General features: G+C 46.0%; 99 protein-coding genes and 1 riboswitch (1 of these 100 cut by a window edge). Of the genes, 67 read left to right on the forward strand and 32 right to left on the reverse strand.

Annotated features, from left to right (window positions below; all coding sequences use genetic code 11):
* A protein-coding gene (locus tag BW931_RS01740; RefSeq protein ID WP_076569462.1) for an SDR family NAD(P)-dependent oxidoreductase crosses the window boundary here: on the forward strand, positions 1-129 show its final stretch. It extends 648 nt beyond the left edge of the window; only the last 129 of its 777 coding nucleotides appear in the window; its start codon lies off the left edge, out of view; its stop codon occupies positions 127-129.
* Positions 130-271: 142 nt separating this feature from the next.
* Here the strand turns inward: BW931_RS01740 and BW931_RS01745 are convergent, their stop codons facing one another.
* Entirely contained in the window at positions 272-898 is a 627-nt protein-coding gene (locus BW931_RS01745; RefSeq protein ID WP_076569464.1) for a class F sortase, read from the reverse strand.
* 159 nt (positions 899-1,057) lie between these two features.
* Between BW931_RS01745 and BW931_RS01750 the strand changes: the two genes are divergently transcribed.
* From BW931_RS01750 to BW931_RS01765, 4 genes are all read left to right on the forward strand, one after another.
* Entirely contained in the window at positions 1,058-1,504 is a 447-nt protein-coding gene (locus BW931_RS01750) for a LytTR family DNA-binding domain-containing protein (RefSeq protein WP_076569465.1), read from the forward strand.
* A gap of 5 nt (positions 1,505-1,509) precedes the next feature.
* Positions 1,510-1,917: a DUF3021 domain-containing protein gene (locus BW931_RS01755; protein WP_076569467.1), complete on the forward strand. Its 408-nt coding sequence runs from the start codon at positions 1,510-1,512 to the stop codon at positions 1,915-1,917.
* A gap of 126 nt (positions 1,918-2,043) precedes the next feature.
* Positions 2,044-2,934, forward strand: a complete 891-nt coding sequence (locus BW931_RS01760; protein ID WP_076569469.1) for a hypothetical protein — start codon at positions 2,044-2,046, stop codon at positions 2,932-2,934.
* Positions 2,935-3,045: 111 nt separating this feature from the next.
* Positions 3,046-4,173 (forward strand): toxic anion resistance protein, encoded by a 1,128-nt coding sequence (locus BW931_RS01765; protein WP_084193823.1) that lies wholly within the window; start codon positions 3,046-3,048, stop codon positions 4,171-4,173.
* Between the two features lie 76 nt (positions 4,174-4,249).
* On the opposite strand, the gene BW931_RS01770 is transcribed toward BW931_RS01765, so the two are convergent.
* Positions 4,250-4,828, reverse strand: a complete 579-nt coding sequence (locus BW931_RS01770) for a DNA-3-methyladenine glycosylase (RefSeq protein WP_076569472.1) — start codon at positions 4,826-4,828, stop codon at positions 4,250-4,252.
* Between the two features lie 132 nt (positions 4,829-4,960).
* Here BW931_RS01770 and BW931_RS01775 point away from each other — a divergent pair, with 132 nt between their 5' ends.
* From BW931_RS01775 to BW931_RS01800, 7 genes are all read left to right on the forward strand, one after another.
* Entirely contained in the window at positions 4,961-5,407 is a 447-nt protein-coding gene (locus BW931_RS01775) for a GNAT family N-acetyltransferase (RefSeq protein ID WP_234972553.1), read from the forward strand.
* Positions 5,408-5,426: 19 nt separating this feature from the next.
* Positions 5,427-5,597 (forward strand): hypothetical protein, encoded by a 171-nt coding sequence (locus tag BW931_RS13450; RefSeq protein ID WP_156330867.1) that lies wholly within the window; start codon positions 5,427-5,429, stop codon positions 5,595-5,597.
* Positions 5,590-5,940: a YidH family protein gene (locus BW931_RS01780; protein WP_076569476.1), complete on the forward strand. Its 351-nt coding sequence runs from the start codon at positions 5,590-5,592 to the stop codon at positions 5,938-5,940. The genes BW931_RS13450 and BW931_RS01780 overlap by 8 nt, the downstream gene beginning before the upstream one ends.
* A 14-nt stretch (positions 5,941-5,954) precedes the next feature.
* Positions 5,955-6,431: a GNAT family N-acetyltransferase gene (locus BW931_RS01785; protein WP_076569479.1), complete on the forward strand. Its 477-nt coding sequence runs from the start codon at positions 5,955-5,957 to the stop codon at positions 6,429-6,431.
* Complete coding sequence (locus BW931_RS01790) at positions 6,419-6,847, forward strand: GNAT family N-acetyltransferase (protein ID WP_076569482.1); 429 nt, start codon at positions 6,419-6,421, stop codon at positions 6,845-6,847. Before BW931_RS01785 ends, BW931_RS01790 begins: the two co-directional genes overlap by 13 nt.
* Before the next feature lie 17 nt (positions 6,848-6,864).
* Complete coding sequence (locus BW931_RS01795; protein ID WP_076569484.1) at positions 6,865-7,911, forward strand: NAD(P)H-dependent flavin oxidoreductase; 1,047 nt, start codon at positions 6,865-6,867, stop codon at positions 7,909-7,911.
* 172 nt (positions 7,912-8,083) lie between these two features.
* The gene (locus BW931_RS01800; protein ID WP_076569486.1) at positions 8,084-8,905 is read left to right on the forward strand and encodes a YitT family protein; all 822 of its coding nucleotides are present in this window, start codon (positions 8,084-8,086) and stop codon (positions 8,903-8,905) included.
* A 121-nt stretch (positions 8,906-9,026) separates the two neighbouring features.
* On the opposite strand, the gene BW931_RS01805 is transcribed toward BW931_RS01800, so the two are convergent.
* Both BW931_RS01805 and BW931_RS01810 read right to left on the reverse strand, forming a co-directional pair.
* A complete protein-coding gene (locus BW931_RS01805) occupies positions 9,027-9,449 on the reverse strand; it encodes a universal stress protein (RefSeq protein WP_076569489.1) in 423 nt (140 codons plus the stop codon).
* 22 nt (positions 9,450-9,471) lie between these two features.
* Complete coding sequence (locus BW931_RS01810; RefSeq protein WP_076569491.1) at positions 9,472-10,935, reverse strand: SulP family inorganic anion transporter; 1,464 nt, start codon at positions 10,933-10,935, stop codon at positions 9,472-9,474.
* A 242-nt stretch (positions 10,936-11,177) separates the two neighbouring features.
* Between BW931_RS01810 and BW931_RS01815 the strand changes: the two genes are divergently transcribed.
* The gene (locus tag BW931_RS01815) at positions 11,178-11,366 is read left to right on the forward strand and encodes a helix-turn-helix domain-containing protein (RefSeq protein ID WP_076569493.1); all 189 of its coding nucleotides are present in this window, start codon (positions 11,178-11,180) and stop codon (positions 11,364-11,366) included.
* Positions 11,367-11,413: 47 nt separating this feature from the next.
* On the opposite strand, the gene BW931_RS01820 is transcribed toward BW931_RS01815, so the two are convergent.
* Entirely contained in the window at positions 11,414-11,809 is a 396-nt protein-coding gene (locus BW931_RS01820; protein WP_008589502.1) for an SET domain-containing protein, read from the reverse strand.
* Between the two features lie 195 nt (positions 11,810-12,004).
* Positions 12,005-12,712 carry a cysteate racemase gene (gene cuyB / locus BW931_RS01825; RefSeq protein WP_008589505.1) on the reverse strand — a complete coding sequence of 236 codons (708 nt, stop codon included), beginning with the start codon at positions 12,710-12,712 and terminating at the stop codon, positions 12,005-12,007.
* 551 nt (positions 12,713-13,263) lie between these two features.
* On the opposite strand from cuyB, the gene gndA reads away from it, so the two are divergent.
* The 4 genes from gndA (at position 13,264) to BW931_RS01845 (ending at position 17,656) form a co-directional block, all read left to right on the forward strand.
* Positions 13,264-14,673 (forward strand): NADP-dependent phosphogluconate dehydrogenase, encoded by a 1,410-nt coding sequence (gene gndA / locus BW931_RS01830; protein WP_076569646.1) that lies wholly within the window; start codon positions 13,264-13,266, stop codon positions 14,671-14,673.
* Positions 14,674-14,713: 40 nt separating this feature from the next.
* On the forward strand, positions 14,714-16,216 hold the full coding sequence (locus BW931_RS01835; RefSeq protein WP_084193824.1) for a gluconokinase: 1,503 nt from the start codon (positions 14,714-14,716) through the stop codon (positions 16,214-16,216).
* A 126-nt stretch (positions 16,217-16,342) separates the two neighbouring features.
* On the forward strand, positions 16,343-16,582 hold the full coding sequence (locus BW931_RS01840; RefSeq protein ID WP_008589510.1) for an indolepyruvate ferredoxin oxidoreductase subunit alpha: 240 nt from the start codon (positions 16,343-16,345) through the stop codon (positions 16,580-16,582).
* Positions 16,583-16,594: 12 nt separating this feature from the next.
* Positions 16,595-17,656: a branched-chain amino acid aminotransferase gene (locus tag BW931_RS01845; protein WP_076569495.1), complete on the forward strand. Its 1,062-nt coding sequence runs from the start codon at positions 16,595-16,597 to the stop codon at positions 17,654-17,656.
* A gap of 40 nt (positions 17,657-17,696) precedes the next feature.
* Here BW931_RS01845 and BW931_RS01850 read toward each other — a convergent pair whose 3' ends face one another.
* Positions 17,697-17,879 (reverse strand): hypothetical protein, encoded by a 183-nt coding sequence (locus BW931_RS01850; protein ID WP_076569497.1) that lies wholly within the window; start codon positions 17,877-17,879, stop codon positions 17,697-17,699.
* Positions 17,880-17,891: 12 nt separating this feature from the next.
* Positions 17,892-18,347 (reverse strand): hypothetical protein, encoded by a 456-nt coding sequence (locus BW931_RS01855; protein ID WP_008589516.1) that lies wholly within the window; start codon positions 18,345-18,347, stop codon positions 17,892-17,894.
* 191 nt (positions 18,348-18,538) lie between these two features.
* Between BW931_RS01855 and BW931_RS01860 the strand changes: the two genes are divergently transcribed.
* On the forward strand, positions 18,539-20,704 hold the full coding sequence (locus tag BW931_RS01860) for an FUSC family protein (protein ID WP_234972554.1): 2,166 nt from the start codon (positions 18,539-18,541) through the stop codon (positions 20,702-20,704).
* Between the two features lie 52 nt (positions 20,705-20,756).
* Here the strand turns inward: BW931_RS01860 and BW931_RS01865 are convergent, their stop codons facing one another.
* From BW931_RS01865 to ectA, 4 genes are all read right to left on the reverse strand, one after another.
* On the reverse strand, positions 20,757-21,494 hold the full coding sequence (locus BW931_RS01865) for an SDR family oxidoreductase (RefSeq protein WP_008589521.1): 738 nt from the start codon (positions 21,492-21,494) through the stop codon (positions 20,757-20,759).
* Between the two features lie 154 nt (positions 21,495-21,648).
* Positions 21,649-22,041 carry an ectoine synthase gene (locus tag BW931_RS01870; protein WP_076569499.1) on the reverse strand — a complete coding sequence of 131 codons (393 nt, stop codon included), beginning with the start codon at positions 22,039-22,041 and terminating at the stop codon, positions 21,649-21,651.
* A gap of 19 nt (positions 22,042-22,060) precedes the next feature.
* Positions 22,061-23,341, reverse strand: a complete 1,281-nt coding sequence (gene ectB, locus BW931_RS01875; protein ID WP_076569501.1) for a diaminobutyrate--2-oxoglutarate transaminase — start codon at positions 23,339-23,341, stop codon at positions 22,061-22,063.
* Between the two features lie 18 nt (positions 23,342-23,359).
* Positions 23,360-23,866 carry a diaminobutyrate acetyltransferase gene (ectA, locus tag BW931_RS01880; RefSeq protein WP_076569503.1) on the reverse strand — a complete coding sequence of 169 codons (507 nt, stop codon included), beginning with the start codon at positions 23,864-23,866 and terminating at the stop codon, positions 23,360-23,362.
* Between the two features lie 304 nt (positions 23,867-24,170).
* Between ectA and BW931_RS01885 the strand changes: the two genes are divergently transcribed.
* From BW931_RS01885 to BW931_RS01945, 13 genes are all read left to right on the forward strand, one after another.
* On the forward strand, positions 24,171-24,545 hold the full coding sequence (locus BW931_RS01885; protein WP_008589530.1) for a PH domain-containing protein: 375 nt from the start codon (positions 24,171-24,173) through the stop codon (positions 24,543-24,545).
* 445 nt (positions 24,546-24,990) lie between these two features.
* Positions 24,991-25,896 (forward strand): branched-chain-amino-acid transaminase, encoded by a 906-nt coding sequence (gene ilvE, locus BW931_RS01890; protein ID WP_008589532.1) that lies wholly within the window; start codon positions 24,991-24,993, stop codon positions 25,894-25,896.
* A 366-nt stretch (positions 25,897-26,262) separates the two neighbouring features.
* Entirely contained in the window at positions 26,263-27,993 is a 1,731-nt protein-coding gene (gene ilvB, locus BW931_RS01895) for a biosynthetic-type acetolactate synthase large subunit (RefSeq protein WP_076569505.1), read from the forward strand.
* Positions 27,990-28,511, forward strand: coding sequence for an acetolactate synthase small subunit (gene ilvN, locus BW931_RS01900; protein WP_008589537.1), 522 nt, complete (start codon positions 27,990-27,992; stop codon positions 28,509-28,511). Before ilvB ends, ilvN begins: the two co-directional genes overlap by 4 nt.
* A gap of 21 nt (positions 28,512-28,532) precedes the next feature.
* Complete coding sequence (gene ilvC / locus BW931_RS01905; RefSeq protein WP_076569506.1) at positions 28,533-29,561, forward strand: ketol-acid reductoisomerase; 1,029 nt, start codon at positions 28,533-28,535, stop codon at positions 29,559-29,561.
* On the forward strand, positions 29,554-31,095 hold the full coding sequence (locus BW931_RS01910) for a 2-isopropylmalate synthase (RefSeq protein ID WP_076569508.1): 1,542 nt from the start codon (positions 29,554-29,556) through the stop codon (positions 31,093-31,095). Before ilvC ends, BW931_RS01910 begins: the two co-directional genes overlap by 8 nt.
* An 18-nt stretch (positions 31,096-31,113) precedes the next feature.
* On the forward strand, positions 31,114-32,220 hold the full coding sequence (leuB, locus tag BW931_RS01915) for a 3-isopropylmalate dehydrogenase (RefSeq protein WP_076569511.1): 1,107 nt from the start codon (positions 31,114-31,116) through the stop codon (positions 32,218-32,220).
* Positions 32,221-32,238: 18 nt separating this feature from the next.
* Positions 32,239-33,657 (forward strand): 3-isopropylmalate dehydratase large subunit, encoded by a 1,419-nt coding sequence (gene leuC / locus BW931_RS01920; RefSeq protein ID WP_008589544.1) that lies wholly within the window; start codon positions 32,239-32,241, stop codon positions 33,655-33,657.
* Positions 33,657-34,241, forward strand: a complete 585-nt coding sequence (gene leuD, locus BW931_RS01925) for a 3-isopropylmalate dehydratase small subunit (RefSeq protein WP_076569514.1) — start codon at positions 33,657-33,659, stop codon at positions 34,239-34,241. The genes leuC and leuD overlap by 1 nt, the downstream gene beginning before the upstream one ends.
* A 242-nt stretch (positions 34,242-34,483) precedes the next feature.
* Positions 34,484-35,509: an ABC transporter substrate-binding protein gene (locus BW931_RS01930; RefSeq protein ID WP_076569516.1), complete on the forward strand. Its 1,026-nt coding sequence runs from the start codon at positions 34,484-34,486 to the stop codon at positions 35,507-35,509.
* A 63-nt stretch (positions 35,510-35,572) separates the two neighbouring features.
* A complete protein-coding gene (locus tag BW931_RS01935; RefSeq protein ID WP_076569518.1) occupies positions 35,573-37,594 on the forward strand; it encodes an iron ABC transporter permease in 2,022 nt (673 codons plus the stop codon).
* A 39-nt stretch (positions 37,595-37,633) separates the two neighbouring features.
* Positions 37,634-38,599 (forward strand): diaminopimelate epimerase, encoded by a 966-nt coding sequence (gene dapF, locus BW931_RS01940; RefSeq protein ID WP_084193825.1) that lies wholly within the window; start codon positions 37,634-37,636, stop codon positions 38,597-38,599.
* 2 nt (positions 38,600-38,601) lie between these two features.
* Positions 38,602-39,003, forward strand: coding sequence for a secondary thiamine-phosphate synthase enzyme YjbQ (locus tag BW931_RS01945; protein ID WP_076569522.1), 402 nt, complete (start codon positions 38,602-38,604; stop codon positions 39,001-39,003).
* Between the two features lie 86 nt (positions 39,004-39,089).
* Here BW931_RS01945 and aceA read toward each other — a convergent pair whose 3' ends face one another.
* Complete coding sequence (aceA, locus tag BW931_RS01950) at positions 39,090-40,373, reverse strand: isocitrate lyase (RefSeq protein WP_008589556.1); 1,284 nt, start codon at positions 40,371-40,373, stop codon at positions 39,090-39,092.
* Positions 40,374-40,597: 224 nt separating this feature from the next.
* Entirely contained in the window at positions 40,598-42,751 is a 2,154-nt protein-coding gene (locus tag BW931_RS01955; protein WP_076569525.1) for a malate synthase G, read from the reverse strand.
* A 233-nt stretch (positions 42,752-42,984) separates the two neighbouring features.
* Here BW931_RS01955 and BW931_RS01960 point away from each other — a divergent pair, with 233 nt between their 5' ends.
* The 3 genes from BW931_RS01960 (at position 42,985) to thiT (ending at position 44,896) form a co-directional block, all read left to right on the forward strand.
* Complete coding sequence (locus BW931_RS01960; protein ID WP_076569527.1) at positions 42,985-43,227, forward strand: hypothetical protein; 243 nt, start codon at positions 42,985-42,987, stop codon at positions 43,225-43,227.
* Positions 43,228-43,341: 114 nt separating this feature from the next.
* Positions 43,342-44,088 carry an alpha/beta hydrolase gene (locus tag BW931_RS01965; RefSeq protein ID WP_084193826.1) on the forward strand — a complete coding sequence of 249 codons (747 nt, stop codon included), beginning with the start codon at positions 43,342-43,344 and terminating at the stop codon, positions 44,086-44,088.
* Positions 44,089-44,143: 55 nt separating this feature from the next.
* Positions 44,144-44,243, forward strand: a riboswitch (TPP riboswitch).
* Between the two features lie 86 nt (positions 44,244-44,329).
* Positions 44,330-44,896 (forward strand): energy-coupled thiamine transporter ThiT, encoded by a 567-nt coding sequence (gene thiT, locus BW931_RS01970; RefSeq protein ID WP_076569531.1) that lies wholly within the window; start codon positions 44,330-44,332, stop codon positions 44,894-44,896.
* Between the two features lie 61 nt (positions 44,897-44,957).
* Here the strand turns inward: thiT and BW931_RS01975 are convergent, their stop codons facing one another.
* On the reverse strand, positions 44,958-45,434 hold the full coding sequence (locus tag BW931_RS01975; RefSeq protein ID WP_076569532.1) for a DUF456 domain-containing protein: 477 nt from the start codon (positions 45,432-45,434) through the stop codon (positions 44,958-44,960).
* Between the two features lie 112 nt (positions 45,435-45,546).
* Here BW931_RS01975 and BW931_RS01980 point away from each other — a divergent pair, with 112 nt between their 5' ends.
* Positions 45,547-47,892: a penicillin acylase family protein gene (locus BW931_RS01980; RefSeq protein WP_076569534.1), complete on the forward strand. Its 2,346-nt coding sequence runs from the start codon at positions 45,547-45,549 to the stop codon at positions 47,890-47,892.
* A 72-nt stretch (positions 47,893-47,964) separates the two neighbouring features.
* Here the strand turns inward: BW931_RS01980 and BW931_RS01985 are convergent, their stop codons facing one another.
* The 3 genes from BW931_RS01985 to BW931_RS01995 form a co-directional block, all read right to left on the reverse strand.
* Positions 47,965-48,669 (reverse strand): NAD-dependent protein deacylase, encoded by a 705-nt coding sequence (locus BW931_RS01985; RefSeq protein WP_076569535.1) that lies wholly within the window; start codon positions 48,667-48,669, stop codon positions 47,965-47,967.
* Between the two features lie 11 nt (positions 48,670-48,680).
* Complete coding sequence (gene nfsA, locus BW931_RS01990; protein WP_076569537.1) at positions 48,681-49,418, reverse strand: oxygen-insensitive NADPH nitroreductase; 738 nt, start codon at positions 49,416-49,418, stop codon at positions 48,681-48,683.
* Positions 49,419-49,547: 129 nt separating this feature from the next.
* Positions 49,548-49,811 (reverse strand): hypothetical protein, encoded by a 264-nt coding sequence (locus BW931_RS01995; RefSeq protein WP_008589575.1) that lies wholly within the window; start codon positions 49,809-49,811, stop codon positions 49,548-49,550.
* A gap of 144 nt (positions 49,812-49,955) precedes the next feature.
* On the opposite strand from BW931_RS01995, the gene BW931_RS02000 reads away from it, so the two are divergent.
* Positions 49,956-50,882 carry a manganese-dependent inorganic pyrophosphatase gene (locus tag BW931_RS02000; RefSeq protein ID WP_076569539.1) on the forward strand — a complete coding sequence of 309 codons (927 nt, stop codon included), beginning with the start codon at positions 49,956-49,958 and terminating at the stop codon, positions 50,880-50,882.
* Between the two features lie 50 nt (positions 50,883-50,932).
* On the opposite strand, the gene BW931_RS02005 is transcribed toward BW931_RS02000, so the two are convergent.
* On the reverse strand, positions 50,933-51,520 hold the full coding sequence (locus BW931_RS02005) for a GNAT family N-acetyltransferase (RefSeq protein ID WP_076569541.1): 588 nt from the start codon (positions 51,518-51,520) through the stop codon (positions 50,933-50,935).
* 90 nt (positions 51,521-51,610) lie between these two features.
* Here BW931_RS02005 and corA point away from each other — a divergent pair, with 90 nt between their 5' ends.
* The 16 genes from corA (at position 51,611) to BW931_RS02080 (ending at position 69,397) form a co-directional block, all read left to right on the forward strand.
* Positions 51,611-52,552 carry a magnesium/cobalt transporter CorA gene (gene corA / locus BW931_RS02010; protein WP_040609292.1) on the forward strand — a complete coding sequence of 314 codons (942 nt, stop codon included), beginning with the start codon at positions 51,611-51,613 and terminating at the stop codon, positions 52,550-52,552.
* Between the two features lie 21 nt (positions 52,553-52,573).
* Positions 52,574-52,738: a hypothetical protein gene (locus tag BW931_RS13455; protein WP_156330868.1), complete on the forward strand. Its 165-nt coding sequence runs from the start codon at positions 52,574-52,576 to the stop codon at positions 52,736-52,738.
* Between the two features lie 70 nt (positions 52,739-52,808).
* A complete protein-coding gene (locus BW931_RS02015; RefSeq protein WP_076569543.1) occupies positions 52,809-53,336 on the forward strand; it encodes an HD domain-containing protein in 528 nt (175 codons plus the stop codon).
* A 139-nt stretch (positions 53,337-53,475) separates the two neighbouring features.
* Complete coding sequence (locus tag BW931_RS02020) at positions 53,476-54,411, forward strand: pyridoxal-phosphate dependent enzyme (protein WP_076569544.1); 936 nt, start codon at positions 53,476-53,478, stop codon at positions 54,409-54,411.
* 29 nt (positions 54,412-54,440) lie between these two features.
* Positions 54,441-56,099 (forward strand): PucR family transcriptional regulator, encoded by a 1,659-nt coding sequence (locus BW931_RS02025; protein ID WP_234972555.1) that lies wholly within the window; start codon positions 54,441-54,443, stop codon positions 56,097-56,099.
* A gap of 219 nt (positions 56,100-56,318) precedes the next feature.
* The gene (locus BW931_RS02030) at positions 56,319-57,527 is read left to right on the forward strand and encodes a M24 family metallopeptidase (RefSeq protein ID WP_008589588.1); all 1,209 of its coding nucleotides are present in this window, start codon (positions 56,319-56,321) and stop codon (positions 57,525-57,527) included.
* 23 nt (positions 57,528-57,550) lie between these two features.
* On the forward strand, positions 57,551-58,489 hold the full coding sequence (locus BW931_RS02035; RefSeq protein ID WP_084193827.1) for a cyclodeaminase: 939 nt from the start codon (positions 57,551-57,553) through the stop codon (positions 58,487-58,489).
* Positions 58,490-58,494: 5 nt separating this feature from the next.
* Positions 58,495-59,694 carry a cystathionine gamma-synthase family protein gene (locus tag BW931_RS02040; protein ID WP_093105052.1) on the forward strand — a complete coding sequence of 400 codons (1,200 nt, stop codon included), beginning with the start codon at positions 58,495-58,497 and terminating at the stop codon, positions 59,692-59,694.
* An 11-nt stretch (positions 59,695-59,705) separates the two neighbouring features.
* Positions 59,706-60,863 (forward strand): M20 metallopeptidase family protein, encoded by a 1,158-nt coding sequence (locus BW931_RS02045; RefSeq protein ID WP_008589593.1) that lies wholly within the window; start codon positions 59,706-59,708, stop codon positions 60,861-60,863.
* A 1-nt stretch (position 60,864) separates the two neighbouring features.
* Positions 60,865-61,917 carry a homoserine dehydrogenase gene (locus BW931_RS02050; protein ID WP_076569552.1) on the forward strand — a complete coding sequence of 351 codons (1,053 nt, stop codon included), beginning with the start codon at positions 60,865-60,867 and terminating at the stop codon, positions 61,915-61,917.
* 12 nt (positions 61,918-61,929) lie between these two features.
* A complete protein-coding gene (locus BW931_RS02055) occupies positions 61,930-63,378 on the forward strand; it encodes an aldehyde dehydrogenase family protein (RefSeq protein WP_076569554.1) in 1,449 nt (482 codons plus the stop codon).
* A gap of 179 nt (positions 63,379-63,557) precedes the next feature.
* Complete coding sequence (locus BW931_RS02060) at positions 63,558-63,983, forward strand: YwpF-like family protein (RefSeq protein WP_076569557.1); 426 nt, start codon at positions 63,558-63,560, stop codon at positions 63,981-63,983.
* Between the two features lie 66 nt (positions 63,984-64,049).
* Positions 64,050-65,402: a TrkH family potassium uptake protein gene (locus BW931_RS02065; protein WP_076569560.1), complete on the forward strand. Its 1,353-nt coding sequence runs from the start codon at positions 64,050-64,052 to the stop codon at positions 65,400-65,402.
* 227 nt (positions 65,403-65,629) lie between these two features.
* The gene (locus BW931_RS02070; RefSeq protein WP_084193828.1) at positions 65,630-67,099 is read left to right on the forward strand and encodes a phytoene desaturase family protein; all 1,470 of its coding nucleotides are present in this window, start codon (positions 65,630-65,632) and stop codon (positions 67,097-67,099) included.
* On the forward strand, positions 67,096-68,553 hold the full coding sequence (locus BW931_RS02075; RefSeq protein ID WP_076569562.1) for a phytoene desaturase family protein: 1,458 nt from the start codon (positions 67,096-67,098) through the stop codon (positions 68,551-68,553). Before BW931_RS02070 ends, BW931_RS02075 begins: the two co-directional genes overlap by 4 nt.
* 10 nt (positions 68,554-68,563) lie before the next feature.
* Positions 68,564-69,397: a phytoene/squalene synthase family protein gene (locus tag BW931_RS02080; protein WP_076569652.1), complete on the forward strand. Its 834-nt coding sequence runs from the start codon at positions 68,564-68,566 to the stop codon at positions 69,395-69,397.
* Between the two features lie 18 nt (positions 69,398-69,415).
* Here the strand turns inward: BW931_RS02080 and BW931_RS02085 are convergent, their stop codons facing one another.
* The 8 genes from BW931_RS02085 to BW931_RS02120 all read right to left on the reverse strand — a co-directional run bounded on the left by BW931_RS02085 (position 69,416) and on the right by BW931_RS02120 (position 76,694).
* Positions 69,416-70,837, reverse strand: a complete 1,422-nt coding sequence (locus tag BW931_RS02085) for a phytoene desaturase family protein (RefSeq protein ID WP_234972557.1) — start codon at positions 70,835-70,837, stop codon at positions 69,416-69,418.
* Positions 70,834-71,922, reverse strand: a complete 1,089-nt coding sequence (locus BW931_RS02090; protein WP_076569565.1) for a glycosyltransferase family 2 protein — start codon at positions 71,920-71,922, stop codon at positions 70,834-70,836. Before BW931_RS02090 ends, BW931_RS02085 begins: the two co-directional genes overlap by 4 nt.
* A gap of 91 nt (positions 71,923-72,013) precedes the next feature.
* Positions 72,014-72,652 carry a lysophospholipid acyltransferase family protein gene (locus BW931_RS02095; protein ID WP_076569567.1) on the reverse strand — a complete coding sequence of 213 codons (639 nt, stop codon included), beginning with the start codon at positions 72,650-72,652 and terminating at the stop codon, positions 72,014-72,016.
* Complete coding sequence (locus BW931_RS02100; protein WP_076569569.1) at positions 72,636-73,382, reverse strand: carotenoid biosynthesis protein; 747 nt, start codon at positions 73,380-73,382, stop codon at positions 72,636-72,638. Before BW931_RS02100 ends, BW931_RS02095 begins: the two co-directional genes overlap by 17 nt.
* A 243-nt stretch (positions 73,383-73,625) precedes the next feature.
* Entirely contained in the window at positions 73,626-74,147 is a 522-nt protein-coding gene (gene lepB, locus BW931_RS02105; protein WP_008589616.1) for a signal peptidase I, read from the reverse strand.
* A gap of 65 nt (positions 74,148-74,212) precedes the next feature.
* Positions 74,213-75,364 (reverse strand): aminotransferase class I/II-fold pyridoxal phosphate-dependent enzyme, encoded by a 1,152-nt coding sequence (locus tag BW931_RS02110; RefSeq protein WP_076569571.1) that lies wholly within the window; start codon positions 75,362-75,364, stop codon positions 74,213-74,215.
* 234 nt (positions 75,365-75,598) lie between these two features.
* On the reverse strand, positions 75,599-76,051 hold the full coding sequence (locus BW931_RS02115) for a YkyB family protein (protein ID WP_076569573.1): 453 nt from the start codon (positions 76,049-76,051) through the stop codon (positions 75,599-75,601).
* A 64-nt stretch (positions 76,052-76,115) separates the two neighbouring features.
* A complete protein-coding gene (locus BW931_RS02120) occupies positions 76,116-76,694 on the reverse strand; it encodes an SCO family protein (RefSeq protein WP_008589622.1) in 579 nt (192 codons plus the stop codon).
* Positions 76,695-76,834: 140 nt separating this feature from the next.
* On the opposite strand from BW931_RS02120, the gene fadH reads away from it, so the two are divergent.
* The gene (fadH, locus tag BW931_RS02125) at positions 76,835-77,596 is read left to right on the forward strand and encodes a 2,4-dienoyl-CoA reductase (protein ID WP_076569575.1); all 762 of its coding nucleotides are present in this window, start codon (positions 76,835-76,837) and stop codon (positions 77,594-77,596) included.
* 97 nt (positions 77,597-77,693) lie between these two features.
* On the opposite strand, the gene trhA is transcribed toward fadH, so the two are convergent.
* A complete protein-coding gene (gene trhA, locus BW931_RS02130; RefSeq protein WP_076569578.1) occupies positions 77,694-78,329 on the reverse strand; it encodes a PAQR family membrane homeostasis protein TrhA in 636 nt (211 codons plus the stop codon).
* A 189-nt stretch (positions 78,330-78,518) separates the two neighbouring features.
* Here trhA and cbpB point away from each other — a divergent pair, with 189 nt between their 5' ends.
* The 3 genes from cbpB to BW931_RS02145 all read left to right on the forward strand — a co-directional run bounded on the left by cbpB (position 78,519) and on the right by BW931_RS02145 (position 80,930).
* The gene (gene cbpB / locus BW931_RS02135) at positions 78,519-78,965 is read left to right on the forward strand and encodes a cyclic-di-AMP-binding protein CbpB (protein ID WP_008589628.1); all 447 of its coding nucleotides are present in this window, start codon (positions 78,519-78,521) and stop codon (positions 78,963-78,965) included.
* A gap of 82 nt (positions 78,966-79,047) precedes the next feature.
* Positions 79,048-79,764, forward strand: coding sequence for a 2,3,4,5-tetrahydropyridine-2,6-dicarboxylate N-acetyltransferase (dapD, locus tag BW931_RS02140; RefSeq protein WP_008589630.1), 717 nt, complete (start codon positions 79,048-79,050; stop codon positions 79,762-79,764).
* A 59-nt stretch (positions 79,765-79,823) separates the two neighbouring features.
* Complete coding sequence (locus BW931_RS02145) at positions 79,824-80,930, forward strand: N-acetyldiaminopimelate deacetylase (protein WP_008589632.1); 1,107 nt, start codon at positions 79,824-79,826, stop codon at positions 80,928-80,930.
* Between the two features lie 209 nt (positions 80,931-81,139).
* Here BW931_RS02145 and BW931_RS02150 read toward each other — a convergent pair whose 3' ends face one another.
* Positions 81,140-82,006, reverse strand: coding sequence for a mechanosensitive ion channel family protein (locus BW931_RS02150; protein WP_008589635.1), 867 nt, complete (start codon positions 82,004-82,006; stop codon positions 81,140-81,142).
* A gap of 165 nt (positions 82,007-82,171) precedes the next feature.
* Here BW931_RS02150 and BW931_RS02155 point away from each other — a divergent pair, with 165 nt between their 5' ends.
* The 5 genes from BW931_RS02155 (at position 82,172) to BW931_RS02175 (ending at position 89,126) form a co-directional block, all read left to right on the forward strand.
* Entirely contained in the window at positions 82,172-83,923 is a 1,752-nt protein-coding gene (locus BW931_RS02155) for an ABC transporter ATP-binding protein (protein ID WP_076569581.1), read from the forward strand.
* A 15-nt stretch (positions 83,924-83,938) separates the two neighbouring features.
* The gene (locus BW931_RS02160; RefSeq protein ID WP_076569583.1) at positions 83,939-85,750 is read left to right on the forward strand and encodes an ABC transporter ATP-binding protein; all 1,812 of its coding nucleotides are present in this window, start codon (positions 83,939-83,941) and stop codon (positions 85,748-85,750) included.
* A 276-nt stretch (positions 85,751-86,026) separates the two neighbouring features.
* Positions 86,027-87,379, forward strand: coding sequence for a cytochrome ubiquinol oxidase subunit I (locus BW931_RS02165; protein WP_076569586.1), 1,353 nt, complete (start codon positions 86,027-86,029; stop codon positions 87,377-87,379).
* Positions 87,379-88,392: a cytochrome d ubiquinol oxidase subunit II gene (locus BW931_RS02170; RefSeq protein ID WP_176765375.1), complete on the forward strand. Its 1,014-nt coding sequence runs from the start codon at positions 87,379-87,381 to the stop codon at positions 88,390-88,392. The genes BW931_RS02165 and BW931_RS02170 overlap by 1 nt, the downstream gene beginning before the upstream one ends.
* Before the next feature lie 65 nt (positions 88,393-88,457).
* On the forward strand, positions 88,458-89,126 hold the full coding sequence (locus BW931_RS02175; protein WP_076569654.1) for a potassium channel family protein: 669 nt from the start codon (positions 88,458-88,460) through the stop codon (positions 89,124-89,126).
* A gap of 82 nt (positions 89,127-89,208) precedes the next feature.
* Here the strand turns inward: BW931_RS02175 and rnjA are convergent, their stop codons facing one another.
* Both rnjA and BW931_RS02185 read right to left on the reverse strand, forming a co-directional pair.
* Entirely contained in the window at positions 89,209-90,876 is a 1,668-nt protein-coding gene (gene rnjA, locus BW931_RS02180) for a ribonuclease J1 (RefSeq protein WP_008589648.1), read from the reverse strand.
* A 2-nt stretch (positions 90,877-90,878) separates the two neighbouring features.
* Entirely contained in the window at positions 90,879-91,088 is a 210-nt protein-coding gene (locus BW931_RS02185; RefSeq protein WP_076569591.1) for a DNA-dependent RNA polymerase subunit epsilon, read from the reverse strand.
* A 382-nt stretch (positions 91,089-91,470) separates the two neighbouring features.
* Between BW931_RS02185 and BW931_RS02190 the strand changes: the two genes are divergently transcribed.
* The gene (locus BW931_RS02190) at positions 91,471-92,244 is read left to right on the forward strand and encodes a Cof-type HAD-IIB family hydrolase (RefSeq protein ID WP_076569593.1); all 774 of its coding nucleotides are present in this window, start codon (positions 91,471-91,473) and stop codon (positions 92,242-92,244) included.
* A gap of 59 nt (positions 92,245-92,303) precedes the next feature.
* Here BW931_RS02190 and def read toward each other — a convergent pair whose 3' ends face one another.
* Positions 92,304-92,855 (reverse strand): peptide deformylase, encoded by a 552-nt coding sequence (gene def, locus BW931_RS02195; protein ID WP_008589656.1) that lies wholly within the window; start codon positions 92,853-92,855, stop codon positions 92,304-92,306.
* Between the two features lie 128 nt (positions 92,856-92,983).
* Between def and BW931_RS02200 the strand changes: the two genes are divergently transcribed.
* From BW931_RS02200 to lpdA, 5 genes are all read left to right on the forward strand, one after another.
* On the forward strand, positions 92,984-93,652 hold the full coding sequence (locus BW931_RS02200) for a YkyA family protein (RefSeq protein ID WP_159435659.1): 669 nt from the start codon (positions 92,984-92,986) through the stop codon (positions 93,650-93,652).
* 416 nt (positions 93,653-94,068) lie between these two features.
* Entirely contained in the window at positions 94,069-95,151 is a 1,083-nt protein-coding gene (pdhA, locus tag BW931_RS02205; RefSeq protein WP_076569599.1) for a pyruvate dehydrogenase (acetyl-transferring) E1 component subunit alpha, read from the forward strand.
* Between the two features lie 3 nt (positions 95,152-95,154).
* Entirely contained in the window at positions 95,155-96,132 is a 978-nt protein-coding gene (locus BW931_RS02210; RefSeq protein WP_076569601.1) for an alpha-ketoacid dehydrogenase subunit beta, read from the forward strand.
* Positions 96,133-96,158: 26 nt separating this feature from the next.
* Entirely contained in the window at positions 96,159-97,463 is a 1,305-nt protein-coding gene (locus BW931_RS02215; RefSeq protein ID WP_076569603.1) for a dihydrolipoamide acetyltransferase family protein, read from the forward strand.
* Between the two features lie 3 nt (positions 97,464-97,466).
* Complete coding sequence (gene lpdA / locus BW931_RS02220; RefSeq protein ID WP_076569605.1) at positions 97,467-98,873, forward strand: dihydrolipoyl dehydrogenase; 1,407 nt, start codon at positions 97,467-97,469, stop codon at positions 98,871-98,873.
* The last annotated feature ends 119 nt before the right edge of the window (positions 98,874-98,992 follow it).

The raw sequence follows: 98,992 nt of genomic DNA on the forward strand, positions 1-98,992 counted from the left end.
CGGGAAGCTTCCGGGAAGTATTACGATAACGATAAGGGTAATTTCGGAAATCCTCATCCGGATGCGGAGAACGATGAAAAAGTGCAGTCCCTGCTCCATACGCTGGATAGCATAACTGCACAAGTATAAATCTTGAAAGGCAGATAACGCTTTTTCTTCCTGTATCGTTCTATGAATAAAAGACACAACTACACCGCCATCTGTCGTACGGTGCAGTTGTGTCTTCTATTTTGTCGCATCGCTATTTCCCGGTAAAGAAGAAGTCAAAAGGTTAATCAGAGCTTTCACTTTTCAATTGTGTATATACTACTAGTCTGTCTTCTCTTCGGGTAGTATCTCCGACATAATCTCCGTAGCAGGTAACCAGGTTAAGACCACTCCGGTGGGTATAACCGAATATTTCTTCCATTGGAGCATCCTTGAACCCGTACACTTCTTTACCTGTCACTTCGAAAGTAAGTGTTTTCCCATCTTTGTTCTGAACGGAAACCTCATCGCCTTCTTTAAGTTCGTGCAGGTTATAAAACACTGCCGGATTTACGGTATCGTCAACGTGTCCTGCCATGACGGAGTTACCGGCAGCACCGGGCTTCGTTCCCGGTTCGAACCAGGCGACATTCTCAGATCCGTCCGGTACGCCCATACGCCCTTTCTCGTCGACTCCTGCTTGTTCGACTTCCGCTTCGACATCAATAGCCGGTATGGATAGTTTGGATGGGGTCACGGCTTCTCTTTCATCTTTAATAATCGGTTCGTCATAGTTACCGGTACTTTCCGCTTGTGCTTTCACTTCCGTTTTGTTTGTTTCCTGACTTTCTTCACTTTCCTTTACTTCGTCATTTGTATTCATACAGCCGCTCAATAATATAAGAATTGAAATGAGAAAATATTTAGGCATGAGTTTGCCTCCTTTACATAGCTTACGGAATAAGTTACACGTTGGATCATTATTTCTGCACGTCGCCTTTATTTATCGTCCGGTTGGAAACATTCGGTACGGATTACCGGCCGCTTCTATTATAATAGAAGCATATAGCGAGGAAGGGAGGTCCAGGGTATGAAAATCAACGTGGAAATCGATGAGGCGCTGGAACGAATGGAAGTTCTGATCCGGGCGAAAGAATGGAATGAGGAAGTGACTCTGCTTATGGAACGGTTACAAGAGAAAAGACGCTCTTATTTCAGTGGAATGAATGACGATACACGTCACATATTCAAACCTGAAGAGATTCTGTACCTCTATACAGAGAATAAGACGGTGATGGCTCGTACCGAAGACGGGAGATATCGAATGAAAGAGCGACTGTACGAGCTTGAAAAAGAACTGGCTGCGGATCACTTCGTAAGACTTTCGAAATCAGCGATAGCAAATCTCGACGCTCTGCAAAAATTTGAAGCTTCTTTCAATGGTACCCTGTGCGTTTATTTTAAAAACGGGGAGAAGGAGTACGTATCCCGGAAATACGTGTCCCAAATCAGGAATAAACTCGAAGGGAAAGGATGAAGAAAATGGGGAAGAAATTGATTTTCCAAAGCTTTGTCGGTATCTGTTTTGGAGCGCTTATCGCCGTATTGATGTATACCGGATTCTACGCAGCAGGGGCAGAATCCTTTGACGCCGCGCTATTTTTCAAAAATTCGGCGGCATCTATTTTCTGCGGCTGGTTTTTCAGTGTAGGGGCCCTGATATTCACATTTGAACATTGGACACTCAGGAAACGGACAATCGTACACTTCTTTATCGTCACTTCTCTCTATTTCATTCTTGGTATCGGTATCGGCTGGTTCCCGCTTACTTTCGCAGGGATGCTGTTCGGGATTCTGCTTTTTCTGACCGTATACATTTTAATCTGGGCGGGGTTCTATCTGTACTTTTATTTCCAGGCGAAAAAACTGAATGATTCCCTTAACGCGTAAAGATCGGCCGGGAGCCGGTCTTATTTTTTCAGGCAACGTCTCCAGCTTATTCTATACCCGGTATTTGTGGTATTCTTTTACTATAACACCCGTTTGGAAGGGTGAATAAGAAGGGGATGATGAACGATGGAAGACCTCTACTCTTCTACACTCGGAACGCTTGAACGAACGTTCATGCCATATGGTTCCGAATACCAGCATTATATTGATTTCCAGACTTTCAGAGATATGAAGCAGGTCGCTAAAGGGAAAAGACCTGTATATATTGACCTTGATATTGAAGAAATAGCTGAAATGAAAACGAGATACATCGTTGATTTGTCCTGGAAAGGAGTCTACATGACAGTAACGGTTCCACTGTCTTCCATGTTCCAGGCGACCGTTGAGATGTACGGTAAACCGCCGAGGCTGCTAATTGCCAGGCTGGAGAGAATAAACGGCCGGGAGGAAGATTCACTGGTCCCTACTTCATTGAAAGAAGAGTTCACTCGCAAAAAAGGGCTCGGAGAAACGCTCGGGGATTTTGCGACGAAACTTTTTTTGTTCCTTGACTCTTATCTGGAACACAACGTGACCGGGATACGTGAAGAAGGCCCTCCTGATAATCCGGTGAGCGAACAGGCGGCGGAGATATTCGAAGGGTGGGTGTTTCCTTTCGCTGAAAGTGATCCGGAGCTGCAGGCAGACTGGAGAAGCTTAAAAAAACGTACGCAGAAGCAGTTTGAACGGATCGATAAACTCGATATAGAGGATCAGCACGCGCTGGAAACGATGATTCTTAAAGATGTTCCTGTTTTCTTGGATTCTTTTTCCAGTCTGTCGCCTGAAAATAAACAGAAGAAAAAAGAGGAACTGAAGGAAACGATGGAGGACTTACGAAAGTTCATCGAAAGGCTGGAAGCGAAAGAAGAAGAAACTTATACAAAGAATTTTGCAAGAAGCAAAGGTATCATCACCACGAAATATAAAGACTCCGGACAGGAGATGTTTTCATCCGGAGAAGAAGATCCGTACTGAAAATCGAAACCCTTCCCCTCGTCGCTGCGTATTACAGATAGACGTCCGCTTTTGCCGTACGAGTCAACAAGGCATACGGTTTTATCGATACCTTATAAGGAGAGATGCGACATGAGTAAGGAGTTTGAAAATAAAAGTATAGAAGCAGAAATGGATGAGCAGGATCTGAAGGAAGCGAAGACGCTGATTAAACAGGAAGATATGGAACGTTTGAACCGGGAAGCCGAATCCTACGCCGGTCAGTTCGACAAAGCCGAAGACGGTTCGGTTTCGGAGGTGTTGAAGGAGCTCGGTGATCTCGGTGAGAAAGAACAGCGGGTGGCCGGAGAAACGATGGATTCCCTCAAAAGACCGGTGAACGATCTCATGAATAAAAGTAACAATGACATCCCGCGGACGCTGAATGAATTGAAGAACGTAGTTTCCGATCTGGATCCGAAACAGACGGAAGGGAATGCAGTGACCAAATTTTTTTACAAAATGAGCAACAAAAAACCGATCGAGCGCTACATGAAGAAATACGAAACCGTGGACGGACGTATTGAAACGATCGTCCGCAGTTTACTTGCCGGTAAGGACCGACTGGAAGAGGACAGTGTGGAGCTCGGCTTAATTAAGGAAAGTGCACGGGAGCGTATATACGAGCTGGAAAAGCAGATCTATCTCGGAAAGAAACTGTTCCAGCTTCTGAAGGAAAAAGAAGGAACCGGAGAACACGACGATGCACTGATTGAAGAGGGAAAAGAGAAAATTATCACACGGACGAGAAATATGACGCAGATGAAAAGCGTACTCATTCAAAGTATTTCATCTGTGGACATCATTAAAAGAAACAATGAAAAACTGAAAGAATCTATTCGGAATGCGGTAACGCTCACCAAAAATATTATTACCGTCTCCGCAACGATTCAGCTGGCGCTCAATAACCAGAAAGAAGTAATCGATACGGTGAATGGTGTGAATAAAGCGACGGAAGAGATGCTGTTATCCAACTCCAGGAATTTACGGGATAACACGAAAGAAGCGACTTCCATGATGGAAAATCCTGCCATCAGCATTGAAGCGCTTCAGGAATCTTTCGATAATGTGTTTGAAGCTCTGGAGACGACCGAACAGTCGTCGGAGCGAATCATCGCTTCCAGTGAACAGTTTATTGAAGAAATGGACCAGCTGAACGCCAACGTTCGAAAAAAGCTGGCAGGATCCGGGGAAGCCGGGCAAAGAACGCTTCGTGACTGAAGCGTTCTTTTTATGTGCCATTCCTCATAGTGCGACAGGGAGGAGGGGGAACGAAACTGCAATTCCCGGCAGGTCTTCATCTGGACACAAACCTGTTGCCGGTAACCCAGAAACGCCAGGGGAAGTCTCTGGCTTCCTCTGAATTATCGATACCGATGCGGGGACCGGTGGAAATGTGTTCAGGAGTGAAACCCTTAGCAATGTACAACGGGGGTTCCCCGTAAGGATGCCCGTAGTCGTTTTTCACGATACCGAGCGCTTTCGTAAGTTTGCCGGGGCCGCTCGTAAGTTCCTTTTCCTTTTTATCCCCGCGTCTTTTGTACATAAGATCTATCCCCCGGACAGGTTCGACGGCACGTATGAGAATCGCTTCCGGTTCTCCCTGTTCTCCCGCCACCACGTTTACAAGACAGTGGGTGTGCATAACGTATGTGTAGGCATGTCCGGCTTCTCCGAACATCACTTCCGTACGTTTGGTACGTTTATAGTTGTAGCTGTGGGCCGCCTTGTCCACAGCTCCGATATATACTTCGGTCTCTACGATATAACCGGAAGCTGTTCCTTCTTCCGTCTCTTTGATCAGCTCACAGCCGAGCAGGTTCTGCGCAAGTGTAAGGGCCGGCTGCTGAAAAAATGAAGCAGGCATTAGTTCCATGTTAATTCACCTCGAAAGTAATGATACCATACCTGAACAGACTGAAACGTAAGGAGAGCTCATCACTTGAGCCCGGGTATGATAGAATATTGAAATACAGTTTCTGCATGGAAGGGAAAGGGGTGGAAATCAGTGATTATTAAACCTTGCAACAGAGTCGAGGTTCCTATGGAACTCCTGCTGGAAGCGGATCCGATGAAAGATCATGTCATCGACTACATAAACCGGGGAGACGTGTTTGTCGCAGAGGAAGCCGGGGAAGTCATCGGTGTTATGGTACTCCTCCCGACCCGGCCGGGTACACTGGAAGTAGTGAATATAGCTGTTTCAGGTTCTCACCGGGGCAAAGGAGTGGGATCCCGGCTTTTACAATTTGCTGCTGAGGCTGCTGAAGGGTATGAAAATATGGAAACTGGAACGGGGAACTCAAGCATCGGCCAGCTGTTGTTTTATCAGCGCAACGGATTTCGTATTGATCACGTAGATAAAGACTTTTTCATAAAACAGTACGAGGATGATATATGGGAAAACGGCATACAGTGCCGTGATATGATACGATTGGTGAAGACGATTGAATGAAGATTGAAAGAGGGATACCATGCTGAAAATATTCGATTATGTAATACTGCCGCTTATTATTGTCGGCATAGCCGTGCTGGTCTTTGATTTGCCTTTCGTCCCTGCAGTAATTGGTGCTTACATCGGGATATGTATTGCGATTGTTCTGAGAAGAAGACGGGAGAACAAGGAAGGCCGGACGAATGGATGAACAGAAGTTGATCCAGCAGCATCTGGCGAATGAACGTACATACCTGGCCTGGATCCGTACGGCGATTGCCCTGGTCGGTATCGGATTTCTGGCCACGACTCTGCACATAAATGCAGGTCCCGGGGAAGGGGAAACGGAAGAGACACTTGTGCTGACCGTCAGTATCGGTGCTCTCGCACTTGGGATATTGACTATCGTCGGCTCTACTGTCAATTACTATACCATCCGGAAGAATATCAATGAGAGCCGTTTCCGTTCCTCAAGTTGGCTCATCGGGTTCATGACGAGTATAGCCGTACTGCTGGTGCTTCTCGTAGGCGTATATATTTTCGCTGTCAATTAAGGGGAGGAGTAAAAATGGAATTTACTTCTATCAACGTGAAAAAGGAAAGAGACACGGTACTCCGGTTCAGGAGAGAAGTTTTTCAGGAAAGTTTTGGCAGTTCGGATTCTATGAACGAAGAAGATTATCTGGACTGGTTACAGAAGAAGGCGGAAGAATTTCCCGACGGTATGAAACTTGTGAAGAAAAAAGGGGAGCCGATCGGCCAACTGGAACTGTCGGTCCGGGAGTTCAGGGGGCGGATCATCGGTTACGTTCACCTGTTTTACCTTGAGAAAGAATGGCGGGACCTCGGCTTTGGCTTAAATTTGTATAATTACGCCATGAAATTTTTTCGTGAAAAAGATATCACTGAATTTCACCTGCGTGTCGCTCCTGAGAACAGGAGAGCGATAGCTTTTTATAAAAAATTAGGGATGAAAGAGGCAGGAGAAGAATTGAATGGGAAAGTAATAAGAATGACCGGGAGTGTTAATACATGGAACTTGTAGAACTGACGACGAAACAGGATATTACCAAGGCTTTCGCTGTAGTGAATGAATTACGTACGAACCTCGATCTGAACAAGTATTCGGAACTTGTGACGGAAGCGATGGAACGGGATAATTACCATATGTTCGGTATGATGGAGGAAGAGGAAATCGTTGCAGTCGCAGGATTCAAACCGGCTGTAAGCCTTTACTATGGACGACTCGTATGGATTGAAGACCTTGTAGTTACAAATGAAAAACGGAATTACGGGTACGGGGAAATGATGCTTCACTTCGTTGAGCAATGGGCCGCGCAGAATAAATATGATCACGTAGCTCTATCTTCAGGAATGGCTCAGTCGCATGCCCACAAGTTTTATGAAGAAAAGATGGACTATGAGAAGACCGGGTATGTTTTTCTGAAAAAGAATGTATGACAGGGGAGGTTCAAAATATGAAAGGTGAAAGAATCGTGGAACTGCTGGAGACGGATTACCCGATTATACAGGCAGGAATGGCCGGAGGAGTGACGACACCCGAGCTGGTGGCTGCTGTCTCTGAAGCCGGCGGGTTCGGTACGATAGGAGCCGGCTATATGGAGGCGGAAGCGATGAAGGATTCAATCCGGGAAGTGAAAAAACATACGGAAAAACCTTTTGGCGTTAATTTGTTTGTCCCTGGCCATCCTTCTTCAAGCCTCGAAGAAGAAGAGAAAGCTATGCGTGCCCTTCATCCTTTCAGAGAAGAACTTGGGATGGAGGCGGCCGTGAACCCTGATATTCCGTATGTTTTCGGTGAACAGATAGAAGGGATTCTGGCAGAAAAGGTACCTGTAGTCAGCTTCACTTTCGGTATTCCGCCGGAAGAGGTGATCCGTTCCCTGAAGCAGTCCGGCATAAAAGTGATGGGCACTGCCACGACAGTGGAAGAAGCGGTGCTCAACGAAGAAGCGGGGATGGATGCAATCGTCGCCCAGGGAGCAGAAGCCGGAGGCCACCGGGGGACGTTCCACGTTTCATTCGAAAAAGGAATGATCGGCCTGATGTCGCTTATTCCGCAGATCACCGACCATGTATCCATTCCGGTTATAGCGGCCGGAGGTATTATGGATAAAAGGGGGATAGCCGCGGCAGTTGCTCTTGGAGCGGAAGGTGTTCAACTTGGCACGGCCTTCGTGACGAGTAAGGAAAGTGGTGCGAAACGCGTACACAAAGGTGCTATCCTTGAAGCGACAGAAGCTGACACTGTCGTGACCGATGTGTTCAGCGGGAAGCCGGCCCGCGGGATTGAGAACCGGTTCATCCGCGAAATGGACGGCCGGACGATTCTTGAATATCCCCTTCAGAACGCGTTGACAAAACCGATCCGTAAGGAAGCCGGACGGCTGCAGAAGACGGAGTTTATGTCTCTATGGTCGGGGCAGAGTCCAAGACTCTCCGAGGATAGTGCTGCAGCTGACATTATCCGGAAGTTGTCAGAGTACTGGAAAGAGAGCTTATAGAAGAGAACATTGAAAGCAGCTGCAGGGGACCCGCCTCTGCAGCTGCTTTTAATATATAGACTCCTCGGGAACCTTCAAATAAAACGATGATTTTTTTATTGACTTCTTTTTTTTGTGACCCTAAAATCTATTAAGTGTTATTAAGAAACCCGAGAGATCGGAGGGATAGTAAGTGAAACATCGTTTCAGAAATCTTATTGTATTATTCACGGCATCAGTCGTTTTGGCTTTTGCGTTTAACTTCTTCCTGCTGCCGCATGAAGTTCTATCGGGCGGCGTAACCGGGCTGGCTATGATATTCGGCCTGCTGACCCCGTTAAGTTCAGGAATCTGGCTCATCGTATTCAACATACCGGTTCTGATCATCGGCTGGATGAAACTCGGAAAAGAGTTCATCGCCAACAGTGTGTTTTCCGTGGCAGTAACGTCGGTGGCCATGCTCTATGTGCCGGTGCTTCAAGTAACAGAGGATGCGCTTTTGTCTTCCGTATTCGGGGGAGTCATTGTCGGCGCATGTATCGGTATCATTATCCGTTTTTATGGATCCACCGGAGGGTTTGACGTTATCGGATTGGTTCTTACCTTGAAACGTGATCTGCCTCTTGGCGTTCTTGTGTTCGGTCTGAATAGTCTCGTCGTGTTCGCTTCCGGGTTTTTCTTTACCTGGGAACTCGCACTTTACACACTGGCTTCCATTTACATTACCGGAATCGTAGTGGACCGTATCCACACTCGTCACATTAAACTTAGTCTTATGGTGGTAACAGATCAGGATCAGAAGCTCCGTGGTGAACTGATTGGAAATCTTATACGCGGCATTACGGTGATGAACGCTCAAGGGGGATATTCCAACGAGGAACGGAAGGTTCTGTACACGGTGATTTCCCGCTACGAGCTGGCACTTGTCAAGTCCATCATTCAGGACGTTGATCCGCGGGCTTTCGTGAGCGTGACGGAAACCGTAGAAGTGCTCGGTAACTTCCGACGCTCATAAGTTTTGTTAATCGTCTCTTCATGCAGAGGAGGCGATTTTTTTGCATAAAAAGAGCGACTTTCTTCAGTAAATGAAAAAAGCGCTCTTCCTGGAGGTTCACTGTTTTATAGAAGTCCATGAATTATTTAACAACAACCACAGGACATTGAATATACTTCACTAACTTATGGCTGACGCTGCCGAGAATCAACGTCTGGAATTTATTCCGTCCCCGGCTTCCGACGAGCACACAGTCGTAGTCGCCTTCGTTCGCATATTCAATCAGCGTCTCGGCGGGTTGACCGTGCAAAATCGTAATGTCTGCTGCAAGCCCCTTTGCCTCGATATATTCGATGGTGGACTGGAATTTTTCTTTCCGTTTCAGGGAAGCGGTGTCGGAATCCCCATATTTCAATACGTCTTTTTTAGACTGATCACCATCTACAGCGTAAACAACTTCAATATGAACTTTATCTTTGTAGGGATCCACCATTTTCAAGGCTTCGTCGATCGCTCGATGTGAATGTTCGGATCCGTCGGATGCTAAAAGTATTTTTGTGTACATAACAGAACTCCCTTACGGTTTATTAGGAGGAGCTTTTGGAAACTCCCCCTACTTTTTCAAGTAAACGTCTGCTTTCTGCGTTAATTCCGACAAACGTAACGTCGATACCTTTTTGGTCAAACTTGGCTTCTACACTATCCAGGGCTCCGATCGCTGAATCATCCCACAGGTGAGATTCGCTTAAATCAATGATCACTTCTTTTACAGAAGGGATTTCATTAAATTCGATAGATTCCTGGAATTCGGTAACAGAGGCGAAGAACAGTTGCCCCTGTACATAGTATATACGTTTTTGTGCTTCGTTCATATACAAGGATAAAACACGGACCCTGGAGATTTTAACCGCAAAGAAAATCATGCTCAGTACAACCCCGGCCAGCACACCGTAAGCAAGGTTGTGAGTCACGACGACAGTCACCACCGTGATGACCATAACTGCTGCGTCGGAAAGCGGGGTCTTATGGATGTTACGTACAGAACCCCAGTCGAAAGTTCCGATGGATACCATGATCATGACTCCGGCAAGGGCAGCCATCGGGATCTGTACGACGACGTTTCCGAGGACTACGATGAGAAACATAAGAAAAACCCCGGCTACCAGAGTAGACAAACGTCCGCGTCCCCCGGACTTGACGTTGATGACGGACTGACCGATCATAGCGCAGCCCGCCATACCGCCGAAGCATCCGGCCACGACGTTGGCTATTCCCTGGCCGCGGCTCTCTTTATTTTTATCACTTTCCGTGTCGGTGAAATCATCGACGATCGAGGCTGTCAGTAATGATTCAAGCAATCCGACAATCGTCAGTGCCATAGCATACGGAAATATAATCGCCAACGTTTCGAAATTGAGCGGTATATCGGGAAGTGCGAAAATAGGAAGAGTTTGCGTAAGTTCTCCCATACTCCCGACATTCCTCACGTCAATCCCCATCGTTACGACGATGACACTCATAACTATAATAGCGACGAGCGTGGAGGGGATTGTCTTATTAATCAGAGGGAAGAGGTAGATGATGGCAAGTGTAGCTCCGACAAGAACGTAAACAATCCAGCCTTCCCCTTCGAAATGCTGGAGCTGTGAGGTGAAAATAAGAATAGCCAGTGCATTTACGAAGCCGACCATAACTGATTTTGGTATGAATTTCATAAAACGGGCCAGCTTAAATACCCCGAGAATAATCTGCAGAACCCCCGTTAAAATGGTGGTGGCCAGTAAGTACTCGAGCCCGTGTTCCGCCACGAGCGTTACCATTAGCAGAGCCATCGCTCCTGTAGCTGCCGAGACCATGCCTGGTCTGCCTCCGACGAATGCAATGACTACCGCAATACAAAAGGAAGCGTAGAGACCGACCATGGGATCGACTCCTGCTATAATTGAAAAGGCGATCGCTTCAGGGATGAGAGCCAAAGCTACTACAATACCTGACAGAATGTCGCCGCGAACGTTTCCGAACCATTCCTGTTTCAAAGTTGATGAAAACATGGGTACCCTCTTTCTTTTATAAGTTTATGTTAATTCATTAATGATAGTAATGAATATGGAACCATTGATTTAAAATGATTTATAATGGACTATAATAGAGTATAATATAAACGGCTGAATTACAATGAGAATTTAAGGGAGCGGGGGTCGTAATATATACCGTATTACCGTATTTTGATTGTGAAACAGGAGTGAAACGCGTACACTTACAATAGCAGAATAGAAATGAAGGGCGGTTGCTGATGGATAACGAACGTGAAATTATGACGGTGGCTCAGGTTGCGGAGTATCTGCAGATCAGTGAAGTGACCACGTATAAACTGGTGCAGGACGGACGGATTCCCGGGTTCAAAATCGGGAGGCACTGGAGAGTGAGGAAAGAAGATCTCAGGGAGCACATAGCTAAGCTGGCACACGGAGAACATCTGTAAAAAAACGTACAACAAACTGCCGGATATATAAAAGAAGAGGAGCGGACTTAATCCTGCTCCTCTTCTTCATGAAACCATAAAGGATCTTCAATATCCGCTTCCCCGTTATAGTTGATGAAAATTTCTTCATCCGGCTGTATATCACGGTAAGCATAGAAATCAAAAGAATGGTTGTCGAAATTTATTTCATAAATGGCGTTCGGCTCATAAGAATGATTGAACATCATACCGTAACCGAGCAAAAAGGCGGTGTGATTTTCTCCATACTCAAAAGCGTAGTCGGCCAGATACGTTTTTTCAATATGCTTATGCTGTTCGTTCGGGTAGGGAAGCACCGGTGCCCGGTGGAAGCGGGTTCCTTTACTGATCATTTGAGAGGCGAACACCCCTTTGTTGAATTCATCTTCGACGTCTGTAATTTGAGAAGTACGTACTTCTATCAATCCATCACCTGCTTTTCTTTGATAATTGATTCAGTATGGCAGGGTTCAGTGATAAAAGCAACCGTAAGTCGATACTCGGACTTACTCTGTTTCAATGGGGACATGTACAAAATCGCTTTATGTGCAAAGGTCTCCAGGGTTAACCGGAGCTGTAGGTGAAGAAATGAAAGTCAGCAGGGAATATACAGGTACGTATTATAATACTTCCTGATATTCTTCCGAACGGGCAATCACTTCTTTCACTAACACTTCCATTGCATCCAGACAATTATCGTACAGTTCATTCTTTTCCCCGAACACGGATAATTCCGTACAGGCCAGAATGATTACGTCACTGCCTGCAGCAATCAATTCCTGATAGGCACGGTCAAATTTCGATCTGTCACCCGGCAGACCTTTTTTTATTTCATCATAAATAAGAGACATGACATCTTCCTGTCCTGCTTCGGACGGAGCCACGAGTTCTACACCCATCTCCTCGCATTCTTTTCGATAAATTCCTGTCCGTATCGTTCCGGTAGTTGCCATGATGCCAATTTTTTTAACGTCATCAAAATTACTTACTGCGGAAGCGACGCTTTCTTTCGGCATATGAATAATCGGGACGGAGGTCTCTTCCTGAATGATGTTATAAAAATAGTGGGTCGTGTTACAGGGGATGGCAATGTTCTGAACGTTTATCTTCTCCAGCAATTGAATATCCTGAACAATCCTGTTGATAAATTCCTCGTCGTCCCCCGTCAGAATAGCTTCTGTCCGGTCCGGCAGACTTGCATGATTTAAAATGACGGTGTCAATGTGATCCTGATCCTTTTTTACTTCCGTATGAGCGACAACTTCCTTGAAGAAATAACTTGTCGCCTCAGAGCCCATGCCGCCTATTACGCCTAGTTTATATTCCATATTGAACTCCTCTTTGCTGATTATTGATAATACTTTTGATGCGTCAAAAAGACTGAGATCATCTGCTTCTAAAGTAAAAGAACGTTTGGACTGATGGAAGACAATATTTACTTCTTCATCTCCCTGTACGTATTTAAAAGCAGATTCTTCAGTACGTTATGGTTGATTATACATTATATCAAAATTCGCAGATACAAAGTATAGAAAACTATTTTTCGTGAAGGACAGGTGCTTCTCTCTCCGTAACGATAACTTCATGTAAAGATAACAGGTATAAGCGGCTTTTTACAAATTTTATCGATGGGCGCCACTTTCAGTGAATAATCTTTGATAGTCCGGCTTTATTACTGCTTGAAGTTTTGTCGAATTTTCTGATGCAATTTCAAGTCTGAAAAAAATTTTTATTTATGGTAAAGTAAAATCATTCAGTTTTCCCGGCTGGATTTCAAAAGTGTGTGAAATCCTCTCTGATATAAGTGTATGCCGGTAATTCGGACTGTGTCACAATCAATAGTCAGGAAAATAAACGAATGGATAAAGGAGTTATGATTATGTCTGGAAATCAATTCGGTGTCATCGGTCTTGCCGTTATGGGTAAGAATTTAGCTATGAATGTTGAAAGTCGCGGCTACTCCGTTTCGGTATTTAATCGTACTTTCGAGAAAACGGAAGAGTTTGTAAATAACGAAGTGAAAGGCAGAAACTTCACAGGAACAGAGACAGTGGAAGAGTTCGTTGCTTCGCTGGAGAAGCCCCGGAAAATTATGCTTATGGTAAAAGCGGGACCGGCGACGGACGCAACCATCCAGTCGTTACTTCCTCACCTTGATAAAGGAGACGTACTTATCGATGGAGGAAACACTCTTTATGAGGAAACGATGCGTCGTAATGAAGAACTTGCCGAATCCGGTATTCATTTCATCGGTACCGGAGTCTCCGGTGGAGAAGAAGGAGCCCTGAAAGGACCTTCAATTATGCCGGGCGGCCAGAAAGAAGCATATGAACTTGTACGGCCGATTTTTGAAGACATCTCCGCGAAAGTGAATGGCGACCCATGTACGACATATATTGGTCCGGACGGTGCCGGTCATTTCGTTAAAATGGTGCACAATGGTATTGAATACGGGGATATGCAGCTTATCTCCGAAGCGTATCATCTGTTGAAGGACGTTGCAGGAATGGACGATACCGAGCTGCATGAGACATTTAAGAAATGGAATGAAGGCGAACTTGATTCCTACCTTATGGAAATTACAGCCGATATTTTCACGAAGAAAGACGAGGAGACAGGTAAACCGATGGTAGACGTAATTCTGGATTCTGCCGGACAGAAAGGTACCGGAAAATGGACGAGCAAAAATGCTCTGGACCTTGGAGTGCCACTTCCTTTAATTACAGAAGCCGTCTTTGCCCGCTTCATTTCTTCTCTGAAAGAGGAAAGAGTGGCTGCGAGTAAAGTTTTCTCCGGACCGGAAATTTCCTTTGAGGAAGACAGAGAGGAGCTTATCGAAGCGATCCGCAAGGCTTTGTATATGAGTAAAATCTGCTCCTACGCACAAGGGTTTGCTCAAATGAGAAAAGCAAGTGACGAAAACGGCTGGGATTTGAAGTATGGTGATATCGCTATGATCTGGAGAGGTGGATGTATTATTCGCGCAGGCTTCCTCCAGAAGATAAAAGAAGCTTATGATCGTGATCCGGATCTTGATAATCTGTTGCTCGATGATTATTTCAGGAACATCGTTGAAAGTTATCAGGATGCCCTTCGTACAGTCGTCAGCATTGCTGTGAAAAATGGTATTCCAGTGCCGACTCTTCAAAGCGCAATCGCCTACTACGACAGTTATCGTACGGCCGATTTACCTGCGAACCTCATTCAGGCGCAGCGTGACTATTTCGGAGCTCATACGTATAAGCGTAAAGACAAAGAAGGAACGTTCCATACCGAATGGTTGAAGTAATATAATTCACCCCGGCCTGCCGCGAGGAGACGAAGCTCCTATGACGGGCCGGGGGTTTTTCGAGCAGGACAATGATAAGCAGATGGTGGTGGGAAACATGAAGGAACAGTTAGTCATCGGACTCGATATAGGAACGACAAGCGCCAAAGCAGTTCTATTCCGGACGGATGGAAGTGTTGTAAAAGAAGTGGAAGAAGAACTGGAAACGATGTATCTTTCCGGGAAAAGAGCAGAACAGGATCCGGCGGAAGTGGACCGGAAAACCCGTAAAGCTTTGGCCGCTCTTATGGAGGGGGTAGAACAGACACGTATCATTTCAGGTGGTTTTTCAGCGGCCATGCACTCGTTAATTTTCGTAGATGGAGACGGGGAGGCTATTTCAAACGCTTCTATCTGGTCTGATGCCGGAAGTCTTGAAAGTATGGGTTCTATTCCCATGAAGGAAGAAATATATGCACGTACCGGCACGCCGATACACCCGATGACCCCTCTTGTGAAATTACATCATCATAAAAAGAGGCGTACGGATATGTTCAGGAGAGCTGAGGGAGTCGTTTCCCTGAAAGAATACATTATTCATAACTGGTTCGGTGATGACTTCATTGATTACTCGATGGCTTCGGCCACCGGTATGTATAACCTGAAAGAAGGTAAATGGGATGAAAAGGCCCTTGAAGTAGCGGGCATCTCCGAACGTATGCTGAACCGTGTTTCTTCTCCCCGGACCCGATTATCTCCTTTTAAAGCGGGAGTGGCGGAGGAAATAGGCATCTCTGAGACTATTCCCTTCTATTTGGGGGCCTGCGACGGACAGCTTGCAAATCTTGGGGACGGAGCTATCAGACCCGGAGAGGCTGCAATTTCTGCAGGAACGAGTGGAGCCATCCGACAGTTCGCGCATAGCCCTTACGTAGATGACAGCCGGGAGACTTTCACATATGCTTTTGAAAAAGATTCATTTATTATAGGTGGCCCGACGAACAATGGAGGGATTGTATTACAGTGGCTGAAGAATGTTATGAATTTCGACGGTTCTCCTGATGAATTTACGGAACTGGCAGAAGAAATAGCTCCGGGAGCAGAAGGTGTGCTGTTCATTCCTCACGTAAACGGGGAAAGGGCACCTGTCTGGGATCCTGAGGCCACCGGTAGTTTTCATCATCTCGGGATGAGGCACGGGCAGGCTCACTTTGTAAGGGCATGCCTCGAGGGGATAGCTTTCAATTTATACCACATAGGTCACTCGGTGGAGCGTATATCCGGCAGACCGGAAAAAATCAGGATGAATGGCGGGCTTGCCAAATCACGGGTCTTCGTAAAGATTCTTGCCGATGTGTTCGGTCAGGATATAGAGCTGTCCATCACTCATCACAGTGCAGCCTGGGGCGCCGCCTGGGTTTCCCTCTTCGGCTCCGGAAAAGTGGGCTCCTATGAAGAGATACGTGAGTACACCCCCGTCGGTGAAATCATACGTTTCAATGAGGAAAATCATCGTACGTACCAGGAGGTTTTCAAAAAATACCGGCAGTTAACCGGAGAATAACCAGGGCGGAGGTTCCGTCCTGATTTTTTTGAGTATGATATGTTAGAATAAACAGAAATGAATGACAAAGTCGATGGCTGGTTTTGCAGATTGTATCATTCAGTTTTTAAATTAGGAGGGACAACTATGGCGTTTGTCATCACGAGCCCGTGTATGAATGAAAAGTCGGGGGAATGTGTCGATGTATGCCCGGTGGACTGCATTGAAGAAGGAGAAGATCAATTTTACATAAATCCGAATACGTGTATCGACTGCGGCATGTGTGTCATGCAGTGCCCGGTAGCAGCAATTGTGGAAGAATTCGATCTTACTCCGGAAGATGAGCAGTTCTTACAAAAAGCAGAACAATTTTTTGAAAAACGATAGGAGGAGATAGGTGTGTCCATTAAAATCGAAAAAGCCGAGAGTATGAAACAGAAACCGGAATCGAAGGAAATCCCGTTCGGCCAGGTGTTTACGGATCACATGTTCGTGATGGATTATGAAGAAGGGAAAGGCTGGTATGACCCCCGCGTTATTCCTTATGCGCCGATCACTCTGGATCCTGCAGCGATGATTTTCCATTACGGCCAGACGGTTTTCGAAGGTATGAAAGCGTACCGTACCAAAGACGGAGAGACTCTCATGTTCCGTCCGGACAAAAATATGGAACGTCTCAACAAATCAAACCGGCGCATGAGCATACCTGAAATTGATGAAGAACGGGTGCTCGAATACGTGAAACAACTCGTGGAAGTAGATAAAGAATGGGTACCGGAGTTTGAAGGAACTTCACTTTACATACGGCCGTTTATAATTTCGACCGAGGCGAATCTTGCAGTAGCTCCGTCGCAATCATATAAACTTATGATCATTCTTTCGCCGGTAGGCCCTTATTTTGCAGGTGGAATGAAGCCGGTCCGGATTAAGGTGGAAGACGAGTTCACCAGAGCGGTCAAAGGCGGCACCGGTGCTGCAAAAACAGCAGGAAACTATTCGGCTGCATATCGGGCTCAGGCCAACGCCAAAAAAGAAGGGCATGCAGACGTTCTTTGGCTCGATGGTGTAGAAAAGCGCTATATCGAAGAAGTGGGAAGTATGAACATTTTCTTCAAGATAGACGGGAAAGTCATTACCCCTGCTCTCAGTGGCAGCATTCTCGAAGGGGTGACGAGGATGTCCGTGCTGGAATTGTTGAAGGACTGGGATATTCCGGTAGAAGAAAGAAAGATTTCCATTGCTGAACTGTATCAGTATTACGAGGAAGGAAAACTTGAAGAGGCTTTCGGGGCCGGTACAGCAGCGGTTATTTCTCCGGTGGGACGACTCGACTGGCTCGGGAATACGATGACGATCAACGGCGAAGAGGTCGGTCCACTGGCGAAACGTCTGTACGACGAAATAACCGGGATCCAGCTTGGTGTCAGAGAAGATACGAAAGGCTGGAGTGTAAAAATATAAGCGGTAATAAAAATAACGCGCCCGGACTTGAGCCGGCGCGTTATTTCTGTTTAATCAACTGTCTGATTTTCTGAATGTAGACTGCGGCGAGATAACCTAAACACAAAATGAATAGGATCCCTATGGCCAGCCAGACGAAATTAAGTATGTTGGGCAGAAAAGTTGCGATCAGAGCGAAAAGTACTATGGAAATAAGGAAAACTGCAATAAAGCGGATCAGCATGAATTCGACCTCCTATATATTTCTGAAACCTTCCTGTTCGAGGAAATCGCTGGCCTCTTCATAGGAACGGAAAGACCCTTCAAGACGTTCTCCGCCATAAACGTTGTAGCCGTCGTCTTCCTTGAGAAGAACGAGCAGCTCACCGGATCTGTTTTCCCATTCTTCCAGAAGGGGATGACGCTCGGCTTCGGTCATGGACAGGGAGTCGATAGCTTCTCGGACAATTTCTTTCAATGCTTCTTCCGAGAAATCGCGGATATTCACCATACCCCGGTCGTCCGTTTCTTTGTCGTCCAGTAAGCCGGCATAGACGAACCCGTTTCCGTTAGGGTGAAGGTGATATACGACATTTTTTTTATCATATAGACTTTCTTCATAGTGGTAATTGAGTCGTCCCAGTGAGATTTCATTTTTCTTCAATTCTTCAAATTGATCGAGTATTGCCTGTTTTTCATCAAAGGATAACATTAAAATCACTCCATTCCGTACGCATTATAGCACATTTACTCCGGTTTCTCTACGACATAAAAAGTAATAGTAGATTGAAACATAACGACTTCCGTCGCATGCGGTCTTTCGAAATTAGCGGGAGGTTGCCCTTGAAGAGCAGAATGCGTATTATAAGAAAAGGTATGCTCTTAAGGGAAGGGGGAGAAACAGTGAAAAAATCGATGGCTTACTGGTGGGAACGACTTCTGGCAGTTGACCCGGGTAAGAAGCGGTTGAGACAGGCAGGGAAAGCAATATTAAGTCTGATGACTTCGGTTTTTATCGTTATGACTATTCTCACGCTTACAGGCAAAGATCCGCTATTGCCTTCGATAGTGGCAGGAATGCTCGGTATGATGGGAATAATGGTAGTGATGGACGATACGGAGAAGGATAAAAAGAGAACAACGTTATTACTTCCGGTAGCCGGGGTCACCGGCCTCACTTCAGGCTCGTTACTGGCAGGGGATGTTTTTTTCGTAAGTACTCTGATGATACTGGTGACAGCCGGGGCTTTCTATTTTTCCCGCTTCGGGACGCGCTATTTTTCCCTCGGGATGGTAGGGTTTCTGACCACTTACATATCTTCGTTCCTCGGTCTTTCCTATGAGGAGTTCCCCTGGTTTTATATGGCTATACTTTTAGGTGCTGCCAGCGCTTTTACTTACAATTTCATACTTTTCAAAGACTCCCCCCGGCTTATCGCTTATAGTATGAGTTCTTTCCACAGGCAGGCGAATTTGACTTTTGACCTTCTGGAGGAAGTGATACAGGATGAACATCTGCTGGAGGGGAGAAAGGCGATACTGGAAGCGAACGCAAGAAAACTGAGAATATACGCAAGCAGTGTTGCGACAGATATAAAAGAAAAAGAAATCCAGGAGATTTGGCCGGGTCTGCGTGCCGCTCAGGTCAGGCTTTATCTGTTTGATGCAGCTATGCTTGTGACCACCCTCTCCGACAGTCTTCAGCGACTTAAAATGGATAAAGCCTTCGAGAATCGAGTGTTGCAGAGGCTGCTGGTTGATGTGCTGGATCATCTCCGGAAAGCGGAAGTGCTCAGATATTCGTATGACTTAAACGATTTGGAGCGCGCCGAGAAAACATTACGGGAACTCCGGGATGTCATTAACGACCTGTTTGACAGCCAGGAAGCCAAAGCGGGGGGCTGGCTTTACCTGCTCCGCCGTATCGAAGCTATTGCTACACACGTGACCGAAGGCGCCATGGACATCAGAAGATCCATGCATCGCAACCGGAAAGTGGAAGAAATAAAAGAAGAAGAGCAGGAGGTTGAGCCTGAAGAGGGGATGAAACCCTCGACGAAAAAAGCCGTTCAGGCACTCATTGCAGGTTCTATTGCAATTATAGCCGGTCATCTTATTTCTCCGGTGCAGCCCTACTGGATCATACTGACGACGTTCATCATCCAGATTGGAACGGATACGGTGGGACGGGCGTATCGCAAAGGAGTGGAACGTTCTGTCGGGACGGTGATCGGGGCGATAATAGGTTTCGGCCTTGCCACGATGGTATCTGATTATGCGATAGTGGAGCTGCTACTTATTTTCACCGTGATTTTCTGTGCTTTTTATATGCTTACAGTGTCTTATACCATCATGAGTGTATTCATTACTATGCTTATCGCTTTCATGTACGATCTTATCCTTGGCGGTATCACGTATGAACTGCTGGCAGCCAGGGTGATCGATACAATCGCAGGAGCTGTGATTGCCCTCAGTGTAGTCGCTGTCATTTTTCCGACTAAGACGATGAATAAGATTACGGACACGTTTGAAGAATATTTGGAGGAACTGGAAGCATATCTTACGGAATATTTGAAAGGGTTCAGTGATCAGGGGGTGAAAGACCTTGCCGACAAAGCCTTTATTCTCGATGAGAAGCTGCATTTACTGGAGGAAGAGGCGAAACCTTTACTTCAGGGCCCTGGTGCGCGAAGGTATTCGGGGCTGCCCGGATGGCTTACGATTTTCACTGCCGTCAACTATTATGCAAAACAGCTTGTCGCTTCAAGTTACCAGAAAGATTTTCGTTACGGTAAAGTAGTGGAGGATAACCTGGAGCTTACTGAAGAATATCTGACCTATAACATCCGGTCTCTGAGGGAAAGTTTGAAAGAAAATAAAAAGGCAGGGAAACTTTATGATCTGAAAAACGAACGGGAACTCATTGAAAGCAATGCCCCGGCCGTGTCGAAGACGGATGGGGATCTCATTCATCATCTTCACTACATTTGGAAAATCAATAAATCTTTGCTCATTCTCGGAGAAAGACTCCATTTTAAGGAAAAAGAATCCCGCAACGACGTATTGTAGTCGCTGCGGGATTTTAGTGTTTTATGCGCTGGTCCGTGCCAGGGTTATGCTTTTATTTCTGCATAGGGCGGACCATCACTTCGTTGACGTCCACATAGTCCGGCTGAGTGACAGCATAGGTGACGGCTTTGGCTATATCTTCAGCTTTCAGTGTCTTCGAGCTTGCCCCTTTGAACATATCGAAAACGTCCCCGTCGGTTATATGGTCGGTAAGCTCTGTATCCACCGCTCCCGGAGATATATTCGTTACGCGCACGCCAGTTCTCGACAGTTCTTTTTCCATTCCCATGGAAAGAGCCCGCACCGCGTATTTTGTAGCACTGTAAACGGCACTCGACGGGAAGACTTCGTGACCTGCGACGGAAGAAATGTTGATGATATGACCGGATTCCTGCTCCACCATTGTAGGTAGTACAGCGTGAACGCCGAACAGAACCCCTTTGATGTTCACGTCCACCATCTGTTCCCATTCATCCACGTGATCATTCTTAAGGAAAGAAAGAAGCATGACTCCGGCATTATTGATGAATATATCCACGGAATCAAATTCGCTTTTCGTTTCACTTACGAGATTTTCCAGGTCTTCTTTTTTCGTTACGTCGGTTTCTACGACTTTCACGCCTGTGTTATGTTCGTTTTTCACTTCATCAGCCAGTTCCTGCAGGCGATCGGAGCGCCGGGCGGCGAGTACCACGTTTGCTCCATGACCGGCAAGATGGTGAGCGACGGCTTTTCCGATACCGCTGCTGGCTCCGGTGATTATAGCTGTTTTATTCTGTAAATTTTCCATGTTGAATATACCTCCTCGGTTCGTTCATCTTAATCAATTTGAAGATAATAAAGTTTACCCGTTTGGCCCTCCTGTTAATCACCCGGCCCGATTTTATGGAAAATATAAAAACCCCCGGTCTTGTAAGCCGGGGGCATATAATGAACGGTAATATTCAATCTTCCAGTACAGGATATACACCGTTTTCGTCATGTGTTTCCTGTCCGGTGATCGGCGGGTTGAATACGCACACCATGCGCATATCTTCTCCATCGTAAGCACGGAGTAAATGTTCGTCATTTTCATCAAGGATGTAGATCTCATCTTTTTTTACAGGGTGGATTTTCCCGTCTTTCACTGTTTCGACTTCGCCTTCACCCTGAATGCAGTAGACGGCTTCAAGGTGATTCTGGTACCAGATGTGAGTTTCCGTACCAGCCTTAATTATAGTGTCATGTACGGAGTAGCCCATCCCGTCTTTTTTCAATACGAGACGGCGGGACTCCCACGTATCGGCTTTTACATCCTGCTCTGTATCTTTGATATCTTCAAGTTTTATTACTTTCATAACTGTATGTCCTCCTTTATCAGTTTGTTACCGGTGTATGTTTCGATGCGGCTGCTTTTACTGACTCCTCAATGATGGAGAAGCCGCGCTCAAGGGTTGCATCGTCTATATTAATGGCAGGGAATAACTTGAACACTTCGTCATCCGCCCCTGCTGTTTCCATAATCAGTCCACGAGAGAAAGCCTCCCCCGCAACTTCGTCAGCTATGCCTTCCACTCCACAGGAAATCCCCTGCATGAGTCCGCGTCCTTTAACATACCCGTCGAGTTCACGGTAATCTTTTACAATCCGATTCAGAAACTCAGTAACTTTCTCGACTTTTTTATGGATAGCTTTTTCGAATTCAGGGTTTTCCCAATACTTCAATGCTTCCGTAGCTGTAACGAACGCGTGGTTGTTACCGCGGAATGTACCGTTATGCTCTCCAGGAGCCCAGATGTCATATTCGGGTTTGATTAAAGTGATGGCAAATGGAGAACCATAGCCGCCGATGGACTTGGACATGCAAACGATGTCCGGCTTGATACCGGCCGGTTCAAAGCTGAAGAAAGTACCTGTACGTCCTACCCCTGCCTGAACATCGTCGATGATCAGAAGGATTTCAAATCGGCTGCACAATTCTTCAAGACGTTTCAGCCATTTGTTGGATGCCCAGTTGAGTCCACCTTCTCCCTGAACAGTTTCAAGAATGACTGCAGCCGGCACTTCTACACCGCTGCCTCCGTCCTCAAGATAGTGTTCAAGATAATCGAGGGAATCGGTAGTATCATCCATGTATCGGTCATACGGCATAGTCACTGCGTTATGAAGAGGTATACCGGCACCTTTACGTTTGAAAGCATTGCCTGTTACGGAAAGGGAGCCGATAGTCATACCGTGGAAGCCGTTGGTGAAAGTGATGACTTCCGTGCGTCCGGTAACTTTCCGGGCCAGTTTCAGGGCACTTTCCACTGTGTTTGTGCCGGTCGGTCCGGGGAACATCACTTTATACTCGAGGTTCCGTGGTTTCAGAATGCTCTCGTTCAAAGTGGTGAGGAAATCCTGTTTCGGTGGTGTCGCTTTATCGAGACTGTGGGTGATTCCGTCACTTGAAATATATTCTATCAGTTTCTGTTTCATGTTCGGATCGTTGTGACCGTAGTTAAGGGCTCCGGCACCACAGAAAAAGTCCACATATTCTTTACCGTTTTTGTCCCACATAAGGGAACCTTTCGCTTTTGTAAAAATGGTCGGGAAACTGCGGCAATACGAACGTACTTCCGACTCGAGCTCTTCAAATACTTTCAGATCTTTTTCCATTGATAATTCCTCCTCAGGTTATTGTTTGTCCAACGGACCGATACGATACGTAAGTTCTTCTTCATGATCGTCGCCGGGGAATAAATCTTTATCGAAACAGGGGTTTACAGTGCAGGTTACGTTATTTTTGTCGGCAAACCCTTTGAACAGGGCTTTCGATGCTTTATTGGTAGGGGTGACGGTAGCTTCGAGATAGCGCACGTCATCCGAGATGGTGCGGTTCGTAAGTTCTCTCAATAGTCCGGTAGCGATACCTTTACCTCGCTGATTTTCACCGATACCAATCTGCCATACAAAAATAACGTCCGGTTTTTCCGGAGGGACAAATGCAGTTACAAAGCCGACGAGTTCGCCGTTTTCTTTGGCTGTAACGCACGTTTCCTGGAAAAATTCACACATCATTATATATTTGTAAGGAGAGTTTTGATCGAGGGTTGATTCATTGACTAGCTTCCACATAGCTGCACCATCTTCGACAACCGGTTTGTCGTAAACGATCTCAGCCGTTTTAGCAGCTGTTTTCATCAGAATAATCGTCCTCCTTCAAGTAATGTTTCACTTTTTTATTTGTGCTCTGTTAAGAACACGCTTACAATGTTAGATAGTTTTCAGAAATATATCAACTCAGTTTATTCATGATGAGAAGGAATAAATCTTTAAAGCTTTACGTTCTTATGTATAAATTATCGGGAAGATTTTATTTGCTTACGATTAGTACGAAATACAGCGTGATCCTTGAAAAAAGCGGTTTGCATTTTATGTAAGCACGTGTTAAATGTGTGCAGGAAGGGGATACAAGTAAGAAGAATCTGAAAAGGGGATGAGTGGAATGGGATTTATTGATAATCTGATGGGGAATGCGTCGGAAGTTGATCTGGATAAACTGGAGAGTGAAATGGAGGATATTCTCACAGAGGGAGAAGAAGTGGATAGTGGATACAATGTCTTCCGCGATCTGTTCCTGTTTACGAACAAACGCCTCATTCTAGTGGATAAACAGGGGATGACCGGAAAAAAAGTGGAGTACCATTCCATACCTTACAGAAGCATCACACACTTCAGTGTGGAAACAGCCGGTACGTTCGATATGGAATCGGAACTCCGTATATGGTTGAGCGGTACGCCGGAGCCTGTGATGAAACAGTTCAAAAAAGGCAATAATATTGCCGAGGTCCACAGAGCACTTGCGAGTTATACCCTGTAACAGGTGAATACCCGGCACTGAACATCATTGATTCATCCGCAGCAACATGCTTTGTGCGGGTGGATTTTTTTATTAGAAATTCTGCGGATCCGGGTTCAAGTTCTTCCATGACTGCCGGTGTTTTTAAGATAAAAAAGAAAAAAAGAAAAAACGCTTTACCGCTTTAAATCAATTGTGACGCGGATGTAAGCGGTTACTATTATTTTGATAATTTTAATTGTTCAGAAAAATTGTGCATTTGTTATTGACCTTTGTCATGAAGAGTATTAGAGTAATCATCAATAAACATTTCGCTCTCGTCGGAGCGGGGCGATCTGTTTGGAAAAGACCTCTTTTCCTGACCCTGATTCATCTATTGAAAGATAGTGATCAGGGTCCCCCTTTTAAATTAAGACGTAAAGCATAATCAATAGAAGGAATTTACATACAGAAAGGAGTGCTACAGATGAGCAGCCAGTGGATATTTTTAAGTGGCGAATTCGTAACGAAACAGGAAGCATCAATCTCGGTTTACGATCACGGTTTTCTATATGGAGATGGGGTGTTCGAAGGTATCAGGGCATATGAAGGAAATATCTTTAAACTGGATGAACATCTCAACCGGCTGTATGATTCGGCTAAATCGGTCATGCTGGAGATTCCTTACAGTAAAGAGGAGCTGGAGGAGATTATTGCGGAAACGATCCGTAAGAATGAACTGGAATCAGCTTACATCCGTGTAGTCGTATCCCGGGGCATCGGGGATCTCGGTTTAAATCCTGTCTCCTGTTCAAAGCCGCGGCTGGTAGTCATTGCTGAAGCACTTTCCTTATTCTCGAAAGAACTTTACGAAAGAGGGGTACGCCTCGCTTCCGTTGCCAGTCGACGTAACAGACCCGACGTCCTTCCTCCGCAGGTTAAATCGCTGAACTATCTGAACAACATTCTCGTTAAGATGGAAGCGAACCAGGCAGGGGTGGATGAAGCCCTCATGCTGAATGACCAGGGCTATGTGACGGAAGGATCTGCTGACAACGTATTTATTGTAAAGAACGGAAAGATTTACACTCCTCCCGTATATCTGGGAGCTCTCGAAGGAATTACGAGGAATGCCATTATCGATATAGCGGATGAGCTTGGCTACCAGATAATGGAACAACCTTTTACGAGACATGACGTATACGTAGCGGATGAAGTGTTCCTGACGGGAACTGCGGCCGAAGTTATTGCAGCGGTGGAAGTGGACAGGCGCATTATCGGTGACGGAAAACCGGGAACCATTACCAACCACCTCCTTTCCGAATTCAGGAAAGTAACGACGAAAGATGGACATAAAGTTTACCCTTCCGGCGAAAAAGTCCAGGCCGGTTAAAAAAGGATATGCAAAGCGATGACGGGAAGAAAGGTTTAGGGGATCGTATTCACAGAGAGTCAGGGTTGCTGAAAGCCTGACAATACGTCTTAAATCGACATCGTCCCTGAGTGCTCATGCTGAACGGTAAGACCCAGTAGGCGGAGCCGGGTGTCACTCACCCGTTACCAAAAGAAACAGAAGCATTCTGTTTCATAAGGCAAAGCTGAAACTTTGCAAAACAAGGGTGGTACCGTGGAAAGCAAGACCTTTCCGCCCCTTTACCGGATATCCCGAGGCTTCAATGTGGCCTGCGGGATGAACTGTAGAGGGACGGAAAGGTTTTTTATTTATACCGAAAATCATTAAGACAGGAGGATGATGAATATGAGGGCCAGCACAGAACCGAAACCGGCAGAAGGCAAACAGCAGACGATAAAGACAGGGGCAGATCTACTGGTGGAAGCGTTGATTGAACAGAAAGTCGAAACGATATTCGGCTATCCGGGAGGAGCCGTACTTCCGATTTACGACGCGTTATACCGGGCTGATGGAAGTTTTGACCATGTGCTGCCGAGACATGAGCAGGGAGGGATACATGCAGCTGAAGGGTATGCCAGAGTTTCCCGTAAGCCGGGAGTAGTCATCGGCACATCCGGTCCCGGGGCAACTAATCTGATTACAGGTATTGCGGACGCTATGATGGACTCTCTGCCTCTTGTAATTTTCACCGGACAGGTTGCCAAGAACGTCATAGGGACGGATGCTTTTCAGGAATCGGACGTTATGGGTATAACGACTCCGATTACGAAACACAACTATCAGGTTCAGGATCTCGAAGAATTGCCCCGTATCGTTAATGAAGCCTTTCATATCGCTGCAACCGGAAGGCCGGGACCTGTAGTGGTCGACATCCCTAAGGATATTTCGGCGACGGTGTTCGAAAGGGACGTAAAAAACGAATTCCATTTACCGGGATATCAACCGACGGTCCGGCCTAACCCTCTGCAGATCAACAAACTGCGTGAAGCTCTTATAGGCGCAAGGAAGCCTGTAGTTCTGACAGGTGCCGGCATACTCCATGCAGGGGGGACGGAAGCTTTGAAATCATTCGTCAGCAATTACGACCTGCCCGTCACATCCACCCTTCTCGGTCTCGGCGCTTTTCCTGGAGACCACCACCGGTTTCTGGGAATGGCAGGGATGCACGGAACGTATGCTGCGAATATGTCTCTTTATGAATGTGATCTTCTTATTAACATAGGCGGGCGCTTCGATGACAGGCTTACAGGAAATCTTCAGCATTTCGCTCCGAACGCGAGAATCGCTCACATCGACATCGATCCGGCTGAAATAGGTAAGAACGTACCTACGGAGATCCCTATAGTATCGGATGCGAGAAAAGCACTGGATAAACTGAACGAACTGGAACCCGCCACCCTCGATCACGCGGAATGGGTGGAAAAACTGGAAAGTAACAAACAGAACTATCCACTCTGGCATAACGAGTCGGAGGATGTCATTCTTCCTCAGTATTTACTCAGAAAGGTTCACCAGTTTACGGACGGAGAAGCGGTAGTAACGACAGATGTCGGTCAGCATCAGATGTGGGCGGCCCAATATTACACCTTCAATCGCCCGGACCGGTGGGTGACTTCAGGAGGTCTCGGAACGATGGGCTTCGGTTTTCCTGCAGCTATTGGAGCACAGATTGCTGATAAAGACTCTACTGTGGTAGCCATCGTCGGAGACGGAGGTTTTCAAATGACGATGCAGGAAATGTCACTGCTTCAGGAAAGGGGACTTCCGGTGAAGATCATAATCGTCAATAACCAGGCTCTCGGAATGGTAAGGCAGTGGCAGGAGAAATTTTATGACAAACGTTATTCCCATTCCATCATAGATACTCAGCCGGATTTCGTGAAAATGGCTGAAGCCTACGGACTGCACGGCTATAAGATGGAAAGCATCCAGGAAATCGACCGGGAGCTCGGTGGTATTCTGAACAGCGATAAGCCGGCGGTTATCGATTGCCGGGTGGTACAGCAGGAAAACGTCTATCCGATGATAGCTCCCGGAAAGGGAAGTCACGAAATGATTGGAGTGAGCAAGCCTTGAAGCGAATAATAACAGCGGTTGTCCATAACCGGAGCGGGGTTTTGAACCGTGTGACCGGACTGCTGTCCAAGCGGCAGTTCAATATCGAAAGTATATCTGTCGGGCGTACGGAAACCGACGGAGTCTCGAAAATGACGTTCGTGGTAGATGTGGAAGATGAGCGGAAACTTGAACAGTTTTCCAAACAGCTGAACAAACAGATTGACGTAATTAAAGTATCGGATATTACGGATAAACAGATCGTGGCGAGAGAGCTGGCTATGATAAAAGTGCTCACTACCCCGCAACAGCGGGGTGAGCTTCAGGCCATCATCGAACCTTTCCGGGCAACTGTCATCGATGTAAGTAAAGAAAGTATGACGGTACAGATAACCGGAAATTCGGACAAGGTGGATGCGATGATCGAGTTGTTAAGGCCATACGGGCTGAAAGAACTGGCCCGGACGGGGCTTACAGCCTTCACGAGAGGGCAGCAGTTGCATCAGACAGAAGTGAAACCTTATTCTATTTTGAACTAATTATCGAGGAGGATGTTAAATATGACAACGACAGTTTATTATCACAATGATATCAATGAAGAGGTACTGCAGAACAAAAAAGTGGCTGTGATCGGTTATGGCTCCCAGGGTCATGCTCATGCCCTGAATCTTAAGGAAAGCGGCTTCGACGTAGTAGTAGGTCTCCGTAAAGGAAAGTCCTGGGACAAAGCGGAACAGGACGGAGTGGAAGTGAAATCGGTAGCGGAAGCGACGAAAGCAGCAGACGTTGTGATGGTCCTTCTGCCGGATGAGTATCAGCCGACAGTTTTCGAAGAGCAGATCAAACCGAACCTTGAAGCAGGAAATGCACTTGCTTTCGCACACGGATTTAATGTTCATTTCAATCAGGTAGTCCCGCCGTCGGATGTTGATGTGTTCCTTGTAGCCCCGAAAGGCCCGGGTCACCTCGTGCGTCGTACATTTGAAGAGGGGGCCGGCGTACCTGCTCTTATCGGGGTAGAACAGGACCCGAGCAATCAGGCGAAAGATATTGCCCTTGCGTATGCTAAAGGAATCGGCGGCGGACGCGCCGGGGTTCTTGAAACGAGCTTCCAGGAGGAAACCGAAACGGACTTGTTCGGAGAACAGGCAGTCCTCTGTGGAGGAGTTTCCAACCTCGTGAAAGCAGGTTTCGAAACATTGACAGAAGCAGGATATCAGCCGGAAGTCGCTTACTTCGAATGTCTCCACGAACTGAAGCTGATTGTCGACCTTATGTATGAGGGCGGAATTGAAAACATGCGTTACTCCGTTTCGGATACGGCTCAATGGGGCGATTTCGTCTCCGGTCCCCGCGTAATCAATGATGAAACGAAAGCCCGCATGAAAGAAGTGCTTGAAGACATTCAGACCGGTAAATTTGCAAAAGGCTGGATCCTCGAGAATAAAGCGAACCGTCCTGAGTTTGAAGCAATAAGCAGACGTGAGAATAACAGTCAGATTGAGGAAGTGGGCCGGGAACTTCGTAAACTGATGCCGTTTGTCAAAGGCAAATCCGAAAAAGAGAAGGAAGTGGTAAATCATGGCTGATATAAACGTTTTCGATACGACACTAAGAGACGGAGAGCAATCTCCGGGAGTGAACCTGAATCGTCTCGAAAAACTTGAAATCGCCAAACAGCTCGACCGCTTCGGAGTGGATATTATGGAAGCCGGATTCCCGGTTTCCTCCACTGAGGATTTCGAATCGGTGAAAGAAATTGCCCAGACGGTAAAAAATGCATCGGTTACCGGGCTGGCCCGTTGTCACAAAAAAGATATCGATGCCTGCTGGAATGCATTGCAATACGCTGCAGAGCCGAGGATCCATGTTTTTCTTGCCACCTCTCCCATTCATATGAAGCATAAGCTGATGAAAACCGAAGAGGAAGTGATCAGCCAGGCTGTGGAAGCTGTAACCTATGCGAAAGAACGCTTCACTCACGTACAGTGGTCGGCGGAAGATGCTTCGAGATCGGATCTTGATTTTCTCGTACGTATTATCGAAAAAGTAATCGATGCAGGAGCAACAGTCATTAACCTGCCGGATACCGTCGGGTACACCACCCCGGCAGAGTACGGCGCTATGTTCCGTTACATCAGGGAAAACGTGCCGAATGTCCAGAAAGCCGACCTTTCCGCTCACTGCCATGATGATATGGGTATGGCTGTCAGCAATACTATTGCCGCTATCGAAAATGGAGCCACCCAGGTCGAAGGCACAATCAATGGTATCGGGGAGCGGGCCGGTAATGCAGCAATCGAGGAAGTCGCCATCGCTCTCGAGATAAGGAAAGATTTTTACAAAAAATCTATCAACATCAATTTGAAAGAGACGAAACGCACGAGTGACCTCGTCTCCAGACTTACGGGGATGGCCGTACCCGGAAACAAAGCGGTCGTCGGCCGGAACGCTTTCGCTCATGAGTCGGGCATTCATCAGGATGGTGTACTGAAAGAAGCTTCCACGTATGAAATCATCACCCCTTCCATGGTAGGAATCGATTCCAATAGCCTGGTGCTTGGAAAACATTCGGGCCGGCACGCTTTTGCCGGAAAAGCGGAAGAACTCGGTTTTCTTAATCTCCCGGAAGAGAAATTGAAAGATGCCTTTATGACTTTCAAAGATCTCACCGGGAAGAAGAAAGAAGTGACAGACGAAGATATTTTCGCAATTCTTACGGATAAACAGACGGAAATGGGCCACATGCCTCAATACAAAATGCATGCGTTCCAGGTTCATTACGGAAATATGAGCCGTCCTACCGCCACGGTCATGCTGAATCGTCCGGATGGGGAAGATACCGAGAAGGCTCATACCGGAGAAGGGAGTGTCGAAGCTCTTTATAATACAATTGATGCGCTCGTTGACGAAGACATTCATCTCGAAGACTATCAGCTCAGTTCCATAGGTCGGGGCCGTGATGCGTTAGCGGAAGTGCATGTGCAGATGACGGTGAACGGAGAGAAAACATCCGGCAGAGGATCCGCACAGGATGTTCTCGAAGCTTCGGCTAATGCGTTTCTGAATGCTGTAAACCGTACCCTGTATAAACACGAACGTGTTCCTGTGAAAGAAGCATAATATAAGGAGGAGAGGTCAATGAATAAACATGTTGTATTGTTGCCGGGAGACGGAATAGGAAAAGAAGTGATGGAGTCGGCCCGCCTTGTTCTGGAAGCTGTGGCAGAAAGGAATGGCCATCACTTTACGTTCGAGGAGAAGCTCATCGGAGGCGCGGCGATTGATGAGATGGGGGACCCATTACCCCGGGAAACAGTGGAGGCTGCAGAGGAAGCCGACGCCGTTCTTCTCGGGGCTGTCGGCGGCCCTTCCTGGGACCATCTGCCCGGTTCCGGACGTCCGGAACAGGGACTTCTCGGTATTAGAAAGCAACTCGGTTTATTCGCGAACCTTCGTCCCGTGAAAGGATTCAGACAGCTGCTGCACGCGTCACCACTGAAAAAAGAAGTGGTGGAAGGCAGCGACCTTCTGATTGTACGTGAACTTACAGGGGGGCTGTACTTCGGCGAACCACAGGAAAGAAGTGAAGACGGAGAAGGGGTGGTCGATACCCTTTCCTACTCAAGAAAAGAAATCGAACGGATTGTGGAACAGGGATTTGAAAGTGCCCGGAAGCGGCGCAAGCAGCTGACTTCGGTGGATAAAGCGAACGTGCTTGAATCCAGTCGTATGTGGCGAGAAATAGTAGAGGAGAAAAGGGCGGACTACCCCGATGTGAAAGTCGATCACATGCTCGTCGATGCAGCGGCAATGAAGCTGGTGACAGACCCGACTTATTTCGACGTAGTCGTAACGGAAAACATGTTCGGTGATATTTTAAGTGATGAAGCAAGTGTACTGACCGGATCTCTCGGCCTTCTGCCTTCTGCCAGTCTCAGGGAGGACGGCACCGGTCTTTATGAACCCGTCCACGGTTCAGCCCCTGATATCGCAGGAGAAGATAAAGCCAATCCGCTAGCGATGATTTTATCAGCCGCAATGATGCTCAAACACTCTTTCCATATGGAGAAAGAAGCGGAACATATTGAGAAAGCGGTCCAGGAAGTTCTCGATGCCGGTTATCATACGGCTGATCTTTCCGTTGTGAACGGCACGGAACTTGGATGTACGGATCTTACAAGAAAAGTTATCGAACAAATTACCTCAGAGGATACAACGGTCAACATTATGCGCTGTTATGCCTGATGGAAAGGAGAAACCGGTATGAGTCAACCTGAAACTATCATAGAGAAAATCTGGAATAAACATGTCGTACACCAGGAGGAGGGGAAGCCGGATCTCCTGTACATCGACCTCCACCTGGTACACGAAGTGACATCACCCCAGGCCTTTGAAGGTCTGCGGATGAACAGCCGTAAAGTAAGAAGACCGGATCTGACGTTTGCTACGATGGATCATAATGTTCCTACTATTCATCGTAACGTCATCAAAGATGCCGTTTCGAAAAAACAGATGGAAACTTTGGAAGAGAACTGTGAGGAGTTCGGTGTCTCCCTTGCTGACATTCATCACCCGGACCAGGGGATCGTTCACATTATCGGCCCTGAGCTCGGGTTGACCCAGCCCGGCAAAACAATCGTGTGCGGAGACAGCCACACCTCGACACACGGAGCTTTCGGGGCCATCGCTTTCGGGATCGGGACGAGCGAAGTGGAGCATGTGCTTTCCACACAGACCCTGTGGCAGGCTCCTCCCAAAACAATGCAGGTGAAAGTGAATGGAAACCTGGGAACCGGGGTGACCGCGAAAGATCTCATCCTTGCTATTATAGCAAAATTCGGCGTCCGCTTCGGTTCCGGGTACATCATGGAATATACCGGGGAAGCGATCAGGGAAATGTCTATGGAAGAACGCATGACAGTCTGTAATATGTCCATTGAGGCAGGAGCCCGTGCCGGTCTGATCAGTCCTGACGAAAAAACTGTCCAATTTGTGGAAGGCAGGAGACATGCTCCGAAAGGTGAAGAGTTTGAGAAGGCTAAGAAAGAATGGCTGGCTCTGGCTACGGACGAAGGAGCCGTTTATGATTCTACAGTGGAAATCAACGCAGATGAAATCGAACCACAGGTGTCCTGGGGGACGAACCCTTCCCAGTGTGTTCCGGTTTCCGCTTCGGTTCCCGATCCGGAGACAGTTACGGACGACGAAGATGGTGTAAGAAGAGCCCTTGAGTATATGGGGCTTGAACCGAATCAGCCGATTGAATCCATTGAACTGCAGCATGTATTCATCGGTTCCTGTACGAACGCCCGTCTCGCCGACTTAAGAAAAGCGGCCAGGATGATCGAGGGTCGAAAAGTTCACGAGGGGATAAGAGCTATGGTAGTGCCCGGTTCGTTTGCTGTAAAACAGGAAGCGGAAACAGAGGGTCTCGATCGGATTTTTACGGAAGCCGGTTTTGAGTGGAGATCTGCCGGGTGCAGTATGTGTCTCGGTATGAACGATGATATCGTCCCTCCCGGTGAACACTGTGCTTCCACCTCGAACCGTAACTTTGAAGGCCGTCAGGGAAATGGAGCCAGAACGCATCTGGTCAGCCCTGAAATGGCAGCTGTCGCAGCTGTAGAGGGTCATTTCGTAGATGTGCGTAACTATACTTCGGCTGCTGAAAGGGTGATTTGATGGAAGCTTTTGTGAGACATTCGGGTCTTGTTTATCCTCTGAACCGGGCTAATGTAGACACGGATCAGATAATACCCAAACAGTTTCTGAAACGTATTGAACGGAAAGGCTTCGGGAAATTTCTTTTCTACAACTGGCGCTACGATGATGACGGAAATCTTCGTGACGATTTTTCCCTGAACTATCCTGAGTATCAGGACGCTTCCGTTCTTGTCGCCGGTGAAAATTTCGGCTGCGGTTCTTCACGGGAACACGCTCCATGGGCAATTCAGGATTACGGCTTCCGCGCTGTCATTGCGCCGAGTTTCGCTGATATCTTCTACAGTAACTGTTTTAAGAATGGTATTCTGCCAGTTCAGCTGAAGGGAGAAGAGGTATCGCAGATTATGGACCGTGCCGAGGGCGGTGAGTGTTATCTCAGCATTGACCTTGTCGACCAGATAGTATTTGATGGTACAGGGTGGTCGGCAACATTCGAAATTGACGAATACCACAAAAATATGCTGCTTAATGGATGGGATGAAATATCTGTTACGTTGACGTATGATGACGCGATTTCAGCTTTTGAAAATCAGCAGAGCTAAAATAGTACGTGCAAAACCGAACTCCGACGTTCGGTTTTTTTCTTTTTATAACGGACAATTGCTCTGAAACCTTCTGTATTCCTTCCTCAGTGATGTGCGACATCCCAACTTTTAAACGGAGACATCTCTGTAAATATGGAACGTAATTGAGAATAAATATCATTGACTTTTTCACTGTTTTTATATAACCTTACGTGTAGATGAGAATATATCTCAATTACATATGTAGAGGAGAGGGACCAATGAAAAAGATTTGGATGATTGCAGTCCTTTCTTTCCTGGCTGTTGTGCTGGCAGCTTGTGGAGGAAACGAAGAGAAGTCAGGGGATAGTAATAAAGAAAACGAAGAACAATCCGGTAAAGAAGAAAGCAAGGACGACTCCCGCAGTGTGACGATAGAAGATGCGACGGGAGAGAAAACGATAGAAGGAACTCCGGAAAAAGTCGTCGTTCTCGAATGGAGTTATGCGGAACATATGCAGGCACTGGACACAGAGCCGGCAGGAGTTGCGGACAAAGAAGGATTCGGTAAATGGGTGGACACCGGTAAAGAACTCGGTGAAAATGTCGAAGATGTAGGAACGAGACAGGAGCCGAACCTGGAGGCTATCTCCCGTCTTGATCCCGATCTTATTGTAGGGGTCAAGTTCCGCCACGAAGGAATCCAAAAACAGCTGGAAGAAATCGCTCCGACTGTAATGTTTTCTCCTTATTCTAAAGAGAATGCAGAAAACCAGATGGCTTCCATGAAGTCCGATCTTAAAACGATGGGTAAAATTCTGGGGAAAGAAGAAGCAGCCAGTAAAAGACTGGACGAGATGAACAGTCATTTTGAAAAACAAGCGAAGCGTCTTGAGGAAGCCGGAGTCGGTGACATCAACTACGTAATGACTCAGGCGTTCACTGCTCAGAATACTCCTACGCTGAGACTATTTACGGACAATTCGATGGTAGCTCAGGTAATGGGCGAACTGGGGCTCGAAAACTCCCATTCCTCGGACGAACTTGAAATATACGGTTATACGGAAACGACAGTAGAAACGTTGCAAAACTATCAGGACTCCCACTTCTACTACATTGTTCAGGAAGACGACAATATCTTTTCTGATCAGTTGGCGGGTAACCCGGTCTGGGAAGAGCTTGAATTCGTGAAGCAGGATCGTATGTATAAGATGCCGGGGGATACATGGACGTTCGGCGGTCCGATTTCGGCTGAGAAACTTGCAACACAGGTTGCAGATGCTACAATCGAAGGAAATAAGAAATAAACGGAAAAGGCGCGCAGTAAATGATGCGCGTCTTTCTGCTGTATAAGGAAAGAAGGATTGGTTATGATAAATCGGGCAATGGCCTTGAAAACTTTTCTGGTTTTCGGCGGAGGCTTATTTTTACTGATACTGCTGACCTGGATACATATTAATCAGGGGAATATTTCCATACCCGTATGGACGGTGTTCGAAGCCGTTTTTTCTCCCGAAGACACTTTGGAACACCATACCATCAGAGTTCTGAGACTGCCGAGAGCTGTCATGGGTATTGTAGCCGGTGGGGCCCTGGCTGTTTCGGGAGCAGTTTTACAAACTGTAACGAAGAACCCTCTCTCCTCCGCCAGTACACTCGGTATTCATTCGGGAACATATTTCGCCGTGATAGTGACTACTATTTTCTTCCCGTTTGCTATGATAATGAACGGTATTATTACCGCTTTTATCGGAGGAGTAGTTACGTTTTTAATCGTTTATATACTATCCGGCGGAGGTGATGCCACCCCGGTGCGGATGGTTCTTGCCGGTATGATAGTGACATTCCTGTTTTCTTCTCTGACGAGCGTCCTGCAGATATTTTATGAAAATGAAACTCAAGGATTGTTTCTATGGGGATCGGGAACTCTTGTACAGAACAGCTGGGACGGGGTCCGGTTCGCTCTTCCTGTAGTCACGGCGGCTTTTCTCCTTTTACTCGGTGCTGCCCGGAAACTGGATACGCTGAAGCTCGGGGATGAGGTGGCTACTGCTCTCGGTCAGAATGTGAAAGCCGTAAAATTTGTGACTATCATACTAAGTGTACTGCTTACCTCGGTAACAGTGAGCGTCGTAGGACCTATCGGTTTCGTGGGGCTCGTGGCCCCGCATATAATTAAACTGATCGGTTTTCGTTCCCACGTCCCTCTTCTGCTCGGTTCGTTCTTATGGGGGGCGGTCGTACTGCTGATGGCAGACGTCCTCGCAAGATATATCGATCCTTCCTTTTCGGAACTTCCGGTTGGAGCGATCACTGCGCTGATCGGTGCCCCGTGGTTGATTTGGCTGGTCCTTCGAATGAAGCGCAGTGGCAACACGGATGGAGGATCCGTGATGGCCGGGTCTTCCCTTGTTCAGATGAGACTTCGGGTGTTATTGCCGATTTTTTCGATACTTGTTTTACTGGTTCTGTTCGTCAGTATGTCGACCGGTAATTACGGGTTCGATCCTGCCCAGACGATAGCAGTTTTCCAGGGAGAAGCGGAATCATTTATCCGTAATTACATTTTGGAACTCAGGCTGCCACGGGCGATTGTGGCATTTACGAGCGGGGCTATACTTGCTGTCAGCGGACTGATTTTTCAGGGCGTACTCAGGAACCCGCTGGCGGATCCTTCGGTGATTGGTATCACTTCCGGGGCCGGCGTAGGAGCGCTGTTAACCATGTACGTCTTTTCCGTCTCCGCTGCCTGGATACCGCTTGGGGCTATGGCAGGAGCGATCGTATTCTTTATTATCGTCATGGCTCTCGGGGCTAAAATGGAGTTCCAGCCGACGATGCTTGCACTTCTCGGTATCGGAGTAAGTGCTTTCGGTCAGGCGATCATCCAGATTCTGGTGGTCCGTGCCGATCTGGGTGTTGCCTCGGCTTTGACATGGCTCTCCGGCACGACGTATGCAACAGGATACGGTGAATGGCTCAGTTACTTGTTATGGCCGGTATTGCTTTTGATTCCTGTCCTTTTCTTCTACATCAGGAAGCTGGACGTTCTGGCCCTTGGGGATGACACTGCGAAAGGGCTTGGTCTGGATGTGCGTTCAGTCCGTTTTCAAATGGCACTAATAGCGACGCTCCTGGCTGCGAGCAGCGTTGCAGCTGTCGGAGCCATCGGATTTATCGGTCTGATCGCCCCCCATGCGGCACGTCTCTTTGTAGGTACAGTTAATCAGCGGCTGCTTCCGGTAGCGATGATGATAGGGGGACTTCTTCTGGTGGTGGCTGATCTGTTCAGCCGGACTCTTTTGGCTCCGGCTGAGATACCATCCGGCATTCTCGTAGCTGTTCTCGGCGCTCCTTACTTCCTCTGGCTGATGAAGCGAAGATCTGCCTGATATATGATATGATGAAAGACAAAAACAGGAGGAATATTTGTGGATATACCGTATATTAAATGTCATGGTTCGGACAACGATTTTATTATGATAGATGAAAGGAAATTAGAAGAAAGTTTAACAGATGAGGACAGAAAGGAAGTGGCTCTCCTTCTCAGTGACCGGCTTGAAGGCATCGGTTCGGATGGTATCCTCTATGTACTTTCAAGCAGTAAGGCTGAAGTGTGTATGCGTATGTTCAACTCGGATGGCAGTGAAGCGGAGATGTGCGGAAACGGTCTCCGTTGTGTAGCCCGTTATATTATAGAGGAAACCGGAAAAGAGAAAGTGCATATAGAAACGGCGAAAGCTGTACTCCCGGTAGAGCGGGTGAGTGACATTTATGAAGGGATAGCGACTTTCTCCGTCGCAATTGAACCTGTTTCATTTTCTGCGTCTTCCCTCCCAATGGAAGCGGAGTCGGAACAGGTCGTGGACACTGTCCTCCGTGACCTGACAGAAGATCAGACGTTCACCGCCCTTAGTGTACCAAATCCTCATATAGTATCGGTGGTTACGGAGCTGGATGAAGAAGTTCTTGAAAACATCGGAAAAAAAGCGAATAATTCGCCTCACCTGTTTCCGAATGGTGTAAACGTCAGTTTTGTTAGAAAAATTGATGACAACAAAATCTTTGTACAGACTTACGAACGCGGGGTGGGACTCACGAATGCCTGCGGTACGGCCATGTCAGCTTCGAGCATCGTTTCGGTCATAGTTGCAGGAAATAATCCTGACCTCCCTGTTACGGTTATGAACAAAGGCGGAATGGTTCAATGTATCGTGCATGATAATGAGGAATACAAAGTGGAGCTTCAGGGTAATGCTACTTATGTATACGAAGCGGAAGTAAGGGTGGATATCTCTACTCAGTCTTTTGAAGAATCTCCGCATCATGTACACACGGAAGAAAATGAGCGATATAGTGAGCTGAGAGAGTTCGCTAAGACAGAAGGAGGACTGTAAGCATGCTTGAAACGATTTCTGTAACTACCTCTTCCCACAGTGAAATGGTGGACATCACGGAGCAGATAGAAGAGCAATTACAAAAAAGCAATCTCCGGAACGGTATAGTGATTGTTCAATCCATGCATACGACAGCCGGTATTACCGTAAATGAAAATGCAGATCCGGATGTCAAAAAAGATATGCTGATGCGCCTGGATGAAGTGTATCCATGGACGCACCGTAAAGATCTGCACGCAGAGGGCAATACTGCTTCTCATTTAAAAACAAGTACCCTCGGCCACTCCCAGACGTTACTCGTAGACGACGGAAAACTTGTGCTCGGTACCTGGCAGGGAGTCTATTTCTGCGAATTCGACGGCCCGAGGTCCAGGAAAGTAGCCATCAAAATAATGGAAGGCTGAACAACGAACGGAATAACGCAGGAGTTGTCAGCGAATCATATTAAAGGAACCCCCCGGATACCAGTATCCGGGGGTTTTTGCAGTGCCTATTTATTAGTCACGAATTGTTCACTTTCTGTTGATCCGGCCAAAGCTGTAGTGGAAGACGTCCCTCCGGAAATTGCCATTGACACTTCATCGAAGTAACCGGTTCCGACCTCCCGCTGGTGTCTTGTAGCTGTATAACCATTTTCTTCCGAAGCGAATTCAGCCTGTTGCAGTTCGGAGTAGGCACCCATCCCCTCGGTTTTATATTTGCGGGCCAGTTCGAACATGCTGTGGTTCAATGCATGGAACCCTGCTAGAGTGACGAACTGGAATTTGTATCCCATTTTACCGAGCTCCACCTGGAATTTACCGATCGTTTCCTGGTCAAGCTTTTTCTCCCAGTTAAACGATGGGGAACAGTTGTAAGCCAGCATTTTGCCCGGGTACTTCTCGTGTATAGCGTCTGCGAATTTTTGTGCTTCTTCCAGGTTAGGTTCCGAAGTCTCACACCAGATCAAGTCTGCGTAAGGAGCGTAAGCGAGCCCGCGGGAAATGGCCTGGTCGATTCCCGGAGTGGTGCGATAAAATCCGTCGGCTGTTCTCTCTCCTGTAATGAATTCATGGTCGTACGGATCGGCATCGCTCGTAATCAGGTTGGCAGCGTTGGCGTCTGTTCTTGCTATGATGACGGTCGGGACGTCCATAACGTCAGCAGCCAGTCGAGCAGAAATGAGATGTTTTACAGCGGTCTGAGTAGGCTGAAGAACTTTCCCGCCCAGGTGACCACATTTCTTTTCGGAGGCGAGCTGATCTTCGAGATGCACACCGGCAGCTCCGGCTTCAATCATGCCTTTAGTCAGTTCAAATACGTTCAGCGGGCCACCGAACCCGGCTTCCATATCCGCTACAATCGGAGCGAACCAGTTTTTATCGCCTTTTCCTTCCGCGTGTTCCACCTGATCGGCGCGTTGAAATGTCTGGTTAATTCTTCTCACAACCTGCGGTACACTGTTAGCAGGATAAAGACTTTGATCGGGATACATTTGACCGGAAAGGTTGGCGTCGGCAGCTACCTGCCAGCCACTCAGATAAATAGCTTCGAGACCGGCTTTAACTTGCTGCATAGCCTGGTTACCGGTTAAAGCCCCGAGTGCGGCTACGTAGTCACGTTTATGTAGCAAATTCCAAAGGCGGTCAGCGCCCATGCGAGCCAGCGTCTGTTCTACTACGACAGAACCGCGAAGTTTCAATACTTCTTCTGCACTGTAAGGACGTTCCACTCCCTGAAAACGTTCGCTTGCCCATTGATTTTCCAACTGTCTAATCTGTTCTTCTCTGTTCATTTAAAATCTCTCCTTTAATATATAATTAGTATTGTTATACAACAGAAAAACTAATATGGGGGAGGGCGTCGAACCCGGAGCCCTCCTTTACTCAGGCTGAATTCAGGAGTTTCCGTCTGCGTTGGTGCAGCATTCAACTGCTTCTTTATGACTGCTGTGATCGACACCGCATCTGTGGCACGAATTAGTGAAGGTCTGGTATTTTTCCATTTTTTATCTCCTCCTTATACAGTTTTGGTAAATTGGCTGGCTTTAAATTGAAGGCGGCGTCTGTGAAGAATCGGTTCAGTGTAACCGTTTGGCTGATCTGTACCGAGAAACACAAGGTCGGAAGCGGCTTGAAAAGCGATAGATTGTTCAAAATCCGGGCTCATTTTCCTGTAATTCGGATCGCCCTCGTTTTGTCTGTCGACCACTTCTGCCATTTGTTTCATTATCTGTTTTACCTCCTCTTCAGAGACTACACCGTGTCTGATCCAGTTCGCTATGTGCTGACTCGAAATGCGCAATGTTGCACGATCTTCCATAAGGCCGGTGTCATGGATATCAGGTACAGTTGAACAGCCGATACCCTGTTCCACCCAGCGCACGACATATCCGAGAATCCCCTGAGCATTATTTCTGACTTCATTCAGTACAACTTCTTTATCTTCCGGGGGAGTAGCCACCGGGATAGTAAGCATCATTTCGGAAGGGTCATCCCTCGGGATATCATTCTGAATATCAGGGACGTATGCTTCATGATAATGCATCGCATGAATGGTGGCTGCAGTCGGGGACGGCACCCATGCTGTATTTCCTCCTGCTTTCAGGTGGTTGATTTTTTCTGCAAGCATAGCTTTCATCTCTGCGGGTTTAGCCCACATCCCTTTACCTATTTGAGCGTTTTTGATGAACCCTGCTTTTATACCGGTACGTACGTTGGCTGCTTCGTAAGCGCTGAGCCATTCACTTCCTTTCATTTCTCCTTTAGGAATCATAGGTCCTTTTTCCATGGACGTATGGATTTCATCCCCCGTACGATCCAGGAAGCCGGTATTGATGAACACCACCCGGTTGCGCACTTCAAAAATACAGTTGTGAAGATTCAGGGAAGTTCTTCGTTCCTCGTCCATTACCCCGACTTTCAGGGTATACCTCGGTAATTGCAGAACATCTTCTATTTTATTGAACAGGTTATTGGTAAAAGCCGTTTCTTCCGATCCGTGCATTTTCGGTTTGACGATGTAAATAGAACCTTCCGTTGAATTTTGTCTCAGGTTCAGGTCGTGCATACCGATCAGGCTGGTGAAGAAACCGTCGAGCAGGCCCTCATACACCGGATTGTTGTTATTGTCGATAACTGCCGGGTTTGTCATTAAGTGACCTACGTTTCTGACAAGCATAAGTGCTCTGCCTTTCAAGTGAAGCTCTTCGTCCTCCGCAGTGCGATATTTCCGATCTTTATGAAGAGAGCGTTTAATGGTTTCTCCTTTTTTATCGAACGTGGTCGTAAGGTCTCCTTTAAGCAGCCCGAGCCAGTTACGATAAGCTTTGATTTTATCTTCGGCATCGACGCATGCGACGGAGTCCTCGCAGTCCATAATACTTGTGATGGCGGATTCCAGTTGGATATCCTTAATTCCTGCATCGTCTATCTGGCCGACCGGGTGATTACGATCGAACTGCAGTTCAACGTGAAGGTCGTTATGTTTAAGCAGTATTGCCTGCGGTTTGCGGCAGTCCCCCTGACAGCCAAGGAAGGAAGAAGGGTTTTTAAGTTTCTTTCGGGAACGGTCAGTAAGTTCCACACACAATTCCCCGTTCACTACCGCATATCTCACTGCGTCCTGGTGACTTCCTTCTGCCAAAGGGAACCACTCGTCCAGTCGAATCCGTCCCTGTCTGATTACTTCTTTACCTCTCTCGGGATTGTAGGAAGAACCTTTTTCGATACCGGGTTCTTCAGCGATCAGATCTGTACCGTAATAAGCGTCATACATACTGCCCCAGCGTGCGTTAGCTGCATTGAGGGAATATCTTTCGTTTGTCAGTGGCACGACGAGCTGGGGACCGGCCTGTTCCTTCATTTCAGAATCTACGTTGGTTGTGCTGATTTTGAAGTCGGGTTTTTTCTCTTCCAGATAACCGATGGACTTTAAAAAAGAAAGATAATCTTCATTGGAAGCTGATTTGTGGTATTCATCGATTTTCTGTTGTAATTGGTTTCTGGTCTGCAAAAGTCTGCTGTTTTCAGAGCTGAATTCATCAAGAATTTTTGTGAGCCCTCCCCACACTTCCTTCGAAGAGAGGGGGAGACCGGGTAACACTTCCTGTTCAATAAACTGATATAATACAGTGTCGACTTGATAAGTACCGATGGATTGATAGTTTCCCAAAGAATAAGCCTCCTTACTGTTATGTATAATGCTCTTCTGTTTCATAACAGTTTTATTTCTTAATTTGTATTATATAACAACAGGAAAGTAAGTCAATACATTTTGTTAAAAATTTAGAAAATTATTTTTAATTGAAAAGTCGGCGGTACAGAAATTTAATATTTTATGATTAATTTGTACGTATTAGGGGTAATAATGATTGGAAACCTACATATGAAGGAGTGGATGTAACAATGGCCGAAGAAGCTAAAAAGAATTGGCATATGGTGTTATTGCTGGATAGTCGACGTGAAGTGAAACATGAACTGGAAATCAGTGAGGAAATGACCAAACGGGAAGCTACTGAATTTATAACCAAGCAGCTGGAACGTGACAGATGGTGGTTTCTCGAAAGTGGCGTCGCCGTTTATACGAATTCGGTGGAGGCATTCTACCTGGAAGGTCAGGCTGCAGTGACACAGTTTAATATTAAATGACAAACTTAAAACATGCACGAGATCTACCCCCCCGGATGTCCAGTATATCCGGGGACATTAATGTTCGGGAGTAAAGAAATAGTATTTCTATAATAGACAGGGAGGATGGAAGGGATGAATCAGAACGTAATGGAGGGTGCAGAAGCTGTTTTTAACGAAGGGAATGAAATAGGAATCGTAGTATTACATGGCTTTACCGGAACAGTTCAGAGCATGAAGCCTCTTGTGGATGCCTATACAGCACATGGGTATACGGTGGCATGTCCGAGACTTAAGGGGCATGGAACCACTCCTTATGATATGGAAGAATCCACTGCAGAAGACTGGATTCGCTCGGCAGAAGAGGCTTTTGAATGGGTTAAGAACCGATGTGACTGTGTATTCGTCACCGGCTTGTCTCTTGGGGGAACATTAAGTCTTTATCTGGCTTCTACGAGAGAGGTGGATGGAGTCGCGGTTATCAATCCGGCTATCGATGTACCTGACATGAGCAGCTTGGCGGATTCTGAATCCCGTTTCATTGATGCAATAGGTTCTGATATCAAAAAAGAAGGAGCTACTGAACTCGCCTATGACAAAACACCCGTCCGTTCCCTTAACCATCTGACCAACATCATGGCTAAAGTACACGAGCAGTTAAGCGAAGTGTCGGCTCCTCTTTTAGTTTTCGCTTCCGAAGAAGATCACATAGTTCCTCCGGAGAACAGTCAGACGATATTCGACATGGTTTTTTCGGAAGGAAAAGAACTGGTTCCTCTGGAAGACAGTTACCACGTGGCAACTCTTGATAATGACCAGGAATTGATCATCGAAAGAACTCTGGAGTTTTTTGAAAAGTATTTCAATGCCAAGGAAAATTGAATTTGTACTTTTCTGATCAGTACGTTATGATAGAAAGTAACAAAACACGGAGAATAGAGCCTTCAAGGGGAGCCTAACGGCTGAGAGTGGACGCAAGTTCAGACCCTTCGAACCTGTCAGTTAGCACTGGCGCAGGAATGGTGGCTTTTTTGATGAGCAATGCTTAAAAGGTGGGAGCCTTCATCAGAAAGCTTCCCTTTGAGGCATTGCTTCTTTTGTGTATTCAGAAAGGGGATATACAATGCAACAACAGCGCGTACTTTTTCTTGTGGAAGGTGCAATATTTGCAGCAATTGCTCTATTGCTTGATATTCTTCCTTTTTTATCCATTAAGCTTTGGTTTCAGGGAGGATCCATCTCATTCGCTATGATACCGGTTATTCTGATGGCCTTCCGTTGGGGCGTCTCGGGTGGTATGATCACAGGATTACTGTTCGGTTTCTTTCAGTTTTTTACGGGCGCATTTATCGTACACCCCGTCCAGGCTTTTCTCGACTACGTTGTAGCTTTCGCCATTATCGGGGTCGCAGGAGTGGTGTCTTCCCAACTGAAAGCAAGCGCGAAGAACAACAACGTAAAATTCGTTCTTGTGTATGTGATTATCGGAACATTCATCGGGAGTGCCTTGCGCTTCCTTACTCATTTCGGGGCGGGGATGATATTTTTCGGCTACCTGGCAGAAGGTCAGCCGGTATGGATTTATTCTCTGCTTTATAACGGCGGGTATATGCTCCCTTCCTTTATAGCGAGTGCCGTCGTAATCAGTCTGTTAATGTCCAGGCGGCATAAATTGTTATTGCGATTATAAGATTTCCGGTCCTGATACGTTCGGGACCGGAATTTTTTGGCTATGTATTAAATGATTTGTGTCAGTTGAAATATGAAAAGATGAACCACCCGATCATAAGCATCTGAATTATAAACTTGGCTGCAGTTCCACTGAGAAAACCGATAAGCGTTCCGACAGCTGCGCGGAAGGCGAAACGGGTATTTTTTTCGATGCCCAGTTCGATAACGAAAACCAGAACAAAAGGAACAATCAGTATTCCGAAAGGAGGTATGATGAACGAACCGGCGATTACACCTGCGACTGCTCCGGCTTCGCCCCATTTGCTTCCCCCGTATTTCTTGACGGAAATACTGTTTGCTACCATATCAGATACGATGAGTAAAACCGTAAGAATTATTGCACCCGCCCAGAACCAGACGGATAGCCGACCGTCCAGCCAGATACTCAGGAGGAAACCGGCCCATAATACGAGTGGCCCGGGAATGATGGGGAAAATGAGACTTGCAAAGCTGCTGAGAAACAATACAATAATAAGCGACCATAGAACAAACTCCATAAATGCGCCTCCTTTTGACTATCATTGTACTCTTCAAAGGTGCCAGGGTCCAAAATATTCTGTTCTTTTGTAAGAACACTGACTATAATGTAGTAAAAGGGGGAAGAAAAAAGTGAAAAAAACGGGTTGGAAGAGAGTATTGACTCGAGCAGCCGTCATTGCAGGTGTGTTAATTCTGGCGGCAGCTCTGTTTATTATAGTGTTTATCCAGCGAACGCTTCCTGATACGGAAGGCGAACTTAAATTGGAAGCGCTGTCTTCCGAAGTTACTGTTCTGAGGGACGAGGAAGGGGTGCCTCACATAGAAGCGGATTCCGTCGAAGATTTATATATGGCTCAAGGATACGTACAGGCTCAGGACCGCCTGCTGCAAATGGAACTTTCCCGTCGTCAGGCTTCCGGCGAACTGAGTGAGCTGATCGGGTCCTCTACGGTGGAACAGGACAAGTTTTTTCGAGCGCTCGGATTAAGGAGAGCGGCCGAAGCATCTTTAAAAGAATATTCCAAAGAAGGAAAGGCGGCTCTGGAGGCATTCGCTTCGGGAGTGAATGCATACATTGATAAAGCGGATGCCGAAAACCGGCTTCCCCCGGCATTTACACTTCTGCAGGCGAAACCTGAGAAGTGGACACCGGTGGATTCTCTGACAATAGGAAAATTTATGGCACATGACCTTGGAGGGCACTGGGAACGCCAGGCTTTTCAGTATTACGCGATGAATAATTTTTCTGAAGAGAAGGCCTCCGAAGTGATGGCTCATTACCCGGAGAATAAACCGGCTGTGCTCGATGATGTAAATCTTGATATAGCGGGAGACTTTACTGAAGCGGTCATGCCTAACCCTTTTAATGGCAGCAACAACTGGGTGGTAAGCGGAGAGAGAACGGAGTCCGGGAAACCTCTGCTTGCTGATGATCCTCACCTCGGAATCGCCAGTCCTTCGATCTGGTATCAGATGAAACTGAGTGCTCCTTCCCACAACGTGAGCGGTGTTATTTTTGCAGGGGTACCGGGAATCATTCTCGGTCATAATGATGACGTAGCCTGGGGCGTGACAAACGTCGGTCCTGATGTGCAACAGCTGTACGTCGAGAAAAGAAATCCGGAAAACCGTGAACAATTTCAGTTCGAAGGAAAGTGGGAGGATGCTGTGGTGCATCAGGAACCGATAAAAGTAAGTGGCGGGGAAACGATAGAATATGAAGTGGTCGAAACGAGAAACGGGCCGATCATTAATGAATTCGCAGAAGGAGCCGGGGAGGGGGAAGCTTTATCCATGCGCTGGACGGCACATGACCCCTCAAAAGAACTGGAAGCCATACTCAACATTAATCAGGCTTCGAACTGGGAAGAATTTGAAAAAGGACTCGAAGACTTTCATACTCCTGCTCAGAACTTTGTGTTCGCTTCAAGTAACGGTACTATAGCATATAAGGCGAATGGAAAGATCCCTGTTTACGATAACCCGGACGATGCCGGCCTTCCTTTAAGGGGATGGAAAGAAGAGGATCAGTGGAAAGGTTTCATTCCTTTCGATGAATTACCGACAGTTGTCAATCCGGACAGGGGATGGATCGCTACAGCGAACAATAAAATCACGACAGAAGAGTACCCTTACCATATTACGAATAATTGGGCGCAGCCTTACAGATATGAACGGATAGCTGAAATGCTGGAGGAAGATGACGCCGTAACTGTGGAGGATGTGAAGAAAATGCAGATGGATGTTAAAAATCTGCAGGCTGAGGAATTTGTTCCATTCTTCGTGGAAGAAATGAATGAGAATAATCTGACGGCGGAAGAAGAGGAAGCTCTGGAATTGCTTAAGGAATGGAACTATGAGGATAACAAAGAAGCTCCACAGCCCTTGCTTTTCCATCACTGGTTAAATGAAATAGAGGATCGTCTTTACGCAAGTATTCCTGATGATATCGATTCGTTATTTCACGGGAAAGCACAGACGACGGACGAAATTTTCCGTATGGAAAGAGAAGGAAAAGAATCCGCATGGATGGAGGAAGCAGGTGGAAGCGGGGAAGTGATTACGCAGGCCTTCCGGGACTCATTCAATAAGCTTCAGGAGGATTACGGGAAGAATCTGGAGGAGTGGGCGTGGGGAGATTATCACCAGGTGGAATTCACACACCCTCTTTCAAATATAGCTTTCCTTGATAAGTTTTATAACCGGAAAGAATCGTTGCCCGTGAGTGGCAGCCGGGTTACGGTGAGAGCGGCAGGATATAATGGCAACGGGAAAGTGGATCACGGAGCTTCCTGGCGCTTTATCCTTGATACGGACGAAATGGATAAAGGCTATCACATAGTAGGGCCCGGACAGTCGGAGCGTTTTAACAGTAAATGGTATCACAATCAATATAGTGACTGGGTGGATGGAGACTATCATGGTACACTACTGGACGAAGACGAGGGAGAGAAGCTGATACTTTCGCCTGAATAAAAATTAGGCGGCAAAACGTTCCTGTCATATCAAAACCCCCGGACATAGAAATGTCCGGGGTTTTGAAGTGCATTATTTTTTCAGTTGTTCTATAACTCTGGATAAATCATCATGAATATGGTAATCGAACATATAGTCCATCGACGTAGGATGATTATTGATCAGCACTTTGGGACCGGTTGCTGCCAGAGGAAGCATATTGAAAGGCATGACGCTAAGGGACGTACCGAGAACGAGAAGCATATCCGCCTGTTTGACCATCGTTTCAGCTTTTTCGTGTGAATGGATCATATCTCCGAATAGAACGACATCCGGTTTCAGCACGGTTCCGCACGTGCAAACGGGCACATCTTCAGCCAGTACCTTTTCGAAAGAATACGTCGTATGGCAGTCCGGACAGGTAGCTGTTTTCAGAGTACCGTGGTATTCCGTAACATTTTCGTTTCCCGCTTCTGCATGCAGACCATCCACGTTTTGAGTAATGATATTTACTTCTCTGCCTTCCTCTTCAAGGCTTTTCAGGTAATGATGAACCTGGTTCGGGCCGTAATTCTGAAGCAGTTTCAGTCGGAATATCGACTTGTAAAATTGCCAGAACCGTTCCGGATTTTCGTAAAAATAGTCTGCAGACATAAGCTCTTCTCTGGATTTGTCTTCCGTCCACAGTCCTTCACTCGAACGGAAGTCAGGGATACCGCTTGCTGTCGATACCCCCGCGCCTGTTAATACGGCAATACTATCGGAATTGTTGATAAGAGACTTTATTTGCTGGATCATACTCTCACCCTTTATCGTTTGTTGAATCCCTTACTTTTTAAAAAGTCTGTGACATCCATGCGGACCGGTTTCTTAAATCTGCGCTGCATCTGAAGAGTCCATGTGTCACGACGTTGATTGGAGGACCTCGATGCATAGTAATCACTGATATTCTGATTAAACTCTTCAATAATATCTTTATGCTCTTTGTATTCATTTTCAAAATACACAGCTTCCATTGGTAGTCTCGGTTTCTTCTCTGGCTGTTCGGCCGGAACACCGACAGCGATGCCGAACAGCGGAGCGACGCGACCGGGCAGGTTAAGGATTTCATCAGTTTTTGTAATATCGTTTCTCAGACTTCCGAGGTAACACATTCCAAGCCCCATTGATTCTGCGGCTATAGCCATGTTTTGAGCGGCAAGGGCGGCATCAATAGCGGCAGTCATGAGATGTTCGGTATTTTCCAGATTTTTTTCAACATCGTCCCTGACTTCTTCATCCATTCCATAAGTGATCCTTCTGTAATCCGCACACATGATGAACAGATGTCCATTATTTGTTACATGCGGGTGCCCGGATATCTCCTTTAAAGCCTGTTTTTTGTTTTCATCGGTCACCCCGATGATGGAGTACGCCATCATATAGCTTGAGGTGGAAGCCTGCTGGGCGGATTCGATAAGTGTCCGTATAGTTTTATCTTCCAGGGGAGTATCTTCGAACGAACGTATAGAGCGGTGATTCAAAATTGTTTCTATTGTTGAATTCATTTAAAAAAACCTCCTATTGTGCAAATCTTCTCTTTAAAAGTTTAGCATAAAGAGAAAAAGATTCGCACGAATAGAAGGTCGGTGGCCGAAGAGGAGGCGGCCGGCTGGAAGAATTACATAGAGGTCAGATTAGTGTATGCGACTGAAAAGTCTTGCGGCTTTTTTGTTTTTCCACTGTATAGTACTCATGTAAATTTGAATCAGACCCAGACCAAGAATGAGTGGTCCAATTGAATATGCAAAAAAAGGACTGATAAACAGATGAAGAAGTCCAAGCGTAAATTGACGTCCGGTCACTCCATCTTTATAAGACTGATAAGACATGTAACTTGTTCCCAGAAACACAAGGAAAAGTATCCACTTTATCAGCTCATTGGCAAATAGAATCGACATTGGCAAACCTCCTTTATAAGATTGTATTCTTTAAATAATAACACAGATAAGAATAATGTCAAGGGCGACAGAAGGATAGACGTTACCGGTTATTTATTCTATAATCGGTTAGGGTACGTAATAGTAAAGGAAAGGGGTATAAACATGACAAAAACTTTAATTTTTGGACATAAAAGTCCTGATACGGATACGATCTGTTCAGCTATCGTATATGCCGATTTGAAAAAGAAACTCGGGATCGACGTGGAGCCGGTTCGTCTCGGAGAAGTGAACGGGGAAACGGAATATGCGTTGAATTATTTCAATCAGGAAGCTCCGCGTCTTGTGAAAACAGTAGCGGACGAAACGGATGAAGTCATTCTTGTGGATCACAACGAGTTCCAACAAAGTGCGGATGATATCGATCAAGTCGAGATCAAAGAAGTCATCGATCACCATCGTATAGCTAACTTCGAAACGAAAAGTCCGCTTTATTACCGTGCAGAGCCTGTCGGCTGTACAGCAACAATCTTGAACAAACTGTATAAAGAAAACGATGTGGAGGTCTCGGACACGATGGCCGGACTTATGGCTTCTTCCATTATATCCGATTCGCTTCTTTTTAAATCACCGACCTGTACGGATGAAGATGAGAAAGCTGCCAGGGAACTTGCAGAGAAAGCAGACATCAATCTTGAAGAGTATGGACTTGAAATGCTGAAAGCGGGAACAGATATCAGTGATAAGTCCGCGGAAGAACTCATCTCCCTGGATGCAAAAGCATTCGATATGGGTGAAAAAAATGTAAGGATAGCTCAGGTGAATACGGTAGATACTTCGGATGTGTTGACGCGGAAAGCAGAGCTTGAAAACGCTATGCAAAAAGAAGTAGACGAGAACAATTATGATCTCTTTGTTTTACTGATTACCGATATCCTCGACAGTGACTCCACAGTACTTACAGTAGGAACGGAGAAAGAGTCAGTGGAGAAAGCTTTTGACGTTAAGCTCGAAGATGACCAGGCTGTACTGGAAGGTGTAGTTTCACGTAAAAAACAGGTCGTACCACCATTGAACAAAGTATTCGGCTGAACTGCTTTCATAAAAATGCTGCCCCGAAAGTCTGAACGGGCAGTATTTTTTTATCCGTTATGCATGTTTTCTTCGGGAAGATACCACTCTTCCCGCAATACGCCGAAGCGTACAGAATCGTAATAGGAATCACGGTAAAGATGGGCCTTTCTTATTCTGGCCTCTTCTTTCATTCCCAGTTTGGAAGCAAGCTGAAGCATCCGGTCGTTTTTGGACCAGGTTCTTATACCGATTCTTACGAGAGGCATGGCTCTAAACAGATAGTCGATCCACATGTTAAGGGCTCTGGTTCCTATCCCCTTTCCCCAGTACGCCGGATTGTAAATGCCGATCCCGACTTCAAGCCAATAGGACAGTTTTTCTTCCCAGTAATAGACGACGGTACCGACGATTTCACCGTTTGTCTCTATCACAAGTCTTGAGTCGACTTCATTTTCGGATAACCGCTGTTTCCGGGCATTTTCTCTGTTTGTGTAACTTTCCAATGTGTGAGGTTCCAGTGAGTAAAAAGGGGCTTCGTACTTTTTCCAGAGCGGTTCCTTTTCTCCGTGAATCAGCTGGTACAGGAGAGGAAGATCCTCGTCCCTGATGCTTCTGAGAGTGATGTCGTTTTTTTGTAAGTTGATTTCTCTGACCATAGTTATATTATACCTTCCTTTTTCATTAAGTATATCAGATTATGCAGGGGCTAATGTGGGAATATGAACAGGGACGAAAGAGGTGAAATTATGTTACATAGCTTAGTATACGAATCTCAAAGCGGACTGCAGACCGGTGAATACGTAAACCGGAAAACTGCATCTTACGAGTGGAAATGGGTGGACTTCGACAGTCCGGCCGAAGATGAGAAAAAAGTGCTTGAAAGTGATTTTTCCTTTCACCCTCTTGCGGTGGAAGACTGTTTCCAGGATCTGCAGCGCCCCAAACTGGACGGGTATGGGGATCACACTTTTTTTGTGTTGCATACGCTTGATCCCCATACACTTGAAAAAGGGGAGATCGACGTATTCTTAAAAGAGGGAGTGCTCGTCACCTATCATAAGAAGCCTTCGTCAGTTATCGAAAAAGTGAAGGAACAGGTAAAGCAAAGACCCGAGCGTTATGATGAAGCAGTTATACTTCACAAAATTCTTGATCAGGTGGTGGATGCCTACTTCCCGATCATTTATTCCATTGAGGATCAGATTAACGATCTCGAAGATAACACCAACGATTTATCGATGGAGGATATGCTGGAAGAACTGTTCGACCGGCGTTCGGAACTGCTCCGGATGCGTCAGACGATACATTCGATGAGAGACATGGTGTATCGTATGCTTTATACGCATGATCTCGAAAATGTATACGAACATAAGGAGTATTTCCGGGATATTTATGATCACTTACTGAAAGTTTCCGATATGATCGCCTCAAACCGCGAAATGACTCAGGATATAAGGGACAGTAATTTGTCTATGACATCGCACAGACAGAACAAAACAATGCAGTTTCTGACGGTGGTATCGATGATCTTCCTGCCGCTGACGTTTATAGCAGGTGTGTATGGAATGAACTTTGCCTATATGCCTGAGCTTCAATACCAGTACAGCTATTTCATCGTCTGGGCGTTAATGATTATTATGGCGTTTGCTATGATAGTGTTTTTCAGGAAAAAAGGATGGTTTGATTAAAAGCTTCCGGCAGGCGTATTTATGCAGCAGCCGGCTCTCAAGAAGAGAGTCGACTGCTATTTTCTTCTGCTCGCCTGTTCAGCCATTGTTTCACAAGAGACCCCGGGAAACAATGGGAGTCTGCGGTTGTTCAGGCAGCAGTTCGTCTCTGTTTATAACGGAACAGGTAAAGGTTCGGAAGAATAGTTTTAAATTTGCTCATAAAGGGGAATAATGCTATATTAAACAGTAAAAATTCGGAGAGGAGACGAGGGGAATGGTAACGTTAGAGAACATTTTTTCTCATTGGATAACAGAAAAATACCTTCAACGCTCAGGCATCTATCATGCGATAACGGTTGCTGAGACCGCTTTTTCTCTTGCACGTGAACGTGACCTTAACGAAGAAATTGCTGCGAAAGCTGCTCTTTTGCATGACATCGGTCATTACGAATGGTATACAGATGGAAAATGGAATTACGATGAATACCGTAAACACGATATACACGCAATCAAAGGTGCGGAACGGGCTCACAAACTTCTGATCCGGCTCGGGGAAGATCGGGAAACGGCCAAAGAAGTCTCCCTTTGTGTACTGCTTCATACGGACAGCTATCTCCCTTTCGCTCTCGGGTCACAGCGGTCGCCGTTGCAGAATGCAGTATGGGAAGCGGACACGCTGAATGAGGAAGAGCAGGGACGGCATCATTACAGAAATATGGAGAGGAAAGAAGCCGTCCGCAGGCTGCAGAAGTTGGATGAACAGATTTTCCCAGTAGAAAACCCTCATGCAGGAAGCGTTTGAGAAACGTCGTCCGTACGGTTAAGCAGGGGAGAACCTCATAGTCGATTTTCGTTATAAAACAGGGTGTGCGCTTTAAGCGCGCACCTTTTTTCATGTATACTATAATTACTTATCAGAAAAATCCGAAAGGAGGAGTGTTATGCAGCTGCAGCAGTTTTACAGGGCGAAACAGCGGATCGACTCCCTGATAGAAAAAACCCGCTGTATATATTCGGACGCTCTGTCAAAAAAGACGGGAGCGAACGTATATCTCAAACTGGAGACGGAACAGCCTACGGGGGCATTTAAACTGAGAGGAGCTGCCAATAAAATAAAAGGGCTCACTGAGTTGGAGAAGGCAAAAGGGGTGGCCGCGTTTTCAACAGGCAACCACGGCATTGCTGTCGCCTATGTGGCACGGGAGGAAGGCATACCTGCGACTATATGTATCTCTGAAAGAGTCCCCGATGTAAAGAAGAAACGTCTGGAGGAGCTTGGCGCCCGGGTCGTCGTTACCGGCACAAGTCAGGACGAAGCTGAGAGATACTGTTATTCCCTTCCGGATGTGACAGTAGTCCCCCCGTTTGATGATGAAGCAGTAATTGCAGGGCAGGGGACGATCGGACTTGAAATAATAGAGCAGTGCCCTTCTGTGGATCACGTGTTAGTTCCTCTTTCCGGAGGAGGACTGATGTCGGGGGTGGGCACGTGCCTCAAAAAGATCAACGGAGCCATCAAGGTTACCGGTGTCTCCGTGGAAGGAGGTGCCGTCATGCATGAAAGTATCGAAAGGGGAGGTCCGGTTACACTTCCCGAAAAGGATACGCTTGCTGACAGCCTTCTCGGCGGGCTCGGGAAGGAGAATACGTTAACTTATGAAATGACGAAACAGGTGATGGATGAAAGCGTACTTGTCGGGGAGAGACAGATTGGAAATGGGATCAAATTCATGCTGGACAGACATAAAATGCTGGTAGAAGGTGCGGCTGCTTCCGGGGTCGGATGGATACTGGAAGAGCGGCTGCCAAAGGGAGAGAATGTAGTCATTTTAATAACTGGGAATAATATCGGGGCGGAAATACTGAAACAACTGTAGAGGCCGGGTGATACGTAATGGGGCTGCTTATGAGCGATATAATGGAATTGCCTGTAATGGAAAAATCGACACTTCTCACTCCCTCTTCTTTACTTCACAGACAGATGGTGGAGTGGATCAGTGTTATCGAAACGCCGGTGGAGGACTTCGTCAAACAGAAGGAGTTCGTGCTTTCGACCGGAATGGGATGCAGCAATGACCCGAAGTGTCTGGAACAGTATACGAGAGACGTTATCGATTCAGGAGCGTCTGCTATCGGTTTTGCTACGGGACGGTATATTTTCACTATTCCCGATACAATTGTAGAAGAATGCAAGAGGAATGGGGTCGTGCTTCTGGAAGTTCCCTGGGAGGTCAGGTTCGGAGATATTATGCAGGAAGTTCTGCAGGCAATTTCTGAAGAAAAAAGAGAAGAACAGCGATTTGTGGAACATATCCGTCAGGAAATGGTGGATTGTGTGCTGAACGGAGAAGGTTTGAAGGAAATTTCGTCACTGGTATACGAACACACTTCCATCCCCGTCGCTATAAGTGATAAAGATCGCAACGTACGTGCCAATCATTATTTTGACAGGAAAATGATAGACATTTTGAATCAAAATGAGGCAGGGGCGTACCGTTCCGTACCTTTTACTCAAACTTCTTATCTTGAACATCACTACCCGATAGAGAAGTATGAATTCGACAGTGGAGAATGTTATCAGTTAACTATTCTATCCAACCATAAAAAGCAGGGATATCTCCTTTTCAAAGAAGGGAAAGGGGCGTTCAGTGCCTCGGATCTCACTATACTTGAGCATGCCGTTACTGCCAGTGCTCTTTTCTTTGTGAAGGAGAACGCCATCGAAATGACGGAAATCAGGTTGAGAGATAATTTTCTGCTCGATCTTGCACGGGAGAATAAAGAAATCAGTGACGGTTTAATGGAAAAAGGGCATCTGCTCGGATATAATCTTGAGAAACCTTACGTTTGTATTGCAGGGGACATACAGTTCTCCAAGGAAATTCAGACGCACGTAACCTCCATCGACAGTAACGTGGCTTCTTCCTCCATGCACAGCAGAAACTATTACGTCCAGTCGGAGATCCAGCATGCGGCCGACCAGATAAAAAGGGAACGGATGACCGCTTTTGAAGATGGTCGGGTAATTATATTTCTGGAGGCTGATAAAGAATCTTATATGGAGACGACCCATCAGTTTCTTGATCTCGTAGAGAGGCGGCTGCATGAATTACTTGCAGGTATTACCGTTTCGTGGGGAATTTCTTTTCATGGGGACGGGATAAAAGCCTTTTACGAAAGCTATCAGGAAGCTGTTACGGCACTCAGATTCGGGTACAGGCGTGAAGAAGCGGGATTTCGTACTTTTTTTGCTGATACGAAGGTTAACCGTTTATTGCTTTCCATTTCAAAAAACGAAGAAGTGGTCGACCTCGTCACGTATACTTTAAAAGACCTTATAGAGTACGATGAAAAGAGACAGGCGGACCTCCTGCACACCTTCATGGTATACAACAAGTACAATTCAAACGTAAGTCAGACTGCCCGGGCCATGAATCTTCACCGTCAGTCGCTGCTTCACAGACTGAGAAATATTGAACGTCTGACCGGCCTATCCCTGCTCGAAGCAGACGATTTCTTTTTGCTGGAATTAAGTGTGAGGATGTGGATGTTAATCAAAGAATAAGCAGAATATACGGAAGGCTTTGGAATTCATTCTGAAGTCTTCCGTTTTTTTGTGCTCCATATAAAGAAAGGGAAGGAATGCTACACGCAAAAGTATGACACATTTGTACGAAAGAAATAAATGAATATTCATACAATTAGAACATTATATTCGAACCTTTTATAACGTAAAATAAGATATAGAAAGTTGCAAAGATCAAAGGTAAAGGAGGGGATAACCATGGTGCTTCCGTTCGACATTACGGAATATCAGAATAGGCTGGATAAAACGAAGAAGCGTATGGAGGAGAACGGGTTGGAAGTCTTGTGTATAACGAACCCGTCAAACATGAATTATTTAACGGGGTATGATGCATGGTCATTTTATGTTCACCAGATGCTGATTGTAATCATAGACGAGCCTCAGCCCCTGTGGATTGGGCGTACGATGGACGCCAACGGAGCTAAGGCGACTACATGGATATACAATGACAATGTCATCGCCTATCCTGATTACTACGTTCATTCAGATGTATATCACCCGATGGATTTCATCGGAGAAATTTTAAGAGAAATCGGACAGGGAAACAGACGGACCGGAGTGGAATTGGAACAGTTCTATTTTACGGCAAAGTCTTTTCAACGACTGCAGGCTGCCCTTCCTGATGCTGTTTTCTCCGATGCGTCGAACCTTGTAGGTTATGTAAGGCTCATTAAGTCCGAACAGGAAATCGAGTATATGAGAAGAGCCGGAATTATCGTAGACGAAGCGATGCGTAAAACTATTGACTATATCCAGCCCGGTGTCAGGGAGAATGATGCAGTTGCGAAGTTATATTATCACCTGATAAGCGGCACCCCCGAATATGGGGGCGACTACCCGGCGATTGTTCCGATGATGCCGACGGGGGACCATACCTCCATGCCCCACCTTACTTGGTCCGACCAGCCATTTCAGGAAAACTCTCCGGTAGTTATCGAGACGGCAGGCTGCTACAAACGTTACCACGTTCCGATGGCCAGAACCATCTCTCTCGGTGAGCCGGGAGAAAGGCTCAATTACGTCGCCTCCGTTGTGGAAGAGGGGATAAGGAACACCCTGGAGGTGATAAGGCCGGGAGCCAGATGCAGTGATCTGGAGGCCGCATGGCGCAACTCTATTAAGCAGTACGGTTTTGAAAAAGAAGCAAGGCTCGGGTATTCGACAGGTTTATCCTACCCGCCGGACTGGGGCGAGCATACGGTAAGTATAAGAAAGGACGACCATACGGTGCTCGAACCGAACATGACGTTTCACATTATTCCGGCTTTGTGGTTCGAAAATGACGGAATAGAAATTTCCACGACGTTCCGTGTTACAGAAACAGGGTATGAACTCTTCACGACTCATCCGCTGGAGCTGATCAGAAAAGAGAGTTTCGGCTTCAATACTGATTCAATAAGCTCGTAAAGGGGGGGACTGCTATTGAAGTAATTGACCGCAGCACACTGGAAGAAAAGCTTTTACTGACCGAAGAACTGGTATCTGTGATCGAAGAAGCTTTCACCGCACTGGCGAGCAGACAGGTGATTATGCCTGAAATTATGCGAATAGATATCTCTGAGTTTAATGGTGAGGTTGATATTAAATCGGCTTATATCCCGGGGTATGAAAGCTTTTGCGTGAAGCTATCCACCGGATTCTTTGATAACCCGAAAAAAGGATTGCCGACTTCGAATGGAATGATGATTCTGATAGACAGTGAGACTGGGGAAATCCGTAAAATTTTTGCAGATCAGGGTCTCTTAACTGATTTAAGGACCGCCGCAGCCGGAGCTGTAGCCGCAAAACATGTAAGCAGGGAAAATAGTGCATCTGCCGGAATTATCGGGACCGGCTCTCAAGCGAGATATCAATTGGAAGCGCTTACCATCGTTCGTTCATTAAAAAATGTTCGGGTGTGGGGGCGATCACTGGAGAAGGCTGAGAAATTCAAGGAGGAAATGGAAGAGAAACTTGGACTCCCTGTTACTGTCACGGCGACTGCTGAAGAAGTTGTGAGAAAAAGCGATATAGTCGTCACCACGACTCCTGCCAGTGAACCAATTGTGCAGGCAGAGTGGCTGCACCCGGGTCTTCATATAACAGCCATGGGCTCGGACGCCGAGCATAAACAGGAACTTTCTGAAGAAGTTTTGGCGACAGCGGACGTCGTTACATGTGATTCCCTGCTGCAGTCCAGAAGGCTCGGGGAACTTCGTGCCTGTAACGACAACAATATAATAGAGAATACGATCGAACTGGGCGAGATTACCGGCAAAGGGGTCGTCGCCAGAAGAAATGAAGAACAGATAACAGTGACCGACCTTTCTGGCACGGGAGCCCAGGATACGGCCATCGCAAGATACGCTAATCAAATTATAGGAGGATGATGATCATGACACAAGGTAAATTCAGTACAAGATCCATTTGGGCAGGAGAGAAAGATCAGCTGGCTTTTGGCGCGACGCAGGTACCCGTGGTTCATAGCGTTTCCTTCGGTTATGAGGATATGGATGAGTGGTATGAAGTAGCCACAGGCAAGAAGAAAGGTCACATTTACGGAAGAAATACGAACCCGACCGTGGAAGCATTCGAAGATAAGATCAAAAATCTCGAAGGAGGAGAGGCTGCCACCAGTTTTTCCACCGGGATGGCTGCTATCAGTAACACGCTGAGCACCTTCCTCACTCCGGGGGACAGAATTGTTTCCATTAAGGACACTTATGGCGGGACGAATAAGATTTTCACCGAGTTTCTTCCGAAAATGAACGTGGATGTGGAATTATGCGAAACAGCCAATCATGAGGTACTCGAAGCCGAAGTGGAGAAAGGATGTAAAATCCTGTATCTTGAGACACCTACGAACCCCACGGTGAAGATCACCGATATCGAACGCATGGCCAAAGTGGGGAAAGCCAACGGGGCTATCGTAATCGTCGACAATACGTTCGCCACCCCTGTAAATCAGAACCCGCTGGATCTTGGTGTCGATCTGGTTATCCACAGTGCCACCAAATTTCTGGGGGGGCACGCAGATGCTCTTGGCGGCGCGCTTGTGGGCTCCAGGGAACTGGTGGAACAGGTGTATCATTATAGAGAAATCAACGGGGCCACACTGGATCCTATGTCGGCCTACCTGTTGCTCAGAGGAATGAAGACGTTGAAACTGCGCATAGACCAGCAGAATAAAAACGCTCACGACATCGCCGAATATCTGAAGACATTTGATATTGTGGAAGACGTATTTTATCCGGGACTTGAGGAGCATGTGAACTATGATATCGCTAAAAAACAGATGCATGGTTTCGGAGGTATGCTCAGTTTCTCCGTAAAAGGAGGAGTAGAGACGGTGCGTGAATTCATTCCGGCTTTACAATTTGCCAATAAGGCCGCGAACCTGGGAGCCGTAGAAACGATCGTAGGACCTTCACGTACAACTTCCCATGTGGAATGTACACCGGAAGAAAGGGCAGCAATGGGCATACCGGAAGGACTGATCCGTTACTCTGCCGGGATTGAAGATATAGAAGATCTGAAAGCTGATCTGAAGCAGGCTTTCGAAAAAGTCGAGCAGAAGGTTTCTCCGAAAAGCTAGGAGGAATGGAGATGTATGGACCGGAAACTTTATCTGACCACATGGTGGAATGGCGGCGCCATTTGCATCAGCATCCGGAGCTCAGTTTCGAGGAAAAAGAGACAAGTGCGTATATAGCGGAAAAATTAAAAAAGCTTGAATGCTTCGAAGTTCACGAACAGGTAGGAGGCTACGGTATTGTGGCCGTCATTTCGAACGGAGAAGGGCCGGTTGTCGGTGTGCGTGCAGATATGGACGCACTCCCCATCACTGAACAGTCCTCCGCCGGATATGCGTCAGTGAATGAAGGGGTGATGCACGCCTGCGGTCATGATGCTCACTGTGCCATCCTTCTCGGCGTAGCTCACTGGGTGAAGGAACACAGAGAAACGATCACAGGGACGATCAAGCTTATCTTTCAGCCAGCCGAAGAGACGGCGGATGAAGAAGGGGAGACGGGTGCCGAGAAAATGATCCGCTCCCCGCTTCTTGAAGATATAGATGCTATATACGCTCTGCATATGTGCCCGTGGTTGCGCACGGGAGAAATTCAGGTGAACGACGGACCGAGCATGGCTAACAATGATGAATTTCATATCACGATTTTCGGTGAAGGAGCACATGCCGGCTATCCTCATCAGGGCGCGGATCCAATATGGATGACCACACAGTTTCTGCAGACAGTCTATAGCATGACGGGGCGGAGAATGCATCCGCTGGAAATAGGCACGATTAGTGTAGGACAAATTCATGCCGGGACCGCGAGTAATATTATCCCTGACCGAGTGGATATTTACGGAACGATGAGGTCATACACGGACCAGGTCCGGTATCAGCTGGAAAAAGAATTGCTCGAAAAGATTAATATGATCCATTCACTCGGAGGCCAGTACCAGTGGAAGATCCAGAAAGGGGAGCCGGCTCTCATTAATGACGAAGATCTTAATGAAGTAGTAAGAAAGGCAGCGGCGAACTTTGAAATATACAACGAGCCCTTCGGCATGGGAAGTGAAGATTTCAGCCACATGGTCAACCGCTTGAAAGGCACGATGTTTTTCCTCGGTTGCGGGTTGGAAAAGGAAAGGATGCTTCACCAACCGGACTTCGATATAGATGAGCAGGCCCTTCAGAAAGGCCTTGATATTATGGTAGGAATCTTACAATCCTACTGGAAGAACCAGGAGGGATAGAATGACGAATATTGCAATGATCGGTTTCGGCGGCGTAGGTCAGGCCCTCGTCGAAATACTTGAAGAGAAAGCGGAGAACTTGCATGAGCGATATGGACTTGAAACGAAAATCGTAGCCGTATCGGATCTGATAAAAGGCTCCGTATATCAGGAAAAAGGTCTCGACGTGCAGCAGCTGCTCGAGTGTATAAGAAAAGACGGCTCTGTCGAAAATTATCCGGAACAGCCGGGGGTCATAAAGGGCCTCTCCAGTATCGAAACGATAGAAACGACAAATGCGGATGTAATTGTGGAAGTGACGTTTACGGATGTCAATACAGGAGAACCGGCGATCACCCATTGCAGGAAAGCGTTTGCCGGTAAAAAAAGCGTAATTACTACGAACAAAGGTCCGGTAGCCCTCGCATACAATGAACTGAAAGAGATGGCCAGAGATCACGGGGTGTTTTTCGGGTTCGAAGGCACGGTCATGAGTGGTACACCGGCCCTCCGGATGCCTGAAGAAACTCTGGCCGGGAATGACATTAACAGAATCAGCGGTATACTGAACGGCACCACCAATTATATTCTGACGGAAATGGAAAAAGGAAAAACTTATGATGAATCCCTCGAACAGGCGAAAGCCAACGGTTACGCCGAAGCCGACCCGACCAATGATGTGGAAGGTTATGATGCAAGGTATAAAGTATCGATCTTATCGAACTATCTGATGAACCAGCCACTCGATTATAAGGATATCGAATGCAAAGGTATAACGGAAATGAGAATGGAAGATGTGGAAAACGCCATGGCTAACGGGGAAAAATGGCGACTCATCGGAAAAGTGGAAAGAAACGGAGACGGCTCGGTCACCGGAAGTGTAGCTCCTGAGAAAATAAAAGAGGATCACCCCCTCGCCGGGGTAAGCGGGGCGACTAATGCCATACTGTATGAGTGTGACCTTCTGGGTCCGGTGTTATTGACGGGAGCAGGGGCCGGAAGAAAAGAAACGGGTTTTTCGCTGCTCATAGACCTGATTCATTATCATAAGGAACGAAAGCCTGAAAAGCTGTAGAGGAGGGAAGGTATGAAGACAACAAGAACCGAGGAAGTGAAAATGCTGTTAGCAGGAGAATGGGTGCAACGGGGAGAAACCATCAGCGTAATAAATCCTCAGAATAACGAGTGTATTGCGACGGTGCCGAGAGCATCGAAAGAAGATATGAAGTATGCTATTGAGTCTGCCCATGAGAAATTCAATTCCCTCGAATCGTGGCCTGTCCATGAAAGGATCCGTATATTGAAATACGTAAGCCGGTATGTATCGGATAATGCCGAATCATTTGCCAGAACGATTGCCTCAGAAAGCAGCAAAACGATAAATGAAGCGAGAGGAGAGGTTGCGCGATCCGCTCAGACGCTCGAAATTGCCGCAGAAGAGACTAGACGGATCCAGGGGGAAACAATAAACTTCGACCAGGTGGAAGGAAACGAAAATAAAGTCGGTTATTACTATCACTTCCCGGTAGGAGTAGTAGGTGCTATCACCCCCTTCAATGATCCTCTGAATCTGGTCGCCCACAAACTGGGTCCCGCCATTGCCGGTGGTAACGCAGTCGTTCTAAAACCGGCTTCTGAGACCCCTTTGAGCGCTCTTAAACTGGCCGAAGCTTTTACGGAAGCCGGTCTGCCGGAGGGAATGTTGTCGGTAGTGACCGGTCCAGGAAGGGAAATTGGTGAAGAGCTGGTGAATCACCCGTATGTTAAGGCGCTGTCGTTCACAGGTGGTACGGATGCCGGGAAAAAAATCACCGAGAAGACCGGTACCAGACACGTCAACATGGAACTGGGTTCAAATTCTCCGGTCATCGTCCTGAATGACGCTGATTTAAAAGATGCCGTCGCAGCCTGTACAGATGGAGGGTTCAGTGCAGCCGGGCAAAATTGTATCAGTGTGCAGCGAGTCTATGTGGAACAGGACTCCTACCCGCTTTTCCTTGAGGAATTTATTAAAGAAACGAAAAAACTGAAGATGGGGGATAAGTTCACCGAGGACACAGATGTCGGTCCCCTGATTTCAGAAAAAGAAGCAAAACGTGTAGAGCAATGGATTCATGAAGCAAAAGCAGGGGGAGCAAGGGTTGAAACAGGGGGCGTAAGAAACGGAGCTTATGTGGAACCGGCCATACTCACTAACGTTCCTCCGGATTCTACAATCGCCAAAGAGGAAATCTTTGGACCCGTGGTACTGGTGGAGCCGGTACAGAATCTTAAAGAAGCTGTCGATAAATCTAATGATGTTGAATACGGCCTCCAGGCAGGGATTTTTACGAGAGACGTAAATCGTGCGTTCTATGCGGTGCAGAACCTTCAGGTCGGTGGAGTTATGGTCAATGACAGTAGTGATTTCAGAATCGATGCCATGCCTTTTGGCGGGACGAAAGACTCGGGTATAGGCAGAGAAGGAGTGAAATTCGCTATAGACACCCTCACAGAAAAGAAAGTTGTAAGTTTTAAACTGAGCAGCCCTTTCTGAATTTAGTTACACAACCGCCCGGACCGAGGGCGGTTTTTTTGTAACTTCAAGGGAAAAGATCTGCTCGAGAAGCGCAGGGAAAAATACTGCGTCCGTTACTAAGGATCTCCAGCGGCTTTCGCTTTTGGGTGACCTATTCTATAATGTACACAGATGCAGGGAAGGGGGAGAAGAGAAATATGAAGACATTCAAGCTTGTATCGCTTGATGTAATCGAAGAACAGGAGGAGGACATAACCCTCCGGTCCATAGAACTGAAAGACGGACTTATCATTAATAGAGAAGATGATCATGGACGCTGGCTCATAGAGGCATTTCTCGATAAAGACCATGAAAATTATTTTCGTGCTTTCGTAGAAAATAATGAAAAAGTGATGATTCAGGTGATTATCACAAAAAAAAGCAATTCTCCTGCCACATTCCTGGTTTATCCGCTCGAAGTCAACGATTTTGAAGAAGCGATAAACGTACTTTTTATGGGGACGATAGTGGATAAAAAACAGGAGCAGGTGGAGAAACTGCTTCAGGTAATACTCGAAGAAGGATACCAGGGGGAGAAGCTGCTCGAGGAGTTTAAACGTCGGACATCTTCCACATCCCGATAACGTCTATACAACGCTTTTGATTTTCTATATAATGAAGGGAATTGATGTGAGTAAGGAGTTAAACGGATGGCTATAGCTAAGAGGAAATTCGACTGGGTACGGACACTTTCACCTTTTCAATTGATCGCACTATTTTATTTATTTGCAGTTACGGTAGCTACTCTGCTTCTGTCATTACCTATTGCTTATGCGCCGGGAGTGGATATAGCGTTCATTGATACGCTGTTCATCGCAGTGAGTGCCGTCAGCGTGACCGGTCTTGCGACTGTGTCGATACCGGAGACCTTCAGTACAGTAGGTTACTTCATGATCGCATTGATGTTGCAGCTCGGCGGGATAGGTATAATGACTTTTGGTACGATTATTTGGATACTGCTTCGTAAAAAAATCGGTCTGCGGGAGCGGCGACTCATAATGACGGACCAGAACCAGTCGGACTTCTCCGGTATCGTCCGTCTCGTTCTTCAGATCGTTTTCATCGTTCTTTTAATCGAGTTTATAGGTTTCCTGATTCTCGGTACATATTACCTCCAGTACTTTGAACCCGGAGAAGCGTATTTGCAGGGATTTTTCGGTGCAGTAAGTGCAATGACCAATGGCGGTTTTGATATAACAGGAGCCTCGCTTATCCCTTTTCGGGACGATTATTTCGTTCAATTTATTAATATGATGCTGGTTATTGCAGGGGCAATCGGTTTTCCGGTACTGATTGAACTGAAGCAGTATCTGTTCGAAAGCGGGGAGCGGACCAGGTTCTCCCTGTTCACGAAACTGACGTCGATCACTTTTTTTGCTCTTATTTTACTGGGAGCCGTAATGATAGTAGTACTTGAATTCAATCATTTCTTGAGCGGGCGGGCCTGGCACGAAATTCTGTTTTATGCACTGTTCCAGTCGGTAACCAGCAGAAGTGGCGGACTCACCACGATGGATATAAGCCAATTTACGGAACAGACGCATCTGTTCATGTCCTCCCTCATGTTCGTCGGAGCTTCTCCGAGCAGTTTCGGCGGCGGGATCCGGACGACCACCTTTGCTCTTGTCGTCATTTACATTTTAACGTTCGCAAGAGGGAAACAGAGTATACGTATCTTCAGAAGAGAAGTGTATACGGAGGATTTGAACCGGGCTGTGGTCGTCACTATTATGGCCGTCCTTACCGTATTCATCTCTGTGCTCGTAATCTCCGTGGTAGAGCCATTCTCTCTCTCCGAGATATTGTTTGAAGTATGTTCTGCGTTCGGAACAGTGGGGCTGTCGCTCGGAATTACTCCGGAATTGACTTCCTTTACGAAATTATTACTGATGGGATTAATGTTCATTGGAAGGATAGGGATACTGACATTCCTGTTTTCCTTTAATGAAAAAAGGAAGAAAGGGAATTATCATTATCCGAAAGAGAGAGTTATTATCGGATAAGGGCTGTTACTGATTTTAAAACAGCCTGTATCATCCCAGCCAGAAATGAAAAAGCGGGAGACCGGACAATTCGGTTTCCCGCTTTTTTGTGGTAAGTGACGAACGGGAGAAGATGATGCCTGCAATAGAAAGGTTCTGTGCGTGAGATTCAGAGCTGTCGAAAAATAAGACTAGAGAGTTAATAAAACGGGTACTATGCATAATATAAATAGAGAGAAGGTGACGGCATGAAGAAAGTATCAATCATTGGAGCCGGCCCTGGAGGTCTTGCATCTGCAATGATTCTGGCAGCCGAAGGAAATGATGTTCACATATACGAAAAGCACAACAGGGTCGGTGGCAGGAACGGGTCATGGCAGCTGGACGGTTACACGTTCGATATAGGCCCGACGTTTCTCAGCATGCCTCATCTCGTGGAGGAATTATTTCAGAAATCGGGGCGGAATATGGAAGATTACATGGATATGAGACAGCTCACTCCCATGTACGAGCTGTTGTTCAACGGTACCCGGGTGCCGATGTATCATCAGCAGGATAAGATGCTTCAGTCGATCACGGAGCATTTCCCGGGTAATGAAAGAGGATACTTAAGATTTATGAGAGAAAATAAGAAAAAAATGGACAGACTGACTCCGATTCTTCAGCATAAACACAATCGTATGCTCGATTATCTGTCGCCCCGCGTTCTGAAAGCACTGCCGGAGCTGACGTTAGGTAAATCCGTTTACGATGTGTTATCCCGCTATTTCGATAATGAAAAACTGAAAGTGGCATTTTCGTTCCAGGCCAAATATCTGGGAATGTCCCCGTGGGAATGCCCGGGTGCTTTCTCCATTTTGTCGTATATGGAACATGAATACGGAGTGTTCCACCCGATTGGAGGAGTGAATCGACTCTCCAAAGCTATGGCTGAGGTTTTTGAGGAATTGGGGGGGCATATCCACTTCAGGGAAAAAGTTACCCGAATTGAAACGGAGAACAACAGAGCCACAGCGCTGGAACTCGAATCCGGTAAACGTGTCGAATCCGATGAAATCGTAATCAATGCTGATTTCGCCCAGGCGATGACCAAACTGGTTGATCAGGATTCTTTGAAAAAATACAAAGAAGAAAATATCAAAAAGAAAAAACTCAGCTGTTCCACGTTTATGATTTATGCAGGGGTGGATAAAGTTTACGATATGCCTCATCATTCCATTCTTTTTTCTTCGGATTACAAAAAGAACGTGGAGGAATTGACGAGTACGCTGGAAGTTTCCGAGGAGCCCTCCATCTATATACAGAATCCGAGTGTGACTGACAGCACTCTGGCTCCGGAAGGGCATTCCGCCCTGTACATTCTTGCCCCGGTACCGAATAACCTTTCCGGCATCGACTGGGACAGGAAAAAGGAAGAAGTGGAACAGGTGGTGCTGGATCGTATTGAGAAAGAGACAGGGTACGAAAACTTGAGAGATCACATCACTGTTAAAAAAATCATTACTCCAAAAGACTGGGAGAGGACTTTTGAAGTTTATGAAGGGGCCACATTCAGTCTTGGACACCAGCTCTCACAAATGATGTATTTCAGACCTCATAACCGCTTCGAGGAACTTGATAATACCTGGCTCGTAGGGGGAGGGACCCATCCCGGAAGCGGTCTGCCGACTATTTTGGAATCCGCAAAAATAACGAGCGATTGGATTGGTAAATCATGAAAAAAACGACAATAATCGGTTCGGGCATCGGAGGACTGATGACCGCTCTGTATTTATCGCGGGATAAGCAGAGGAAAGTGACAGTGTTAGAAAAAGCAGGGGAACCGGGAGGCAGGATGGTCTTTGAAAAGCACGGAGAAAGCCGGATTGATCAGGGACCGACGATTGTACTTCTTCCTGAAATGCTGCTCGACCTGATGAAGGAAGGCGGTATCGAGAAAGAACGGATACCTCTTATGCCGATGGAGCCGATGTATCAGGTGACTTTTCCGGATGGGACAAAATTCCGTAAATTTCAGAATAAAGAGAAGCAGCTGAGGGAGTTTTCCGAAGTTTTCCCGGAGGAAAAGGAAGGTTATCTGAAGTTCCTGAAAGAGATGGAGCCCTGGTTTGAAAAAGGAAAGGCGCAAATACTCGGACAGACGTTTCAGAACAGAAAAAAATTTCTTCATCCCGATATTTTGAAATTATTGTGGGGAATGAAAGCACATAAATCGATCCGGTCTTTTATGAGCAGATATTTTGTTTCGGAACGTCTTCTCGATATTTACAGTCTCCAGTCTCTCTATATAGGCGGCAACCCTTCCAGGTCTCCTTCTATTTACTCGTTCATTTCTCTCAGTGAACACGTGGAAGGGATATGGTACGTAAAAGGTGGATACGCTACGGTAATAGATATCCTCACCGAAGAGCTCAAGGTCCGGGGCGTGGATATTGTTACAAACTGTGAGGTGCAGGCTGTTCTTCTCAACGGGCGGAAGGCGACCGGAGTCCGATGCGCGGATGGCCGGGAAGAGGCTGCGGACGAAGTCATCTACAATGGAGATTTTCCATCGATGGACGCCCTTATGCCAAAAAGTTACCAGCTGAACAAGTCTTACACTCCTTCCTCAGGTTGTGTGCTGCTTTATATTGGTACAGATAAAATATATGAAGAGCAGCCGGTCCACCAATTCTTTATGACGAATAATTTCAGTGCGCACATGAAAGAAGTATTTGAAGAGAAAAAAGTTCCTGCCAACCCGTCTATATATGCGTTTCATCCATCCGTTGTCGACGACACCCTCGCTCCTCCGGGTAAAGGGGTGCTGTACGTTCTCATCCCGGTCCCGGCCGATGCATCCATTGATTACGGGAAAGAGGAAAGTCTGGTAGAATACGCTATAGATACTCTCGAAGAAGAAGCCTTCCCCGGACTTCGTGATCATATGGAATGGTTCCGGATGAGAACCCCTAAAGAAGCGGAACTTTCCGGTCTCTATAAAGGCGGTAGTTTTGGTATTGGACCTACTCTCGGACAGTCCGGCGTATTTCGACCGCAGTTCCGTCCTTACCCGATCGATGGATTATACGCGGTAGGAGCTTCCATCCATCCCGGAGGCGGAGTACCGATAGTTATGCAGGGAGCGAAGCTGCTTGCGGGAGAACTAATGGGAGAGGTTATTTATAATTGAGGTGAATGTCGTGGAAATTGAACAGGCATATGCGAAATGTCATACTGTCATTAAAAATCATTCAAAAACTTTCGCTAAAGCTTTCTCCTACTTGCCGCGGGATCGTAAACGCGCGGTGTGGGCCGTTTACGGTTTCTGCCGTCACGTGGATGATGTCGTGGATGAAGGGGAAAACCCGGTACGGGAGCTGGCTGAAGTAAAGGAGGAGTTGATAAGATTCGAGAGACGGGGAGAGGTGCCACAACGTCATTTCTGGATAGCTCTCGATGATGTCAGAAGGAAATTCGATCTGGATCTTGCTCCTTTTCACGATATGATCAGGGGGCAGGAAACGGATCTTGAGGATGTTGAAATGATTACGATGGATGAACTGCTGACCTACAGCTATAATGTGGCGAGTACCGTAGGATTGATGCTTCTTCCTATCCTGGCACCCGGAAAGTGTGAAGTATTGAAACAGGATGCCATCTATTTAGGGTACGCTATGCAGCTGACGAACATACTGCGTGACGTAGGAGAAGACCTGGCGCGGGAAAGAATTTATATACCGAGAGAGCACTATGAGGCTTTCGGCTATACAAGGGAAGAATTGATCAGTAAGACAAAGTCTGCGGAATTCATTATGGCATGGGAATCACTTGCCGAAAAAGCAGAGAGCTACTATGAAAAGGCTATGACTTCTCTTAACGAATACCCTGTAACTTCTAGGCTCCCGGTGAAAGGGGCCGCGCTATTATATATGAATATTCTTGAAGCTGTAAGACAGGAGAATTACGACGTGTTCAATAAGAGAGTATATATAAGTGACGAGCAAAAGAAAAAGATCATTGCCAGGCTGCAATGATCTTTTTTTAATCGTTATTCAGTTCACTATTTTATTTAAAAGATAGTTCGCTACATTTTGTCCGCTGAGAGTTACGATCGGTGAACCTCCTCCCGGATGTGTGCTGCCGCCGGCAAAATACAGATTATCAAATCGGTCGGATTTGTTCCGTGGCCGGAGGAAAGCCTGTTTTCGGTTATTGACACTCGGGCCATAAAGAGCGCCCTGGAAACTGGAGAATTCTTTTTCAATATCAAAAGATGTCCAGATCTGTTCGAATAGAATCTTCTCGGATAGGTGAATTCCGCTATTTTCCAGTTTATTATATATCACCTGTTTATATTCTTCTTTGTCTGCAGATTTGCCTGGAGGAGCATTTACCATAATAAAGCAATTGTCCCCGCCCGGGGATATCGAAGGATCGGATTTGCGGGATGTTGCTATATAAATCGTCGGGTCTTCGGGATATTTACCGGAGCGGAGTTCGCTGAATTCCTTCTTATAGTCTGCCGAAAAGAATAGGTGATGGTGGTGCAGCGGAAGTGTACCGTCGATTCCGGCAAGAATAACAAAGGCAGAGATCGAAGGGTCGTATTCAGGCTGCTCTTCTTCAAGCAGAGAAGGAAGTGTATGCGCAAGATCTCCGTTGATTATAATGTTGTCAGCTTTTACCTTTTCTCCGTCCTCCAGCACTACGCCTTCAATTCTTTTCCCTTTTTTCAGCAAAGAAACGACTTCACGGTTTTTGTGAAGCGAGGCACCACAATTCTCGGCTGCCTGGACCATAGTTTCGGCAATTTTGGTATTGCCTCCCTGAACGTAATACACTCCCTCCATAAGTTCCAGATAAGCGATCATCGCAAACGTTGCCGGGGCGCGATAAGGATCCGACCCGACGTAAGTGGCGTACCTGTTCAGAGCGTCAAGTACATGAGGGGAGGAGAAATATCGGCGGTAAAAGCTGCTCATACTTTGCATCGGCCGTACCTGCATCGTACTTGTGAGAAGCGATGCGGAGAAATAATCGTTTTTACCGGTGAAGACGCGTGTGAGAAAAGAAGAATAAGAGGTGTCGAAAAGTTTCGAAATGGCCTCGGAGAACCGGTCGTAACGCCTGGCTCCTTTCTCATCTATCCTGTTGAGCTGTCTGATCATTACGTCACGGTCGGAAGAAAGGTCAAAAACGGTACCATCAGGGAACTGGTTCCGTGTATGAGTGGAAAGTTTCTGATAGCTTAACGATCCTCCCATACCTCCTTTTCTTAACACATTTTCGAATACGTAGGGCATGGTGATAGTGTTGGGGCCGAAGTCGAAATGGAATCCTTCCATATCGACACTTTTCATTTTTCCTCCGAAATGGGAACTTTTTTCATAAAGAACAGTTTCCACTCCTTCAGAGGCGAGGGTTACAGCTGCGGATAATCCCGCAAGACCTCCGCCCACAATAATCGTTTTCATGAATACGTACGCCCCTTCCATTCATATTGTTTCTTCTGACGATCGACTTTTATGGAGGAAAAAAGAACAAGAATCACTGAAATAGCGGACACAGGGAGGAGCAAAGAAATCCACCACGGATGACCTGTACGGACATCAACGAACATTTTAACAGCAACGAGCAGAAGACAGACACCCCACCAGCTTCCTCCTGTAATTAAAGCAGCTGCAAAAGGGAAGAGGAAGAGCCCTGTATAAAGCAGTACAAGCAGAAGAGCCAGTGGTAAAGAGCGGCCGAGACCGGGGAAAATGTTCTTCTGGAACCCCTTCCAGACATCCGCGTTTCTTTCATACATCCGGCAGGATACGTCTGACGTTACATTAGCGAGTATGGTACGTTTTTTGTTTTCCTTCATCTTTTTCGCGAGATGTACGTCTTCCACCAGGGAATCGAATACCTCCGTGTGCCCTCCTATCTCTTCATAAGCTTCTCTTTCGATAAACAGACATCCTCCAAAAGCTGCAGTGAACATAGGGATTTCTGTCTTGTTAGCCATGAAGAAAGGAAGGTGCATGTGAATGACAAAATGCTGCATCGGTACAAGGAGCCGTCCGAGCAGACTCCGGTCTGTAAAGGAAGGGAAGCCTGAAATAAAAGAGGCCTGTTTCTGTCCGGTGAGAGCGAGCAGTTTTGTGACGATATCGGGCGAGACCCGGACATCTGCGTCGAGAAAAAGCATATACTCTCCCCGGGCCAGACGGGAAAGCTGGTGACAGGCAAATACTTTACCGGTCCATCCTTTTTTGAGAGGTTCCCCCTTGAAAAGCCGGAACCGCGGATCATCAGCGGTTGCTTCCGAAAGAAGGGCGAAAGTCCGGTCCTCCGAATGATCGTCCAACAGAAGAATTTCCAGATCGGGATAGGTGATTTTTTTCAATGATTCTACGAGTGGGCCTGCGTTAAACTCTTCATTTCTAAGGGGGATGAGAATTGAAACCGGAGCGATCCGGCGCAGATTATTCGATTTTAAACCCGGCATGAACATAGAATTGAATATAGTCCAAAGAAAAAGCACCCCTGCTAATATCAAAAAAATAGTAACCATTACTCTCCCTCCTCCAGGTACCTGTACAAATTCACGTTTTGCTTCCCATACCGCGCCCTTCTCCGCATGGACTCATGAAGGAGAAAGAATATCAAAGAAGTTCTTTGAACGAATCGGAATCTTCCTGCATCACCTTTTGCTTCAGTGCATCGAGCTGTTGCTCCATAGTTTTTTCCCAGTCGATGACAGAAACGTTCCCTTTTTGCGCGGGACCGATTTGAATGTAAGCTTCCGGTTTCCTGTTATGACCGAATGAATAGTAAATGACAACCGGGGTCACCGGTTCCGAAGGACATCTCCTAATAATGAAACCTGCCCCTTTTTGAAAACGGAGAGGACGGGCCTCCTGATGTTTTTCTCCGCCCTGGGGGAACAGAAAGACTCCTTTTTTCTCTTTTAACAGCTTTTCGGTGTAAAGAAGTGCCTGTCTGGTATGAGAGAGAGAATTATGATCTACTGAGAAACCACCGACCCTGGAAAATACCGGAAACCGCTCCATTCCCTCCTCATCAATCATAATATGACTGTCTGTCTGCAACACTTTATCATTGAGTAAATGGAGAAGCAGCCCGTCCCACCAGCTGGAGTGGTTGATCAGAAACAACCCATAGGAAGGAGAAGTCCCGGAGTCTTTGGCAATATAGACATTATGGAATTGACGACGGATGAGTGTGCGGCTCACTCTTCGGAAGCCGCTTTCAATCCATCTGCTTTTATTCGGATATTTCATGACGAGCCTTCTTTCTTTTGAACAAAGTATACCAGAAAGCCCCCAGAATAAGAACGAGTATCGGAGCTAACAAAAGACCTCCCGCGAAGGCAGTCACGCTGAACATGGCAATCATGCCGAGGAAAACCAGGCTCATACGCGTCTGCCAGACAGAAACAGGATGATGGGTAAAGAAACCGAGGACCGACTGGAAAAGAAAAGCGAGTACAAACCAGCCTAAAAAGTTCTGAGAAGGTATATCATAATATAAACCGCCTTCTCCCCAGATCCAGTATTCTTTCACCTGAAAAGCAACAGGATCAAGAATAAGGTCCATTGTCACCGCAACAAGCGCTCCGACTATCGCAAGAAGGAAACGGGAATGGCGGACTATCCCCCGGGCGATAACATCGGCGCACCCCATCACAAGTAACCACGCAAAACCTATAGTTATGGGGGTATCGAGGATTTTGATACCGAAACGTGCCGTATATTCATAACTGCCGAACAGAAAGCCGCTCTGTACACCGAATTGCTCTACAGCAATACTCACTGTGAAAACCAGTGTACTGTAAAACAGACCTGCTTTTTTCTTATAAGTATGTATAAAATAGGTTACGGCGACTATACCGGCAGCAATCAGAAATACGCTGTTTGCCCACTCCAGCCAGGGAGGGACAAGATCTAGCGGCACCAGAATAAAACCTACTATAAACCAGCCGGTGAAAAAATAAAATATCCTGTCTCCCATGGTCCACCTCTTTCATTTGAAATCAAAAACGGTTAGAATAGATGTAGTTTAAGGTTTACCTGTCTACTATAACATGAAATATACATACACTAGGAGGTGAAGGTCTCCATGGAAATCACAATGTTTTTGATCCTTTTATTTGTCCTTATCGCACTCATCGGATTTATTGTTCTTGATAACGGCTGAAAATGCATAAGAGGGAAGCTGCCATTACCGGCAGCTTCCCTCTTTCATTTCTCTCGATTATTCCGTTCTCTCTGCTTCTCCAAAGGGGAAAATTACAAGTTCGGTCCGTCCGATGATTTCTTCTTCCTCAATCATACCCAGTCCATTTCGGCTATCCTTACTGACAGCTCTATTGTCGCCCATGACAAAGTATTTTCCGTCCGGCACCTTTATCGGCCCATAATCCCTTGTCGCCTGAATAGAGCTTTGGTCCAGATAGTTCTGCTTCTGTTTCTCTCCATTAACGAACAATTCATGATTTTTCACTTCCACTGTATCTCCGGGTTCACCGATGACACGTTTCACATAACTCTTCTCAGGGCGCTCGATAATGACTATGTCGTTGAACTCGGGCTCATCCAGATGATATACCACTTTATTGAACACTACCCGCTCCCCGTTCTCAAGGGTAGGGTCCATGCTGGCCCCTTCCACAATAGAGGTGGCGAAGAGGAAATTACGAATGATAAAAGCCAAAACTACAGCGACCAGAATCGCTTTACCCCATTCCAGCCATTCATTTTTTTGTTTTGCAGCCAATTAGAATCTTCCTTCCTGTAATTACAAATACTACTCATATTATAGCATAGAAGGAGTATCCGAACCTATAGATGATGCTCTACATAGTCGCGGAGTCTTTCAAGCCCTTTTTCGAGAGTCGGAAGGTCATAAGCGTAAGAGAGGCGCATATAACCTTCGCCCCCCTCAGAAAAGGCGCTGCCTGGCACTAAAGCTATCCCGGATTTCTCGACTAAACCTATAGCGGTCTCGAAAGTGCTTTTGGCGGAAGGAAAATGGATAAAGACGTAAAATGCCCCGTCCGGCTCTACGTAGGAGAGGCCGATGTCTTTTAATTTCTCCAGAACGAAAGTTCTCCGTTTTTCGTAAGTGACTCTCATCCGTTCTATTTCAGTCTGATTGTTCTTCAGCGCTTCCAGAGTGGCATGTTGACTCACAGAAGAGGCACAGGAAACATTATACTGATGGACTTTCAACATATGCTGTCGCATCCAGTCCGGTGCCAGAACATACCCGATTCTGAATCCGGTCATAGAAAAGGATTTACTCACGCCGTTTATAACTACCACCTTATCCTTTAAACCAGGGAATGACGCAAGGGAGGTATGAGGATTCTTATAAACCAGCTCACTGTATATTTCGTCCGCTATGACAAACATTTCTTTGTTTTGCATAAATCGGGCAATTTCCTCGAGCTGTCCGAAAGACGGGGAGACCCCGGTCGGGTTCGACGGGTAAGGCATGATGATCGCTTTCGTTCGGTCAGTGATGTGAGATTCTATCGCATCTTTCGTCATTACAAAATCATAGGGAGCAATATCCACATGGACAGGGCTGGCCCCGGCCATTTTTATGAGAGGCTCGTACCCGGGATATACCGGAGATGGAAGAAGTACTTCATCACCGGGGCTCAATATAGTTCGGAGGCTGATATCTATAGCTTCGGATGCCCCTACAGTAACGATGATTTCTGAATCCGCATCGTAGTGCAACCCATATTTTTTCACATCCTCCGCTATGGCCTGTCTTAACTCCGGAATTCCGGCGTTCATGGTATATGCAGTTTTATTTTCTTCAATAGAAGTGATCGCGGCACTTTTTACACGCTCCGGCGTTTGGAAATCAGGCTGTCCAATAGTAAGGGAGACGACGTCCTCATAGTCTCCGACCATGTTAAAAAACTGTCGGATCCCCGAGATTTGAAGTTGTTTTACTTGTGCATTCAATAAGTGTTCCACTTTATAACCACCTTTTGTTTCACATTGATAAACGATAGTCGCCCGATATTTGCGACGATACAAAGAATACAGATGCTGTTTCATACATAAACTTACCCACTGATAGTACCATAAATCATTTTCCTTTCCGAAGGGTAGAAGGGAAAAGGTTACATTGCTTTGATAAAAATAGAAAAGACGCTAAATTACAGCGTCTTTACCTCGGAACAAATATTCAAGAAAGGTTTACGTCGATTAACGTCGGACCCGCTGATTCCAGGGGACCACGCTCTGATTGCCGAGCATACTTCCGTAAGAGGATACAGGTGAAGGTTTTTTGAGTTGTTTACCTAAATATTGCTGAAGAGTACGCCTGGATTTAGAAAGAGAAGTTCTTGCTTTGGGGTTCCGGAAGCTGGTATCGACTTTCCCTAAATGTTTTAATTCCTGAAAATCTTTCTTCTGAGCAGGAATGTGAAAATAATACCCGGAGACTTCTATCAGTAAGGTGGAATGCTGTTTGCTCAATCTGGGACGGTCGGAATAATGCAGGCCGATTCTTTTGGCTTTGCCTTCTTTGAGAAGCTTGGCAACCACTTCTTTTTTCAATTCGTACAGCTGTCTCGGATCAGGGGCGGTCTTGGCATGGCGGTTGACCACATATAAAGATTCCGCAATTTCCCGCGGGGAAAACGGCTTTTCGTTCATAATTTTCTCCTTTCTACCCGTGCTTCTTCTATTGTATAGGGGGGACGCATATAATGCAAAGTAATTATGAAGCGCCCTTGATCTTCTTCAGATCGCTCATAATCGTCTCCATAGCCTCGCTGTTCGTTCCTTCATAGTTTTTGATGACTTTACCGTCGGGTGTTACGAGAAAGAATCCGGTGGCATGGGCATACTGATCGGAGTTCTCAAGTTTTTGAACCGGAGACTGGAATGATTTAATAGAAAGTTCCTTGATTTCTTCGAAAGGATAACCGGTGTAGAAACTCCAGTTCCCGTAATCGGGGTTGTATTTATCCGCGAACTGTTTCAGTGTTTTTACATCATCTGTAGACGGGTCTATAGAAAAGGAAGCCAGTCTGATATCCAGCCCTTCTTTTTCAATCTGGTTTTGCAGGCGAGACATATTGCTCGTCATAGGGGGGCACACGGTGGTACAGCTCGTAAAAATCATGTTGGCTACCCAATAGTCGCCTTTCATTTCTTCTTTAACATCCACTTGTTCTCCGTGCTGATTTTTAGCCGAAAGATCGACTATGTCACGGGACATGTTTGAATCTATTTCTGCAGTACTGCCACAGGCACTGATGAATAATAATGAGAGCAATATAAAAAGTTTTTTCATTGTTTACTCCTTTCTGACGTATACATTGTATCATGAAAGATTATACGTCCCATTCTTTTCACAAAAATGTCGAAAAACGAAAAATGAGCAGGTATTCATTTTTTTTTGGCGAACTGTTTTTAATATAAGGAGCTGATAAAATGAAGAAAGAGACAGTCATAATTACAGGTGGATCAAGCGGAATGGGTCTGGCAATGGCCACTCATTTTCTTGGGAACGGTGCAAATGTTGTCGTCACGGGAAGAAACGAAGATAAACTGAATGAAGCCCTGAGCAATGCAGAGGGACAGGAAAGAATTCTAAGGGTAGTAATGGATGTAAGAGAACCGGAAGATGTGAAAAAGATGGTGGAAAAGACACACGATACATTTGGCAGGATTGACCATTTAGTAAATAATGCAGCAGGAAATTTCATCCAAAAAGCGGAAGAAATGTCTCCGAATGGATGGAAATCAGTCATCGATATAGTTCTGAACGGGACTTTTTACTGCAGCCGGGAGGTTATGAACTACTGGATCGCGAACAAAACCAAAGGGAGCATACTTAATATGGTGGCCACGTACGCCTGGAATGCGGGAGCGGGAGTAGTGCATTCGGCATCTGCAAAAGCAGGGGTCCTGACTATGACAAGAACGCTGGCCGTAGAATGGGGACGCAGGTACGGGGTGAGAGTCAACGCCATTGCCCCGGGCCCGATTGAAAGAACCGGGGGAGCGGAGAAATTATTCCAGTCGGAAGATGCTTATAAGCGTACTCTTGGTTCTGTACCTCTTGGACGGGTCGGAACTCCAGAGGAAATTGCGAAATTAGCAGGGTTCATCTTATCGGAGGATGCCTCCTATATGAACGGAGAAGTGGTAACTCTTGATGGCGGACAATGGTTGAACCAGTTTCCTTTTTAAAAAGGAAGAAGGCTCGGGAGGAAAACCTCTCAAGCCTTCTTATTTTTGAAGATTTTTTTCGTAACGATGTAAAGAAATGCCCGATTACGAAAATCGTTTAAATTATATAAAAGAATACAGTGATAAAATGAAGGATAGCCCCTGCAAGTACGAACAGATGCCATATCATATGGTGATGAGTGAAACCTCTCCATACATAGAACAGAGCCCCCACCGTATATGCGAGTCCGCCCGCGACGAGGAAGATGATGCCGCCCGGGGCCAGGGAGGCAGTCAGGGCGTCCCACGCGATAACAATCATCCACCCCATAAGTACATAAATCAGTGTGGAGAGAACTACGAATTTCTTAACGAAAAATATTTTGAATACGACACCCACTACAGCAGCTCCCCATACGATGCCGAAAAGTGTCCAACCGAGCTTACCGCCAAGTGCTATAAGAAGGATGGGGGTGTACGTTCCTGCTATGAATAGGTAAATGGAAGCATGGTCGAAAATTTCGAACAGATCTTTGATTTTTCCCTGGGGGAAGCTGTGTACGAGAGTGGAAGACAGGAACAGGAGAAGCATCGTAGCTCCATAAACAGCAGAGGCCGTAATCGTCCATACGTTACCGTCGAAACTTGAGAAAGTTACGAGAAGGACGAGCATGGCTATACTTAAAACAGCTCCTATGCCGTGTGTAATGGCATTAGCCAATTCTTCTTTTTTTGAAAAAATATGTGTTTCCAATTAATCATCTCCAGGCAGAATCTATTAAGTTCATTATAAGCTAACGGGCAAAGAAAAGAAAATAAGGTTTACTATCCGGTATATAAAGGTAAATATCACAGGATATTGCAGCCGGTCGTTTTTGAAGCGGGAATATGGTATCATAGAAGAGGTGCTCCTGTAATGTGAAAAGAATGAGGAGTGAAGATAATGTTGCAATTGGAAAGTGAAAAGAACGAAACGTTACTGGTGAAAGATCTTATGATTTCTTCCGAAAAAGTAGCACACGTCCAGTCCGGCAACCCGCTCGAACACGCCTTGCTTGTTCTTATTAAAACAGGCTATTCATCGGTGCCGGTTCTGAATTCCCGGTTTCAGTTCGAAGGAATTATCAGTAAAACGAAAATACTGGAAGAATCGCTCGGACTTGAACAGTTTGAAATGAACAGGCTGGGGGATATAAGCGTACGGGAGGTCATGGATCCGGACGTCCCATGCCTGAAGAAAAACCATACGTTTATCGACGCACTTCATAAATTGATCGACCATCCGTTTATATGTGTTATCGGGGATAATGATGAGTTTGACGGAATTGTAACCAGAAGAGAAATACTGAAGAACGTCAGTAAAAGTTATCACGAATCCAAGAATAAGTGAGGAACCCCCTCGCTTATTCTTGTCACGGCACAAGTGCTTTGGTAAAGTAGATGAGAAAAGAGATACATAAGGAGGTAACGACATGAATCAAATGGATGCAAATGAAATTATCAGTTTCATATCTAACAGTGAGAAATCCACGCCGGTGAAAGTATACGTAAAAGGTGAAAATCTCTCGAACATTGATTTCGGTAAAGAAGTGCGGGACTTTGTTTCCGGTACTTCCGGAGTCCTTTTCGGTGAATGGGACGCGGTTAAAGCCGTTCTCGATGCTAATGAAAAAGACATCGAAGACTACGAAGTGGAAAATGACCGTCGTCATTCTGCTATCCCTCTCATGGACCTGAAAGACGTCAACGCACGAATTGAACCGGGCGCCATTATCCGTGACCAGGTGGAAATCGGAGACGGAGCCGTTATTATGTATGGATCTTCCATCAATATCGGATCGGTGATCGGTGAAGGTACAATGATCGATATGAACGTAGTACTGGGTGGTCGCGCCACTGTAGGAAAGAATTGTCATATTGGTGCCGGGGCAGTACTCGCAGGCGTCATCGAACCGCCATCTGCTAAACCTGTAGTCGTGGAAGATGGTGTAGTAGTCGGTGCGAACGCTGTTATCCTTGAAGGCGTGACCGTAGGAGAAGGTGCTGTGGTTGCTGCAGGCGCTATAGTAACGGAAGATGTAGAACCGAATACCCTCGTGGCAGGGTCTCCGGCACGCAAACTGAAAGACATTGATGACCAGACGAAAGCGAAGACTGAAATCAAACAGGAACTTCGTAAACTGAAGTAATCTTAAATCATGAAGCTGTCCTTTCTGAAGGGCAGCTTTTCTGGTAAGGAGGCGAAAAAATGGATTACGTTAAAACGAGAAGAGCTCTTCATAAAATACCGGAACTCGGATTCGAAGAAGTGAAGACACAGCAGTTGCTTCTGGATATGATCGATACGATGCCCGGAGACAATCTCACAGTAGAGACGTGGAGGACAGGGATATTCGTGTTCGTACGGGGGACATCCCCGACAAAAACGATCGGGTACCGGACAGATATCGACGGTCTTCCTCTGGAAGAAAACACGGGATATTCTTTTTCTTCCGAACACCCCGGAAGAATGCACGCGTGCGGTCACGACTTCCACATGACAATCGCACTTGGGGCTCTTGAATACATGGCTGCTGAACCCCCGCGGAATAACGTTCTGTTTATATTCCAGCCTGCGGAGGAAGGGCCCGGGGGAGCAGAACCCATGTTAAGATCCGAGCCGATGAAGAAGTGGAAACCGGATACCATTTTTGCTCTTCATGTTGCACCCGAACTTCCTGTGCGCACTATTTCAACCAGACCGGGCCTCCTGTTTGCGAACACGAGTGAGCTTTACATTGATTTCAAAGGTGTGGGGGGGCACGCGGCTTATCCGCACAAAGCTTTCGATATGACAGTAGCAGCGAGTTATTTTGTGACCCAGCTTCAGCAAATAGTCGCAAGGAGGATAGACCCCCTGGACAGTGCAGTAGTTACCATCGGTAAGATACAGGCGGGAAGGGTGCAGAATATTATTGCTGAAACATCAAGGCTGGAAGGGACGATCCGTACAACGTCCGGCATTGTTATGAAAGATGTGAAAGGGGAAATAGAGAAGTTAGCCCGTGGTATGGAAATCTCCAATGACTGCAATATAACCATCGATTACGGTGCTAATTACTATCAGGTATATAATGAAGAGGAAGTGACCGAAAAATTCACTGCTCTTATGAAAGAGATGGGATATGATTGCAGGGAAGCCGACAGAGCTATGACCGGGGAAGATTTCGGTTACATGCTGAAGGAAATACCGGGGTTCATGTTCTGGCTCGGGGTGGATTCACAAGCAGGTCTGCACCAGTCCTCTCTAAAACCCAAAGAAGAAGCATTGGAGTATGGAGTATCCATAGTCAAAGATACTTTATATCATCTTTAGAAGTTCATTTATTCAGAAGCATCCGTACAAAGTTAAACAGAGAGAACGGGGACCGGTCGACAGCCTCCGGTTCCCGTTCTCTCTGTTATTTATATGATAAGATAAGCGATTTACTCTTCCCCTGCATAACTTTCCAATTATATGATAAAGCAGAATCCCCCGAGATACTCTCCGGAAAATCTTAACAAACTGTTCAGCTTCTTGACTAATTAATTGTAGCTGTACTCTTCCTTTTTGGCTTCTGACCTGTCTTTGAAAATATTGACCTGATGAGGGAACGGAATTTCAATGCCTGCTGCATCGAATGATTCTTTTATAGCTTTAAGCAAATCACGTTCTGCTCCCCACTGCTCCATATTTTCAGTATGGCCTAACAGGCGGAGAACTACTTCTGAATTGCCGATGCTCTGGACCCCTAATACGTCAGGGCCTTCTTTAAAACGAGCATCATCCCTGAACCGGTCAGCTACTCCCTGCAAAATGTGCAAAGCTTCATCAATATTGTCGTAATAGGAAATCTGAATGTCCACAAGAGCGCGCATATTGCCTCTTGAATGGTTGCTTACACCCTCGATCAGCCGGTTCGGAATAAAATGAAGTGTACCATCAAAACCGCGTACTTTGGTTGTGCGTATCCCAATTTCTTCCACGATTCCGTCATAACCGCCTACTGTAACATAATCATCCACTTCAGCCTGCCGCTCCAGCAGAAGGAAGAAGCCTGTCATTACGTCAGCTACAAGGTTCTGCGCTCCGAACGCCACGGCGAGACCGATAATTCCCGCACCTGCCAGGAGCGGCCCGATATTTATATTTACTGCACCGAGTAACATGACGACCAATATGAAAAGAAGAGTGTAGGAAAATATGTTAACACTGAGTTTTTCCAGGGTCTTCATACGCCCCGGGGCCAGTTTTCTTTTCTTTCCCATCGTTTCCATCGTTTTGGCAATGGCTTTTGATCCCAATGGATTAATAATGGAGAAAGCGACAAGTAAAATTACAATTTCAATTAAAACCGGTAAGACCGTACTTATTATACCGGCAAGATCAAATTCAATTCCGAATATTTCCATACTGTTCCCTCCTCTTTATAAAAAAATAATAAGAAAAATAGTGTAAGAAATCAACCTGAACTTATTATCCGTATATTTTTCAATAAATTTAAAAAAATCTGTCAAAATGCTGGCAAATTATTTCGAAAACCGATATATTAAGATTACTGGAAACGGGGTGAAATGATGGACATATTCAAAAAACTGAAACAGTATTACTGGCCTTATAAAATGTGGCTTTTAGGGTCGATCATCGCGCTAATATTCGTAACTGCTATTACTGTCGTATATCCGATTGTATTACAGATTACTATAGATGAAGTGATCCGGGGAGAAAAATACTCCTGGATACCTTATATCAGTCTGATCTTCATTGCCCTCATGGGAATTAAAGCGATAGCTACTTACATCGATCAGTATTTCGGTGACTATTTTGGCATCCGCTCTGTTTTCTCTTTGCGGGAAGCACTTTACGAAAAGCTGCAGCGTCTTTCTTTCCGTTATTACGATAACGCGAAAACGGGGGACATTATGTCGAAGCTCACCGCCGATGTGGATGGATTCCGTTTTTTCTTATCTTTCGGGTTTTCGGAGTTTGTACGCATTATACTATTGATGACGGCAAGTCTCGGAGTCATGTTTTACTACTCTATACCTCTGGCTCTTATAACTATGGCCGTTATGCCTTTTTTAGCGGTGGTCGTCTTCCGCTTCGACCGGATTGTACACCCGGCTTTCAGAAGAATAAGGAAGTCCTACGGTAATCTCAATACGCGGGTACAGGAAAATATAAGCGGCATGAATACAGTAAAATCACTGTCCCGCGAGGATTTCGAAGTTAACAGATTTTTAGACAGAAGCGGAGATTATCGCCAGACATACATTAATACTTCAAACATATGGGCCAGATATTTTCCTCTTATGGAATTCATCGGAAACGTAAGCGTCGTAGTGCTTCTCGCTTATGGGGGGTATCTCGTAATGAACGGGGAACTTCAGCTTGGAGAACTCGTCGCATTCTTTAACCTCGTGTGGCTCGTGCTCGGTCCGCTTATGAATTTCGGGTTCGTAATCAACCTGTTTTCACAGTCCAAAGCCTCCGGAGAGAGACTGCTGAGTATACTTGAGGAGGATGAAGATATTATAAACGACCCTGCTGTGGAACATGCACCGATCCGGGGCTCTGTAGTATTTGAAGACGTAACTCTGACTTACCCGGGGGAAGAGGATAAGGCTTTGCGTAACGTGACGCTCCACGCTCCGGCCGGTACAACGATCGGGCTCATCGGAGCTACGGGTTCAGGTAAAACGAGTGTTACTCAGGTCTTAACAAGATTCTATGAGCCGGAGTCGGGAAGTGTTTATGTGGATGGAAAACCTGTGAAAGATTACGATTTGCAGCATTTAAGAAGGAACGTAGGGGTCGTTCTGCAGGAATCCTTTCTGTTCTCCACAACGATTAAAGAAAATATCGCCTATGGAAACCCGCTGGCTTCTGAAGAAGACATTATCAATGCTGCCAAAAGAGCGCAGGCCCACGATTTTATTATGGAAACTCCGGAAGGGTATGACACGCTGCTCGGCGAAAGAGGAATGGGTCTTTCGGGAGGGCAGAAACAGCGGATTGCCATAGCCCGGGCCATACTTATCGATCCTGCCGTATTGATTTTGGATGACGCCACTTCCGCAGTCGATATGGAAACGGAATTCAAAATCCAGAAGGCTTTGAGGGAAGTAATGAAAGGGAGGACAACATTTATTATTGCTCATCGGATTTCCTCTATTAAACATGCTGACGAAATTCTGTTGCTCGACAGGGGCAGAGTAGTGGAAAGAGGGGGACATGAAGACCTGCTTGTGAACAACGGAATATACCGGAGAATCTATGATATCCAGTATAAAGACAGGGATAAAATATTTAAAGTTTATCGCCAGTAAGAAAGGAGGATATTAATGGCACGTAATAAAAAGCATCTGGAAAGGTTTCAGTATACCCAGGATCATGCTATAGAGAAACCGTTCAATTGGAAACAATTGCTGCGTCTTCTGAAGTACTTGCGTCCTTATACGAAAAAACTGCTGCCTATAGCAATTACGGCTATGCTCGTCTCCACGTTAGTCCGTATGTTCGTACCTGTCCTTATCGGTAGTGTAGCCATTGACAGCGCTATAGCGGATAAGGATGTCCCTTTTCTGACCTGGCTCGTTATAGGCATCTCTCTTATGTATCTAATCAGTTACGCCGGGAACAATCTTCGTATAAAATACGTGAATATACTGGGACAAAACGTCATCTATGATTTGAGGAGGCACTTATTCACTCACGTACAGCGGCTTTCTCACCGATTCTTCGATACAAAATCAGCCGGATCGATTCTAGTCAGGATTATGAATGATATTAACTCGTTGCAGGAGTTGTTTACGAACGGAATCATTAACGTACTGATGGATATCGTTCTGCTTACAGGCATTGTGGTGCTTTTATTCGCGTTGAGTCCTAAACTTGCTATTGCAATTCTTATTGTGCTTCCGCTAATGTTTTATATTTCCACAAAACTGAGAAGGAACATCCGCAGGTCCTGGCAGACAGTCAGAATCGAGCAGTCCAAGCTGAACTCGCATTTAAATGAAAGTCTGCAGGGAATGAGGATAACACAGGCATTTGCTCAGGAAAATGAAAATGCCGAATATTTTGAAGGAATAAATACAAGTAATTTCAATGCCTGGAAAGAAGCTTCGAGGAAGAGCGCCATGTTCCGTCCATTCGTTGAAATGAGTAATGCCATAGGAACGGTTATACTGCTCGCATACGGTGCTTACTTAATTCTCGAAGGAGATGTCACTGTAGGAACGTTCGTAACCTTCTCTATCTATCTCGGTATGTTCTGGGAACCTATATCAAGACTCGGTCAGATGTACAATCAGTTGCTGATGGCAATGGCAGCGTCAGAGAGGATATTCGAGTTCCTGGATGAACAGCCGAACGTAAAAGAAAAGGAAGATGCGGTCGAATTGAAGAGCATGAATGGCCATATTGAGTTTGACCGCGTAAAATTCGCCTATGATGCTGAGAGGATAGCCATTCCTGACTTATCTCTTGAGATAAAACAGGGTGAGACGGTTGCTCTCGTGGGACACACCGGTTCCGGTAAGTCTACAATCGCAAATCTGATCAGCAGATTTTATGATCCTACTGAAGGAGAAGTGAGAATAGACGGAATCGATCTGCGCGATGCGAAAATCGACAGCATCCGCTCCCGGATCAGTGTTGTACTTCAGGATACCTTCATTTTCTCGGGGGATATTATGGAAAATATCCGGTTCGGAAGGCCGGAGGCAAGTGATGAAGAAGTGAAAGAGGCTGCCCGGGTGGTGGGAGCGGATGAGTTCATTGATCGGCTCCCTCACGGATACAGGACGGAAGTAGAAGAGCGGGGCAATATTTTATCGGCAGGGGAGAGACAGCTGCTTTCTTTCGCCAGAGCTCTCCTTGCTGATCCGAGTATTCTCATTCTTGACGAAGCTACGTCAAGTATCGATACGGAAACAGAAATGAAAATCCAGGAAGCACTGAACAGACTTTTAAAGAACCGTACAGCTATTATGATAGCTCACCGCCTGTCCACTATCAGAGAAGCCGATAAAATCTTTGTACTGGAGAATGGGAAGGTTCTGGAGCACGGATCTCATGAGGAACTGATGGAAAAAGAAGGGGAATATTATGAGTTGGTAAAATCCCAGTTTCAAATGCTTGATGCTACCTGACCTGCCGTTATTGCGGCAGGTCTTTTGACTAAGCAAAGCTTAAAAAATGCGGGCATGCCCTCTGCTCCCACTACTGCTTTTACTCTACCGGGCGGCTTCGGACACTGAATGTTAACAAAGTTCTTTTTCACTTAAATGACACAGGTTTATGAGTAGACACGTTTCCTCAGGGTAAGGTATTATAGTTGGTAACAGGATATTGTGAAATAAGTCACAAATTTGTCAAAACCTGATACGGATCAAACTGTAATCAGTTATCTAAGAGGGGGAAATAAAATGATTGAATTGGATTCTGTCATGCTGAGCCGGATGCTTACGGCAATGACGCTGATTTTTCACATTATTTTCGCTACAGTCGGCGTAGGAGTTCCGGTCATGATCTCCATAGCCGAACTCATCGGAATAAGGAAAAAAGATAAATATTATTCGTTAATGGCGAAAAGATGGGCGAGAGGCTTCACGATAATCGTGGCAGTAGGCGTGGTTACCGGTACGGCTATAGGTCTGCAGCTCTCTCTGCTGTGGCCGAGTTTTATGCAGCTGGCCGGTAAAGTGATTGCCCTGCCGCTGTTTATGGAAACTTTTGCTTTCTTCTTTGAAGCTATTTTCCTCGGGGCATATCTCTATACGTGGGACCGCTTTAAGAATCCTATGACTCACTGGTGGCTCTCCATCCCCATTATAATTGGCGGAACGCTGTCCGCATTCTTCATTACGACAGTGAACGCCTTTATGAATACACCTGCAGGGTTCGATGTGGAGGATGGAGTAATCAACGCGATAAACCCGCTAGCAGCAATGTTCAACCCTGCGACTCCAACGAAGGTCTTTCACGTAGTGTCATCAGCCTATATGACTTCAGCAGCGATTCTTGCGACGATAGCTGCTGTAACGTATCTCGTGAAACGAGATCAGGAATATGCGAAACGCGCGCTGAAGCTGACAGTTACAGCCACACTTGTTTTCTCGATCTCCACGGCTGTGGCCGGAGATTTATCTGCAAAATTTCTGGCAGAACATCAGCCGGAGAAACTCGCAGCAGGGGAATGGCATTTCGAAACTGAAGAAGGTGCGGACCTCGTGCTTTTCGGTACCCTGAATGACGATAATGAGATCACCGGAGAGATACGATTACCGAAAGCCTTGAGCTTTTTGGCTTACGGAAATTTCGATGCGGAAGTGACAGGACTTGATAAAATTCCTGACGACGAAGAACCGCCGTTGTTTATTCACTATTTCTTCGACCTGATGGTATCGATAGGAATGTTTGTGCTTCTGATATCCGGGTTGTATGTACTGATGACCTACGTCAAGAAATGGAACCCGCACAATAAGCTGATGCTCTGGGCGCTGACTACGATCGGTCCTTTATCCATGCTTGCTATTGAATTTGGGTGGGTGTACGCCGAAATCGGACGGCAGCCCTGGATTATGAGAGGGTTTATGAAAGTGGCCGAAGGGGCTACTACATCTCCGAACGTGGGAGCTATGTTCCTGCTGTTTTTCCTTCTTTATTTTGTTCTTGGCATCGGTACTCTTGTAGTTCTGCGTAAAATGTTCAAAGATCACCCTGCGGAAGTGGAACTTGAACATCTTTATACGGAAGTCGGCAAAGGAGGGGAGCGATAATGGGATACGAATATATAGGTATCACAGTTTTATGGGTGTTTCTGTACGGATATCTGATTGTAGCTTCCGTTGATTTCGGAGCAGGCTTTTTTGCTTATTACGCAAGAAGAACGAACAAAGATCATATTATGAATAAACTGATTTCCAGGTATCTATCACCTGTCTGGGAAGTGACGAACGTTTTCTTCGTCTTTTTCTTCGTAGGGCTCGTCGGCTTCTTTCCGGATATGGCTTACTATTTCGGACAGGCGCTGTTAATACCCGGAAGCATTGCGATTGTACTGTTGGCTATCCGGGGTTCCTTCTATGCGTTTGAAAGTTACGGCTCAAAAAATAACTCTGTTTTCATGTTTCTCTACGGAGCTACGGGGTTATTGATTCCTGCTTCACTTTCTACGGCTCTTACTATTTCGGAAGGAGGCTTCCTTAACGTAACGGAAGACGGGGTGAGACTGCAGATTACCGAGCTGTTGCTCAGTCCATACTCCTGGAGTGTAGTCTTACTTGCAATCGTCTCCGTGCTTTACATCAGTTCGATGTTTCTGTCCTATTATGCACATAGGGCGGGAGACAAAGACGCTTTATCGTTGTTAAGAAGATACGCTCTGTTTTGGAGCATTCCTACGATTATCGCCAGTATGACGGTGTTTATAGCTATGAGTCAGCACAATCCCGAGCACTTTGACAGGCTGTTCGATTACTGGTGGGTGTTTGGGCTCAGTGTGTTGTTCTATCTGGTAGCTGTATTTCTCGTATACAGTGAAAAACTGTACGGCTTTGCTTTTATCGCCGTAATGCTCCAGTTTCTCTTCGCTTTCTTCGGATATGGCGTTTCAAAACTGCCGTATCTGCTTTACCCGCACGTAACGATTTCCGAAAGTGTAACACCAGATGCTATGGGATTGGCCCTGGTAGTCGCATTTATAGGCGGGCTCCTGTTGCTCATCCCTTCTCTGGTGATGCTGATGAGAATGTTCCTGTTTGATGCAGATTATATTAAAGGAAATAAATAGCTGGAGAGGTCTTCCTCTCCGGCTATTTTTGAGATAATATACGCGTAGGAAGGGTGGAATTAGTGATGAAAAGAGAATTTGCTGTAATAGGCCTGGGCAGATTCGGCGGAAGTATCTGCCGGGAATTGAGTGAAGAGGGGATGGATGTCCTCGCAATCGATACGGATGAAGATAAAGTGAACGAATTCAAAGATATAGCTTCCCATGCTGTTATTGCTGATGCTACTGATGAAAATGCTTTGAAAGAGCTTGGGATAAGGAACATCGATCATGTGATTGTGGCAATAGGGGATAATATTCATGCCAGTATACTTGCTACACTTATACTGAAGGAACTGGGCACTAAAACTCTGACTGTAAAAGCACAGAACGATTACCATGAGAAGGTGCTGAATAAAATCGGTGCTGACCATGTAGTGCATCCGGAGAGGGATATGGGGAGAAGGATAGCTCACAACATCATCTCCAACAATATTCTCGACTACATTGAGCTATCTGATGACCATAGCGTCGTTGAAGTAAAAGCCGGAAGCAAGATGCGGGATAAATCACTCATCGATCTGGATATTCGTGCTCAGTATGGTTGTAACGTAGTAGCTATCAAAAGAAATCGGGACATAATCGTTTCACCGAGAGCTACAGAAAATATAAAAGAAAGTGATGTACTGATAGTGATCGGTGCCGATATAGACATCAGCCGCTTTGAAAAACACCTCGTCGTGGAAGAAGATTGAACAGATACTTATGAAAAAAAGCGCGTCCCCCGGAAGAATGTCTTTCGGGGGACGCGCTTTAATAATTATTAAACTGATCGAATCATACTTCCATAATGATAGGAAGAATCATAGGACGACGTTTTGTCTTTTCGAAAAGGAAAGGAGCAATCGTATCAGTGATTTCGTTCTTGATTTCCGACCACTGGGTCGTCCGGCGTTCCATGACTTTATTTACATGCTTAGTTACAAGTTTCTGTGCATCTTTGATTAAGTCTTCGGATTCTCTCATGTAAACGAATCCTCGGGAGATGATATCAGGCCCGGAAGCAATCTTGAATTCTTTCATATTAATGCTTACGACTACGATTACAAGACCTTCCTCGGATAAAATGCGGCGGTCCCGAAGAACGATATTACCGATATCGCCGATGCCGCTGCCGTCCACGTAAACAGATCCGGATGGGATTTTACCTGCTACCATCGCTTCGTCTTTGCCTAACGCAAGCACGTCACCGTTATCCATGACGAATGTATTGTCAGGTTCCACATCACAGTCTTCACTGAGTTTGGCATGTTCCTTGAGCATGCGGTACTCCCCGTGAATCGGCATGAAGAATTTAGGCTGGATCAGACGGAGCATCAGCTTCATTTCTTCCTGACTTCCGTGTCCGGAAGTGTGGATGTCACTGAGGGGTCCGTGAATCACTTCGGCACCCGCACGATAAAGTTTGTTGATGGTACGACTGACACTGATAGTATTACCAGGGATTGGGGATGATGAGAATACAACAGTGTCATTTGGGATGATCTGGATCTGACGGTGTGTACCGTTTGCAATTCTGGAAAGCGCGGCCATAGGCTCTCCTTGCGAACCGGTACACAGAATAGCTACTTCATGAGCTGGGAGACGATTGATTTCATGAGCATCTATGAATGTACCTTTGGGAGCGTTGATGTATCCGAGTTCCTGACCGATACGTATGGAAGATTCCATACTTCTGCCGAAAACGGCCACTTTTCTATTGTGCTTCACAGCACCTTCCACCATTTGCTGCAGACGGTAAATGTTAGAAGCGAAAGTTGCAAAAATCAGGCGTCCTTTAGCGCGGGAGAAGACGTTCTGAATATTTTCGCCAACGACTCTCTCTGATTTAGTGAAGCCCGGTACTTCAGCGTTCGTACTGTCCGAAAGCAGTGCAAGAACGCCTTCTTTCCCGATTTCAGCCATACGCGCGATATTTGCCGGTTCTCCGACCGGGGTGAAATCAAATTTAAAATCACCCGTGTGCACGATGTTACCGGGAGGTGTTTTGACCACAATACCGAAGGAATCAGGAATACTGTGAGTCGTGCGGAAGAAAGACACAGAGGTCTTGCGGAATTTAATTACATCATCTTCCTGGATTTCATGAAGCTTGGTGCTTCTTGTTAATCCATGCTCGCTGAGTTTATTTTTCAAAAGGCCTGCTGCCAGTTTCCCGGCGTAGACAGGGATGTTAATTTCACGCAACAGATAAGGAATACCGCCGATATGGTCTTCGTGTCCGTGAGTGATGAATAATCCTTTGATTTTATCCTGGTTCTGGATAAGGTACGTGTAGTCAGGGATAACGTAGTCAATGCCCAGAAGTTCGTCTTCAGGGAATTTGATACCGGCGTCAATGAGGATAATTTCGTCTTGAAATTGGACGCCATACGTATTTTTACCGATTTCTCCAAGGCCGCCTAAAGCAAAGACGGCAGTCTGGTCGTTTTTAACGAATTTCATTATTAAAACGACTCCATTTTGAAATCTTCGTCCTGCTGCTCATACTGAAGGTGTTCCTCACTTAAACCTTCAATATACTCAATATTTACGTTCTTATCGGCTAATTTTTCACGTACCTCGCGTTCTATTTCTGCTTCTACGTACATAGAATCTGTACGTTCTCTTACAGGCACTTCATTCGGAAGTTCCTGGTAATAAACTTTGTAAACCATTACATTTATCTCTCCTTTATTAAAAAATTACATACTTCACACGTTCTCCCGGAATTCAAATAAGCTTCACGCATACATCTTTCGCTCGAGTATTCGTTTCCAACGTTTTTTTAGCTTTCTTCTTAAACGCTTCATCACAGCGTCCATCTCCCTTCAGGCTAATGGAAGAAAACTGTTACCAAAACGTATGACCGCCCAATCCCTGTTACTTATAGTATAATACGGTTTTCCTTATAATGAAACAACTAACTTAATTATAAGGGTAAAGTTTTTTGTTTTTCGTGTAATACAAGAAAGAGGGGGGGACCAGTTCCTTTCAAAAAAATTGCACTCATGCTAAAGTATATCCATCAAAGAATATTCAGTCCGGGGAGGAAGGAAGATGACGAAAAAATTAGCCTTTTTTGATATAGACGGAACACTTTTGGACCACGATAAAAAGTTACCGCAATCTACGATAGACACAATCAGAAAACTTCAGGATACAGGGGTTTACTGTGCGATTGCGACCGGGAGAGCCCCATTTATGTACAAAGAGATCAGAGAGCAGCTTGGTATCAGTTCTTTTATCAGTTTTAATGGACAATATGCAGTACTGGAAGGAGAGCCTGTATATAAAAATCCTCTGAAATACGAAGAACTTGCATCTCTCCATAAGAAAGCGATCAGCAATAATCATCCTGTGATCTTCATGAGTGACGAGAATATGATGGCTACGAGACCTGGAAGCTGGCGTATTGAACAGGCGCTCGGTTCCCTCCGTTTCGACTATCCTGAGGTTGATGACCGTTATTACGAGAAAAGGGAGATGTATCAGTCCCTTCTATTTTGTGAAGGGGAGGAAATTGAGAGTTACCGGCAGACCCATAGAGCTTTCGATTATATCCGATGGCATAAATATTCCTGTGATATTATTCCGAGTGGAGGGTCGAAATCAGAAGGGATCAGAAAGCTTATCGAGTCTGCAGACGTAGCGATGGAGAACGTCTACGCTTTTGGAGATGGCCCGAATGATGTGGAAATGATCCGTGATGTAGGAACGGGTATTGCTATGGGGAATGCCGTGCCCCAGGTGAAAGCTGTGAGCGACTATGTAACAGATGATGTTTCCAAAGACGGACTGACAAAAGCTGTATATGAAGTTGGTCTGCTATAATAAAAAATCCTGCTGCACTCGTTTAAGTGCGGCAGGATTTTTTTATCGGAAGGTTCCACTCAATCGGCCGGAGTAGCATTTTCCGGTAAGGCATACGGTTGATCTTTATTTATATGATCATAAAACATGATGCCGTTCAGATGATCAAGTTCATGTTGAAATACTATTGCGGCGAAGTCTTTGAGTCTGAGTTTCACTTCTTCCCCGCCAAGTGTCGTAGCTTTCAGAGTTATCCTGCGGTATCGCGGGACATATCCGGGCACCTCTCTGTCCACGGATAAACAGCCTTCCCCGGTAGAAAGATAGGTGTATTCTACCGAATGGCTGATGATTTTCGGGTTGAAAAGTCCGTAGCTGTATTCTTTATCTTTTGTATCCGTAAAATGCACAGCCATCATACGTTTATTGATGTCTATTTGCGGAGCGGCGAGCCCTACTCCGGGGCGAAGTCCGTAACGGTCACACATCTCTTCATCCTGACTGTTTTTGATGAACTGCAGCATGTCCTCCAACGTCTTCCGGTCTTCCGAGCTCGGAGGAAGATCTACATTTTCAGCAGTTTTTCTTAAGGCAGGGTGTCCTTCCCTGACGATATCTTCCATCGTAATCATCGTTCTCATCCTTTCTTTCCTGGTTCCACGGGGAAAATCATCTTTTCATTTTATTTCAACTATTATACTATTGTAGATAGAAATGAAAAACAATAAAAGTTTTTGATTGATTAAGGGGGAAGCGATTGGTGAAGAGAAAGAGCGTTTTGTTCATTATTGCAGGCTGTTCATTTTTATTTGCAGGCTGTTCCAGTCAGACGGCTCAGGAAGAAATATATGACCACCTCGAAGAAACTGTATCATTGGAAGAACCGTTCGAGAAATATCAGAAACAGATCAATGACCTGGAAAATGAAGAACGGGAGTTATATAAAGAAATTATTGCAGCAAAAGAAAGTGAGATGGACAAAATCGAGAAGCTTTCCGATAAAGCTCTTGAAAATGTCGAGGAAAGAAAAGATAAGCTGGATTCAGAAAATGAAAGTATTCAGTCAGCAAGGGATGAATTCGAAGAAGTAGAATCCTCTATCAGTAACATTGAGGAAAACGAAGAGGCTGGGTCCGCTGCCGAAAATATGGTAGCTGCCATGAACAAACGTTATAACGCCTATGAAGATATGCACTCCCTATACGAAGAACTGCTGAAGATGGATGAAGAACTCTACGCAATGCTGAAAAAAGAGGATGTCGCAGAAGAAGAACTGCGTGCGCAGATAACCTCCGTAAATGATAAGTTTACAGAAATCACGGAAGTAAATGAAACTTTCAATGAAAAGACTGAACAGTTTAATGAGTTGAAAAAGAAATATTATGAAGCTTCCGAACTGAACGTGAATTATAATAACAACAAAGGGTAAGGCCGTAGAGAAATTACGGTCTTTTTCTTTTGCAACTGGGAACATTATCGTCTACAATTGTAACAGAAAGTAAAAGTGAGTAATACAGATTACAGCCTAAGGATCCCCTGAATTTCCTCAGCGTCGGCGACTTTGCAAGTTACTGAAGTATTTAATCTAACTGGAGGCCTGTGTATTGACGGATTTGTTTTTGTTAGGCTAGACTGTTTAGTGGTAGAGCAATTGTACCAGTCAAAAACGGATTCGTTCCTGTAACAGTTACGAGGGACGAATTAGATGATTAATATCACGCCTCTCCGGGTATTGCGGGTAAGAGGTGCGGAATGTTTTCTTTGGCTGAATGCAGGCGGGAGTTAAGTCAGTTTTTTTTCAGGGTGATACTTACATTTCAAATGGAAAGGAAGAGGTGACAGACATTGAAACGAACTCTAGAAAATATTGAAAAACAGTTCGAAACGTTTCAAATTCTGAATGAGCAAGGCGAAATAGTAAACGAAGAGGCTATGCCGGAGCTTTCGGACGACGATCTGAAAGAAATTATGCGTCGTATGGTATACACAAGAATTTTGGATCAGCGTTCCATCGCTCTCAACAGACAGGGGCGTCTCGGTTTTTACGCTCCTACAGCAGGACAGGAAGCCTCACAGCTGGGGAGTCACTATGCACTGGAACAGGATGACTTTATTCTTCCGGGCTACCGTGACGTTCCTCAGCTGATTTGGCAGGGTCTGCCGCTATACAAAGCCTACTTGTTCTCTAAAGGCCATTATATCGGTAACCAGATGCCTGAAGAGGTGAAGGCAGTAAGCCCTCAGATCATAATAGGTGCTCAGATCACCCAGGCGGCCGGTGTAGGACTCGGCTTCAAAAAGCGCGGTGAAAAGACAATTGCGATAACTTACACAGGAGACGGAGGCGCGTCTCAGGGTGACTTCTATGAAGGTGTGAACTTTGCGGGTGCCTTCGGTGCTCAAACGGTATTTGTCGTACAGAACAACCAGTATGCTATTTCCGTACCTTCCGAAAAGCAGACTGCTGCTCAGACGATTGCTCAGAAGGCAGTTGCTGCAGGTATTGAAGGTATACAGGTAGACGGTATGGACGTTCTTGCTGTTTATGCAGCAACAAAAGAAGCCCGTGAAAGAGCTATTAACGGTGAAGGTCCTACTCTTATTGAAACACTTACGTATCGTTACGGACCTCACACTATGGCCGGGGACGATCCGACACGTTACCGCACAGAGGACACTGATAACGAATGGGAACAAAAAGATCCAATCGTTCGTTTCCGTAAGTATCTTGAAAGCAAAGATCTATGGAGTGAGGAAGAAGAGAACGAAGTGATTGAAAAAGCGAAAGAAGAAATTAAAGCCGCCATCAAGGAAGCAGATAACACTGCTAAACAGAAAGTTACTGACTTGATGGATATTATGTACGAAGAACTTCCACAGAATTTACAGGAACAACGGGAAGAATACGCTGAAAAGGAGTCGAAATAAATCATGGCACAAATGACAATGATTCAAGCCATCACGGATGCAATGCGCACAGAACTCGGCAATGATGAAAATGTGCTTGTCTTCGGTGAAGACGTTGGTTACTACGGTGGGGTCTTCCGTGCAACGGAAGGCCTGCAGGACGAATTTGGCGAAGATCGCGTGTTTGACACCCCTCTTGCCGAATCAGGTATAAATGGTATGGCGATAGGACTTGCTCTGACAGGATATCGTCCTGTCCCTGAAATACAGTTCTTCGGCTTTGTGTTCGAAACAATGGATGCAATTGCCGGCCAGATGGCACGTTACCGCTTTCGTTCCGGTGGTACCGAATCGATGCCGATCACGATACGTTCTCCTTTCGGAGGAGGAGTCAATACACCTGAGTTGCACGCGGACAGCCTCGAAGGAACTATGGCGCAAATGCCTGGCCTTAAAGTTGTAATCCCGTCCAATCCGTACGACGCGAAAGGACTTTTAATCCAATCTATACGCGATAACGATCCTGTTATCTTTCTCGAACACATGAAACTTTATCGTTCTTTCCGTGAAGAAGTTCCGGAAGAAGAGTATACGGTGGAACTCGGTAAAGCAGCAGTCAAGAGAGAAGGTTCTGACGTTACTCTTATCGGTTATGGTGCCATCGTCCATACAGCGCTGAAAGCGGCGGAACAACTCGAAGAGAATGGAGTTTCGGCTGAAGTTATCGATCTACGTACAGTGAGCCCGGTGGATTATGATACTATCATCGAATCCGTTAAGAAGACGAACCGTGCAGTAGTGCTGCAGGAAGCTCAAAAACAGGCAGGTATCGCTTCCAACGTTGTGGCCGAGATTCAGGAGAAAGCTATTCTTCATCTCGAAGCTCCAGTGTTGCGTGTGACTGCTCCGGATACACTCTATCCGTTTACTCAGGCGGAAGGCGTGTGGCTCCCTGATCACACTTCAATCATCGAAAAAGTTGAAAGTGTAATGAATTTTTAAATAAACCAAGTAGGAGGTAATCCCTGATGGCATATGAATTTAAACTGCCGGATATCGGTGAAGGTATCCACGAAGGTGAAATTGCAAAGTGGTTTGTAGAGGAAGGACAGGAAATTGCTGAAGATGATGTCCTTTGTGAAGTGCAAAATGATAAAGCCGTAGTAGAAATTCCATCTCCAGTAGAAGGAACTGTCAAAAAGATCCATGTAGACGAAGGTGTAACTACAACTGTAGGTACAGTTATTATTACGTTCGATGCAGAAGGGTACGATGACGGTTCCTCTGAGGAAAGTGGAGAATCTGAAGAAGAATCAAAAGAAGAGTCCAAAGAAGATTCGAAACAGGAAGCCGAGCAGGAGCAAAGTGACGAAAAACCGGCTGCTGCCGCTTCCACAGAAAGCGAAGAGGATGATGGTTCAAGAGTAATAGCCATGCCTTCGGTACGGAAGTTTGCGCGTGAAAAAGATGTTAATATCCAAAAAGTTCAGGGTAGCGGTAAAAACGGACGTATTCTGAAAGAGGATATCGAAGCCTATGCGAACGGAGAACAGTCGGAAGCTCAGGCTTCTGCAGAAGAAGAGACTCAGGAAGAGTCTTCCGGTAAACAGCAGGTTCCATCAGGTGAAGCCTACCCTGAAACTCGCGAGAAAATGAGCGGTATGCGTAAAGCGATTGCTAAAGCAATGGTGAACTCGAAGCATACAGCGCCACATGTTACACTTATGGATGAAGTGGACGTGACGGAACTTGTAGCTCACCGTAAGAAGTTCAAAGAAGTTGCTGCTGAACAGGATATTAAACTGACTTATCTTCCATATGTAGTGAAAGCTCTTGTATCAACGCTTAAGAAATACCCGGTATTGAATACGTCTCTGGACGATGAAACAAACGAAATTATCCAGAAACATTATTACAACATCGGAATCGCGGCGGATACGGATAGAGGACTGCTTGTACCTGTAGTGAAAGAAGCTGACCGCAAAGCGATGTTTACTATCTCTGATGAGGTGAACCAGCTTGCCGTTAAAGCTCGCGACGGAAAACTTACCGGAGAAGAAATGAAAGGTGCTTCCACTACTGTTACAAATATCGGCTCTGCCGGTGGTCAGTGGTTCACACCTGTTATTAATCATCCGGAAGTCGCGATACTGGGCATCGGAAGAATTGATGAGAAACCTGTAGTAAGAGACGGAGAAATTGTAGTAGCTCCGGTACTGGCAGTCTCTCTAAGCTTCGACCACAGAATTATCGATGGAGTAACTGCACAGCAGGCAATGAATCACATCAAGCGTTTACTGCACGATCCACAACTAATTATGATGGAGGCGTAAAGTATGGTAGTAGGAGATTTCCCAATTGAAGTAGACACATTAGTAGTAGGAGCAGGACCTGGCGGCTATGTAGCTGCCATCCGTGCTGCTCAAACAGGTCAAAAAGTTACTATTGTAGAAAAAGACAATCTCGGCGGGGTCTGCCTGAACATCGGTTGTGTACCTTCCAAGGCCTTGATTGAAGCGGCTCACAACTTCCAGAAAGCAAAAGGTGACGAGGATATGGGTATTTCATCCGAAAACACCACTGTAGATTTCTCCAAAGTACAGAGCTGGAAAGGCGGCGTCGTTCAGAAACTTACCGGCGGCGTACAAAGTCTTCTGAAAGGTAACAAAGTAGATGTCGTAAAAGGTGAAGCTTACTTTGTCGATCAGAATACAGTGAAAATTATGGACGAAAAGCAGTCACAGACTTACAAGTTCAAAGATTGCATTATCGCAACCGGTTCCCGTCCTATTGAAATCCCTAATTTCAAATTCTCTGAACGCGTTCTGGACTCTACAGGCGCACTGGAGTTAAAAGAAATTCCGAAGAAACTTATTGTTATCGGAGGCGGTTATATAGGTACAGAACTTGGTACTGCCTATGCAAACTTCGATACGGAAGTTACTATTCTTGAAGGAATGGATCGCATACTGAACGGGTTTGAAAAAGATCTTGTTCAGCCGGTTAAGAAGAACCTGAAGAATAAAGGGGTCGAAGTAGTAACTAACGCCATGGCCCAGGGCGTGGAAGAAACTGAGGACGGTGTCAAGGTTACGTATGAGGTGAACGGCGAAGAAAAAACGGCAGAAGCAGACTATGTACTGGTTACCGTCGGCCGTAAACCGAACACGGATGAAATGGGTCTCGAAGAAATGGACATGGACATGGACGACAAGGGTTATATCCAGGTGGATAAACACAGTCGTACGAACTTCGAAAACATTTATGCTATTGGTGACATAGTTCCTGGACCTCCTCTGGCCCATAAAGCTTCTTATGAAGGTAAAATCGCAGCAGAAGTTATTGCCGGAGAGAAAGCGGAAGTGGATTACATGGCTATTCCTCTAGTCGCGTTCTCCGATCCGGAAATCGCTTCTGTCGGCTACACGAAAGAAACAGCTAAAGAAGCCGGCTATGAAGTAAAAGAATCCAAATTCCCGTTCCAGGCAAATGGACGCGCGCTCTCACTGAATAGTACAGAAGGCTTTCTTAAGCTTATTACAAGAAAAGAAGACGGCCTGATTATCGGTGGACATGTTTCTGGTGCTAACGCTAGTGACATGATAGCCGAAATCGGTCTTGCTATTGAAACAGGTATGACAGCAGAAGATCTGTCACTCACTATTCATGCTCACCCTACTCTAGGTGAAATAAGCATGGAAGCAGCTGAAGTAGCAATGAGTCGTCCGATCCACACAATGTAATAGATCAGCAGCCCTGCAGAAGGAATTGAACTATACCCCGAATAATGGACACGAAAAAAAGTGCCCCTTATTCGGGGTTTTTTATGTTTCCTAACCTCGAAGTTCCTTTATAATCAAAT

Origin of the sequence: Salimicrobium salexigens (genome assembly GCF_900156705.1) — a bacterium.
GTDB lineage: Bacteria > Bacillota > Bacilli > Bacillales > Halobacillaceae > Salimicrobium > Salimicrobium album.

Bases quoted from the DNA above. Each gene is read 5' to 3' on its own strand.
- BW931_RS01750 (WP_076569465.1), top strand. From the start codon at position 1,058: ATGAAAATCAACGTGGAAATCGATGAGGCGCTGGAACGAATGGAAGTT.
- ilvE (WP_008589532.1), top strand. From the start codon at position 24,991: ATGAGCAGCCAGTGGATATTTTTAAGTGGCGAATTCGTAACGAAACAG.
- BW931_RS02210 (WP_076569601.1), top strand. From the start codon at position 95,155: ATGGCACAAATGACAATGATTCAAGCCATCACGGATGCAATGCGCACA.
- BW931_RS02040 (WP_093105052.1), top strand. From the start codon at position 58,495: ATGACACAAGGTAAATTCAGTACAAGATCCATTTGGGCAGGAGAGAAA.
- BW931_RS02070 (WP_084193828.1), top strand. From the start codon at position 65,630: ATGAAGAAAGTATCAATCATTGGAGCCGGCCCTGGAGGTCTTGCATCT.
- BW931_RS02185 (WP_076569591.1), bottom strand. From the start codon at position 91,088: ATGGTTTACAAAGTTTATTACCAGGAACTTCCGAATGAAGTGCCTGTA.
- BW931_RS01785 (WP_076569479.1), top strand. From the start codon at position 5,955: ATGGAATTTACTTCTATCAACGTGAAAAAGGAAAGAGACACGGTACTC.
- BW931_RS01945 (WP_076569522.1), top strand. From the start codon at position 38,602: ATGCTTGAAACGATTTCTGTAACTACCTCTTCCCACAGTGAAATGGTG.
- rnjA (WP_008589648.1), bottom strand. From the start codon at position 90,876: ATGAAATTCGTTAAAAACGACCAGACTGCCGTCTTTGCTTTAGGCGGC.
- leuC (WP_008589544.1), top strand. From the start codon at position 32,239: ATGAGTCAACCTGAAACTATCATAGAGAAAATCTGGAATAAACATGTC.
- BW931_RS01865 (WP_008589521.1), bottom strand. From the start codon at position 21,494: ATGGAAAATTTACAGAATAAAACAGCTATAATCACCGGAGCCAGCAGC.
- BW931_RS01850 (WP_076569497.1), bottom strand. From the start codon at position 17,879: ATGCTGATCCGCTTTATTGCAGTTTTCCTTATTTCCATAGTACTTTTC.
- BW931_RS02165 (WP_076569586.1), top strand. From the start codon at position 86,027: ATGATTGAATTGGATTCTGTCATGCTGAGCCGGATGCTTACGGCAATG.
- BW931_RS01995 (WP_008589575.1), bottom strand. From the start codon at position 49,811: ATGTCGATTCTATTTGCCAATGAGCTGATAAAGTGGATACTTTTCCTT.
- BW931_RS02020 (WP_076569544.1), top strand. From the start codon at position 53,476: ATGCAGCTGCAGCAGTTTTACAGGGCGAAACAGCGGATCGACTCCCTG.
- BW931_RS02170 (WP_176765375.1), top strand. From the start codon at position 87,379: ATGGGATACGAATATATAGGTATCACAGTTTTATGGGTGTTTCTGTAC.
- BW931_RS02000 (WP_076569539.1), top strand. From the start codon at position 49,956: ATGACAAAAACTTTAATTTTTGGACATAAAAGTCCTGATACGGATACG.
- dapD (WP_008589630.1), top strand. From the start codon at position 79,048: ATGAATCAAATGGATGCAAATGAAATTATCAGTTTCATATCTAACAGT.
- BW931_RS02085 (WP_234972557.1), bottom strand. From the start codon at position 70,837: ATGAAAACGATTATTGTGGGCGGAGGTCTTGCGGGATTATCCGCAGCT.
- BW931_RS02155 (WP_076569581.1), top strand. From the start codon at position 82,172: ATGGACATATTCAAAAAACTGAAACAGTATTACTGGCCTTATAAAATG.
- BW931_RS02015 (WP_076569543.1), top strand. From the start codon at position 52,809: ATGGTAACGTTAGAGAACATTTTTTCTCATTGGATAACAGAAAAATAC.
- BW931_RS01885 (WP_008589530.1), top strand. From the start codon at position 24,171: ATGGGATTTATTGATAATCTGATGGGGAATGCGTCGGAAGTTGATCTG.
- def (WP_008589656.1), bottom strand. From the start codon at position 92,855: ATGATTACGATGGAAGATATCGTCAGGGAAGGACACCCTGCCTTAAGA.
- corA (WP_040609292.1), top strand. From the start codon at position 51,611: ATGTTACATAGCTTAGTATACGAATCTCAAAGCGGACTGCAGACCGGT.
- BW931_RS01935 (WP_076569518.1), top strand. From the start codon at position 35,573: ATGATAAATCGGGCAATGGCCTTGAAAACTTTTCTGGTTTTCGGCGGA.
- BW931_RS01755 (WP_076569467.1), top strand. From the start codon at position 1,510: ATGGGGAAGAAATTGATTTTCCAAAGCTTTGTCGGTATCTGTTTTGGA.
- BW931_RS01795 (WP_076569484.1), top strand. From the start codon at position 6,865: ATGAAAGGTGAAAGAATCGTGGAACTGCTGGAGACGGATTACCCGATT.
- BW931_RS01835 (WP_084193824.1), top strand. From the start codon at position 14,714: ATGACGGGCCGGGGGTTTTTCGAGCAGGACAATGATAAGCAGATGGTG.
- BW931_RS01960 (WP_076569527.1), top strand. From the start codon at position 42,985: ATGGCCGAAGAAGCTAAAAAGAATTGGCATATGGTGTTATTGCTGGAT.
- BW931_RS02215 (WP_076569603.1), top strand. From the start codon at position 96,159: ATGGCATATGAATTTAAACTGCCGGATATCGGTGAAGGTATCCACGAA.
- BW931_RS01870 (WP_076569499.1), bottom strand. From the start codon at position 22,041: ATGAAAGTAATAAAACTTGAAGATATCAAAGATACAGAGCAGGATGTA.
- BW931_RS02120 (WP_008589622.1), bottom strand. From the start codon at position 76,694: ATGAAAAAACTTTTTATATTGCTCTCATTATTATTCATCAGTGCCTGT.
- BW931_RS01805 (WP_076569489.1), bottom strand. From the start codon at position 9,449: ATGTACACAAAAATACTTTTAGCATCCGACGGATCCGAACATTCACAT.
- BW931_RS01930 (WP_076569516.1), top strand. From the start codon at position 34,484: ATGAAAAAGATTTGGATGATTGCAGTCCTTTCTTTCCTGGCTGTTGTG.
- BW931_RS02190 (WP_076569593.1), top strand. From the start codon at position 91,471: ATGACGAAAAAATTAGCCTTTTTTGATATAGACGGAACACTTTTGGAC.
- lpdA (WP_076569605.1), top strand. From the start codon at position 97,467: ATGGTAGTAGGAGATTTCCCAATTGAAGTAGACACATTAGTAGTAGGA.
- ectA (WP_076569503.1), bottom strand. From the start codon at position 23,866: ATGAAAACAGCTGCTAAAACGGCTGAGATCGTTTACGACAAACCGGTT.
- BW931_RS13450 (WP_156330867.1), top strand. From the start codon at position 5,427: ATGCTGAAAATATTCGATTATGTAATACTGCCGCTTATTATTGTCGGC.
- leuB (WP_076569511.1), top strand. From the start codon at position 31,114: ATGAATAAACATGTTGTATTGTTGCCGGGAGACGGAATAGGAAAAGAA.
- BW931_RS01855 (WP_008589516.1), bottom strand. From the start codon at position 18,347: ATGTTATCCTTTGATGAAAAACAGGCAATACTCGATCAATTTGAAGAA.
- BW931_RS02075 (WP_076569562.1), top strand. From the start codon at position 67,096: ATGAAAAAAACGACAATAATCGGTTCGGGCATCGGAGGACTGATGACC.
- fadH (WP_076569575.1), top strand. From the start codon at position 76,835: ATGAAGAAAGAGACAGTCATAATTACAGGTGGATCAAGCGGAATGGGT.
- thiT (WP_076569531.1), top strand. From the start codon at position 44,330: ATGCAACAACAGCGCGTACTTTTTCTTGTGGAAGGTGCAATATTTGCA.
- BW931_RS02025 (WP_234972555.1), top strand. From the start codon at position 54,441: ATGAGCGATATAATGGAATTGCCTGTAATGGAAAAATCGACACTTCTC.
- BW931_RS01780 (WP_076569476.1), top strand. From the start codon at position 5,590: ATGGATGAACAGAAGTTGATCCAGCAGCATCTGGCGAATGAACGTACA.
- BW931_RS02150 (WP_008589635.1), bottom strand. From the start codon at position 82,006: ATGGAAATATTCGGAATTGAATTTGATCTTGCCGGTATAATAAGTACG.
- BW931_RS02175 (WP_076569654.1), top strand. From the start codon at position 88,458: ATGAAAAGAGAATTTGCTGTAATAGGCCTGGGCAGATTCGGCGGAAGT.
- BW931_RS01815 (WP_076569493.1), top strand. From the start codon at position 11,178: ATGGATAACGAACGTGAAATTATGACGGTGGCTCAGGTTGCGGAGTAT.
- ilvC (WP_076569506.1), top strand. From the start codon at position 28,533: ATGACAACGACAGTTTATTATCACAATGATATCAATGAAGAGGTACTG.
- ilvB (WP_076569505.1), top strand. From the start codon at position 26,263: ATGAGGGCCAGCACAGAACCGAAACCGGCAGAAGGCAAACAGCAGACG.
- nfsA (WP_076569537.1), bottom strand. From the start codon at position 49,418: ATGAATTCAACAATAGAAACAATTTTGAATCACCGCTCTATACGTTCG.
- BW931_RS02045 (WP_008589593.1), top strand. From the start codon at position 59,706: ATGTATGGACCGGAAACTTTATCTGACCACATGGTGGAATGGCGGCGC.
- BW931_RS01910 (WP_076569508.1), top strand. From the start codon at position 29,554: ATGGCTGATATAAACGTTTTCGATACGACACTAAGAGACGGAGAGCAA.
- BW931_RS13455 (WP_156330868.1), top strand. From the start codon at position 52,574: ATGCAGCAGCCGGCTCTCAAGAAGAGAGTCGACTGCTATTTTCTTCTG.
- BW931_RS01765 (WP_084193823.1), top strand. From the start codon at position 3,046: ATGAGTAAGGAGTTTGAAAATAAAAGTATAGAAGCAGAAATGGATGAG.
- BW931_RS01770 (WP_076569472.1), bottom strand. From the start codon at position 4,828: ATGGAACTAATGCCTGCTTCATTTTTTCAGCAGCCGGCCCTTACACTT.
- BW931_RS02160 (WP_076569583.1), top strand. From the start codon at position 83,939: ATGGCACGTAATAAAAAGCATCTGGAAAGGTTTCAGTATACCCAGGAT.
- BW931_RS02090 (WP_076569565.1), bottom strand. From the start codon at position 71,922: ATGGTTACTATTTTTTTGATATTAGCAGGGGTGCTTTTTCTTTGGACT.
- cbpB (WP_008589628.1), top strand. From the start codon at position 78,519: ATGTTGCAATTGGAAAGTGAAAAGAACGAAACGTTACTGGTGAAAGAT.
- BW931_RS01965 (WP_084193826.1), top strand. From the start codon at position 43,342: ATGAATCAGAACGTAATGGAGGGTGCAGAAGCTGTTTTTAACGAAGGG.
- BW931_RS01985 (WP_076569535.1), bottom strand. From the start codon at position 48,669: ATGATCCAGCAAATAAAGTCTCTTATCAACAATTCCGATAGTATTGCC.
- BW931_RS01810 (WP_076569491.1), bottom strand. From the start codon at position 10,935: ATGTTTTCATCAACTTTGAAACAGGAATGGTTCGGAAACGTTCGCGGC.
- BW931_RS01790 (WP_076569482.1), top strand. From the start codon at position 6,419: ATGGAACTTGTAGAACTGACGACGAAACAGGATATTACCAAGGCTTTC.
- BW931_RS01975 (WP_076569532.1), bottom strand. From the start codon at position 45,434: ATGGAGTTTGTTCTATGGTCGCTTATTATTGTATTGTTTCTCAGCAGC.
- gndA (WP_076569646.1), top strand. From the start codon at position 13,264: ATGTCTGGAAATCAATTCGGTGTCATCGGTCTTGCCGTTATGGGTAAG.
- BW931_RS01745 (WP_076569464.1), bottom strand. From the start codon at position 898: ATGCCTAAATATTTTCTCATTTCAATTCTTATATTATTGAGCGGCTGT.
- BW931_RS02050 (WP_076569552.1), top strand. From the start codon at position 60,865: ATGACGAATATTGCAATGATCGGTTTCGGCGGCGTAGGTCAGGCCCTC.
- BW931_RS02005 (WP_076569541.1), bottom strand. From the start codon at position 51,520: ATGGTCAGAGAAATCAACTTACAAAAAAACGACATCACTCTCAGAAGC.
- BW931_RS02055 (WP_076569554.1), top strand. From the start codon at position 61,930: ATGAAGACAACAAGAACCGAGGAAGTGAAAATGCTGTTAGCAGGAGAA.
- BW931_RS02115 (WP_076569573.1), bottom strand. From the start codon at position 76,051: ATGAACGAAAAGCCGTTTTCCCCGCGGGAAATTGCGGAATCTTTATAT.
- BW931_RS01840 (WP_008589510.1), top strand. From the start codon at position 16,343: ATGGCGTTTGTCATCACGAGCCCGTGTATGAATGAAAAGTCGGGGGAA.
- ectB (WP_076569501.1), bottom strand. From the start codon at position 23,341: ATGGAAAAAGATCTGAAAGTATTTGAAGAGCTCGAGTCGGAAGTACGT.
- cuyB (WP_008589505.1), bottom strand. From the start codon at position 12,712: ATGGAATATAAACTAGGCGTAATAGGCGGCATGGGCTCTGAGGCGACA.
- BW931_RS01760 (WP_076569469.1), top strand. From the start codon at position 2,044: ATGGAAGACCTCTACTCTTCTACACTCGGAACGCTTGAACGAACGTTC.
- leuD (WP_076569514.1), top strand. From the start codon at position 33,657: ATGGAAGCTTTTGTGAGACATTCGGGTCTTGTTTATCCTCTGAACCGG.
- BW931_RS02100 (WP_076569569.1), bottom strand. From the start codon at position 73,382: ATGGGAGACAGGATATTTTATTTTTTCACCGGCTGGTTTATAGTAGGT.
- aceA (WP_008589556.1), bottom strand. From the start codon at position 40,373: ATGAACAGAGAAGAACAGATTAGACAGTTGGAAAATCAATGGGCAAGC.
- BW931_RS02030 (WP_008589588.1), top strand. From the start codon at position 56,319: ATGGTGCTTCCGTTCGACATTACGGAATATCAGAATAGGCTGGATAAA.
- BW931_RS02145 (WP_008589632.1), top strand. From the start codon at position 79,824: ATGGATTACGTTAAAACGAGAAGAGCTCTTCATAAAATACCGGAACTC.
- BW931_RS02095 (WP_076569567.1), bottom strand. From the start codon at position 72,652: ATGAAATATCCGAATAAAAGCAGATGGATTGAAAGCGGCTTCCGAAGA.
- BW931_RS02065 (WP_076569560.1), top strand. From the start codon at position 64,050: ATGGCTATAGCTAAGAGGAAATTCGACTGGGTACGGACACTTTCACCT.
- BW931_RS02060 (WP_076569557.1), top strand. From the start codon at position 63,558: ATGAAGACATTCAAGCTTGTATCGCTTGATGTAATCGAAGAACAGGAG.